At 66.2% G+C, this 113,916-nt stretch carries 112 protein-coding genes and 6 pseudogenes (2 of these 118 only partly in view); 69 read left to right on the top strand and 49 right to left on the bottom strand.

Annotation, left to right across the window (positions count from 1 at the left end; genetic code table 11):
* A protein-coding gene (locus KXC42_RS22455; RefSeq protein ID WP_219129619.1) for an acyl-CoA dehydrogenase family protein crosses the window boundary here: on the top strand, window positions 1–835 show its 3' portion. Its footprint begins 329 nt before the window's first position; only the last 835 of its 1,164 coding nucleotides appear in the window; the start codon falls outside the window, past its left edge; it ends in the stop codon at window positions 833–835.
* On the top strand, window positions 832–1,317 hold the full coding sequence (locus KXC42_RS22460) for a MaoC/PaaZ C-terminal domain-containing protein (protein WP_219129620.1): 486 nt from the start codon (window positions 832–834) through the stop codon (window positions 1,315–1,317). The genes KXC42_RS22455 and KXC42_RS22460 overlap by 4 nt, the downstream gene beginning before the upstream one ends.
* 382 nt (window positions 1,318–1,699) lie before the next feature.
* Here KXC42_RS22460 and KXC42_RS22465 read toward each other — a convergent pair whose 3' ends face one another.
* Complete coding sequence (locus tag KXC42_RS22465; RefSeq protein WP_257606202.1) at window positions 1,700–3,130, bottom strand: HEPN domain-containing protein; 1,431 nt, start codon at window positions 3,128–3,130, stop codon at window positions 1,700–1,702.
* 389 nt (window positions 3,131–3,519) lie between these two features.
* On the opposite strand from KXC42_RS22465, the gene KXC42_RS22470 reads away from it, so the two are divergent.
* The 5 genes from KXC42_RS22470 (at window position 3,520) to KXC42_RS22490 (ending at window position 7,694) form a co-directional block, all read left to right on the top strand.
* Complete coding sequence (locus KXC42_RS22470) at window positions 3,520–3,915, top strand: helix-turn-helix transcriptional regulator (RefSeq protein ID WP_219129622.1); 396 nt, start codon at window positions 3,520–3,522, stop codon at window positions 3,913–3,915.
* Window positions 3,905–4,783, top strand: a complete 879-nt coding sequence (locus tag KXC42_RS22475; protein ID WP_219129623.1) for a permease — start codon at window positions 3,905–3,907, stop codon at window positions 4,781–4,783. The genes KXC42_RS22470 and KXC42_RS22475 overlap by 11 nt, the downstream gene beginning before the upstream one ends.
* 44 nt (window positions 4,784–4,827) lie before the next feature.
* On the top strand, window positions 4,828–4,992 hold the full coding sequence (locus KXC42_RS22480; protein ID WP_156776349.1) for a hypothetical protein: 165 nt from the start codon (window positions 4,828–4,830) through the stop codon (window positions 4,990–4,992).
* Window positions 4,993–5,516: 524 nt separating this feature from the next.
* The gene (locus KXC42_RS22485) at window positions 5,517–6,122 is read left to right on the top strand and encodes a recombinase family protein (protein WP_219129624.1); all 606 of its coding nucleotides are present in this window, start codon (window positions 5,517–5,519) and stop codon (window positions 6,120–6,122) included.
* Window positions 6,123–7,415: 1,293 nt separating this feature from the next.
* Window positions 7,416–7,694, top strand: coding sequence for a hypothetical protein (locus tag KXC42_RS22490; protein WP_219129625.1), 279 nt, complete (start codon window positions 7,416–7,418; stop codon window positions 7,692–7,694).
* Here KXC42_RS22490 and KXC42_RS22495 read toward each other — a convergent pair.
* Window positions 7,684–8,957 (bottom strand): IS3 family transposase gene (locus KXC42_RS22495; protein WP_156354424.1). Its coding sequence is split into 2 segments (ribosomal slippage): window positions 7,684–8,678 and window positions 8,678–8,957, totalling 1,275 coding nucleotides; the frame shifts between segments, so codons are not numbered across the junction. The genes KXC42_RS22490 and KXC42_RS22495 overlap by 11 nt on opposite strands.
* A 390-nt stretch (window positions 8,958–9,347) precedes the next feature.
* Here KXC42_RS22495 and KXC42_RS22500 point away from each other — a divergent pair.
* The 7 genes from KXC42_RS22500 (at window position 9,348) to KXC42_RS22530 (ending at window position 16,277) form a co-directional block, all read left to right on the top strand.
* The gene (locus tag KXC42_RS22500; RefSeq protein ID WP_219129626.1) at window positions 9,348–10,211 is read left to right on the top strand and encodes a hypothetical protein; all 864 of its coding nucleotides are present in this window, start codon (window positions 9,348–9,350) and stop codon (window positions 10,209–10,211) included.
* Window positions 10,212–10,460: 249 nt separating this feature from the next.
* Window positions 10,461–12,356, top strand: a complete 1,896-nt coding sequence (locus tag KXC42_RS22505) for an AAA family ATPase (protein ID WP_257605925.1) — start codon at window positions 10,461–10,463, stop codon at window positions 12,354–12,356.
* 48 nt (window positions 12,357–12,404) lie between these two features.
* Window positions 12,405–13,678 (top strand): IS3 family transposase gene (locus KXC42_RS22510; RefSeq protein WP_156354424.1). Its coding sequence is split into 2 segments (ribosomal slippage): window positions 12,405–12,684 and window positions 12,684–13,678, totalling 1,275 coding nucleotides; the frame shifts between segments, so codons are not numbered across the junction.
* A 27-nt stretch (window positions 13,679–13,705) separates the two neighbouring features.
* Entirely contained in the window at window positions 13,706–14,398 is a 693-nt protein-coding gene (locus tag KXC42_RS22515) for a hypothetical protein (protein ID WP_257605926.1), read from the top strand.
* A 582-nt stretch (window positions 14,399–14,980) separates the two neighbouring features.
* Window positions 14,981–15,211, top strand: a complete 231-nt coding sequence (locus tag KXC42_RS22520) for a helix-turn-helix transcriptional regulator (RefSeq protein ID WP_219129627.1) — start codon at window positions 14,981–14,983, stop codon at window positions 15,209–15,211.
* The gene (locus KXC42_RS22525) at window positions 15,208–15,738 is read left to right on the top strand and encodes a hypothetical protein (RefSeq protein WP_219129628.1); all 531 of its coding nucleotides are present in this window, start codon (window positions 15,208–15,210) and stop codon (window positions 15,736–15,738) included. Before KXC42_RS22520 ends, KXC42_RS22525 begins: the two co-directional genes overlap by 4 nt.
* A 293-nt stretch (window positions 15,739–16,031) precedes the next feature.
* A complete protein-coding gene (locus KXC42_RS22530) occupies window positions 16,032–16,277 on the top strand; it encodes a type II toxin-antitoxin system prevent-host-death family antitoxin (RefSeq protein WP_219129629.1) in 246 nt (81 codons plus the stop codon).
* A gap of 119 nt (window positions 16,278–16,396) precedes the next feature.
* Here the strand turns inward: KXC42_RS22530 and KXC42_RS22535 are convergent, their stop codons facing one another.
* Both KXC42_RS22535 and istA read right to left on the bottom strand, forming a co-directional pair.
* Entirely contained in the window at window positions 16,397–17,155 is a 759-nt protein-coding gene (locus KXC42_RS22535) for an ATP-binding protein (protein ID WP_007633699.1), read from the bottom strand.
* Window positions 17,152–18,810 (bottom strand): IS21 family transposase, encoded by a 1,659-nt coding sequence (gene istA, locus KXC42_RS22540; RefSeq protein ID WP_257605819.1) that lies wholly within the window; start codon window positions 18,808–18,810, stop codon window positions 17,152–17,154. The genes KXC42_RS22535 and istA overlap by 4 nt, the downstream gene beginning before the upstream one ends.
* A gap of 150 nt (window positions 18,811–18,960) precedes the next feature.
* On the opposite strand from istA, the gene KXC42_RS22545 reads away from it, so the two are divergent.
* Window positions 18,961–19,218 (top strand): type II toxin-antitoxin system RelE/ParE family toxin, encoded by a 258-nt coding sequence (locus KXC42_RS22545; RefSeq protein WP_219129630.1) that lies wholly within the window; start codon window positions 18,961–18,963, stop codon window positions 19,216–19,218.
* Window positions 19,219–19,502: 284 nt separating this feature from the next.
* On the opposite strand, the gene KXC42_RS22550 is transcribed toward KXC42_RS22545, so the two are convergent.
* Window positions 19,503–20,264: a hypothetical protein gene (locus tag KXC42_RS22550; protein ID WP_219129120.1), complete on the bottom strand. Its 762-nt coding sequence runs from the start codon at window positions 20,262–20,264 to the stop codon at window positions 19,503–19,505.
* A 104-nt stretch (window positions 20,265–20,368) separates the two neighbouring features.
* Between KXC42_RS22550 and KXC42_RS22555 the strand changes: the two genes are divergently transcribed.
* On the top strand, window positions 20,369–20,521 hold the full coding sequence (locus tag KXC42_RS22555; RefSeq protein WP_219129121.1) for a hypothetical protein: 153 nt from the start codon (window positions 20,369–20,371) through the stop codon (window positions 20,519–20,521).
* Between the two features lie 113 nt (window positions 20,522–20,634).
* Here the strand turns inward: KXC42_RS22555 and KXC42_RS22560 are convergent, their stop codons facing one another.
* The 3 genes from KXC42_RS22560 to KXC42_RS22570 are packed head-to-tail and all read right to left on the bottom strand — an operon-like array spanning window position 20,635 to window position 23,602.
* Window positions 20,635–22,110: a Fis family transcriptional regulator gene (locus KXC42_RS22560; RefSeq protein ID WP_219129122.1), complete on the bottom strand. Its 1,476-nt coding sequence runs from the start codon at window positions 22,108–22,110 to the stop codon at window positions 20,635–20,637.
* Between the two features lie 9 nt (window positions 22,111–22,119).
* Window positions 22,120–22,473 (bottom strand): helix-turn-helix transcriptional regulator, encoded by a 354-nt coding sequence (locus KXC42_RS22565; RefSeq protein WP_219129123.1) that lies wholly within the window; start codon window positions 22,471–22,473, stop codon window positions 22,120–22,122.
* On the bottom strand, window positions 22,466–23,602 hold the full coding sequence (locus KXC42_RS22570) for a site-specific integrase (RefSeq protein WP_257605820.1): 1,137 nt from the start codon (window positions 23,600–23,602) through the stop codon (window positions 22,466–22,468). Before KXC42_RS22570 ends, KXC42_RS22565 begins: the two co-directional genes overlap by 8 nt.
* Window positions 23,603–25,135: 1,533 nt before the next feature.
* On the opposite strand from KXC42_RS22570, the gene KXC42_RS22575 reads away from it, so the two are divergent.
* Both KXC42_RS22575 and KXC42_RS22580 read left to right on the top strand, forming a co-directional pair.
* Window positions 25,136–26,125, top strand: a complete 990-nt coding sequence (locus KXC42_RS22575) for a hypothetical protein (RefSeq protein ID WP_006554208.1) — start codon at window positions 25,136–25,138, stop codon at window positions 26,123–26,125.
* A complete protein-coding gene (locus tag KXC42_RS22580) occupies window positions 26,122–27,099 on the top strand; it encodes a hypothetical protein (RefSeq protein WP_052040179.1) in 978 nt (325 codons plus the stop codon). The genes KXC42_RS22575 and KXC42_RS22580 overlap by 4 nt, the downstream gene beginning before the upstream one ends.
* A gap of 920 nt (window positions 27,100–28,019) precedes the next feature.
* Here KXC42_RS22580 and KXC42_RS22585 read toward each other — a convergent pair.
* Together KXC42_RS22585 and KXC42_RS22590 are read right to left on the bottom strand one after the other, a co-directional pair.
* A complete protein-coding gene (locus KXC42_RS22585) occupies window positions 28,020–28,403 on the bottom strand; it encodes a hypothetical protein (RefSeq protein WP_065996612.1) in 384 nt (127 codons plus the stop codon).
* A gap of 176 nt (window positions 28,404–28,579) precedes the next feature.
* Window positions 28,580–29,793 (bottom strand): annotated as a pseudogene (locus KXC42_RS22590) (NAD(P)-binding domain-containing protein).
* A gap of 100 nt (window positions 29,794–29,893) precedes the next feature.
* On the opposite strand from KXC42_RS22590, the gene KXC42_RS22595 reads away from it, so the two are divergent.
* From KXC42_RS22595 to KXC42_RS22610, 4 genes are all read left to right on the top strand, one after another.
* Window positions 29,894–30,781: a metalloregulator ArsR/SmtB family transcription factor gene (locus tag KXC42_RS22595; protein WP_064061719.1), complete on the top strand. Its 888-nt coding sequence runs from the start codon at window positions 29,894–29,896 to the stop codon at window positions 30,779–30,781.
* A gap of 18 nt (window positions 30,782–30,799) precedes the next feature.
* A complete protein-coding gene (locus tag KXC42_RS22600) occupies window positions 30,800–31,117 on the top strand; it encodes a hypothetical protein (protein WP_006554203.1) in 318 nt (105 codons plus the stop codon).
* Window positions 31,118–31,177: 60 nt separating this feature from the next.
* The gene (locus KXC42_RS22605) at window positions 31,178–31,945 is read left to right on the top strand and encodes a MerR family transcriptional regulator (protein WP_039586197.1); all 768 of its coding nucleotides are present in this window, start codon (window positions 31,178–31,180) and stop codon (window positions 31,943–31,945) included.
* Between the two features lie 83 nt (window positions 31,946–32,028).
* Complete coding sequence (locus KXC42_RS22610; protein ID WP_064061720.1) at window positions 32,029–33,006, top strand: arsenic resistance protein; 978 nt, start codon at window positions 32,029–32,031, stop codon at window positions 33,004–33,006.
* Between the two features lie 28 nt (window positions 33,007–33,034).
* Here the strand turns inward: KXC42_RS22610 and KXC42_RS22615 are convergent, their stop codons facing one another.
* The 4 genes from KXC42_RS22615 to KXC42_RS22630 are packed head-to-tail and all read right to left on the bottom strand — an operon-like array spanning window position 33,035 to window position 35,695.
* Window positions 33,035–33,490, bottom strand: coding sequence for an arsenate reductase ArsC (locus tag KXC42_RS22615; RefSeq protein ID WP_219129631.1), 456 nt, complete (start codon window positions 33,488–33,490; stop codon window positions 33,035–33,037).
* A 45-nt stretch (window positions 33,491–33,535) separates the two neighbouring features.
* Window positions 33,536–34,186, bottom strand: a complete 651-nt coding sequence (locus KXC42_RS22620) for an arsenate reductase ArsC (protein WP_006554200.1) — start codon at window positions 34,184–34,186, stop codon at window positions 33,536–33,538.
* A 25-nt stretch (window positions 34,187–34,211) separates the two neighbouring features.
* Window positions 34,212–35,252, bottom strand: coding sequence for an ACR3 family arsenite efflux transporter (gene arsB, locus KXC42_RS22625; RefSeq protein ID WP_006554199.1), 1,041 nt, complete (start codon window positions 35,250–35,252; stop codon window positions 34,212–34,214).
* A gap of 35 nt (window positions 35,253–35,287) precedes the next feature.
* Window positions 35,288–35,695 (bottom strand): helix-turn-helix transcriptional regulator, encoded by a 408-nt coding sequence (locus KXC42_RS22630; RefSeq protein ID WP_006554198.1) that lies wholly within the window; start codon window positions 35,693–35,695, stop codon window positions 35,288–35,290.
* A 64-nt stretch (window positions 35,696–35,759) separates the two neighbouring features.
* Here KXC42_RS22630 and KXC42_RS22635 point away from each other — a divergent pair, with 64 nt between their 5' ends.
* The 6 genes from KXC42_RS22635 to KXC42_RS22660 all read left to right on the top strand — a co-directional run bounded on the left by KXC42_RS22635 (window position 35,760) and on the right by KXC42_RS22660 (window position 41,018).
* Complete coding sequence (locus KXC42_RS22635; RefSeq protein ID WP_006554197.1) at window positions 35,760–36,176, top strand: low molecular weight phosphatase family protein; 417 nt, start codon at window positions 35,760–35,762, stop codon at window positions 36,174–36,176.
* 29 nt (window positions 36,177–36,205) lie between these two features.
* On the top strand, window positions 36,206–36,601 hold the full coding sequence (gene arsD, locus KXC42_RS22640) for an arsenite efflux transporter metallochaperone ArsD (protein WP_006554196.1): 396 nt from the start codon (window positions 36,206–36,208) through the stop codon (window positions 36,599–36,601).
* Window positions 36,602–36,655: 54 nt separating this feature from the next.
* Window positions 36,656–38,452 (top strand): arsenical pump-driving ATPase, encoded by a 1,797-nt coding sequence (arsA, locus tag KXC42_RS22645; RefSeq protein WP_006554195.1) that lies wholly within the window; start codon window positions 36,656–36,658, stop codon window positions 38,450–38,452.
* A gap of 207 nt (window positions 38,453–38,659) precedes the next feature.
* Entirely contained in the window at window positions 38,660–39,667 is a 1,008-nt protein-coding gene (locus KXC42_RS22650; protein ID WP_119274230.1) for a hypothetical protein, read from the top strand.
* Window positions 39,664–40,218, top strand: coding sequence for a DUF6308 family protein (locus KXC42_RS22655; RefSeq protein ID WP_006554193.1), 555 nt, complete (start codon window positions 39,664–39,666; stop codon window positions 40,216–40,218). Before KXC42_RS22650 ends, KXC42_RS22655 begins: the two co-directional genes overlap by 4 nt.
* Window positions 40,206–41,018 (top strand): SURF1 family protein, encoded by an 813-nt coding sequence (locus KXC42_RS22660; RefSeq protein WP_039958570.1) that lies wholly within the window; start codon window positions 40,206–40,208, stop codon window positions 41,016–41,018. The genes KXC42_RS22655 and KXC42_RS22660 overlap by 13 nt, the downstream gene beginning before the upstream one ends.
* A 447-nt stretch (window positions 41,019–41,465) precedes the next feature.
* Here the strand turns inward: KXC42_RS22660 and KXC42_RS22665 are convergent, their stop codons facing one another.
* From KXC42_RS22665 to KXC42_RS22705, 9 genes are all read right to left on the bottom strand, one after another.
* Complete coding sequence (locus tag KXC42_RS22665) at window positions 41,466–41,813, bottom strand: DUF3703 domain-containing protein (RefSeq protein ID WP_033098568.1); 348 nt, start codon at window positions 41,811–41,813, stop codon at window positions 41,466–41,468.
* Window positions 41,810–42,325 carry a signal peptidase II gene (gene lspA / locus KXC42_RS22670; protein ID WP_051121673.1) on the bottom strand — a complete coding sequence of 172 codons (516 nt, stop codon included), beginning with the start codon at window positions 42,323–42,325 and terminating at the stop codon, window positions 41,810–41,812. Before lspA ends, KXC42_RS22665 begins: the two co-directional genes overlap by 4 nt.
* Window positions 42,322–44,280, bottom strand: a complete 1,959-nt coding sequence (locus tag KXC42_RS22675) for a cation-translocating P-type ATPase (protein WP_033098567.1) — start codon at window positions 44,278–44,280, stop codon at window positions 42,322–42,324. Before KXC42_RS22675 ends, lspA begins: the two co-directional genes overlap by 4 nt.
* The gene (locus KXC42_RS22680) at window positions 44,277–44,639 is read right to left on the bottom strand and encodes a helix-turn-helix transcriptional regulator (RefSeq protein WP_081263498.1); all 363 of its coding nucleotides are present in this window, start codon (window positions 44,637–44,639) and stop codon (window positions 44,277–44,279) included. The genes KXC42_RS22675 and KXC42_RS22680 overlap by 4 nt, the downstream gene beginning before the upstream one ends.
* 58 nt (window positions 44,640–44,697) lie before the next feature.
* Window positions 44,698–45,297: a cadmium resistance transporter gene (locus tag KXC42_RS22685; protein WP_006554188.1), complete on the bottom strand. Its 600-nt coding sequence runs from the start codon at window positions 45,295–45,297 to the stop codon at window positions 44,698–44,700.
* A 196-nt stretch (window positions 45,298–45,493) separates the two neighbouring features.
* A complete protein-coding gene (locus tag KXC42_RS22690) occupies window positions 45,494–46,015 on the bottom strand; it encodes a M56 family metallopeptidase (RefSeq protein WP_162273076.1) in 522 nt (173 codons plus the stop codon).
* Window positions 45,976–46,410 carry a hypothetical protein gene (locus KXC42_RS22695; protein WP_006554186.1) on the bottom strand — a complete coding sequence of 145 codons (435 nt, stop codon included), beginning with the start codon at window positions 46,408–46,410 and terminating at the stop codon, window positions 45,976–45,978. Before KXC42_RS22695 ends, KXC42_RS22690 begins: the two co-directional genes overlap by 40 nt.
* Entirely contained in the window at window positions 46,407–46,784 is a 378-nt protein-coding gene (locus KXC42_RS22700) for a BlaI/MecI/CopY family transcriptional regulator (RefSeq protein WP_033098566.1), read from the bottom strand. Before KXC42_RS22700 ends, KXC42_RS22695 begins: the two co-directional genes overlap by 4 nt.
* 109 nt (window positions 46,785–46,893) lie before the next feature.
* A complete protein-coding gene (locus KXC42_RS22705) occupies window positions 46,894–47,574 on the bottom strand; it encodes a metal-dependent transcriptional regulator (protein ID WP_081263500.1) in 681 nt (226 codons plus the stop codon).
* Between the two features lie 287 nt (window positions 47,575–47,861).
* On the opposite strand from KXC42_RS22705, the gene KXC42_RS22710 reads away from it, so the two are divergent.
* From KXC42_RS22710 to KXC42_RS22755, 10 genes are all read left to right on the top strand, one after another.
* Window positions 47,862–48,494: a TlpA disulfide reductase family protein gene (locus KXC42_RS22710; protein ID WP_006554183.1), complete on the top strand. Its 633-nt coding sequence runs from the start codon at window positions 47,862–47,864 to the stop codon at window positions 48,492–48,494.
* Window positions 48,491–49,114, top strand: a complete 624-nt coding sequence (locus tag KXC42_RS22715; RefSeq protein WP_051121670.1) for a TlpA disulfide reductase family protein — start codon at window positions 48,491–48,493, stop codon at window positions 49,112–49,114. The genes KXC42_RS22710 and KXC42_RS22715 overlap by 4 nt, the downstream gene beginning before the upstream one ends.
* A gap of 2 nt (window positions 49,115–49,116) precedes the next feature.
* The gene (locus tag KXC42_RS22720; protein ID WP_033098587.1) at window positions 49,117–49,932 is read left to right on the top strand and encodes a cytochrome c biogenesis CcdA family protein; all 816 of its coding nucleotides are present in this window, start codon (window positions 49,117–49,119) and stop codon (window positions 49,930–49,932) included.
* Window positions 49,929–51,545 (top strand): cytochrome c biogenesis protein ResB, encoded by a 1,617-nt coding sequence (locus KXC42_RS22725; RefSeq protein ID WP_006554180.1) that lies wholly within the window; start codon window positions 49,929–49,931, stop codon window positions 51,543–51,545. The genes KXC42_RS22720 and KXC42_RS22725 overlap by 4 nt, the downstream gene beginning before the upstream one ends.
* Window positions 51,546–51,548: 3 nt before the next feature.
* Window positions 51,549–52,526 (top strand): c-type cytochrome biogenesis protein CcsB, encoded by a 978-nt coding sequence (gene ccsB / locus KXC42_RS22730; protein WP_006554179.1) that lies wholly within the window; start codon window positions 51,549–51,551, stop codon window positions 52,524–52,526.
* A 69-nt stretch (window positions 52,527–52,595) separates the two neighbouring features.
* Entirely contained in the window at window positions 52,596–54,173 is a 1,578-nt protein-coding gene (gene lnt, locus KXC42_RS22735) for an apolipoprotein N-acyltransferase (RefSeq protein WP_006554178.1), read from the top strand.
* Window positions 54,174–54,257: 84 nt separating this feature from the next.
* Complete coding sequence (locus KXC42_RS22740; RefSeq protein ID WP_033098564.1) at window positions 54,258–55,097, top strand: M23 family metallopeptidase; 840 nt, start codon at window positions 54,258–54,260, stop codon at window positions 55,095–55,097.
* 202 nt (window positions 55,098–55,299) lie between these two features.
* Complete coding sequence (locus tag KXC42_RS22745; protein WP_033098563.1) at window positions 55,300–56,007, top strand: DUF3105 domain-containing protein; 708 nt, start codon at window positions 55,300–55,302, stop codon at window positions 56,005–56,007.
* 68 nt (window positions 56,008–56,075) lie between these two features.
* Entirely contained in the window at window positions 56,076–56,813 is a 738-nt protein-coding gene (locus KXC42_RS22750; RefSeq protein WP_033098562.1) for a DUF305 domain-containing protein, read from the top strand.
* 59 nt (window positions 56,814–56,872) lie between these two features.
* Complete coding sequence (locus tag KXC42_RS22755; protein ID WP_006553277.1) at window positions 56,873–57,145, top strand: DUF4229 domain-containing protein; 273 nt, start codon at window positions 56,873–56,875, stop codon at window positions 57,143–57,145.
* A gap of 34 nt (window positions 57,146–57,179) precedes the next feature.
* On the opposite strand, the gene KXC42_RS22760 is transcribed toward KXC42_RS22755, so the two are convergent.
* Both KXC42_RS22760 and KXC42_RS22765 read right to left on the bottom strand, forming a co-directional pair.
* Window positions 57,180–58,415, bottom strand: a complete 1,236-nt coding sequence (locus KXC42_RS22760) for an Nramp family divalent metal transporter (RefSeq protein ID WP_006553276.1) — start codon at window positions 58,413–58,415, stop codon at window positions 57,180–57,182.
* A 123-nt stretch (window positions 58,416–58,538) separates the two neighbouring features.
* Window positions 58,539–59,108, bottom strand: a complete 570-nt coding sequence (locus KXC42_RS22765) for a copper resistance CopC family protein (protein WP_006553275.1) — start codon at window positions 59,106–59,108, stop codon at window positions 58,539–58,541.
* Window positions 59,109–59,281: 173 nt separating this feature from the next.
* Between KXC42_RS22765 and KXC42_RS22770 the strand changes: the two genes are divergently transcribed.
* Both KXC42_RS22770 and KXC42_RS22775 read left to right on the top strand, forming a co-directional pair.
* Window positions 59,282–59,953: a thioredoxin domain-containing protein gene (locus tag KXC42_RS22770; RefSeq protein ID WP_006553274.1), complete on the top strand. Its 672-nt coding sequence runs from the start codon at window positions 59,282–59,284 to the stop codon at window positions 59,951–59,953.
* A complete protein-coding gene (locus tag KXC42_RS22775; protein WP_006553273.1) occupies window positions 59,950–60,579 on the top strand; it encodes a vitamin K epoxide reductase family protein in 630 nt (209 codons plus the stop codon). Before KXC42_RS22770 ends, KXC42_RS22775 begins: the two co-directional genes overlap by 4 nt.
* 106 nt (window positions 60,580–60,685) lie before the next feature.
* On the opposite strand, the gene KXC42_RS22780 is transcribed toward KXC42_RS22775, so the two are convergent.
* The 7 genes from KXC42_RS22780 to KXC42_RS22810 form a co-directional block, all read right to left on the bottom strand.
* Window positions 60,686–61,321, bottom strand: coding sequence for a hypothetical protein (locus KXC42_RS22780; protein WP_219129632.1), 636 nt, complete (start codon window positions 61,319–61,321; stop codon window positions 60,686–60,688).
* Between the two features lie 148 nt (window positions 61,322–61,469).
* Window positions 61,470–62,000, bottom strand: a complete 531-nt coding sequence (locus tag KXC42_RS22785; protein ID WP_085989315.1) for a hypothetical protein — start codon at window positions 61,998–62,000, stop codon at window positions 61,470–61,472.
* Window positions 62,001–62,040: 40 nt separating this feature from the next.
* The gene (gene ctaD / locus KXC42_RS22790) at window positions 62,041–63,819 is read right to left on the bottom strand and encodes a cytochrome c oxidase subunit I (RefSeq protein WP_039958315.1); all 1,779 of its coding nucleotides are present in this window, start codon (window positions 63,817–63,819) and stop codon (window positions 62,041–62,043) included.
* Between the two features lie 111 nt (window positions 63,820–63,930).
* Window positions 63,931–64,878: a M56 family metallopeptidase gene (locus KXC42_RS22795; protein ID WP_006553269.1), complete on the bottom strand. Its 948-nt coding sequence runs from the start codon at window positions 64,876–64,878 to the stop codon at window positions 63,931–63,933.
* Window positions 64,875–65,237, bottom strand: a complete 363-nt coding sequence (locus KXC42_RS22800) for a BlaI/MecI/CopY family transcriptional regulator (protein ID WP_033098755.1) — start codon at window positions 65,235–65,237, stop codon at window positions 64,875–64,877. The genes KXC42_RS22795 and KXC42_RS22800 overlap by 4 nt, the downstream gene beginning before the upstream one ends.
* A 36-nt stretch (window positions 65,238–65,273) precedes the next feature.
* Window positions 65,274–65,936, bottom strand: a complete 663-nt coding sequence (locus tag KXC42_RS22805; protein WP_006553267.1) for a M23 family metallopeptidase — start codon at window positions 65,934–65,936, stop codon at window positions 65,274–65,276.
* Window positions 65,937–66,306: 370 nt separating this feature from the next.
* Window positions 66,307–68,319: a cytochrome c oxidase assembly protein gene (locus tag KXC42_RS22810; protein WP_006553265.1), complete on the bottom strand. Its 2,013-nt coding sequence runs from the start codon at window positions 68,317–68,319 to the stop codon at window positions 66,307–66,309.
* 206 nt (window positions 68,320–68,525) lie between these two features.
* Between KXC42_RS22810 and KXC42_RS22815 the strand changes: the two genes are divergently transcribed.
* The gene (locus KXC42_RS22815) at window positions 68,526–69,449 is read left to right on the top strand and encodes a cation diffusion facilitator family transporter (protein WP_039958313.1); all 924 of its coding nucleotides are present in this window, start codon (window positions 68,526–68,528) and stop codon (window positions 69,447–69,449) included.
* Between the two features lie 6 nt (window positions 69,450–69,455).
* Here the strand turns inward: KXC42_RS22815 and KXC42_RS27445 are convergent.
* Window positions 69,456–69,770: pseudogene (locus KXC42_RS27445) on the bottom strand (arsenic resistance protein); the annotation flags it as partial.
* 95 nt (window positions 69,771–69,865) lie between these two features.
* On the opposite strand from KXC42_RS27445, the pseudogene KXC42_RS22820 reads away from it, so the two are divergent.
* Window positions 69,866–70,321: pseudogene (locus KXC42_RS22820) on the top strand (HAD-IC family P-type ATPase); the annotation flags it as partial.
* Between the two features lie 182 nt (window positions 70,322–70,503).
* Entirely contained in the window at window positions 70,504–70,704 is a 201-nt protein-coding gene (locus tag KXC42_RS22825; RefSeq protein ID WP_006553262.1) for a hypothetical protein, read from the top strand.
* Between the two features lie 130 nt (window positions 70,705–70,834).
* On the opposite strand, the gene KXC42_RS22830 is transcribed toward KXC42_RS22825, so the two are convergent.
* Window positions 70,835–71,857 (bottom strand): hypothetical protein, encoded by a 1,023-nt coding sequence (locus KXC42_RS22830; RefSeq protein ID WP_006553261.1) that lies wholly within the window; start codon window positions 71,855–71,857, stop codon window positions 70,835–70,837.
* A complete protein-coding gene (locus KXC42_RS22835) occupies window positions 71,854–72,990 on the bottom strand; it encodes a tyrosine-type recombinase/integrase (protein ID WP_257605930.1) in 1,137 nt (378 codons plus the stop codon). The genes KXC42_RS22830 and KXC42_RS22835 overlap by 4 nt, the downstream gene beginning before the upstream one ends.
* Window positions 72,991–73,724: 734 nt before the next feature.
* Here KXC42_RS22835 and KXC42_RS22840 point away from each other — a divergent pair.
* Complete coding sequence (locus KXC42_RS22840; protein WP_219129634.1) at window positions 73,725–74,516, top strand: nucleotidyltransferase domain-containing protein; 792 nt, start codon at window positions 73,725–73,727, stop codon at window positions 74,514–74,516.
* Between the two features lie 21 nt (window positions 74,517–74,537).
* On the opposite strand, the gene KXC42_RS22845 is transcribed toward KXC42_RS22840, so the two are convergent.
* Genes KXC42_RS22845 through KXC42_RS22855 form a run of 3 tightly spaced genes read right to left on the bottom strand, consistent with a single transcriptional unit; the run spans window position 74,538 to window position 76,631 of the window.
* Complete coding sequence (locus KXC42_RS22845; protein ID WP_174556250.1) at window positions 74,538–74,795, bottom strand: Atu4866 domain-containing protein; 258 nt, start codon at window positions 74,793–74,795, stop codon at window positions 74,538–74,540.
* Window positions 74,796–74,818: 23 nt separating this feature from the next.
* Window positions 74,819–76,219, bottom strand: coding sequence for an amidohydrolase family protein (locus KXC42_RS22850; RefSeq protein WP_219129635.1), 1,401 nt, complete (start codon window positions 76,217–76,219; stop codon window positions 74,819–74,821).
* A 22-nt stretch (window positions 76,220–76,241) separates the two neighbouring features.
* Window positions 76,242–76,631: an Atu4866 domain-containing protein gene (locus KXC42_RS22855; RefSeq protein ID WP_247848169.1), complete on the bottom strand. Its 390-nt coding sequence runs from the start codon at window positions 76,629–76,631 to the stop codon at window positions 76,242–76,244.
* Between the two features lie 17 nt (window positions 76,632–76,648).
* On the opposite strand from KXC42_RS22855, the gene KXC42_RS27450 reads away from it, so the two are divergent.
* From KXC42_RS27450 to KXC42_RS22865, 3 genes and pseudogenes are all read left to right on the top strand, one after another.
* Entirely contained in the window at window positions 76,649–76,825 is a 177-nt protein-coding gene (locus KXC42_RS27450) for a hypothetical protein (RefSeq protein ID WP_235367013.1), read from the top strand.
* Window positions 76,826–76,951: 126 nt separating this feature from the next.
* Window positions 76,952–77,775: pseudogene (locus KXC42_RS22860) on the top strand (helix-turn-helix domain-containing protein).
* Between the two features lie 80 nt (window positions 77,776–77,855).
* Window positions 77,856–77,993, top strand: a pseudogene (locus KXC42_RS22865) (nitroreductase/quinone reductase family protein); the annotation flags it as partial.
* Window positions 77,994–78,148: 155 nt separating this feature from the next.
* On the opposite strand, the gene KXC42_RS22870 reads toward KXC42_RS22865, so the two are convergent.
* From KXC42_RS22870 to KXC42_RS22880, 3 genes are all read right to left on the bottom strand, one after another.
* Entirely contained in the window at window positions 78,149–78,808 is a 660-nt protein-coding gene (locus KXC42_RS22870) for a Tellurium resistance (RefSeq protein ID WP_033097513.1), read from the bottom strand.
* Window positions 78,809–78,929: 121 nt separating this feature from the next.
* Entirely contained in the window at window positions 78,930–80,036 is a 1,107-nt protein-coding gene (locus KXC42_RS22875) for a DUF475 domain-containing protein (RefSeq protein ID WP_033097514.1), read from the bottom strand.
* 104 nt (window positions 80,037–80,140) lie between these two features.
* Entirely contained in the window at window positions 80,141–80,716 is a 576-nt protein-coding gene (locus KXC42_RS22880) for a TerD family protein (RefSeq protein ID WP_006550710.1), read from the bottom strand.
* A 292-nt stretch (window positions 80,717–81,008) separates the two neighbouring features.
* Here KXC42_RS22880 and KXC42_RS22885 point away from each other — a divergent pair, with 292 nt between their 5' ends.
* From KXC42_RS22885 to KXC42_RS22915, 7 genes are all read left to right on the top strand, one after another.
* On the top strand, window positions 81,009–82,130 hold the full coding sequence (locus KXC42_RS22885; protein WP_200360275.1) for a hypothetical protein: 1,122 nt from the start codon (window positions 81,009–81,011) through the stop codon (window positions 82,128–82,130).
* Between the two features lie 29 nt (window positions 82,131–82,159).
* Window positions 82,160–83,317, top strand: coding sequence for an HpcH/HpaI aldolase/citrate lyase family protein (locus tag KXC42_RS22890; RefSeq protein ID WP_006550712.1), 1,158 nt, complete (start codon window positions 82,160–82,162; stop codon window positions 83,315–83,317).
* Window positions 83,314–84,609, top strand: a complete 1,296-nt coding sequence (locus KXC42_RS22895) for a phosphoribosyltransferase family protein (protein WP_019290621.1) — start codon at window positions 83,314–83,316, stop codon at window positions 84,607–84,609. Before KXC42_RS22890 ends, KXC42_RS22895 begins: the two co-directional genes overlap by 4 nt.
* Entirely contained in the window at window positions 84,606–85,712 is a 1,107-nt protein-coding gene (locus tag KXC42_RS22900) for a cysteine protease StiP family protein (RefSeq protein WP_219129636.1), read from the top strand. Before KXC42_RS22895 ends, KXC42_RS22900 begins: the two co-directional genes overlap by 4 nt.
* A gap of 65 nt (window positions 85,713–85,777) precedes the next feature.
* Complete coding sequence (locus tag KXC42_RS22905; RefSeq protein WP_052040079.1) at window positions 85,778–86,554, top strand: HAD family hydrolase; 777 nt, start codon at window positions 85,778–85,780, stop codon at window positions 86,552–86,554.
* A 42-nt stretch (window positions 86,555–86,596) separates the two neighbouring features.
* Window positions 86,597–87,814, top strand: coding sequence for a TerD family protein (locus KXC42_RS22910; RefSeq protein WP_033097518.1), 1,218 nt, complete (start codon window positions 86,597–86,599; stop codon window positions 87,812–87,814).
* 3 nt (window positions 87,815–87,817) lie between these two features.
* Window positions 87,818–89,305, top strand: a complete 1,488-nt coding sequence (locus tag KXC42_RS22915; protein WP_033097519.1) for a TerD family protein — start codon at window positions 87,818–87,820, stop codon at window positions 89,303–89,305.
* Between the two features lie 21 nt (window positions 89,306–89,326).
* On the opposite strand, the gene KXC42_RS22920 is transcribed toward KXC42_RS22915, so the two are convergent.
* A complete protein-coding gene (locus KXC42_RS22920; RefSeq protein WP_006550718.1) occupies window positions 89,327–89,851 on the bottom strand; it encodes a pyridoxamine 5'-phosphate oxidase family protein in 525 nt (174 codons plus the stop codon).
* 172 nt (window positions 89,852–90,023) lie between these two features.
* On the opposite strand from KXC42_RS22920, the gene KXC42_RS22925 reads away from it, so the two are divergent.
* The 9 genes from KXC42_RS22925 (at window position 90,024) to KXC42_RS22965 (ending at window position 98,972) form a co-directional block, all read left to right on the top strand.
* A complete protein-coding gene (locus tag KXC42_RS22925; RefSeq protein WP_373922172.1) occupies window positions 90,024–91,151 on the top strand; it encodes a DUF418 domain-containing protein in 1,128 nt (375 codons plus the stop codon).
* Window positions 91,152–91,276: 125 nt separating this feature from the next.
* Window positions 91,277–91,600: a putative quinol monooxygenase gene (locus KXC42_RS22930; protein ID WP_006550720.1), complete on the top strand. Its 324-nt coding sequence runs from the start codon at window positions 91,277–91,279 to the stop codon at window positions 91,598–91,600.
* A gap of 198 nt (window positions 91,601–91,798) precedes the next feature.
* Entirely contained in the window at window positions 91,799–93,364 is a 1,566-nt protein-coding gene (locus KXC42_RS22935) for a long-chain-fatty-acid--CoA ligase (protein ID WP_219129637.1), read from the top strand.
* A complete protein-coding gene (locus KXC42_RS22940; protein WP_006550722.1) occupies window positions 93,361–94,425 on the top strand; it encodes an MBL fold metallo-hydrolase in 1,065 nt (354 codons plus the stop codon). Before KXC42_RS22935 ends, KXC42_RS22940 begins: the two co-directional genes overlap by 4 nt.
* A 1-nt stretch (window position 94,426) precedes the next feature.
* Complete coding sequence (locus tag KXC42_RS22945) at window positions 94,427–95,188, top strand: crotonase/enoyl-CoA hydratase family protein (protein ID WP_219129638.1); 762 nt, start codon at window positions 94,427–94,429, stop codon at window positions 95,186–95,188.
* A 2-nt stretch (window positions 95,189–95,190) separates the two neighbouring features.
* Window positions 95,191–95,985: an enoyl-CoA hydratase/isomerase family protein gene (locus tag KXC42_RS22950; RefSeq protein WP_019290613.1), complete on the top strand. Its 795-nt coding sequence runs from the start codon at window positions 95,191–95,193 to the stop codon at window positions 95,983–95,985.
* 44 nt (window positions 95,986–96,029) lie between these two features.
* On the top strand, window positions 96,030–96,899 hold the full coding sequence (locus tag KXC42_RS22955) for a LysR family transcriptional regulator (protein ID WP_006550724.1): 870 nt from the start codon (window positions 96,030–96,032) through the stop codon (window positions 96,897–96,899).
* Between the two features lie 4 nt (window positions 96,900–96,903).
* Window positions 96,904–97,815: a LysR family transcriptional regulator gene (locus tag KXC42_RS22960; protein WP_019290612.1), complete on the top strand. Its 912-nt coding sequence runs from the start codon at window positions 96,904–96,906 to the stop codon at window positions 97,813–97,815.
* A gap of 56 nt (window positions 97,816–97,871) precedes the next feature.
* Window positions 97,872–98,972 (top strand): class I SAM-dependent methyltransferase, encoded by a 1,101-nt coding sequence (locus tag KXC42_RS22965; protein WP_200359022.1) that lies wholly within the window; start codon window positions 97,872–97,874, stop codon window positions 98,970–98,972.
* Window positions 98,973–99,049: 77 nt separating this feature from the next.
* On the opposite strand, the gene KXC42_RS22970 is transcribed toward KXC42_RS22965, so the two are convergent.
* The 3 genes from KXC42_RS22970 to fabG all read right to left on the bottom strand — a co-directional run bounded on the left by KXC42_RS22970 (window position 99,050) and on the right by fabG (window position 102,076).
* On the bottom strand, window positions 99,050–99,910 hold the full coding sequence (locus tag KXC42_RS22970; RefSeq protein WP_039584363.1) for an endonuclease domain-containing protein: 861 nt from the start codon (window positions 99,908–99,910) through the stop codon (window positions 99,050–99,052).
* 173 nt (window positions 99,911–100,083) lie between these two features.
* Window positions 100,084–101,295: an acetyl-CoA C-acetyltransferase gene (locus KXC42_RS22975; RefSeq protein WP_039584365.1), complete on the bottom strand. Its 1,212-nt coding sequence runs from the start codon at window positions 101,293–101,295 to the stop codon at window positions 100,084–100,086.
* Window positions 101,296–101,335: 40 nt separating this feature from the next.
* Window positions 101,336–102,076: a 3-oxoacyl-ACP reductase FabG gene (gene fabG, locus KXC42_RS22980; RefSeq protein ID WP_006550729.1), complete on the bottom strand. Its 741-nt coding sequence runs from the start codon at window positions 102,074–102,076 to the stop codon at window positions 101,336–101,338.
* A gap of 165 nt (window positions 102,077–102,241) precedes the next feature.
* Here fabG and KXC42_RS22985 point away from each other — a divergent pair, with 165 nt between their 5' ends.
* Complete coding sequence (locus KXC42_RS22985) at window positions 102,242–103,426, top strand: acyl-CoA dehydrogenase family protein (protein ID WP_019290607.1); 1,185 nt, start codon at window positions 102,242–102,244, stop codon at window positions 103,424–103,426.
* Window positions 103,427–103,552: 126 nt separating this feature from the next.
* Here KXC42_RS22985 and KXC42_RS22990 read toward each other — a convergent pair.
* The 4 genes and pseudogenes from KXC42_RS22990 to KXC42_RS23005 all read right to left on the bottom strand — a co-directional run bounded on the left by KXC42_RS22990 (window position 103,553) and on the right by KXC42_RS23005 (window position 108,670).
* Window positions 103,553–105,208: pseudogene (locus KXC42_RS22990) on the bottom strand (AMP-binding protein).
* Window positions 105,209–105,222: 14 nt separating this feature from the next.
* A complete protein-coding gene (locus KXC42_RS22995) occupies window positions 105,223–105,987 on the bottom strand; it encodes an SDR family NAD(P)-dependent oxidoreductase (protein WP_024102416.1) in 765 nt (254 codons plus the stop codon).
* A gap of 40 nt (window positions 105,988–106,027) precedes the next feature.
* Complete coding sequence (locus KXC42_RS23000; protein ID WP_033097525.1) at window positions 106,028–107,158, bottom strand: thiolase family protein; 1,131 nt, start codon at window positions 107,156–107,158, stop codon at window positions 106,028–106,030.
* 165 nt (window positions 107,159–107,323) lie between these two features.
* On the bottom strand, window positions 107,324–108,670 hold the full coding sequence (locus KXC42_RS23005) for an MFS transporter (RefSeq protein WP_006550734.1): 1,347 nt from the start codon (window positions 108,668–108,670) through the stop codon (window positions 107,324–107,326).
* Window positions 108,671–108,974: 304 nt separating this feature from the next.
* Here KXC42_RS23005 and KXC42_RS23010 point away from each other — a divergent pair, with 304 nt between their 5' ends.
* The 5 genes from KXC42_RS23010 to KXC42_RS23030 all read left to right on the top strand — a co-directional run.
* Window positions 108,975–110,219 carry a CoA transferase gene (locus KXC42_RS23010; RefSeq protein ID WP_006550735.1) on the top strand — a complete coding sequence of 415 codons (1,245 nt, stop codon included), beginning with the start codon at window positions 108,975–108,977 and terminating at the stop codon, window positions 110,217–110,219.
* A complete protein-coding gene (locus tag KXC42_RS23015) occupies window positions 110,216–111,409 on the top strand; it encodes an acyl-CoA dehydrogenase family protein (RefSeq protein WP_219129639.1) in 1,194 nt (397 codons plus the stop codon). The genes KXC42_RS23010 and KXC42_RS23015 overlap by 4 nt, the downstream gene beginning before the upstream one ends.
* A 42-nt stretch (window positions 111,410–111,451) precedes the next feature.
* A complete protein-coding gene (locus KXC42_RS23020) occupies window positions 111,452–112,609 on the top strand; it encodes an acyl-CoA dehydrogenase family protein (protein WP_219129640.1) in 1,158 nt (385 codons plus the stop codon).
* A gap of 84 nt (window positions 112,610–112,693) precedes the next feature.
* Complete coding sequence (locus tag KXC42_RS23025; RefSeq protein WP_064060041.1) at window positions 112,694–113,314, top strand: AIM24 family protein; 621 nt, start codon at window positions 112,694–112,696, stop codon at window positions 113,312–113,314.
* Window positions 113,315–113,320: 6 nt separating this feature from the next.
* On the top strand, window positions 113,321–113,916 hold the 5' portion of the coding sequence (locus KXC42_RS23030) for an AIM24 family protein (protein ID WP_019290601.1). Its footprint extends 109 nt past the window's final position; only the first 596 of its 705 coding nucleotides appear in the window; its start codon is at window positions 113,321–113,323; its stop codon lies off the right edge, out of view.

Consider the following 113,916-nt stretch of genomic DNA (forward strand, 5'->3'; position numbering starts at 1 on the left):
GACCGAGGAGCAAAAGCGCCGCTGGCTACCCGGGCTCGCCTCCGGCGAGAAAGTGGTGGCCGTCGCCATGACCGAGCCTGGTACCGGCTCAGACCTGCAGAACGTCAAGACCACAGCGATCCGCGACGGCGACCACTACGTGGTCAACGGCGCCAAGACCTTCATCTCCAACGGCACCCACTGCGACTTGGTTGTCATCGTGGCCAAGACCGATCCAGCGGCCGGCGGCAAGGGCATCTCCCTACTAGTCGCCGAGGTCGACAATAACGTCGCGGGCTTCTCCCGCGGCGCCGTCCTCGAGAAGATCGGCATGCACGGATGGGACACCCGCGAACTCTTCTTTGACGACATGCGGGTACCGGTGGAGAACATCCTTGGCGAGGAGGGCTCCGGCTTCGCCGAACTCATGACCCAGTTGCCGCGGGAGCGACTCATCATCGGAGTCGCCGGCGTGGCAGTGGCCGAGGCCGCGGTGATCGAGACCATCCGGTACGTCAAAGAGCGCGATGCGTTCGGCAAGAAACTCCTGGACTTCCAGAACATCCAGTTCGTACTAGCCGAGTGCAAGGCCGACGTCTACGCCGGCAAGGCGCTGATCGACGACGGCATCCGCCGCCAGATCGACGGCACCCTCGACGCCGCCGGCGCCTCGATGATCAAGCTGTGGGCCACCGACATGCAGTGCCGCGTGGTGGACAAGTGCCTACAGCTGTTCGGTGGCTACGGCTACATGATGGAGTACCCCATCGCCCAGATGTACACCGCCTCCCGCGTGCAGCGGATCTACGGCGGCACCAACGAGATCATGAAGCTGCTCGTAGCCAGGTCGCTGTGAACGCCACTCCCCCAAGTCCGTCCGTCTACGCCGAAGACTTCACCCCGGGCCAGATCCTCGAACTGGGCGATCACACCGTCTCCAAGGCCGAACTGGTGGATTTCGCCACACGCTGGGACGCACAGTGGTTTCACATCGATGAGGAAGCGGCCGATCAGGGACACTTCCGCGGACTCATCGCCAGCGGGGTACACACCATCGCCATCGCTCAACGGCTGCTCACACAAACAGTGCTCAACCAATGGGCAGTGATCGCCGGGCTCGGATTCGACAAGGTACGGTTCCCGGTGCCCGTCCGACCCGGCAACGTTCTCACCGGAACCGCCCAAATTGCCGAGGTCACTCTCGACGGAACACGCGGGCGAGTGAAGATGGAGATGCGGCTGACCGATCAGGACGACCACACCGTCCTCTACGCCGAACTGACCATCGTCATGTGGCAAAGAGAGCAGGCCACGACACCGTCCGGAGGCTTCAACTGACACACGGCAGGACGTCACCAGAAAGAGCCACGGTCCCGCCCTACATCGACGAAGCGACCTTCATCTCGTATCCGCAAGTCAGCGTGGGACGTGACGACCCCACCTCACGACGGTGGCTCAAGGTAGTCAAACCCCCGTCCGAGCGCGTCCGCTAGCTAGCGATCGATTTCGCGACACTCACAGAACCAGTCGTTTCCGCAGGGCAGCAGTGTCCGAAAACTCGTGTCGCCTTGCCACCCACATCGAGCACCGGTAACCAGACCTTATGACAAGTACTCGGTTCCGAGCTGCAGTGAATCCAGAACTCGCCCCCTGCCTTTCCGCTGCGCCGAGCACGGCAGACGCGTTGCGGTGTGCGAATCGATTCCATGGCCGGTAAGAATCAGCCGAAAATGCGCGGCAGCCGGTCGTTCCACCTTCGTACCGCGGTCTCATATCGCTCGCTGCGCTGCGCTGCAGCGGCAAGCTGCTCTGGCGCAACGCCAGCCTCGAGAAGGAGCCTGAACGTCAGAACCCACCGCAGCGACTGGTTGAGTGCATGGACATCAAGGATGTCTGCGGTATGCCCAGATTCCTCCTCACCCAGACCGTGGGCGCCAGAAACACGTTGGTCACGCACAGCCTCTTTCCACCGGCCGATTCTCCCAACGGCGGACGGCACTGCCTCGGCAACGGGCTCAGCGATTTCTTTGAGCCGCTGGGGGTACGACTTGTCGGCCCACCATGTCCTTAACGCGTCTTCCAAGCTCTTCTTGACCGGTTCCCCAACCTCCGAGTTACGCAGCGCTTCAACCGCTTGCCCGACTTGCTCCTCGTCGAAGCGCTTCGCATTCGGGTGAAGCCGACGGTGAAGCATTTCAGCGGCGGTCGCGAGCGTGAGCGCCTCGGTCTCAACGGTGGCGAACTCACCGCTCCACGCAGCAGCGAGGATCTGAGGGACTGGAGAAACCCGCGGCGCCAGGTCCAACCAGCGAGGTAGGAACTCATCACCGACGTCGCCGCGATACAAAAAGAGCTCACCAGAACTTCTTGGCGCCTCCGAATGGACCTGATACCCCAGCACGTTCACGCGAACGTCCCCCTCGGCTAACCCAAGCCTTCGTACTGAGCTTTCAGCTCCAGACAGCAGCGTCATCAAACTCGCGATCGGTGTCGCGACCTGAGAAAGGGCGTCGGTTAGGACCAGACCGCCGTCAATATTGAACACCGCGGCGGTGTTCGTCGTGACTTTAAAGCCGTCGAAGGCCGGTGGCGAGATCGTCGCCGACGGTTCCAAGCGGACCTGCCCCGACGGGCTGATTAGGAATGCTTGCGGCGCGTCGGGGAGCTCAACAGAAAATCCGCGCGGGCCGCGCCCCTTCGCGGGAATGATGTGCTTCGTCGTCGGAATCCCGGCCCAGTCGTGGAGGTTCGTGACCTCCGCCTGGATCTCACTGAACCGCTGAGCTTCGTCGGGGATGTGGTCGCCGACAAGACACCAATCTGTTCGCATCTCATGGTTGCCCGGAGCCTCCTCGTCAGGCATCGCGAAGCCCAAGGAGCGCCGGCGGGTCGTGCGCACACCCCAAAGGGTCACCGCACTCGGGTTCACCGCCAGCGAACCTAGAACTGAGAAGCGTGCCGGCTCCGAGTCGTTAGGGCTCCCGGCCCAGCCTCCGTTTGGCTGTTCAGTCCACTTCACCGACGGAGTAAATCCGGGGCTCACCTCAAGGCTGGCGCGGTTCCCACTAAACCGCAGTACGCCGGTCCGCCGAGGGCTGTGAAACTCGCCACCCGAGTCAACGACTTGAAACTGACCGATGGACTCGGCCATCGGGTCGGGGAACTTGCCTAACGCCACGAACAGAATCGTATCGGGCTCAGATGTGACTTTCGGCCGTAAATGGCGGTGTTCTATCGACGCTCCGTGGCGGCCTCAGTTGGTGATGCCGACGACGAGGGTAGCCAGCTTGCTCGCCAGCGGTGCCCGGCCCCTGCGTGTCAGGGTGAGTTGAGACCAGCGGTCCGCAGCAAGTCCGTCCCCGCAGGGCGAGGGGACTGGACCGGGTTCGCCTCGGCCGCCCTGATCGGAGTCGGCCGCACCGCGAATGCGACCGTCCGTAACATCACCGAACGCCTCCAGGCATCCGGCGCCGCAAAGCAACACCCGCGATCCATCAACAGAGGCTTGTGATAGCAATGGTCGCTTGTTAGTGTGAGGGCATGACTTCAGCAATCCAGCTCCCCGCCGTGGTCTCGGACCTCACGGCCAAAGAACAAGCCGCCTACCTGGTGCCGACCCTGGCGGCGTTGGCCGATGAGAACCGGCTGACGATTGCCCTGTCCCTGGCCGATGGGGCGAAGACGAACACGCAACTCCAAGAGGCCACCGGGCTGAGCCAGGCGCTGGTCAGCCACCACGTTGCCGCCCTGCGCAAGGCCGGCCTGGTCGACTCCACTCCGCGGGGGCGGTCGAACCTCGTCTCGATCTGCTGCGAGCAACTGGCCGCCCCGGTCCAGTGGCTGGCCCACCTGGCCACCCTGACTCCGGCAGGACAGCAGGCCTGCTGCACCGAAGCCACGATTCCGGCGAGCACTGCGGTAGCCGATGCTGACTGAGACACTCGGAACCTTCGCCCTACTCCTGGGCCAGCTGCTGGCCCTGTTCCTCGTCGTGTCCACCATCGTCGCATTGATCAACCGGCGATTCGGGCCGGAGAAGATGCGGGACTGGATGAGCAGCGGGCGCATCCCCGGACCCGTCAAAGGCCTGGCCCTCGGGGCGGTCACCCCGTTCTGCTCCTGCGCGACCCTGCCCATGCTGGTCGGGATGCTCAACGCCGGAGTCGCCTTCCAGACGGCGATGACCTACCTCATCTCCTCGCCGTTGCTCAACCCGATCATCGTCGGCGGCATCGGCATCATCTTCGGGTGGCAGACCGCGATCACCTACACGATCTTCACGCTCTCCGTGTCGTTGATCGCCCCGTGGGTCTGGGGCGCGTTGGGCATGGAAAAGAGCCTCAAGCGCGTGCGCGTACAGGGAGAGGGGACGCCTGAGCCATGGAACGGTCTTCGCAGTGAGATGCCCGGAGCGCTGCGGCAAGCCTGGACCGATCTGCGACCCTTGCTCATCCCGATGCTCGTCGGCGTGGCGATCGGGGCAAGCATCTATAGCTTCGTCCCCGCGGACCAGCTCACCGCGTTCGCCGGGGCCAACATCTGGTGGGCCGTGCCCCTGGCGGCGGTCATCGGCATCCCGCTCTACATCCGGCTGGAAACCATGCTCCCGGTCGGCCTCGCCCTACAGTCCGCCGGTGTGGCCGTCGGCCCCATCTTCGCCCTGATGATCGGCGGGGCCGGGGCCTCCCTGCCGGAGGTGTCGATGCTCGCTGCGATCTTCAAAACGCGACTCCTGGCCACGTTCGTCATCACCATCCTGGCCGTGGCGATCATCGGCGGCTACCTCATCTCGATCACCGCCTGACCCCAGAACTGTCCCAGTAAACCCACCTAAGGAAAGGAACCATCATGGGATTGAAGGACCTGCTCACCGGACGTTCGAGCAAGGAGCAGTCGGACTGCTGCAACGTCGAAATTGTCCCCGCCGACGACGACACCCAGCAGAACGGCAACGCTGAGGCACCTCAGCAGGAAGACGGAAGCTGCTGCCAAGACGCCAAGGTTCAGGGCTGACGCTCCAGAAATCCACGACCCCGGCCACCGTCACCGGGACCACGACGAGGACTCCCGTCACCGGCGGGGGTCCTCGTCCACTGTTGACTCCCGCCTGCTTCACGCTCCGGTTCGCTCTCCCGAGGGTTCATGCTGTCGGGCACGCTCGTGTCGTGCTCGCTCATCATCGATACAGTCATCGCGGCCGTGAGCCGGGGATGCTCCGCTCGTAGGATCGAGCGCGCACCTATCAGGGGACGATACGGTTGTCGGTCCGGGGGATTGCCCGACCCCGACGACCAGACGGCCTACCAGCCCGCCGAGTAACTCCCACTGGTCTCATCCACCTTGACTTCCGCCGGGCACCAAGAAGCATGCCTCATCAACTTACAGCTTTTCGAGACACTCGTCCCACTACCCCGCCCTGACTGGCGCTGCTCGCCCTTCCTGGACGAACGGACTCTACAGATTGTCTCGTTAAGTCGTCTTGACAAGAACTGTCGCACGTGACGTCTCGGCAGGGGTTTGTGGGGCACAATCGGGCCATGAGTCACTTGGGGTACACCCGCGTCAGTACCGCCAGTCAGGATGCGCAACTGCAACTGGACGCGCTCGTGAATGCTGGGGTGCAGAAGCGGGATGTGTTCTCCGATGTCACCTCGGGTAGCCGGACCGCGATCGAACGCCCGGGCATGAAGCGATTGCTCGACTACGTCGAGCCCGGCGACACCGTCGTGGTCTGGCGCATCGACCGCCTCGGGCGCTCCCTGCTCGACGTCCTCAACACAGTGAACCTCCTCCGCGCCAAGGCCGTGAAGATCAAATCCCTCTCAGACGGCATCGACCCAGAGACCACCACAGGCCGGCTGATGCTGGGCATGCTCGCCACCCTGGCCGAATACGAACGCGAACTCATCACCGAGCGAGTCAACGCCGGCATCGCCGCCGCCAAACAGAACGGCACAAAGTTTGGCCGGCCCCCGGTCGATCCCGAAGTGATCTCCGAGAAACTCGAGATCGCCCAAGACGCCCGAAAGAAGGGCCGAACCGCCGCCGAAGCCGCCAGCTTGGTCGGATGGTCTCGAGCCACGCTGTACCGCCACCAACAAGCTCAGTGTGAGCGCCACTCTGAAGGCGTTGCGCCGGCGTGACGGCAGGACGCGACTCATTACTACGACTCTGGCCGAGGAGTTTCGAATATCGAGCACCCGGACCACCCGCGGCCGCAGCCCATCGAACTCGTTGACACCTCATCGTTCGTTCGCTGGACGAGCAGATGCGTGTCACCTACGAGCCGATTCCCCGTGGGCTGCCCGACGAAGATTTCCACAAGCCTTATCGACTGTCTGACGTTGATGCTTAGATTTCACTCAGAACACAGTCGACCAAAGAGAGGCGCCATGTCCCGCATTCGAAAGCTCATCGCCACTGCAGGCATGTTCATGCTCGGTTCCATCGCGATCCCGGTCGGTCATGCTCAGCCACTCCCCGGCGGATCTGTAGAGTTGCCGGCCGTCGAACCTATGCCGGTGGCGGTCCCGCCCGGTTCTGTCGCCCAGCAACTACCGCCTCTACCCTTCCCGTTTTTCTGGGTGGACCACCTGTTTTCGCCCCCTGCCGCTCCGACATACGTCGCCTCGAACTGGGTTGTACCCTTCAGCGGGTGCCCGGCTGCGAACCAGAGGGCTTTCGCGCAGGACGGAACACAGCTCTGGTGCACTTATCTCGATCGGACCGACGCACGGGTATGGGCTCCATACACCTCGAATGTCCCCTGGACACCTGACTTCAGACTCAAACCCCTGACACGAGTGACCAATTCGCTCGGCGGACAGCCCTGCGGCCCTGTGGGAGCAACGGCTACCGATCAGTCGAATGGACAGCAAGCCCATTGCGACTGGCGACGTATCGACTCGGACACCCCGGTCTGGCAGTACAGGCCAGGGTCGTAATAAATCACCTTGGACCTCGTAGAGGGGAGCGCAAGTAGCCGGAGTCGGCATGCCAGGTCCGGGGACCTGGGTGCTGCCTCACAGCATCATGGGCACCAAGAGACGCCCCTCAAGTGACACCCGCGCGGCATCGGACCTCCCGCCCACGAGTTTTCAACTGCTCCCCATCTGCCGGAGGGCCGTTCAGCTAGGCCAGAACCCCTACGGGACTCGTGTCATAGCTGCGCACATCACCCTGCGGTACAGCCAAAACTGCGCGAACCAGCGAGTCCCGCACGGGTGTACCCCAACGAAACCTTCTCGGCGGGTTACGACCATCGGCTAACACTTGGTCACTAAAGTCACGGACATCGAATAGGGTGGGAGTTTCCCAGTCATGACTTCGAGCGGCCGAGGACGGCTAGAACCGGCTTCATAGAAGATACTTGGTCTGCTAGGCGGGCGAGCCTTCGCGCAGGCTCTAGCAGAGTGCAACAGACAGGAATCTCGTCAGTGGCTACTACCGTTTCTGAGTTCGTCGACATCACAGTGCGCGGAATGCTGAAACGGGGCGTCCACACTGAGGCTGACATTCAGTCGTCAATCAAAGCGGTCCTTCTTGCTGCGGATATCGGACTCAAAGAGGACGGGGTCCTGCTCGAGGACCCCATGGGCGACGGCTCAAAGCGCCGCATCGATATCCGTTTCGGCCAAGCCATCATCGAGACCAAGCGGACCCTAGCCCAGACCGATCTGATCCCTCCCGGCGTTTCCGGAGAGCTCATGGTGTGAGCGCTTCCTCCGGATTGAGGGTGCGCATGCGATCGTAGTGGAGTTGCTCTGCCCGGTCGGGGGTGAGGTCGTGGCAGTAGCTGTGTGGTCGTTCTCGGTTGTAGAACGCCACCCATTCGGCGGTGCCCAGCGACAACTCAGTGGCTCCATGGAACAGGGGCTGGTTGTCGACCAGTTCGTTCTTGTAGTCCGAGTTCACCGATTCGGCCAGGGCATTGTCGAAACTGTCCCCGACGGTGCCGATAGAGGCCGCGATCCCTTCCTCGGCCAATCGCTGCCCGAACACGATGGCAGTATACTGCGATCCGGCGTCGCTATGATGGACGAGTTTGCTCAAATCGACTACCCCGCAACGTTTTCTGTTGTCGATCGCATTGTTGATCGCATCGGTCACCAAGTTCACCGTCATCTCCGTGGCCACCTTCCAGCCGACGATCTTGCGGGCGAACACGTCAGTCACGAAGGCTGTGTACGCCCAACCGGATTCGGTGCGGCAGTAGGTGAAATCGGCCACCCACAGGCGGTTGGGTGCCGCGGCATAAAACTGCCGGTCGACCAGATCCGTCGGCCGCTTGGCCGCCGCGTCAGGGATGGTCGTGCGCACCCGTTTCTTCTTGATCGCGCCGTGCCATCCCATCTCCCGCATGACCCGTTCAACCGTGCAACGGGCGACATCTAATCCGTTGCTGCGCAGCATTATCCATGTCTTTCGTGAGCCCAGAACGCGGGTCAGGGGTTTGTTCTTGCGGAGCATGAAGATCGCATCGATGACCTGCGCGTCAGCGAGCATACGGGCGCTCGGCCCGCGGTTGATGTGGTCGTAGTATGTGGACGGGGCGATGCGCCAGCCGTGCTCAGAGAGCACGGCGCACATCGAATCGACACCCCAGATAAGACCATCCGCACCCACCCGATGTCCCTGGTGGGTGCGGATGAAGTCCACAATTACCGGTGTGGCCGGTCGATTTCGGCCGCGAAGAAAACCGACGCCGCTTTCAGGATGCCGTTGGCCCGTTTGAGTTCGGCGACCTCCTGTTTGAGCCTGCGGATCTCCTCGTTGTCGGCCCTCGAGGCGCCTTCCGCATCAGCGGCCGGGGCCTTACGAACCCACTGACGGACAGTCTCCGCCGAGGTCACCCCCAACAGATCTGCGGTCTTGCGCATCGCCGGCCACTCCGCCGACCCGTGGGCCACCAACTGGGCCACCATGTCCACGGCGTCTCGCTTCAACTCAGCCGAGTACCGCTTCGATCCTGCTGCCATAGGTTTCATCCTCCCTTGAGAGGAGCCCTCCGGAAATCCCGGGAGGGATCACGGACCCCTCAAGCCTCGTTCCGAACTGGAGTGTGGAGCCACGCCTCCACTGCACTTACAGCAGGGTTCACCGACTCTTGGGATCTCCAAGATGTCGATACCGGATTCCCAATGGCCTCCTGCGTCATTCGCTTCACCCGGACGGAAAGCACGGCCGCCCCGATGCCGTCGACGACCCTACGGTGGGCCGGCCGATTGCCACGGCCCGATATTCCATGGTCGCGAGCGCAATCCCGCATCACGAAAACTGCGGCAACGATCGTTCAACGTGATGGATCGAACTCATCAAAGTCGCCGTACAAGGCGAAGTTCCGAAACGGCGCGACACTTTACCCTCGAATGCTCACCTTCGTCACAGAACAAGCGGCAGGTCCCCTTGGAGCTGGCGCGGGACGCGTCCAGGTAGCGTCTCGACGCGGGGCTCAGGACAAAAAGCCGTGGAAAGAACTTCCTGGCCTAACCGGAAGCGTTCCCGCCGCATATGTCCGAAACGTCCATTTGGGCGAAACTGTGGTGCCCTTCCGTCCGAGCAATCCCTTGCGGGCAGTTCTGCCCATTAACGACGAGCGCGCCCTTTCCGAAGATGAGATAGCCGTAATCTCCGGACTCGATGCCTGGTGGGACGCGGCATCGACATTATGGGATGAGAATAAACAGGCGGCGACAAAACAGTCATTGGGTGAGTGGTTGGACTACAACAACAAACTTTCTTCCCAGCTACCGTTAAGTCCGCTACGAGTTGTGTACACCAAGGCTGGGTCAATTTTGACCGCCGCCGTTCTGGAAGATCCCACGGCAGTCATTGACCACAAGCTGTACTGGGCGCCTATTGAAACTGCTGCCGAGGGCCACTACTTGGCCGCCATTCTCAACTCTGAGGCGATCCTCGAGCGGGTCCGACCTCTCCAGACTGTCGGCCTTTTCGGTCCCCGAGACTTCGACAAGCACATCTTCGATGTTCCTATCCCCGTGTACGACTTCCGCAAGGACCTGCACCTTAAGTTGTCGAAACTCGGCCGTCGTGCCAGCGAGATCGCCTCCGACGTGGACCTCACCGATACCAAGTTCCTAGCTGCGAGAAAGAGGGTTCGCGCAGCTCTCGCGGAGGACGGCATTTGGCACGAAATCGAGACCGCCGTTCTCGAACTCATCCCTTCCGAAGTGGTGCAATCCATCGCTGACGAAGCCATAGCCAGTGCATAACAGACTCCGGAGAAAAAGTCTCGCCGATAATACTGCGTTCCATCGTCATGTCCTGCGCATTGCATCAGTTACATAACTCCGCCATTCCACACCGTTGGGTAGGGAATTCAAGGTAAGCATCACCGGGAAATTTCGCTGAGCGTTGTAATTGAGGCGACATGTCGGTGGCCGATGCTTCACTAAGGTGCCGACAGTCTCACCCAGCAACGAGCGCATGATGATCATGGCTGGTTTGCTTCTCGTAGAAACATGGTTGAAGTGACGATTGAACAAGACATACGAGCCTGGGCGCTGACGAGGCCCGCATGGCAGCAGGATGTGCTGGTCGCACTGTCGCGCGGCGAGACGTCCGACGATCCCGACGCTGTCTCCGAGCTCGCCGACCGCCTCCTGGCACCGAGTAGCTCTACACCCAACGACGCGGCTCGGAGTCTCACGCTCGGCGCGGCCGAGCCGAAGCCGGTCTGGCTCAAGGGCATCTGCAACGTCAAGGGCGTCAACGCGCTTGCAGCCGATCAGACTTTGACGTTCGCGGCCGTAGGCTTGACGATCCACTACGGCAATAATGGCAGCGGAAAATCCGGCTACGCGCGAATCATCAAGACAATGGTGAGTGCGCGGCACTCCTCGGTCGTTCTGCCGGACGTCTATCGAGACGGCTCGCCGGCCCCGAGCGCAGAACTGGAGTACTCGGTAGATGACCAGGCGTTCTCGGAGAAGTTCCCCTCTGATCCTCCTGCTCCCGAACTGCAGCGCGTGCGGTTCTACGATGAGCACTGCGGCGACGAGTACCTGAGCCGCGACTCCAGCGTTACGTACCGCCCTTCTGCCCTCACGTTGCTGGATGGGCTAATTGCCGTGTGTGGCGAGGTCCGTGAGGAACTGCAACGGAGGATCGCTGAGAGCAACCAGAAGCGCCTCAGCCTCACTCTGCCACCGGGCACCGCCGCGAGTACTTTCCCATCTCGCCTAACTCTCAACACGAGCGACCAGCAAATTGACGATGTCTGCGCGTTTACATCTGAGGACTCCGAAAACCTCGGTAAGGCGATTCAGGAAGTCGCCCGGCTGGAAACGAGCGACGCCACTAAGGAGCGTGCGCGACTGCAAACCGACGCCCGTCACATCGCGTCCCTGAAAACACAGCTCGCCAAGCTAGAGGACGCACTGAGTTCTGGTCGCCTCACTGCTATCGGCAAGCTCAAGGAGGACGCCGCGACCAAGCGCGGCGCGGCGATCATCGCCGCTGCGACCTCCTTTGATGACGAGCCTCTGTCGGGAGTCGGGTCGGAGACTTGGCGAACGCTATGGCGCGCTGCTCGTGACTACGCCCTCTCCGACCTCGATCATGAGCATGGGTTCCCCGAGGTCGGTGACGATGCGCGCTGTGTGCTCTGTCAGCAGCCCCTTGGGGACGACGCTAAGAACCGCTTCATGCGCTTCGACAGTTACATGACGGACGTCACCGAGAGCGAGGCCATCGCAGCCGAGCATCGCTACGGTCAGGAGCTGGCGGATCTCCGGTCGCTGGACTTCACCACGCATGCGATCACGACCGGGCTATCCGCGCTCTCCACCCACGACGAGCCACTGGCCACTGCAGCCCAGCAACGGCTAAGCGTGCTAGAGAATCACCGCAACGAGGCGTTGGAGCACTTCACCACGAGCGGAGCAGTCGTAGCGCCGCTTGCCACGACCACCGTCGGCTCACAGCTCGACGAGCTCGCCACGTCTCTGATCGCCGAGGCCGAGGCGACCGACGTCGCTGGCTTTCAAACAGCGCTGAATGCCGCGCAGGCCAGGCGTGACGCGCTGGCGGCTTCCCAGATACTGAGCGAGAACAAGGCTCACATCAAGGCCGAGGTCATACGACTCAAGGAGCTCGCCGAACTTAACGCCGCTTACTCGGCAGCTGACACCAAGGGCATTACACGGAAGACAACCGACCTCACGGGCATCTACGCGACCGAACAGATCCGCGACTATTTCGCCCGAGAGACCTCTCGCATGAACCTAGCGAAGGTGATGCTCAAGGACCTGGGCGGGCAGAAGGGGCAGGTTCGTCAGATCCCAACGCTCACCGGCGTGCATCACGCTGATGGGACTACCCGCACAGTGCTTAGCGAGGGAGAGCAGACTGTGTGATCCCTCCCGGGATTTCCGGAGGGCTCCTCTCAAGGGAGGATGAAACCTATGGCAGCAGGATCGAAGCGGTACTCGGCTGAGTTGAAGCGAGACGCCGTGGACATGGTGGCCCAGTTGGTGGCCCACGGGTCGGCGGAGTGGCCGGCGATGCGCAAGACCGCAGATCTGTTGGGGGTGACCTCGGCGGAGACTGTCCGTCAGTGGGTTCGTAAGGCCCCGGCCGCTGATGCGGAAGGCGCCTCGAGGGCCGACAACGAGGAGATCCGCAGGCTCAAACAGGAGGTCGCCGAACTCAAACGGGCCAACGGCATCCTGAAAGCGGCGTCGGTTTTCTTCGCGGCCGAAATCGACCGGCCACACCGGTAATTGTGGACTTCATCCGCACCCACCAGGGACATCGGGTGGGTGCGGATGGTCTTATCTGGGGTGTCGATTCGATGTGCGCCGTGCTCTCTGAGCACGGCTGGCGCATCGCCCCGTCCACATACTACGACCACATCAACCGCGGGCCGAGCGCCCGTATGCTCGCTGACGCGCAGGTCATCGATGCGATCTTCATGCTCCGCAAGAACAAACCCCTGACCCGCGTTCTGGGCTCACGAAAGACATGGATAATGCTGCGCAGCAACGGATTAGATGTCGCCCGTTGCACGGTTGAACGGGTCATGCGGGAGATGGGATGGCACGGCGCGATCAAGAAGAAACGGGTGCGCACGACCATCCCTGACGCGGCGGCCAAGCGGCCGACGGATCTGGTCGACCGGCAGTTTTATGCCGCGGCACCCAACCGCCTGTGGGTGGCCGATTTCACCTACTGCCGCACCGAATCCGGTTGGGCGTACACAGCCTTCGTGACTGACGTGTTCGCCCGCAAGATCGTCGGCTGGAAGGTGGCCACGGAGATGACGGTGAACTTGGTGACCGATGCGATCAACAATGCGATCGACAACAGAAAACGTTGCGGGGTAGTCGATTTGAGCAAACTCGTCCATCATAGCGACGCCGGATCGCAGTATACTGCCATCGTGTTCGGGCAGCGATTGGCCGAGGAAGGGATCGCGGCCTCTATCGGCACCGTCGGGGACAGTTTCGACAATGCCCTGGCCGAATCGGTGAACTCGGACTACAAGAACGAACTGGTCGACAACCAGCCCCTGTTCCATGGAGCCACTGAGTTGTCGCTGGGCACCGCCGAATGGGTGGCGTTCTACAACCGAGAACGACCACACAGCTACTGCCACGACCTCACCCCCGACCGGGCAGAGCAACTCCACTACGATCGCATGCGCACCCTCAATCCGGAGGAAGCGCTCACACCATGAGCTCTCCGGAAACGCCGGGAGGGATCAGTGCTAGGTCTTGCCGGCTTCTTCACGGAGACGGAGTTTGACGCTTCCAAATCTGCCGTCGTCTTTGACGATCCCGTGACTTCACTAGATCACGTCCGGCGGGACAAGGTGGCGGACCGACTCGCCCAGCTCGCCAAGTCCCGGCAGATCATCGTCTTCACGCACGACGTCGCTTTCCTGAGCGACCTCCTGAAATCAGCGGCGTCCGCCAAGGTCGAGGTAACCGCCCGCACCATCCAGCGGCGTGGGGACGTGCCTGGGTACGTAGCGGATGGCTTCCCGTGGAAGGCCCAAGACGTCGGTCAGCGAATGAACACAATCCACAACGAGATCACCGCGCTCACCAAGAATCGCCAGAACCTTAACGACGACGAGTACGAGCAATGCGTAAGCAAGATCGCGGGACTCCTGTCGGAGACGTGGGAGCGCGTGGTGACGAGCGAGATCATCAATCGTGTTTACGACCGGAGCAAGTCCGAAGTGCGCCCGCAGATGGTGCGAATGCTCGCCAAAATTACGCGCGAAGACAACGCCGAGTACCAGGACGGCTACGGCAAGACATCCAAGTGGGTTCGGCGCCACGACAAGGCGGAGGAGACCAATTACGTAGCACCCGAGCCCAACGAGCTTGAGGCTGAGTATGACCGCCTTAAGGCGTGGCAAAAGCGCATCAAGAGCTACCAAAATACGTAAGTCCGGGAAGTGGTGGGGTTTCGGAACCCGGGGTCCAGCCAAAGGGGACGGCTCCATCCTCTCCAAATTGGCCCACGGTCTCCGGGAAAACACTCCTGCCACCGCCACACCGAGCGCTCGGCCCATTTCGTCCAATGCGCCGATAATGTGAGGTTACGTAATCTTCGCTGGTAAGACACTCTGCATGGGCATCACACCTAGGTGGCCCCTGCTCCTTAACACATCGTCCTCCACGCCCCCTGCCGCTACTTGGGCACTCACCGGGCTAACCACACTTAGCGCCGTGCTCGCGATCGGATGGGCCATCACCGCCGTGCGCCGACACCACGCAGTATCTCGCCGCTACCTGATGACAGCCGCAACATGCGCCGTCCTGACAATTCCAGCGAACATCCACCTTCTGAAATGGGGATTCATCCCCCACCTGTAACCCTTGCCCGAGCCAATAGCCTGATCGACCAGGGGCCTTTGTCACTCAGCGGGCCGCTCCGCCAGGCGCCCAATGCGACACACCCAGAACCGCCAAGCACCGGGAGTCAAGTAACCTTGACATAAGAAGTCAAGCTGGTTTAACATTTCGCTATGGCAGTTCGAGAGACCGGAGCAGTCGGATCAAGCCCGGTCCGGGAATGCCGCAAGGTCAAGCGGGTCACCCAGGCCGAGCTCGCCGAGGCGGTGGGTGTCAGCCGGCAGACGATCATCGCGGTCGAGCGGGGTGACTATTCGCCGTCGGTGTACCTGGCGATCCGTATAGCGCGGGCCCTGGAGCGGTCGGTCGAAGAGCTTTTTGTCCTGGAGGAGGAGTCCCGATGACTCAGCGAAACGGCGTGTTCGACCGACTGTCGGACCGGGTGATGAATCTTGACAGCCCCGCGTATGGAGATGAGCGGGAGCGCACCGTGTCCATGGAGGCGAGTTCGTTCGGTCTCACTATTGGTCTATACGCGGGGCTCGCAGGAGCCGTCGTGTCAGCGGCATTCGGCCTGATCCTCCTGCCGACAGTTCTCCTCGCGCTGACGATCCTGCCCGCGGCAGCCGCCCAGTGGTACGCGCGACGGCGGGGAGTCCATCTCAATGCGCTCGCCGAAGAGTCCGGAGCCAAATCGACGCTGATCACCATGGTCGCGGTGTGCTCACTCATAGCCCTGGCGTTCGCCGCGATGACCTACACCGTCTTCACCAGTCAGCCCCTCCTGCCCCTCCCCTCGTTCACAGTGACACCAGGAGATGGCTTGCTCGGGGGTGCGGCACAAGGCGCCGTGGTCGGCGGAATGGTCGGAGCGGTCGCCGGGATCATCGGTTCGATTCTGAGCTACCGCAAGGCACACCGCAGGAAGTAGCAGCGGCGCCACAGGCTCTCGACAGCCCTTCCGGCCACCGGAGCAGAAAACCAAGCTCAGCCCGTGCACCACAGGCGAACACGCGACGACCCGCGGTGACAGCCTCAATTAACACGATCAGGCTTCGATTCAGAGCAGACGCCCCAAGCAACGGCAAGCGCACGCTCGCCCCCTGGACCGATGAAGCGACGTCCCGTCAAGTGTGCAGGTCGACAGAGATGAAACGATCCCGACGACCACAGCACACGTGCACCCACTAGACCGCGAGTTGTACAAGATGTACCTTTGACGTCATGGTGACCACGACACTCAGCAACTTCCGCGCGCACCAGAGCGAGGTACTCGACGCCGCTCAGCGGGCGCCGGTGGAGATCCTCAGCCGAGGTAGCCGTCGCCGGGCCGTTGTCGTCTCGCCGGAGTTCTTCGACCGCGCATTGCAAGCCTTGGAGGATCAGGCCGACGTTCGCGGGGCGGCCGAGGCCCGCCGCGAGGACGGCAGCATCTCCCACGAGGACCTCATGGCGGAACTGGGCCTGTAAACGCTCGCGCCCGGCTCGCCGATTGTTTGGGACGCCTTTCGGAAAGCGCGGTTCTGATGATCGGGTAGCGGTCGGACGGGCATCGGATAGCGGCATCTGCCCGTCCGACCGCTGGGCCGCTATGGCGTTGCCGTGGCGAGGTGCCGTCTCATGTTCGGGCCGTCGAGGGCGATGATCTCGGCGCCGGCGACGATCCGGTTGAGGATCGATTCGGCGATGACCGCGTCTTGGAGCGACTTGTACCAATCTGGCGGATCGAACTGCGAGGTCACCAGCGTCGAGCCCCGCCCTTCCCGAGCGGCAAGGATGTTGAGCAGCTCCGCCGCGGTGTGCGGAGCCACCGGCGTGGTCAGGAAGTCATCGAGAACCAGCAGGTCGCAGTTGTGCAGATCAGTGAGGAAGTCCAGCCTGCGCTGCGAGGTCGGCTCCAGCACGGCGAGCCGGTTGGCCAGGTCGTCGAGCCGGAAGAACCTCGCGGTGTAGTACTTTCGGCACGCGGCATTGAGCAGCGCCTGGGCGAGGTAGGTCTTGCCCACGCTGGACTGGCCGAGCACGACGAGATTGCGGGTGGCGTCGATCCATTGACAGCTGGAAAGTCGTGCGATTAGCTCGCGGTTGACGTTGCGGTCAGGCAGGTAGCGGATCTCTTCTACGCAAGCATCAGGGTTTGGCGATCTGGAGGCCTTGAGTAGTTTCTGGGTCCGGCGTTCCTGCCTGGCCGTGATCTCTTTGTCCAGGGCGTGGAAGATCTTCTCCGAGAAGGTCCACTCGTCGCAGGCGGGATCGTTGGCCAAGTCGATGACGGTCTGGCCGAACGCGGTCATCCGCAACTGGGTGAACAGTGGCATGTCGGCGTCGGTGAGATGACGATCAGTCACTGCAGCTCCTCCCGCCCCGCGGTGCCGCTGCTCGGGCCTCCGGTGAGGACGGCGAGGCTGAACTGCTCCGGCCCGGCCAGATGCGCCCCGGTGGTATCTCGCCGATCCGGCGGTACCGCTACAGGCGTTGCGGTCGCCGGCGTCGTCGCTGCGGTCGTGGTGGTGGGTCGAGCGGCGGCCTGGGCCCTCAGGGCCGCCAGCTGCTGCTTGACGGCGGTGTAGCTGATCGCCCGGCGTGAGGTCTCGGAGACCAGCTGCCCGCAGGCCCGCTCGAGCAGCATCTTGTTGTCCCCGCGGGCCAGGGCGAGGATGTTCTGGCACGAGCGGTAGCCCTGAGCCTCGATCCGCTGGCGATCCAGGACCTCACTGATCGCGGCCACGGTGTGCGGTCCGATCTTGTGGGCCTGGCGCACGAAATACGCCCGCGACCACAGGTCCGATGACTGCAGATGCTGCGCGGGAACATGGTCAGGGTCGGTCACGAAGGCGTGCCGCCTACCGGAGACGGCGTGGGAGGCGATGACCTCCCCGCCAGCCATGACAGTGAGCGTGGGGCCGGTGATCTTCACATCGACGTGCTGGCCAGCGAAGGTGTAGGGCACCGAGTACTTCACCGTGGCGATCTCCACGTGGTAATCCCTGTTGACCTTGGACTTCTTCCAGATGACTGGCTGCCAGCGGGCCTCGGGAAGGTCGAACAGTTCCGACTGCTCGTGCTCGGTGAACAGCTCCCGGCGGCTGGTCTTCTGGCCGCGGAACGGGGTCCGGTCGTTGATCGCCTCGACCTCGGCGGCGATCGCCTCGTTCGCATCATCCAGGCTAGCGAACCGCCGATCGGCCAGCCGTCCGATCACCCAGTTCGTCACCACCTTCACCCCAGCCTCGACGTGCCCCTTGTCTGTCGGGCGCACCGGCCGAGTGGGCACGGCAGCGGTCTGGTGATACTCGAGGAAGTCACGGTACTCACGGTTGACCTCGCGGGCCCGGTCACCGCGGGCGATCTGGTTCGACGCCGTCGAGGCGTTGTCCGGGACGATCACCTGCGCCGCGCCGCCGAAGTACTCGAACGCCTGCAAGTGCGCGTCGAGCCAGTTCGGCATCTTCTCGTCCAGGCAGCCGCAGGCGAAGACCATCCCCGAGTACGGCAGCGATGCCACGAACACCGACACTGTGGTCTTGGTGCCGGTGACGGGATCGAAGATGGCCATCTTCGTGCCCGCCCAGTCGACCTGCATCGTGTGCCCGGGCACGTGCGTGATCCGCATCGTCAGCTCGTTGACCTCGACGTACTCGCCGATGATCTGGCAGAACCGCTGGTAGCTGTAGTGCCGCTGCCCCGGCGTGCCGTCAGTGTCGAGGTAGTTGGCCCACAGCACCCGCAGCGGCAGCTTCTTCTTGCCCGTGCGCTTCTTCACGGCAGCCGCCACGTCGAAGGCGACGAACTCCTTCGACGGCGTCTTGCGCCCATCGGCGAACAAGACGTCGATCTCCTCGACGCTGAGCGCCTCGACCTGGCTCGTGGCGGTCAACCCGTGCTCGTGGCAGACCTTCTTCGCCTTCGCGACCGTGCGATGCGAGCAACCCGCGATCGCCTCGATGTCCCGGTAGGACCTGTCCTGCAGCAGTAGCGACATCACCAATCGGTAATCAGTCACCCGTGCCTCCTGTTCGGATCCACGCGCAGCCTGGTTGCCACGCGTAGAACCGACACGAGCACACGAGGACCGGCACCGCTATCCGATGCTCATACTCGCGCTACCCGATCATCAGAACCCTGCTATCCGAAGCACGTCCCTAACACGCCGATGCCCTATTCGATCACCTACAAACCCTCGGCCGCTAAAGCCCTTCGCAAGGTTCATCCCACCGAACAACAGCGAATCGTCCGCGCTATTGAGGCCTTGGCGCAGGCTCCGCGCCCTCCCGGCGCCATTCAGCTCGCCGGAGGCGACGGTGAACTCCGCATCCGCGTGGGCAACTACCGCATCATCTACAACATCGACGACGACGCCCTCGTCGTACTCGTTCTGCGCATCGGGCACCGCGGCGACGTCTACAAGTAGCCGCCCCACCCCGGGTCTCGGCGGAGACGCACTACCCGCAACTGGTAGGAGCGGGTGTTCGGGAGGCGGGAGTAGGAGGCCTGATCGCGGCGTCTCGGGCGGCGAATTACTCTGTGGCACTCTCCATACCGGTAACAGGAGACATTTCCCGTTACCCGTTCCCCTGTTACCGATTGCCCGGTGATTCTGGAGGACCAAAATCCCCAGCGTTTCCCTGCCTCAGAAAAATACGCCAACTTGCACAGCAAGTTGACCAGTACAGCCTGCGTGCCGGTCCTCAGAATTCAGGGCCGAATAAGGACTTCACGGCCGGCCTCCGTGAGTCTCACCCATCTGGCCGTCGACGGATCGTGCACGTCGGTGGCGGGGTACTCCAACCATCGCCGACCGCGGGCGATGCGTTCGCGTATACCAGCCTCGCTCGTGTCCAGGACTCGAGCGCACCAGGAGATTCTCCGCTCGCTGGTGTGTGCTTGGAGAGCGATGAGTTCGAGCACGTCGGGAGCAAGTTCGCCCCGCCCTACGGCTGAACGAGCGTCGCTACCGAGAACTGGCGGCTGGTCGGGATCGCGGCCGTATATAGGATCCTGCATTCCGCTAGCGCGGATCATCCAGGCGGTGCTGATCCCAAGAAGGACGGCAACCACGATGATTCCCGCTGGCTGGTCAAACACCCCGAGTGGGCGACCCAGGAATACTGCGGCGAACAGCACCGGCGTCAGCATCGTGGGCGAACGCCACCACGGCGTCGCGCTACCGCCCCAGGGGCTGACGTCAAGGTTCCCGGTATGCCCGCGAGAGCCCGAGCGGCGGAGCTGGATCAACGCCAGGAGTCCGAGGATGCCGAACATGGCTACAGCGACGCCAGCTGCCATCGGCACACTCCCCGGGATCTCGTCCGGGTTTACGACAACGCCCAAAAGACCTGCACTGGCAAGCCCAAAACCTACCTCGACTCCAAGAGGCGTGCGTTCCGCCGCTCGGCGTTTTCGCCACGTTCGGACTATTAAGTCCTCCGTGAATTCCCCGGCGTCCTGGCTGCGCATACCTTCAAGTTAACTACCGCCAAGCGAGACCCGGTAACGACCTACTGTGACCCGCGGAGGCGACCGCCCGCCGGCTCGCCGAGCACCGACCCGACCGCATCGAGGTGCTCGCCTACGCCGACGCCGGGTGCGTGTTCGACGTGCCGTCCGACTACGCCGAGGAACGGATGGGCGGCTCAGCGAACGCCAACGCCGCAGCGCTCAAGGACAGCGACCGGATCCTCGTGGAACAGCTCGCGGCCTGGTCGCGAGAGTAGACCCGACGGGCCCGGCACCCTCGCGAAGAGCGTTACGCGCGCACGCCGCCACGGCGGCCTCCCAGGGCTAGCACAACGTCCCTGCTACCGATTGTTCGGTAATTCCCGGAGAATCACCTCTGGCCATGCTCGCTTACGGAGGCGATGTATTCGGCGTATGTACTTGCCGCGTCGACGGCGTGGCGCTCAATGGTCGAGGGGTGATAGCCCAGGACGTCGGCGATGATGGCGGCCGGGGCGGTTTTGCTGAGTTCATGCAGTGTGCCGAGTCTGGCGGCGCGGGCGCTGACGAGGTGGGCTCGTAGCCGGAGGCGTAGGTGCATCGGATCGATGTGCCTGCCGGGGGAATGCCCTCTGAAGACCCAGTTGCTTCTCGGGTGAGCGGCGGTCTGGTCGTGGCCAGGCTTGGCGTGGAGTTCACGCCACGGCCCGTCGAGCGGGGTGGGCAACTCGATCGGGCCGCTGCCGAGCGTAATGGTCGCCAGGTCTTCAGTTACGGAGATGTCGTCCCAGGTCAGGGCGGCAATATCCTGGACCTGTTGGCCAAAGACAAGGACCAGAATCGCCGCGGCCTTGTCTCGTGTGGTCAGAGTGTCGCCGTCCACCATGCGATCCAGGGCGGCGTCCTGGTCGGTGGCGCTGAGTTTGGTGCTGTTACCGCGGCGATGGCGGGGCACGGTGAGCCCTTGTGGGGCGTTTCTGGTGTTCATGGCCCAGCCGAGGAACCGATCGACGAGCAGTCGAGTGGTCGGCCCGCCGGCGATCCAGGCGTCAACCTCGCCCTGGCCGACGTCGGCGAGCGTGATGTCGCGCTCGCCGAGCCAGTTGAGGAAGTTGATCGCGACGGTGACGGTCTGCTTGCTGCGCAGGAAGGTGCCGTGGGGGACGGGGTCCATCTGATTCATGCGCCGCAGATGGTGCCAGTGGACATAGCGGTCAATGACGGCCCGGTGGGTATCCTCGGTCAGCCTCTCCAGTGCTGTGTCCGCCCAGTCTTGGTAGCGGACAAGCAGCTCGTCACGTCGGGGCAGGACACCGTGCTCGATCAGGAGCCCGCGCACGTAGTCGCGGGTGCGTGAGCGTGGAAGCGCATCGATCGCCTCGTGCGTGAGCTCCGGGAGGGAGGCCAGCTGGTTCAGGAAGTCGGTCACGTGCCGCTGGCGGATCCAGGTCATTCCACTGTTGGCGCGTTTCATCGATTTCAACGCCTCCGCCAGGGGGACAAGCCTCTCGGCGATGGTGCCGGTGTCCGGGTTGGTCAGCAGTCCGTCGACGGTCTCGCTCAGCGCGCATGGCCAACACAGGCCGGCGCGGTAGATCTCGTCCTCGGCGCCGCAGCGCACGCAATCGATGTTGAGGGTGATCTGGGCGCACGCCCGGCAGGCCGGGCGCCCATCTACTCGGCCCGGTAAGACGCCGATGTGGCCACAGTCGCAGGTGCCGCGGGTGCGTTTGGCCTGCTGGTAGCAGTAGCCACAGATCTGATCCTCCGGGCCCCAGGTGACCACCAGCGGGTAGCCCAAGCCGCAGCGATCACACGGACACACGCGACGCAGGTCCGGATCGTCGGGTTTGCGGGGCCTGGCCATCGGTACCGGTCAATCCTCGTTGTCGCCCCGGACGAGTCTCACCCGGCGGGCGATCGGCTGGCCGGGTGCCACCCCCAGGTCTTCCGGCCGCTTCGGCGCCTGCGCGGTGGCTGCTGCCCGCATCTCCACGAACGGTTCGAACAGCTCACCCGGTTCGCAGTCGAGGATGTCGCAGAGCGCGGCGAACGTGCGTGCCGGGATCCGCTCTGGTGTGCCGGTCACCAGCCGGTAGACCTGACTCTCGGACAGGTTGATGCCCCGAGACCTCAACAACGGCACCAGTTCGGTGCTCTTCCACAGGTTGCGCTGCGCCATCTGCGTCCGCAGATTCCAGCGATACCCGATGCGTCGTTGCTCAGCCATCAGCGTCTCCGTCCTGCTTCCTGCCGTGCCCGTCCAGCCGCGAAGCGATCATGCGCTGAATGGTCTTCTGTTTGAAATCGTCGCCGACCGAGGTGTACAGCCCGGTGACCGACGCATAGGCATGACCGACTTGAGTCTGCACGAACGCCGGGTCGTAGCCGGCCTCGATCAAGTGCGTGACATAGGAGTGCCGCAGGCAGTGCAGTCCGAGCTCTTTCGGCAAGCCGGCGCCCTCGCGGGCGGCGGCGAAGGCATCACTCAAGCTACCCACTCTTATCCGCTCGGCGCGCTCGCTCGGCCACAGCGCCGCCGAACGGTCAGCAGTGGCGAAATGCGCTCGACCACGCTCGGTGATCCAGAATCGGAGCAGGTCAACCACCCAGTCGAACTCCGGGACCGTCAACACCGTTCGTCGTCGCGGCCCCGACCCGGCGGTGCCTTTGGCCCACCGGACGGTCACCGCGCCGAAGTCGCCGTACGCAGGCACATGCGGGTTGGGGCCGAAATCCTGCACGTCCAACATCGCCACCTCGCGACGCCGAAGCCCATAGGCGTAGCAGACCTTGAACGCGATCGAGTCCCGCAACAGGGGCAGCCAGCGCTTACTCCCAGCAGCGAACTCACGATCGACCCGGTCGTCCACGTCATCAAAGAGCCTCTGCAGCTCCGTGGCCGTAAAGGCCCGGCGCCCGGCCGGAACAGCATCCTCGCAGGTGTGCCGCGGGGTGTTCCACTCGAACGCGATCTGGGCCGGAACATCGTCGAAGACCCGTTGGCAAAGCGCACCCCACCCGTAGCTCGAGCTCGAAACATAGGCACAGAACATCGCGATGGCATTGCTGTCCGAACGCAGCGTCGTCCAGCTCACCGGTTTCTCACCCGAGCGCCGATCTGCCATGTAGTCATCCAGATCGACCGGTCGCCACGACCACGGGAACGTGCCCGCAAACTCCTGGAACCGGCGCAGCACCCCGCAGCGCCCGTCGATCGTCGCTCTCGTCAGCCCACGCGCCAGCATCTGCGCCCGCCAACCCTCGACCATTGCTTCAAACACGCGGTCCTCGGCGCGGAACAGGCCGACCTCACCGTCGCGCAACAGCCGCGGAACGAATCCCGGGACACCGTCCACGCCGACCTCCGACCCGTGGAAACCTGCATCTAATGCAAGAAACCTACGGGACGCTGGACCGACGCACAAGCATCACATCCGCGGCGTCGACACTGCACCAGCCAAACCCGGCACCCACCAGCACAAACCCCATCATCCCAGGTAGACGGCAGTAACCGCACCTACCGCAGCTCCCGAGAGTTTAACGCCGATAACTTACGTTATGTTAACTAGAGTGGAACCGGACCTCCTCCGGACAGGTGCGGCAGGGCGTCCGAGGCGTTCGGAGATCCCTGGTTCGCCCGAATCGATGCGATGGGCCCCACCTGTCACTCGGCCTCTGGCTCGAGTCCGGCCCACCTCCGGACTGCGACCGGCCTGCCGGCGCCCGTGCCGGATCGAGCCGCCGATCCGCTCGACGCGCGTTCGGCTGCTCATGCATCGGGTGCCATGCCGCAGCGACGCGCACACTGCACCGACCCACGGTTCACCGATGCGGCGTTGCGGCAGCACCGTGTGGTCGTCGCGTGCGCGTTGCGCGCCGCAGATCGCGCGGACGATGCGCATGTTGGTGGCGCGGGATCATCCCGTCCCCCGGGGTGCTGCGACCACCGATCGCCCCTTCTCGCCTCTTCCACATTTGATGGATAATCGGGGTTATCCATGATTTATCGCAGTGGCGGAACTGCGCAAGGGTGACCCCGCCAATCAGCGCCATCCTGCGATCCGAAGGACGCCACGTCGAGAGGCCGTCAAGCCCGCTGGCACGTGCGAGTTGCTACCGGGGATCCTCTGTGGGGTCGGAAACCGGGTTCTGGACCACTGTGTGTGATGGTGCGACACTGCGACTCAGGGTAGGGATCCTGGCAATTCCGCCTGGCAGACTTCGGCCATGGACCGGAACCGAGGCACCGGAAACAACGGTCGCCACGAGTACTACAGCACCAGCGACGTCGGTGAGGAACTGCCGACCGTCCGGCACGGTGACTTCGAACAAGCGGACTAGGATATGCGCTTTTTGTCCGCGCTGACCAGACATCTGTCGGCACGATCCTGGGACACTGGGGTGTACGAGATCGAACGGCTGAGCTGGGCGGATTCGGTCATGACGTTGGTGGTGCGGGTATGGGGTCGCGATGACTCCGGCCTGGTCGGTTGGCGCGAACACCTGCCCACAATCCGAGCAGGTTTCGCACCCGACGATCCGGAGACAGTCGCGAGCGCCTGGCACACCGGCGAGTTCTGTCCCAGCTACCTGCCGCACCCGTATTCGCCTGGCCCCGACGGTATTCACTGGATCGGGACCCGGCGACCGTCTCACCCCGACAACCGGTGATACCGACCCCGCCGCTGGATCGTCACGGAAGGGTGGACCAGAACCGGACACCGTCACGTTAGGCACGCCGGCGCCGAGCCGCTCCACCGTTCGGTGCCCGCTCGTGCCTCCAGTCGACCAGCGACCGGGCGAACTTCGACATTCTTATACGCTCTAGCAGCTAATACAAGATAAAGTAGGATTTCTCATCTAAGCTTGTACACGTCGAGGGGACGAGCATGGCCGAAACATCACAGCTTCTCTCCGGCGCGATCGCGCTGCTGCGTCGTGCCGGCATCCGCCTTGTCTCCGGTTCCCTCGACGCCTGGGACCTGACTCTGCCCGACGGCCGGGAATTGCCGACCCGGGTGCGCATATCCCGGCGGCCACCCACCCCCACGGTCCTCGCCCGGCTGCTCGCCGAACCGGGCCCAGCCCGGCGCGTGCTCGTGGTAACCCCACACGCCACGGCGCATCTGCGCACTCTCGCGACAAACGGCGAAATCGATCTCATCGCCGTGGACGAAGACCTACTCGTATTCGCCGGCGCGCGCTACGACGTGACCGAAAACGCAACCCCTACATCCCCTGCCGCATCTGCTGCCCGGGGCCGCAAACCCTGGGTGCGCTGGGCTCTGGCCCGGGTCCTGCTGCTCTCGGATAGGGCGCAAACCCAACACCGGCTCGCCGAGACACTGGAGGTCTCCCAGCAGGCAGTCTCATTCGCCCTCAAACAGCTACAGGCGGCGCGGCGCACCGAGCACGGCTGGTTCGCCGCATCCCCCGAGGAGTTGCTCGCGGACTATCTGGCCGGCTATCCCGGTCCCGGTGGCGCCGTGACCTACTGGTACGGCCTGGATCCAGTGATTGCCCAGGCCACCGCCGTTGTTGACTTCTGCGCCCGGCAGGATGTGGCAGTGTTGGTCAGCGGCGATGCCGCGGCCGATGTGTACGCCCCATGGCGGCTGCCGACCCGGGCGATGCTCTACACCGATCGGTTCGTCGACCTCGCCGCCGCGGGCTTCAGTCCCGCCACCGAGGCCGAACACACCATGGCCGTGCAGGTCCCCGCCGATCCGACCCTGTGGCGCACCGCGGAGATCAGCGAGCCAGTGCTGTTGGCCGATCCGCTGATCACTGCGGGCGATGTGCTGCGCACCGGTGGCGCTGATGCCGCCGAAGCCGCCGATCATGTGCTCGCCACGATCCGTCAGAAGGCTGCTCTGTGACTGATACGACCGAGGTGGAGATCCTCGCCGCGTCGAATGCCGCCGACCGCGGCCTGCGGGCGTTGGCCGATCTCGCCGCGGCCACGGCCGGGGCCAACTATCGGGTCGTCGGCGGGCACATGGTGCACCTGCTCGGTCGCCTCTACCCCACCGACACCGCTGCCCGGGTCACCGCCGACGCCGATGCAGGCATGGACCCTGTCGCCGCGGCCGACGCCACCTTCCACACCGCGCTACTTGCCCGTGGTTATCGGCTGGTGACCGGCAACCACTACGAGGCACCCTCCGGGGACGGCACTCCCCTGTCGGTTGATCTCCTGGTTCCCGGCACCGGTGGTCGCCGGATCGAACGCGTCGAGTACGCCGGGCGCGGCTTCGACGCCATTCCCGGTCTGACCCTCGCGCTGGCCGCCGACCCGATTCGGGTGCGGGTGCGGGCACGCCTGACGACCGGCGAGACCGTGCGTTTCGGGGTGCCGGTGCCCGGCGTCGAGCAGGCGGTGGTGCTCAAGGCGCTCGCCTGGCGCAGCCGCCTCGCCGCCAAGGATGTCGCCGACCTGTGCACCCTGTTGTCGATCACCCATGAACACCGAGACCGGTTTCCCGCTTGGAAGCTGCACACCGCCCGTACCGGTGCCCGCAAGGACGCAGCCCGGGCTCTGCACGAGCTGGTCGCCATGCTCGACCGCGGCCAGCGCATCGACGGACTGACTATCGCCCCGGCGCGTCTGTCCGGTCTCATTCGCCGCTACGTGGTCGACCCCCACACGGCCCGACCGCCAAGCGACACCGGCACCGCGCAGCAGATCGCTCGTGATCCCAGCGGACAGGAGGCGTTGCTGTCGGCTCTGCGCGCCGCCGTGTCCGGTCACCCACCACGCTCGAAGCCCGGTACACCCGGCGGTAGTACGACCCCGGCCCAGCCGGAGCCACCCGACCACAGTCCCCAGGCTGGCCCCGACCTGGAGCTGTAAGCCCGGCATTCCTTGTTCGAGAGGAGCCCCAGACCTCGCACGCTGTCCGCGACCCACGGTGCATGCATGGCTCGCGATGCGTGCACGCATCGCACGCACTGCACGCATCGGTATCGACGCGGATCAGAAAGCCTGGGTCCGAGCCACTGGTGCAGTTCACGCTATCGTGCCCACGACAACTCGCGCCGGGAATAGCCGGAGGCAGGGGCGCGTTGCACTGTCCGGATCGGGTGCGTTTCCGTGTCCCCCGGGCTCAACCCTTTGCCTTCACGGAGTTCCGTTCGGCTGGAGCCGTGTTGCGCCTTTCGCCGAGAGGCGACCGAATGCACCCGATCCCTTCCCCGTCCACTTCGTGCCAGCACGCTGCGGCGGCGTAGCCCATTGCCCACCTGCCTCGCGCAGCATCCGGCCGGCACCGCGAGCTTCTGCAACGCCTTGTCGGTACGGTCGTGGAGCCGGTGAACCAGACACCGACATCAACCGGCGGCGGCACGATATGGGGACGACATCCCCGCCCGCTCGGACACTCCCGTGCCTCCGGACTGTCACCATCAGTATCGACACTTACGTCAGGTGCCAGGTCCAGCGACTTACACCAGGTGATCACAGATTATTCACGTGATGTGCCGCCGACGGCGATGTCGCTGGATGGTCCCGGGGCCAGGAGATGCGAATCTAATATCGTGCCGCTGATTGTGCCCCGGGGTCTCCCCAATCATCGTTTCGTCCGCTACGTTCGACCACCTGTCAGTTCTCCTGGACGCGAGAGCGTTCCGCTGTATCCCCTACAACCGGCGACTCGTCAGATCAGAGTTCTCGTTGACACTGGCACCCTCGAACAATCCTCGGTGGAGGCGCTGGTAGCGCTCTTGACGAGGAGCGAGATCGAGTCCTGCCTTGTCGTTCAGAACGACGACGATTCACCATCCGATTGGATGAATGCTCTCGGCATCGACCGGTGGTACCGCTTTCACTTCACTACCGTGGACGAGGCTCCCCGAAGGGGTGACTCCTCGGTCGTGGGGGTGGAGGGGTTTGTTGGCGTTGACCAGGTGCTGGGCGCCACAGGACACTTCTTCGGTGTCTACTCGCAGCTCGACCATCACCGTGGTGAGGTAGCCGCTGGCCACGATGAGTTGTCGATCGCCGACCGCCATCGAGCGGCTGCGTTGGCCAGTGCCGCAGGCACACTGGGCGCCGATGTAATTGTCACGGGTGCTCGCACGGCTGGACGACACGACGTAGCCGACAACGACATAGCGATCAGCCTTTCCCCGGATCAGTTCACCCGGCTTTTCGGTCACTATCTCCGGATAACCGGGAACCGGGACTTGGAGGTTTCCTTCGGACAGCTGGTCGGCGGTGGAAGCTACAGGCGCACGCACAGCGCTCGATCAGTCACCGACATGTACGAGGCGGGCATCGATGCGTCGGCGCCGCATCTGACTGCGATACGAGTGATGGCCTTGGGAGCGGGGGATCAGGGATTGGTCGATTCGTCGAAGACTCCGGCGCCGCCGCACACCCCGGTGTCGGGCAGGGTCAGCTCGACCCGGGCCGCGGCGTCGTGGTCACCGGCCAGGGCGGCGGCGATGCTGCGGACCTGCTCGTATCCGGTCATCGCCAGGAACGTCGGGGCCCGGCCGTAGCTCTTCATGCCGACGACGTAGAAGCCGGGTTCGGGGTGGGAGAGCTCGGCGACTCCGTGCGGATAGACGGTGCCGCAGGAGTGCACGTTTGGGTCGATCAGCGGGGCCAGCGCGGTCGGGGCCTGCAGGACCGGGTCGAGGTCGAGGCGGATTTCCGAGAGCCACGACAGATCGGGGCGGAACCCGGTCGAGGCGATGACCTCGCCGACGGCGTCGATGCGGGCGCCGGTGTCAGAGACCAGCGTGAGCTGACCGTCGGTGGTGGGTTCGACGGCGGCGGTGCGGAAGCCGGTGACGACCTCGAGGAGTCCGGCGTCGACGGCCGTCTTGGCGCGCAGCCCGACGTCGCCGCGGCGCAGCACCCAGGTCAGCCGGGTGCCGGGGGTGGTGCGGGCGAGTTCGGCCAGCGCGACGATGGCATTGAGCGTTGAGTGGCCACTACCGGCGATGACGGTGTGCCGGCCGGCGTAGCGGGCGCGCACCGCGTCCTCGCCCAGGTCCGGGACGCGGTAGGTGATCTTCTCGGCGGCGGCGCGCTCGCCCAGGGCGGGCAGTCCTTCACCGCCGAGGGGGCTGGGGGTGTCCCAGGTGACCGAGGCGTCGATCACGGCGCGGGCGAGCAGGCGGGATTCGGTGCCGTCGCGGTGGCGTACGTGCACCGACAACGGTTCGGTGTCGCGTCCGGCGTCGACGATCCGGTCGCGGCCGCGGCGGGCGATGCCGATGACCTGGTGGTCGAGCCGGACCGCGTCGCCGAGGGCGTCGGCCAGCGGGGTCAGGTACCGGCCGGCCCAGTCCTGGCCGGTGGGGTAGGAGTCGACGCCGGGGGCGCTCCAGCCGGTGGTGTCGAGGAGACGCGGGCTGCGGGGTCGATCAGTTCGGCCCAGCGGGAGAAGGTGTGGACGCTGTGCCACTGCGTGATGGCGGCTCCGGCGCTGGTACCCCGCTCGAGTACCAGCGGCTCGAGGCCGCCTTCACGCAGGTGAGCGGCGGCGGCCAGGCCGATCGGTCCGGCTCCCACCACGACGACGGGCAACTCGCTCATAACAGATCCTTTCATCGATGGGTATCGATCTAAGCTGCCGCCAGAATATAGATGGGCATCGATGAATGCAGCCATCGATGCCGATCGATATAGTGGGGGTATGACATCACTCGGCCTGCCGACCCCGGCCATCCCCGGCGCGGAGGTGGACATCGACGCCCTGAGCCCCGAGGACGCGGCCACCTACGCCGGGTGGTTCGCCTGCCTGGCCGAGCCCACCCGGGTGCGGCTGCTGCACCACGTCGCCGCCCGCCCGGCCGGCATCACCGTCGGGGAACTCGCCGAGATCCTCGGGATCGGCCAGCCCACCATCTCCCATCACGTCCGCAAGCTCGCCGACGTCGGCTTCGTCACCACCGGCAAACACGGCACCAGCACCGTGGTGATGGTCAACCCGAGTTGCTGCAGCGACCTACCCAGTGCCGCCGACGCGGTCATGGGTGTGCTCACCGCACGGCCGTGCTGCCCCGAGGACGTCCCGGCCGACGTGAGCGTGCGCCCGCTCGCCGACCGCGATTGGGAGGCGGTGCGCCGCATCTACGGAGAGGGCATCGCCACCGGTACCGCAACGTTCACCACCGAGGTTCCCACCCGCGAGGTCCTCGAGGACCAGTGGCTGCCCGGGCATCGGTGGGTCGCCGAGATCGAGGGCCAGGTGGTCGGCTGGGCAGCGTTGAGCCCGGTGTCGGGGCGCGAGTGCTACCGGGGGGTGGCCGAGAACTCGGTGTACGTCGGCGACGGCATGCGCGGACGCGGGGTCGGCAAAGCGCTGCTGCGTACCCAGGTCATCGCCGCCGATCAGGCCGGACTGTGGACGCTGCAGACCTCCATCTTCCCGGAGAACCGTCCCAGCCTCGCCCTGCACCATTCGGCGGGGTTTCGCACCGTCGGTGTGCGCGAACGCATCGGCAAACTCGCCGGGGTGTGGCGCGATACGGTACTGCTCGAACGCCGCTCCGAGTCCGTTCCCGCCGCTGACAACCACTGACGAACGGGACCGACCGCCATGGATATCGAACTGCTGTACTTCGACGGCTGCCCGAACTGGCAGCTCGCCCGCGACCGCCTCGCCGAGGCCCTGGCCGCAACCGGCAACGCCGGCACCCCGATCCGGCTGCGCCGTATCGAGACCCCGGAGGCTGCTGAGCGCGCCGCCTTCGCGGGCTCCCCGACGATCCGCATCGACGGGATCGACCCGTTCGGTCCCACCGAGGGTGTCGGGTTGACCTGCCGCGTCTACCGCACCGCCGACGGACCCGGCGGCGCCCCGAGCACCGCGGAGCTGATCGACGTGCTCCGCCGGGTCGAAGGTCGGCAGGGCTGAGCCGGTGTCGGGCTTGACCTTCGAGTCGACTCGAAGGTTTACCGTCGAGGAGTGAGCACGATGCTGATCTCCCAGTTCGCCGAACACACCGGTGTCCCGGCCACCACCTTGCGGTTCTACGAATCCGCAGGACTGGTCCCGGCGGGGCGCACCGACAGTGGATATCGCGTCTACGGAGATCGGGATGTCGACCGCGTTGCGTTCATCCAGGCGGCCAAGCACGTGGGACTCCCCTTGGGTGAGATCCGCGAACTACTGGCGGTGTGGGAGCACGATCCCTGCGCCGAGGTCCGTGCGCAGCTACGCCCGAAGATGGCCGCTCGCCTGGACGAGGCCGCCACCCGGACCGCGGAACTCGCCGCCTTCACCGACACGCTTCGGCATGCTCTTGCCCAGCTCGACGACCTGCCTGATCGCGCCGAGCCGTGCGATGCCGGCTGCGGATTCCTTGCGCCGCAGCCCCGCACCCAGGTCGTCGACCCTCCTTTCGCTGCGCCTGGCGCGGCGATCACCGTGCCGGCCGACCCGCCGATTGCCTGCTCCCTCGACGCCGCCGACCACGGGGAACGTGTGCACCGGTGGCAGCAGGTACTCGTCGACGTTGTCCGCGAACCCGGTCCGGCGGATGTGCGACTGCGCCTGCCCATCGACCGAGTCGGTGCACTCGCCGAACTCGCCGCCGCCGAGCAGCACTGCTGCCCGTTCTACGAATTCGACCTGCATCTGCGCGGTACCGAAGTGATCCTCGACGTGGGGGCACCGGCAGCGGCTGCAGAAATGGTGCGCGCGTTGTTCGGCGACGGCACGAGCGCCCCACCTGCTCGCTGACCACCGGTCCCACATCCCTGGCTTTCACAGCCGGTCCCCACTGCTGCCTCGCTCGACCCGCCTCGAAAGGCCTCTACCAGCGCATGTCCGCGACCCAGTGGCTCGAACGCCACCAGATCCTCGTCTACCTCGGTGCCCTGGTGACCGGCGCCGTCGTGGGACTGACCCTGCCGGATTCCTCGTCGGTGTTCGAAGCGAGCATCTACCCGCTGCTCGGGGCACTGCTCTACGCCACCTTCCTGCAGGTGCCGTTCACCACACTGGCCGAGGCCGTCCGCGACCGCCGGTTCCTCACCGCGGCCCTGGTTCTCAATTTCGTCGTCGTCCCGCTCGTCGTCGCCGCCCTGACGTTGGTGGTGACATTCCCGCAGGCCGTGCTGCTGGGCATCCTGCTGACCCTGCTCACGCCCTGCATCGACTACGTCATCGTGTTCTCCGGTCTCGCCGGAGGTGACAGCAGGCGACTGCTTGCCGCCTCACCGCTGCTGATGTTCGCCCAGATGGCGGCACTGCCGCTGCTGTTGTGGCTGTTCATGGGATCAGAGCTCACCGATATCGTCGACGTCGCACCGTTCCTCGAGGCGTTTCTCATCCTGATCGTCGCACCGCTCGCCCTGGCGTGGGTCACGCAGGCCCTGGCTGCACGGCGCCGTGTCGGTGTCGTGCTCACCACCGCGTTCACCGCGGCGATGGTTCCACTGATGGCCGGAACCCTGTTCGTCGTCGTGGCTGGTCAGATCCCGAAAATTCGCGACGAACTCCACCACGTCGGCACGGTCATCCCCGTCTACGCCGCCTTCTTGATTCTCATGGCCGGACTCGGATTCATCGCGGCACGAGTGTTCCGGTTCGACGTCGGCCGCTCACGTGCGTTGATCTTCAGTGGTGCCACCCGCAATTCGCTCGTGGTACTTCCGCTCGCGCTCGCCTTACCGGCCGGCTATGCCCTGACCCCCGTCATCGTCGTCACGCAAACCCTGGTCGAGCTCGTCGGCATGGTCCTCTACGTCCGGCTCGTGCCACGCATGGTTCCCGACACACCGACAGCATCTCTGCCGTGAGGCATCGCTCGCACTGTCGATGATCAGGTCATCGACAGTGCGGGGACGCTGATGCGCGGGCGACGTTTGGAACGAGCTCGGCGATCAGCGCCTCGACCTGGGCCTTGATCTCGTCGCGGATCGGCCGCACCGCCTCGACCCCTTGCCCGGCCGGGTCCTCGAGCACCCAGTCCCGGTAGGACTTGCCCGGGAATGTCGGGCAGGTGTCGCCGCACCCCATGGTGATCACCACATCGGAGGCCTGCACTGCGTCGACGGTGAGGATCTTCGGATTCTGCGTGGAGATATCGATCCCCACCTCGGCCATCGCCTCGACCGCAGCGGGGTTGACCTGCGCGGCCGGAGCGGAGCCGGCGGAGCGGACCTCGATCCGATCCCCGGCCAGGGCGGTGAGGAACCCGGCGGCCATCTGGGAACGGCCGGCGTTGTGCACGCACACGAACAGCACCGACGGCGTGCGATCGGTGGCGGAGTGGGTGGTCATGAAGTGGAACGTCCTTTCGTAGAGGAAGGTCAGGCAGAGACAAGATCAGACAGAGACAGCGCCGAGCTCGGTCAGCAGGACACGGACCCGGGCATCGATGTCGTCGCGGATGCCGCGCACCGCCTCGAGCGACTCGTCTTCCGGGTCGAGCAGCGACCAATCGAGGTAGCGCTTGCCCGGATACACCGCGCAGGCGTCACCGCAGCCCATGGTGACCACCACGTCCGCGGCCGCCACCACATCATCAGTGAGCGGTTTGGGGTATTCGGCGCCGAGATCGAGCCCGATCTCGGCCATCGCCTCGACGACAACGGGATGGATCGACGATGCGGGCGCCGATCCGGCGGAGCGCACATGCACGCGTCCGACGCCGTGGTGGGCGAGCAACGCCGCCGCCATCTGGGAGCGGCCGCTGTTGCGCACGCACACGAACAGCACCTCCGGTACGTCCTTGGTGATCGCACCGTCGGCTTGTGCCAGCGCGGTGAGGCGTTCGCCGGCGAACCGGGTGGCCAGGGCGGTCAGGTGCGTGTGGATCTTGGCGGTGCGGCGCAGCGCAGCGTACGACTCGAACACCATCCGTTCCACGGTCTGCGGGGAGAACACCCCGGCGTACTTGTCGGCGAGGTGCTCGGCGGAACGCTGCAGCACCGCCTGAGGCATGAGCAGTTCCGGTTGTGCGGGGTGTGAAGACATCGGTCGCCTCCTGGCGTATCGACTTTTACTGCACAGCAGGGGTATTTGAACTCTTGAAACGCTTGCGCAGCGCCAACGAGACATAGATGAGGGCGACGAGGATCGGCACTTCGATCAGCGGACCGACGACACCGGCCAGAGCTTGACCCGAGGTGACACCGAAGGTGCCGATCGCCACGGCAATAGCGAGTTCGAAGTTGTTGCCCGCAGCGGTGAACGCCAAGGTGGTCGTGCGCTCGTAACCCAGACCGATCGCGGCGCCGAACAGGAACCCACCGCCCCACATGAGGACGAAATAGGCGAGCAGCGGCAACGCGATCCGCGCGACGTCCCACGGCTGCGACGTGATCTGCTCGCCCTGGAGCGCGAACAGGAGCACGATCGTGAACAGCAACCCGTACAGCGCCCACGGTCCGATCTTCGGCAGGAATGTGTCTTCGTACCAGTCACGGCCCTTGGCCTTTTCACCGAAGTGCCGGGTCAGGAAACCGGCGACGAGCGGGATGCCGAGGAAGATCAACACCGATTTGGCGATCTGCCACGGGGAGACGTCGAAAGCGGTCTGCTCGAGTCCGAGCCATCCCGGCAGCACCGAGAGATAGAACCAGCCGAGGACGGCGAACATGATCACCTGGAACACCGAGTTGATCGCGACCAGCACCGCGGCGGCTTCGCGGTCGCCGCACGCGAGGTCGTTCCAGATGATGACCATCGCAATGCAGCGTGCGAGGCCGACGATGATCAGACCCGTACGGTACTCGGGCAGATCCGGCAGCAGCAACCACGCAAGGGCGAACATCAGCGCCGGGCCGAGTACCCAGTTCAGAATCAACGACGAGATCAGCAGTTTGCGGTCGCCGGTGACGGTGTCGAGACGGTCGTAGCGCACCTTCGCGAGCACCGGATACATCATGATCAGCAGACCGAGGGCGATCGGCAGCGAGATGTTGTCGATCTCGAGGACGCTCAGAGCGTCGCCGAGCCCGGGGATCATCCGGCCGAGCAGCAGGCCGACGACCATGGAGATGCCGATCCACACGGCCAGGAAGCGGTCGAGGGTCGACATTTTTCCTGCCACAGAACGGTTTTCGGTGGTGGTGGTCACGAAACGGTCTCCTGATGAGGTTCGGCCGGGGTGCACGCACAGGTCGATCCGGGTAGCACCCCCGATTCGGTGGCCAGCACTGCGGACAACTGCTCGAGCGCGGCAGGGATCACCCGGTAGTACACCCAGGTGCCGCGGCGTTCGCAGTCGAGCAGTCCGGCTTCGCGCAGCACCTTGAGGTGGTGCGAGATGGTGGGCTGGGACAGGTCGAAGGCGGGACTGATGTCGCACACGCAACTCTCGCCGCCCTGGTGGCTGGCGATCATGCTGAGCATGCGCAGGCGCACCGGATCGCCGAGGGCCTTGAACATGCGGGCCAGGTCGCCGGCCCAATCGGAGGTCAGGGGCTCACGCGAGAGTGGAGGGCAGCACAGCTCGGCCTCGCTCGACATCTGATTCGACATACGTCTATATTGACTTCTATCAATTCAATCGTCAACCCGAGTCCGTCGGAAAGGACCACCCCTCGTGCCCACACCCTCGGTGCTGTTCGTGTGCGTGAAAAACGGCGGCAAATCCCAGATGGCTGCCGCCCTCATGCGCAAGACCGCAAGCGACCGGATCGTTGTCCATTCGGCCGGCACCACGCCCGGCTCGTCGCTCAACGCCCTGTCGATGCAGGTTCTCGAGGAAGTCGGGGCACCCACCGCGGGCGAGTACCCCAAGCCGATCGATCCGCAGCTGCTGTCCGAGGTCGACCTCGTCGTCACCCTCGGCGGCGAAGCCCACGTCGACGCGCCCGCCGGCGTAGTCGTGGAGAACTGGGACATCGACGAGCCGTCCGAGCGCGGCGTCGACGGTATCGAGCGGATGCGTCTGGTCCGCGGCGACATCGCCACCCGCGTCGACGAACTCGCCACCCGGCTACTCGACGCGACCCGCTGAGCACCTACCCCAACCAGGAGCAGAACACCATGAGCACGATCGCAGTCTTCGAACCGGCCCTGTGCTGCAACACCGGCGTGTGCGGCGAGGACCTCGACCAGAACCTGGTCACCTTCACCGCCGACATGGCCGCGCTGACCGGGCAGGGCGCCACCATCACCCGCCACAATCTGGCCAACGACCCGCTCGCGTTCGCGCACAACGAGACCGTCACAAAGTTCCTCGAACTTGCCGGATCGGACGGTCTTCCGCTGGTGCTCGTCGACGACGTCACCGTCGCCACCGGGCGTTACCCGACCCGCGCCGAGCTCGCCACGTGGGCCGGACTCGATGTTCCCGCCGCAGCGCCGTCCGGGGTGACCATGCTCGGGCTCGCCGACGACAACGACTCGTGCTGCACACCGGACGAGTCCACCTGCTGCTGACCACCCAGATCCGCACCCGCCCGCCGATCCGTCCGACGAGGAGTATCTGCTGCCATGACTGCCACCGACCCGACGTTCCTGACCGACCCACCCAGGTTCGTGTTCTTCACCGGCAAAGGCGGGGTCGGCAAGACCTCCATCGCGTGCGCGTCGGCGCTGCGCCTGGCCCGAGCCGGCAAGAGGGTGCTGCTGGTCTCGACCGACCCCGCGTCGAACGTCGGGCAGGTCTTCGGTCTGAGCATCGGCAACACGATCACCGAGATCCCCGCGGTGCCGGGGTTGTCGGCGCTCGAGATCGATCCCGAACAGGCCGCCGCCGCCTACCGTGAACGCATCGTCGGCCCGGTCCGCGGATTGCTGCCCGACGCGGAGATCGCGTCGATCACCGAACAGTTGTCCGGCTCGTGCACCACCGAAGTGGCCTCGTTCGACGAATTCACCTCGCTGCTCACCGATCCCGACGACCGGGTCGCCGGGTTCGATCACGTGCTGTTCGACACCGCCCCCACCGGCCACACCATCCGGCTGCTGCAGCTGCCCGGCAACTGGACCGAATTCCTCGATAACGGCAAGGGCGACGCGTCCTGCCTCGGGCCGCTCGCCGGCCTCGACAAGCAGAAGGCCATGTACGCCGGCGCGGTCGAGGCGCTGTCGGATCCCGGTCGCACCCGCCTGGTGCTCGTCGCCCGCGCCAACCGCTCTGCGCTGACCGAAATCGCCCGCACCCACGACGAACTCGCCGCGATCGGCATGACGAGACAGCATGTGGTCGTCAACGGCGTGCTGCCCGCCCCCGTCGACGACACCGATCAGCTGGCCACCGCCGTGCATCACCGCGAACAGGCGGCGCTCGCCGCGGTTCCCGCCGCGATCGCGGCGCTGCCCACGGATCTGGTCGCCCTCAAGCCGGTGAACATGGTCGGTCTCGACGCTCTGGCCACCCTGTTCGACATCACCACGGCCTCGAGTGCCGTCGGCGTCGATCCGGACGTCGCGGCGGTCACCGATGCTTCCCTGGCGGATCTGGTCGATGAGATCGAGTCCGACGGGCACGGTTTGGTGATGTGCATGGGCAAGGGCGGGGTCGGTAAGACCACCGTCGCCGCCGCGATCGCGGTGGCACTGGCCCGCCGTGGCCATGACGTGCACCTGACCACCACCGACCCTGCCGCGCACCTGACCGACACTCTCGCCGGGGAACTCGACCATCTTGAGGTCTCCCGCATCGACCCCCATGAGGCCAGTCAGGCCTACCGCAACCGGGTGCTGGCCGCCAAGGGCGCCGGGCTCGACGACGCCGGCCGCGCCACCCTCGCCGAAGATCTGCGGTCCCCCTGCACCGAAGAAGTCGCGGTGTTCCAGGCGTTTTCGAAGGTCATCCACGAATCACGCCGCAAGTTTGTCGTCGTCGACACCGCCCCCACGGGTCACACCTTGCTGTTGCTCGATGCGACCGGCTCGTATCACCGTGAGATCGCCCGGCAGATGGGCGACGGCGGACGCTTCACCACTCCTTTGATGCGGCTGCAGGACCCGGCACAGACCAAGATTGTGCTGGTCACGCTCGCCGAGACCACTCCGGTGCTCGAGGCCGCCGGTCTGCAGGGCGATTTGCGACGCGCCGGTATCGAGCCGTGGGCGTGGGTGGTCAACAACTCTCTTGCCGCAGCGGAGCCCACCGCACCGCTGCTCCGCCGGCGGGCCGTAGCCGAACTCGAGCAGATCGACAAGGTCCGGGGTGAGCTTGCCGACCGGTACGCGGTGATTCCGCTATCCACCACCGAACCCGTCGGAATCACCGCGGTGGGATCCTTGGCCGAACTGCGTCCGGAACCGTCGCCGGTGCAGTAGCTACCTGTAGAGGATTCAGCGGAACTTCTCCCGCGGAAGTCCGTCCACAGGTCTACCCAGAATCGGGAGCTACTCGCCGCTCGAGTATTGAAACTCGATGCTGCGACGATGTATCGGACATTATCGCCCACCCTGCCGCCTGAATACCCGTGGAGAAGAACTGTGCCGACTGTCCTTGCGTCCGACACCACCGATCTTGTGTCCGCGGTGGGTGCGGCTGTCGGTGGTGGTGCGACGGTCGTGGCCGCAGCGGCGGCGGTCGCCGCAGCTTTCGTGGCTGTTCGCACGTTGCGGGCGACGAAGCGTGACAGTCGGGACCGATCACGGCCGATGGTCGGTGCTGAATTGGTGATCGATCCTCAACTATCTGCTCGGACGGCGTCTCTGGTCGTACGCAACTTCGGACCCTCGGTGGCGTACAACGTCAAGGTTGAATTCGACCCACCACTGGCTGAGCAACCTACCCACAGCGGCCAGCCGAGCATCATCGCATTCCTCCTCAAGCGCTACGCCGACCCCATCCCCACCTTCATGCCCGGTAACGAACTGTTCAACATCTATTTCATCGGCAAAGAGGACCCGGACGACCCCGACCGGTCCATCCGCAACGATGAACAGATCCCCGATCGAGTCACCGTGACCATCACCTACGGATCTGCCCCCAACGAGCGTGATACCTACAGCGACACGTTCGTGCTCGACATGAGCGTTCATAGGTGGGGAACATTCTCGACGCACTCGGACTCACTGCACTCCCTGCAGAAACGCTCAATACAGGCATTGGAGAAGATCGCCCCCGCGATGGCGCACCTCGCCACGGACATCGGACGGATCGAGGAGTACCTCAAGCCCGAAAAGATCCGAGCACAGCAGGCCGTCGAAAAGATCGAGGAATGTCGCCAGATGCGCGAATTGAGCCGCCAGATGCTCGGAGACCGTTCTCCGTACGCGGACGAGGATGGAGAAGAGCGGCATGCCACCAACCCGCTGAACTCGAACGCCTTACGGTCACCCGGTGACGACAGCGTCCCGGACGGAATCCGCTCGCTCCAGGACCTGCGGGCACTCGCTCGCACGATCCGCATCTCGAGCCGGCCGGACCCGACGGAAATCGCCGCTGCGACGACCGCAGACACGTCCGCTGCGACTCCATACACCGATCTGGGAGGCATCAACGACACCGACCCGGACCCGGCCGGGCGGCAGAAGCCATGAACCGCACCCGCGGCGAGGACGGGGCCACCGTGTTGGTGATCGCCGGACGCAGCATCGACATCGACACCGCGACCGCCAAGGCCCACGGCTATCCGGCGGTGACCGTGGCCCGCTACGACCTGCCCGGACCCGGAGCACTCAAGGAGATCACCGCCGACGAGATCGCCCGCACCCACAAGGTGCGCTCCCGCATCAGCCACGCCCAACTCGACTGGTTCATCCGTACCGCCGTCGACGCCCCGTGGGCGGCGGCGCCGATCGAAGCACAACTGGTCGAGGCCGACCCGAACATCAGCGGCGAGCTCTACGACCGGGCCGAAGCCCTCTACGACCATTTCCGCACGGCCGCGCCCCGGCGCGTGGGGGTAGCCAAGATCAGCAAGGTGCTCCACCTCAAACGCCCCGGATTGTTCCCCATCCTCGACTCGAAGGTCAGGTGGGTGAGGTCGAGGTGGAGGCGCCGCAGCAGCTGGGCGTTGAGCGCGTCGAGAGGGGATGCGATGGCAGAAGAGTCCACTCTGGGGTCTACCGTGAACAAGTGCGCCGTGTGATGTTTCTTCTCCGTCCGAGCTGGTTCATTCTGGCCGTGGTGGTAGTCGGTTTCGCGTATGGGTGCTTCACCCTGCTCGCCCCGTGGCAGCTGAGCAAGAACACGAGCACCGAGGATCGGAATGCGCGGATCTCGGCATCGATGGCGCAGGACCCGGTCCCTGTCGCCGAGCTGCTCGGCGGTGACAGTGCGACGATCGACGACGAGTGGAGGCGGGTCGTCGCGCAGGGCTCGTATCTGCCCGACTCTGATGTGCTCGTCCGGTTGCGCAGCGTCGAATCCCAACCCGCGTACGAAGTGCTCACGCCGTTTGCGCTGGGTAATGGTCGGACGATTCTCGTCAATCGAGGTTATGTGCGTCCGGTACGCGGTAGCGAGGTCCCCGCAATCCCCGCCGCACCGGGCGGAAATGTCTCGCTCGATGCTCGGATCCGCAAGTCCCAAGGCACAATGGACGGCAAGGAGCCCTTCACTGACGCGGGCTATCAGCAAGTGTATTTTATCGACGCGCCGCAGGTCGCGGCTGTGACGGGTCTCGAACTCGAAGACGTCTACCTACAACTCGATGCTCACCAGCCGGGCGGGCTCGGAGTCATCCCACTTCCCCAACTTGATGCGGGTCCGTATCTGTCGTACGGGCTGCAGTGGCTCGCGTTCGGGATCATGGCCCCAATGGGACTGGGGTATTTCGTGTGGGCGGAGTTGAGGGAACGCCGCAAGGTGAAGGCCACCCGAACCGACGACGAGACGCCGCTCTCCGCGAGCGAGAGTCTCGCCGCCCGGTACGGCCGGCCGCGGTAACCGAGCCCAACGTTGTGCTCCGATTCGACAGTCCACGAGCTACGCGGGCAGCGACGGCCATCTTTGGACCGCGCACATTTCAGCATCAACGCCCAGCGGTTCCTCATGCTTCGAGCAAAAAAGTTCCAGCACACAAAGTGCCGTGCCGGTTTCGGGATCTGCTCTGTAGAATGAGACGGAAGGTTTTCTTCCCTTCTGAGGGAAGGGAGAGTCAGGTCGCAGGACTCGTTCACCTCGGTTCGACGGTATGAGGGCAAGTCGAGTCCTGCGATTCTGGCCGCCACATGATTGCCCGGACCTCAACATAATCCGTGTCTGCGCAGCACAACGTGCGGGTGGTCCCTGACTGGCCCCTTTCGAACTCGGACAGCAAGTAGTAGATGAGGAAGACGGTGCACTACCGGACTTGTTGTTCCGTCTGACTCAATCGCAGCGAGAGGCGCGGTGTCAGGTGGGTCGAGTGAGCATCGAAACCAGATCCTCCGGGACCTGCATCGGGGTCATCAGCCCCGCCGAAGTACGCCCGGTGTTGCCTTGAGGGTAGCGGCCCAGCGCCGAGCCGGGAGCGGCGAGCAGAATCCGCACGACCTGGCCCACAGCCTCGCGGCGATCACGCTGGCGCAGCGCCAAGGTGAACATGGCGAGGTGGTTGCGGGTGTGCGGCCACGGGTAGGGCTGGGACAAGATGTGGGCGCGTTCGAGGTGGCGCCAGCGCCTGACATCGTCGCTGCTATGTCGAGCGGCGGTCATCTCCGCGGTGTAGAGGGTGCGCAGCTGTTCGGGCATTCGACTCATGAGATGTGGTCCCTGTTGGAGGTTGCGAGAAGCAGGGCGCCGACGACGAGGACAACACCGCAGGTGATGTAGGTGTCGGCGAGGTTGAAGGTGGGCCACCACCCGGTGTGGAAATAATCGGTGACTTTGCCATCAAGGAAGCGGTCGACGACGTTGGCGGTGGCGCCGGCGACGATCGCGGCCAGGCCGATGGTCTGGATCAGTGGACTGTCGAGTGCAGTGCGCCAGGCGAACACGCCGATCGTCACGGTGAGGGCAGCGGTGACGGCAAGAACGACGGTAGGGGGGAGCTGGTCACCGAGACTGAACGCGACCCCGGTGTTGTAGGCCAACCGTAGTTGCAACAACCCGAAATCGATTGCCCGCCCACCGGACAGCGCGTCGCGCGCCACCGGATCGAGGGCCAACGCGACCGCAGCCAGGGCACCCACCAGCACGACGAGAATACCTCGGCCGCAACGCCGCCTGCCCACGGGCACTACGGACGACACGGAGTTGTCCTTATCTGTCATGACCGAGCTCCGGCGACCGGCACGGATGACTTTGTCGATTCTGTTGTCGCGGTCAGGCTCCGGGCGTGTCCGGCGCGCACCCCGTTGGCGATCACAATGATCTCGGCGATCTCGTGGACCAGGACGACGGCGGCCAGCCCGAGTATCCCGAACAGGGCCAGGGGCATCAGGACGGTGATGATCGCGAGCGAGAGGCCGACGTTCTGCAACATGATCGTCCGGGAGCGTCGGGCGTGCTGCAGGGCTTGGGGTAGGTGCCGCAAGTCCTCACCCATCAGGGCGACATCGGCGGTTTCGATGGCGACGTCGGTGCCCATCGCGCCCATCGCGATCCCGAGGTCGGCGGTGGCCAGGGCCGGGGCGTCGTTGACGCCGTCGCCGACCATCGCCGTCGGCCGCGTACCGCGGAGAGTGTCGATGATGCGGGCCTTGTCCTCCGGACGCAGATCGGCGTGGACCTCGTCGATGCCGACGGCGGCGGCCAACGCTCGTGCGGTGCGCTCGTTGTCGCCGGTGAGCATCGCCACGGTGTAACCGTCGCGGCGCAACTCAGCGACGACGTCGCGGGCTTCGGGGCGCAGTTCGTCGCGCACCGCGACCGCGCCGATCAGGGCGCCGTCGCATTCGATGAGCACCGCGGTGGCTCCGGCGTGCTGCATCCGCTCGATATCCGCGGCCAGGGGGCCAGGATCGATCCAGCCGGGCCGGCCGAGCCGGGCGGGGATGCCGCCGACGTGTCCGGTCAGTCCGGCCCCGGGGACCGCATCGACGTCCTCGGCCGGGGTGTAGTCGTCGACGGCGGCGAGGATCGCTGCGGCGAGGGGGTGTTCGCTGCGGGCCTCGAGGGCGGCGGCGACGTTCAGGACGTCGCCGCGGGTGGCGCCGCCGGTGGTGGCGACGTCGATGACCTCGGGGCGGTTGCGGGTCAGGGTGCCGGTCTTGTCCAGCGCGACGGTGCGGATCCGGCCCAACGCTTCGAGGGCGGCACCGCCCTTGACCAGGACACCGAGCTTGGACGCGGCGCCGATCGCGGCGACCACCGTGACCGGGATCGCGATGGCCAGCGCACACGGGGACGCGGCGACCAGCACCACCAGGGCGCGTTCGATCCACACCAGCGGATCGCCGAACACGCTGCCGATCGCGGCGATCAGCGCCGCGGCAACCATCACCCCCGGAACCAGAGGCTTGGCGATCTTGTCGGCCAGACGCTGGGCCTCGCCCTTGCGGGACTGCTCGGCCTCGACGATCCGCACGATCTTGGCCAGCGAGTTGTCCTGCGCACCGGCGGTGACCTCGACCTCGAGAACGCCGGTGCCGTTGATCGAGCCGGCGAACACCTCGGAGCCCGGTGCGGCCTCGACCGGGACGGATTCGCCGGTGATCGCGGAGGTGTCCAGGGCGGTGCGGCCGGTGCGGATGGTGCCGTCGGTGGCGAGCCGCTCCCCGGGTTTGACGATCATGATCTCCCCGAGCACCAACTCTGCGGGGGCGACGGTCTGTTCACGACCGCCACGCAGGACGGTGGCGGTGTCCGGCACCAGATTCAGCAGGGCGCGTAGGCCGCGGCGGGTGCGGGTGACCGCGTACTCTTCGAGGCCCTCGCTGATGGCGAACAGAAAGGCGAGCATCGCGGCCTCGCCGACCTCGCCGAGCAGCACGGCGCCGACGGCGGCGATCGTCATCAGAGTGCCGACCCCGATCTTGCCGCGGGCCAGGCGTGTGAGGGTGGAGGGGACGAAGGTGTAGCCGGCGACGATCAGCGCCAGGGCTTCGAGGGTCAGCTTCACCGGGTGGGGGCCGTCGGTCCACCCCACGACCAGGGCGGCAACCAGCAGCAGCCCGGCGACGGCGGCCGCCCGAATCTCGGTGACCTGCCACCACTTGTCGGGCTCGTGGTCTTCCTCACCCTCGACGCGGGGTTCGTCGTGGCCGCAACCGCACGCGTCACTCACGACTTCTCCCCGGTGTCGGTGCTGTAGTTCGGGCACAGCGCGACGGCGTTGCCCGTCGCGGCCAAGAGGGTTTCGGCCGCGGCGAGCAGATCGAGCAGTTCCGGTCGGGTCAGCGAGTAGAACACCTGCCGGCCCTCGGGTCGGCCCTGCACCAGACCGCAGTCCCGCAGGCACGCCACATGCGCGGAAATCGTCGACTGCGCCAAGTCGAGCGCGCCCACCAGATCCGCCACGCGGGCTTCACCGCCGGCGAGCCGGCGCACGATGGCTAGGCGGGTGCCGTCGGAGAGGCTGTGGAACAACGCCACTGCCGAATCCACGGATTCGCGGGCGTGGCAACCCACATCATTGATCGTCATATGACGATAATAACCGGCACTCAACGATATGAATAGGTCGGGTCACCGGCGGGCATCCTCACAGCCCGAATGCATCACCCTCGGCGAGAATGAACACGCCGAGACCGATCAACACGATCGGAAACAGCACGTGTTCCCAGCGCTCAAGAACCTCGGCGATCGGCTTGCGGGTGGCGAGGTAGCGCGCCGCGATGACCAGAACTGCAACCAAGGCCAAAAAGACGATCGAGTAGGCCACCACCGCGGGGGCTCCGACAGTGACGAACACCGGGACGTAGACCCCGATGTTGTCGCCTCCATTGGCGAACGTAACCGCGGCGACCGTCCCTACCGCGACCTTCTTACCGGCGGTTTTCTGTTCGTCGTCCTCCCCTCGCCCCCGCCATGCCCGCCATGCGGCGTACGCACCCAGAAGCAGAGGGATCAGACCGAAGTAGGCGATCACCTCCTCCGGCAAGAAGGTCGTCGCCCCCACTGCGACCAGAACGGAGGCGGCGAGGATGGCGCCGAATCCCAGATACTGTCCCACCAAAATCGCTGTGGTGGTGCCCCCAACCCCGGCTCCTCGAGCGAAGAACAGCGACAGCACGATGATGTCGTCGATATTGGTCACGAGAAACAGGCCGACCGCCTGCAGGACGGACGCGAGCAGATTCATGAGCACCTTTCGACCCGGCGCCCGAACCCGTCCGCTTACGAGCGATCCGGGAAGACAGCAACGCTTCGGCGCACACCTATAATCGATTGAAGGGGATTATATCGGGTTTCGACGATGACAGAGTCGCCGCCCTGGTGGGATCGCCCTCGGCCACGCCGGCCCCCGGCCCCCGGGACCTCGGGTGCCGCCCAACGCCTCAATCCATCAAGGTGCACATCAACGGCCCCGCAAGGACAGTGACGATGACGGCCCCGAGCAGGACGGTGACGCCGAGACGAACGAGCGGCGGAGGCGGGCTGACCAGCCGCGCGGCGCGGGCGGTGAGCCCACCGCCGCCGCCGAGGGTACCTTCCGGGGCCGGATGCCCACCCAAGGCGAGCAAACCGCCGAGGAGGGCCCGCCTTCCCTGTCCGCGGACCGACACGTCGTCAGCGCACATCTCGAACAGACGCCCGATCTCGGTGGCGCCGACCCGGAACAGGGAAACCCCGGGCAGTGCCGCTGCCACACTGTGGACGACATCGAGCACCAGCGAGTGGCGGCCGCCGAGGTGGGCTCGCTCGTGCGCGAGGACGGCGGCGAGCTGCCGGGGATCGAGCACCGCCAACGCGCCACGGGTGATCACCACCGATCTTTCGCGTCCGGCTATGCAGTACGCCACTCGTTCCTCGGAGTCGATCACCACTGCGTCGAGATCGGGGATGCGACGTCCGACCATCCGGGCCAGGTGGGCGTGCTCATGGGTGCGGGCTCGGCGGCGCTGCACACCCCGGCAGATCCGCCACGCCCCGACGACCCCCACGGCCGCCCCCCGGACAATACGATTCCCGACAGCAGACGCATGTCTGCGCCGGAGTGCTCGCCGACGCTTGTCGAGAGCGCGCCGACACAGTCGACGATCCATCGAGCGGCGTCACCACCTCTGCCGAGCACGTCGACGAGGGCAATCGCCACGGCAGCGGTTGCGGCGACGGACACACCTGTGATTGCGCTCAGCCAGGCGGCCACGCCCAGGCGCGGGGCGATCCCGGCGGCGGTCAGCCGTGCCAGGACCACGGGACCGAACACCGCGACGGCGGCGGCGTAGAGCAGCAGGCAGAGGACGGGGATCACGCGGTGTCCTCGCCGCCGGACAGTCGACGCAGTGCTTGGCGCAGGCTCGCCGACTCCTCCGCGCTCATCTGCTCGACGAAGTGGGTCAAGACCAGATCGGTCTGCCCGCCCGCGTCGAACACCTCGCGCATCAGCCGAGCCGTGTGTTGTTCCCGGCTCAGTGTCGGCCAGTAGGTGAATGCCTTGCCGGTGCGGACCCGTGCCAGCCACCCTTTGCGGTACAGGTTGTCCATCGTCGACATCACCGTGGTGTAGGCGATGTCGCGGTGCGCGGCGAGAGCGTCGAAGATCTGCCGGACCGTGGTGGTGCCCTCGCGCTCCCAGATCCGGTCCATCACCACGGCCTCGAGTTCACCGAACCCCTTCACCCGCACCGTTGCCTCCGCTTTCGTGTCTGCCGTTCTCCCAGGGTAAGGCGGGCCGGATGCGTCCGCGGCCGGTCACCGCCGTTGACCCTCCCGATCACCCGGATCGACCGTGCACCTACTGAGCGCAACCGAGCGGATGGATGTGCCGGTGGCCGGCGGTGTCGAAGTGCACCAGGTCGGTGACCGGATCGAGCACCACGTCGGTCAGGACGGTGTGCAGGCCGATGTGGACTCCGGTCAGCAGTCCGAGCGCCACCGAGTCGTGATCGGCGATGCGCCGAACGGTGAATCGTCGACAGGGCAGGACGGCGGTCAGAAGATCGGGCCACGACTCGGCGCGGTCTTCGGTCGGGAACGGGATGGGACTGCCGAACGGGTTCGACCGCGGATATCCCAGGACCCGGACGAGTCGGACCTCGAACAGTATGCCGACAACATGCTCGAGCCGGTCGGCCTCTCTCGGGAGTTCGATCCACAGCAGGGACAACTCCGGTGCCCTGAAGGTCTTCACCGGGCAGTTCCGCCGCACCACGTTTCTCGCGTGTTGTCGGCCGTGGCCGGTCAACTCCGCTCGGTGCGCCGTGGGGCGGACGATCAGATCGGCGGCCCCCTGGCGTCGGTGCATGGTTGACACTGCTGACAGCCTCCAGCCCAGACGGGCTGCCCGCGCCGTGGTCGAGGTTTCTTCGCAGCGGCCGCTCCGACGGTAGAGGCTCGCAAGGTAGTCCTCCACCGCCTCGAGGTGGTGAACCCGCCACGGGCGCCACAGCGGAGGTGAACCGGTCGTTTTCGGCATGAACGCTTCCTTGCTGGACGAGCCCAGGACCAGCGTTCCCGTCTACATCTACTATCTACGTACGGAGATAGTAGATGCGCGAAAGCGGCGCATCGCGATCGAGGAGGAGGTGAAACATGCAGGAAATGATTGCGAATTTGCAGGCGCTGTGGGACTGCCACGTGATGATGCTCAGCGGCGCATGCCAGATGTGTGCGTCGATGATGTGCTGCTGATCCCGACCGGTCGTCCGATCGAAATACTATCTCGCGTAGTATTTCGGTCGGACGACAACGGAGAGGGGCCACATGTCTACCAGAGCCGCATGGTCGATCACGTGTCTGTTCGTGATCGTCGCGTTCGTGGTGGCGCTGTGGCCCCAACGGGAGGACGACACCGTGACCCCAGCCGATTCCGGGCTACAGCCGACCGCGGTATCCGCCCGCCCCGCCCCGGCACGCAACGCTCTGCCCGACCCGGGCGCGACCCCGCCCTGCCCGACCGGCACGGGCATCGGGGCTGCAGGTCCCCTGGCGGAGGTGACGGTGCGGTGCCTGGGTTCGGACCGCCCCGTCGATCTCGGCGGCGCCCTGGCCGGGGAACCGGCCCTGCTCAACGTGTGGGCCTCGTGGTGCGGACCGTGCCGGGAAGAAATGCCCGTGCTCGATGCCTACGCCCGCGAGCCCGGCGCGGTGCGGGTGATCGGGATCAACGTGCAGGACACCGCGGGCTCCGCCGCGACGCTGATGACCGACCTGCGCATCGGCTACCCCTCGTTCGTCGACACCGACGACCGGGCACAGCAGGCACTGGCCGGCCCACCCGTGTTGCCGCTGACCTTCCTTCTGCAGCGCGACGGTTCGGTGGACCGGATCGCCGAGCCCGCGGTGTTCACAGGCCCGGACCAGGTCCGTGCCGCGGTGAACGGGCTGCTGCGATGACCGGCGTAAAGCCGACAGGCGGCCGGCCGTCTCGACTGCTGGGCCGAGTGGTCCTGGCCGTGGTGGTGCTGGTGGGGGTGAGCGGCTGCGGCACCGGCTCCGACGCCGTCGCCCAGGGTGGCACCTTCGATTTCGTCGCCCCCGGTGGACAGACCGACATTTTCTACGATCCGCCGGCCGACCGCGGCACCCTCGGCGCGCTCTCCGGCCCGGACCTGATGACCGACGGCGTCACCGTCGACCTGGCCGATTACGCCGACCAGGTGGTCGTGCTCAACCTGTGGGGACAGTGGTGCGCCCCGTGCCGCAGCGAAGCCGACGATCTCGAGCGCGCCTACGCAGCCACCCAGGATCTGGGAGTGCAGTTTCTCGGTATCAACGTCCGCGATCCCCAGCGCGACAAGGCCCAGGACTTCGTGATCGACAACAATGTGTCCTACCCATCGATCTACGACCCGCCGATGGCGACCTTGACCGCCCTCGGTGGCGCCTTTCCCACCAGCGTCATCCCGTCCACGCTCGTCCTCGACCGGCAGCATCGCGTCGCGGCGGTGTTCCTGCGGGCCCTGCTGACCGAGGACCTGCAACCGGTCATCGAACGCGTGGCGGCCGAACAGTGACCGTGACTGTGCTCGCGCAGGGAATCGGGGCGAGTTTCCAGACCGCGGCCGCGTCCGGGCCGCTGCTGTTGGCGGTGGGCGCCTGTCTGTTGGCCGGGTTGATCTCGTTCGCCTCTCCGTGCGTGGTGCCCCTGGTGCCCGGCTACCTGTCGTATCTGGCCGGCGTCTCCGGCGCCGAAGCACCGGCCCTGACCCCTGCCGGTGTAGGCACCGCCGGGGTACACACCACGGGCCGGTGGCGGGTCACCGGCGCCGCCGGCCTGTTCGTCGCCGGTTTCACCGTGGTGTTCGTGCTGGCCACCGCCTCGGTATTCGGGGTGATCGGGGCACTGCGGATCAACCAGGAACTGCTCCAACGCCTCGGCGGGGTGATCACCATCGTGATGGGCCTGGCCTTCATCGGCCTGATTCCGGCATTGCAGAAGGACACCCGTTTTGCGCCCCGGCGCATCTCCTCACTCGCCGGCGCCCCGCTGCTCGGTGGGGTCTTCGCGCTGGGGTGGACACCGTGCCTGGGCCCGACGTTGGCCGGGGTGCTGTCTGTGGCGGCCGGCACCGAAGGCACCACCGCCGCCCGCGGAGTGCTGTTGATCGTCGCGTACTGCCTGGGACTGGGACTGCCGTTCATCGCCTTGGCGTTCGGTTCGTCCTCGGCCCTGCGCGGTGTCGGATGGCTGCGCCGCCACTCTCGCACCATTCAAATCGTCGGCGGCGTGATGCTCCTCGCGGTCGGCATCGCTCTGCTGACCGGGGCATGGGAGTTGTTCATCGCGTGGATCCGGGATGAGTTCGTCACCAGCGTGGTGCTACCGATATGACCCTCACCGACCGGAATCCGGCACCACCGCTACCGAGTCCTCCTCCGTGGCGCCGCGCCCTCGCCCAGGCCCGGAACCTGTGGCGTCAGCTCACCTCGATGCGCACCGCCCTGGTGCTGCTGTTCCTGCTCGCGGTCGCCGCGATCCCCGGGGCGCTGCTCCCGCAACGCAACCTCAACGTCGGCAAGGTCGACGAGTACATCGCCGCCCGCCCGGTTCTCGGCCCGCTCCTGGACCGACTCGAAATGTTCGACGTGTTCGCCAGCTTCTGGTTCACCGCCATCTACGCGCTGCTGATGATCTCGCTCATCGGATGTCTGCTCCCGCGCCTGCGCGAGCATCTGCGGGCGCTGCGCAGTGAGCCGGTCGCGGTACCGCGCAATCTGTCCCGGCTGCCGCACCACCACCAGGGAAAACTCGACACTCCCATCGACGACACTCTCGAGCAGGTACAGACCGTGCTGCGCCGGTGGCGAACGGTCACCCGCACCGGCGACGACGGGCACCGGTCGATCTCCGCCGAAAAGGGCTACCTGCGCGAGGCCGGCAACCTGGTCTTCCACTTCTCCCTGGTGGGGTTGTTGGTGGCGGTGGCCACCGGCCGGTTGTTCGGGTACGAGGGCGCGGTGATCGTCATCGCCGACGGCGGTCCCGGGTTCTGCAACACCTCCCCGGCGGTGTACGACTCGTTCCGAGCCGGTACCGCCACCGACGGCACCGGACTCGAGCCCTTCTGCGTCAGGGTCGAGGACTTTTCCGCCGACTACCTCGACAACGGCCAAGCGAAGATGTTCACCTCGAACATCTCCTACCAAAACGGAGAGGACTTGGGCACCGACCGCTGGCAGCAGCACCGACTGCGGGTCAACGAACCGCTGCGCCTGGGCAACGAACGGGTCTACCTCACCGGCCACGGCTACGCGCCCCGGTTCACCGTGACCTTCCCCGACGGACAATCGCGCACCGAAACATTGCAGTTCGCCCCCGAGGACGCCACCACGTTCCTCAGCAGCGGCGCCCTGCGTTTCGATCCGCCCGGCGGCACCTACCCGGATCCGGACGAGCGCCGCCGCAACCAGATCGCGCTCGAAGGGCTGTTCGCGCCCACCGCAGCGTTCGACGGCACCTTGCTGACCTCGGTGTTCCCCGACATGTTGGATCCGGCCGTGGCCATCGACATCTACAAGGGCGATACCGGCCTGGATACCGGCATTCCGCAGTCGATCTTCAAGCTGAACTCCGAAATGATCAATCAGGGCCGGTTGGTCAAACAGGACCGCGTCAACCTGAAGCCCGGCGAGTCCACGACCCTGGCCGACGGTACCGCGGTACGGTTCGACGGCGCCGAGGAATTCGCCTACCTGCAGGTCTCTCATGATCCCGCGCAGAACTGGGTGCTGGTCTTCGCAATCACCATGATGGGCGGACTTCTGGCCTCGCTGGTGATCAAGCGCCGCCGGATCTGGGTGCGGTTGCGCCCTGACGGCGCCGGCACCGCCCTCGAACTGGGGGGATTGGCCCGTACCGACCAGGCCGGGTGGGGTTCGGAGTTCACCGACATCTGTCAGCGCCTGCTACCCGATGTGCCCTCTGCTCCGAAGGAAGACCGATAGCGTATGCCGATTGACGACACCCTCGCCCGCTACTCCGACCTGAGCTTCGAAACAGCCTTCGCCATCTACTTACTGGCGCTGGTGCTGTTCATCGCCGAATTCGCGGCCGTGCGGGTGCGCCGTACCGCACCCATCCTCGCGGCCGCCACCACCTCTGCCACTTCTACCACCTCTGCGGTCCCCGCCGACAGGCCGGGCCGGGTCGCCGAGCCACCCCGGCGGGACCTTTCGGACCGGCTCGGCCGCATGGGCGTCAGCGTCCTCGTGATCGCCCTGATCTTGCACGTTGGTTCGATGGTGCTGCGCGGGCTGGCCACCGCGCGTTTCCCCTGGGGCAACATGTACGAGTTCGTCACCGTCACCTGCGCGGTGGGCGTACTTGCCGGGCTGATCGTGCTGCGCCGCCCGGCGCTGCGCGTGCTGTGGGCATTCGCGCTGATCCCGGTGCTGATCCTGCTGTTCGTCGCTGGCACCGTGCTCTACGCCGATGCCGCCCCGGTGGTGCCGGCGCTACAGTCTTTCTGGCTGCCGATCCACGTCTCGGTCGTGTCCGTCTCGAGCGGAGTTTTCCTCGTCTCCGGGGTGGCCAGCACGCTGTTTCTGCTGGCGTTGAACGCCGAAAAACGCCCGGATACCCGGCTGGCCCGACTCATGCAACGGCTCCCCGACGCCCGCGCCCTCGACCGTCTCGCCTACCGCACGACGATCTTCGCGTTCCCCTTGTTCGGTGCCGGGGTCGTCCTCGGCGCGATCTGGGCCGAAGCCGCCTGGGGCCGGTTCTGGGGCTGGGACCCGAAAGAAACCGTCTCGTTCATCGCATGGGTGATCTACGCCGCCTACCTGCACGCCCGGGCCACCGCCGGCTGGCGGGAAACCCGCGCGGCCTGGATCAACATTGCCGGGTTCGTATCTATGCTGTTCAACCTGTTCATCATCAACATGGTGGTCTCGGGGCTGCACTCCTATGCCGGACTGAACTGACACACCCTGGGCATGTGTACCTGTGTGTACAGGGGTCTGCGCGTCCGCCTAATAGGAGGGAACTCGTCGATGAGTGAGGGGGCCACCACCGTGGCGCTCCCTACCTCGGTGCGCCGCCGCGGACCGGAGTTGTCGGTGCCGGTGCGTAGTGCGGCATCGATTCTGGCCGGGCTGATGCTCTATGCCAGTTTCCCACCCCGCACGGGATGGTGGTTGGCCCCGCTCGCCATTGCCGTGCTCACCGCCGTACTGCACGGCCGACGCAGGCGCGCCGGCTTCGGCTACGGCTACCTGGCCGGGTTGGGGTTCTTTCTGCCCTTGCTGCCCTGGGTCGGTGTCTACGTCGGACCAGTGCCCTGGTTGGCGCTTGCAGCGATCGAGGCGCTCGCGGTCGGGATATTCGGCGCCCTGGCCGCGGCGCTCAGCCGCCGCCCGGCGGCCCCGGTATCGATTGCCGCCGCCTGGGTGGTCACCGAAGCAATACGCGCACGGATTCCGTTCGGAGGATTTCCGTGGGGACGGCTGGCCTTCGGGCAAGCCGAGGGGCCACTTCTGCAGCTGGCTTCCCTTGCTGGGCCTGCCGGTGTGGGCTTCGCCGTCGCGGTGATCGGCACCGCGGTGGTCACAACCGTGATCGCTGCGCGCGAGCGGCGGCCTGCGGTCGCGATGGGTTCGATGCTGCTGGCAGCGGTCGCATTTGCGGCGGCACCGCTCGTCGGGATGCGCGACTCCGCCCGCTTCCCGGCATCGACGGTCACGGTCGCGGCCGTGCAAGGCAACGTGCCGCGAATGGGGCTCGATTTCAACGCCCAGCGTCGGGCCGTGCTCGACAATCACGTCGCGGCGACCGAACGACTTGCCGTCGACGTGGCGTCGGGTCGCGCGCCCCGGCCGCAGCTGGTGGTGTGGCCGGAGAACTCCTCGGACATCGATCCGCTGCGTCAGGCCGATGCCCACGCCGAGCTCGATGAGGCCGCTGCCGCCATCGGCGTGCCCATCCTCGTCGGTGCCGTGCTCGACAACGGGGACGGCACCAGCGGTAACAGTGCGCTGGTGTGGGATCCGGTGACAGGTCCCGGGGCCCGGCACCTCAAGCGGCGCCTGGTGCCATTCGGGGAATATCTGCCGCTGCGCCCGGTGATCGAGCGCCTGTGGCCGGCGGCCGCGCAGGCAGGCCGGTTCATCCCCGGAGACGGTACCGGCCGGGTCGAGCTCAACGGCGTACCGGTGGGGGTGGCGACCTGTTACGAGGTTGCCTTCGACGATGCGGTTGCCGAGTCGGTGCGGGCAGGCGCCCAGTTGCTGGTAGTGCCCACCAACAACGCGACCTTCGGCCGCACCGAGATGACCTACCAGCAGCTGGCCATGTCTCGGCTACGGGCGGTAGAGCACGGGCGGTCCGTGGTGGTCGCGGCTACCAGCGGCGTCAGCGCTCTGATCACTCCCGACGGCGCGGTCACCAACCGCAGTGCGATGTTCACCGCCGACGTCCTCGTCGGTGAGCTGCCCCTGGGTACCCGACTGACCTGGGCGACCCGGCTCGGTTCGGGCCCTGAGGTGCTCGCCGCCGCGGCCGTGATGTGGATCCTGCTCATCGGTCGCCAGAAGGCCCACACCCACCCAATTACTAAGACAGGTAGTTTTTAGCGCCTTCTTAGTATATCGTTTCGTTATCTTACCCGTCGCGGCAACGGCGGATCTACATCGAAAGAGCATGTCAGGAGCGTTATTGTGGGACGGCACCATGCATCAACCCGGAACCAAATCCGTTACCTTACCGATATAGAACCGGGTTCCGCGCCAGGATCCGAAGGACGCCGGGGGCGGCACCGGGCGCCGACGAACCGCGCCACGACCGGGGCATGTGCATCGTCGGTCGCGACCGGCGCACTGCTGATCGTGGGATCTCAGATTCTCGCTCCGGGCACCGCGGCTGCCCAGCCGACCTCGGGTGGTGTGCATGCCGCCGCGCCTGCACCGGTCCCGTTGCCAGCCGAACTCGCAGCACTGGCCGCTCTGCCGGAGGTCGAGGCGGCGCTCGACCAACTCGCCGCGGTTCCGGGTTTTCCCGCGGTAGTGTCCCCTGCCGCCACTGTTCCGGCCCTGCCGTCGAGCTCAGCGGTGCCGACAAACGCAGCCTCCTGGGCGACACCGACACTGCAGCCCCTCGCCGTCGCTCCGGTCTCGGGCACCTTGACCTCCGCGTTCGGACCGCGATGGGGTTCGTCCCACGCCGGTCTGGACATCGCCAACAGCATCGGCACCCCGGTCTATGCTGCCGCCTCGGGCACCGTGATCGACTCCGGCCCGGCCTCCGGGTTCGGTCTGTGGGTCCAGGTCCGGCACGATGACGGGTCCACCAGCACCTATGGCCACATCAACGAAACGCTGGTTGAGGTAGATCAGCGTGTGCAAGCCGGTGAGCAGATCGCCACCGTCGGCAATCGTGGTCAGTCCACCGGTCCGCACCTGCACTTCGAAACCACCGATCCGGCCGGTACGAAGGTAGATCCGACCCAGTGGCTGCAGCAACGGGGTGTACCCCCGACAGACCTGTCGCGGATGGCATAGCCGCCGCGTCGGCTCGGCGATGGCAGCCTCCGACGGCCCCCACGTGGAAAACTATGATTTATAGTATTTACGGTAGGGCGACGGCCTATCGGTGCCGAGGAAGGCAAACGCGGTGAACAGCTCAGACAAACCGAAGTCGCAGACGCCCCGAAAGCGACCGGGACCGCTCCTCCTAGCCGACTCGCACCGGGTGCCGTGGCCGATGATCGGCGCTGCCGTGGTGATCATCGCCCTGATCGGGGCCATCGCGTACAACCTCGTCCCGAAGATCTCCGAACGCACCGAGGCCCAGAAGTACGTGCCCAGTGCGGACAACCCCGATCCGTCTGCGGTGATCGACGGGGTGGAGAAGATCGACTACCCGGCCGGAACGCATGTGCAGGCACCGCAACGGGTGGCCTACGACCAGACTCCCCCGATGGGGGGCCCACACGATCAGTACTGGGCCACCTGTACCGGCACGGTTTATTCCGAACCGATCCGCAGCGAGAACGCGGTGCATTCGCTCGAACACGGCGCGGTGTGGATTACGTACGACCCGCAGAAGGTCACCGGGGACGAGGTGTCAACATTGGAGGCGAAGGTCGACGGCCAGCCCTACACCCTGATGTCGCCCTATCCGGGCTTGCCATCCCCGATCTCGGTGCAGTCCTGGGGCCACCGCCTCGCGCTCGATGACTCCGAAGACGATCGACTCGCCCAGTTCATCACTGCCTTGCGCCGAAACCCCAACACCCACCCCGAGGCAGGTGCCACCTGCTCCACCACTCCAGGCAGTTTCGATCCGAGCGCTCCGCCGCCGTTCGATGCGTCCGCGCCGGGGCCGGACGCCGTCCCCATGACCGTGGGCCAGCAGTCTGCCCCCGCCGCCCCGGCGACAGGCTCGAACCTCGGACCCGGCAATGGCTGAGTCCGACGACACTCCCGTCCTCACTGCCCCCGCCGCCCCGGCGACAGGCTCGAACCTCGGACCCGGCAATGGCTGAGTCCGACGACACTCCCGTCCTCACTGCCCCCGCCGCTCCCGCTGCCGGTGGATGGGCCAGGCTCGGCCGCACGCTCGCCGTGGGTGTGTTCGCGCTCGTCGTCGGTCTCTATCTGGGTATCGGTGCCTCGGGACTGAGAGGCGGTCATCCCGAGCCACCTGCACAGGACTCGGTCGAGGTTGGCTTCGCCCAGGACATGTCGGTGCACCACAGCCAGGCGGTAGAAATGTCGGCCATGGCGCTGACCAACGCGACCGACCCGGCGGTCCGCACCCTCGCCTACGACGTGCTCACCACCCAGCAGGGCCAATGGGGCACGATGCAGGGCTGGTTGGCCGTATGGGACCGACCGCTGCAGGCGGCCGGGGAACCGATGACCTGGATGCGCGCTACCGAGGACAGCGCCGGGACGGCGGCAGGTATGACCGAGCACGCGGCGATGCCGCCCGGATCGGCCATCCAAGGACCACGGATGCCCGGGATGGCCACCACCTCCGAACTCGACACGCTACGACGCACCACCGGCCCCGCATTCGACACCCTGTACCTGCAACTGCTGCTTCGGCACCATCAAGGCGGCCTGCCGATGGCACGCTACGCCGCGGCCAACGCCACCGAACAAGTGGTCACGACGCTGGCCCGACAGATCGCCGACACCCAGCAAGCCGAATCGACGACGATGCAGCAACTACTTACGGCCCACGGCGCCGCACCCTTACCGATGAACTGACCGGCGAAACTGCCAGGACCCGGACCGGCACCGTCCCGGGTCGGCGCTCAGGAGCGATCATGAAACAGTCGTCGACCATGCGGGTGTCCCGCCTGGTGTTCCTCTACACCGCAGTCCGTCTGGCGGTGGTCGCCGGCTGCGCCGGCGCCGCGGTGGCCGGCGTCCACCTTCTCGGACTCGAGGTGTCGCTGACGTGGACGCTCCTTGTCGGTGTACTCGCCGGGATAGCAGTGTCGCTGGTAGCCCTGCATCGGCTGCGCACCCGGATCAACGACGAGATCCGCATCATCGATAACCAGCGAAAATACCCACCGAAACGGCCCCGGCCCTGATCCTCATCAATCCGATGTTTCGGAACGGACGCAGTCAAGGCCGCGCCGTCAAATAGATCAACACCAAATTGAGCGCCGTGATCGTGGCAGCAATAACCCACGCCACCATGGTGGTGAGCCGATGGTTGACGTCGATGCCCATCAGCGCCCGATCGCTGGTCAGACGCACCAGAGGGATCAACGCAAAAGGAATACCGAACGACAGCACCACCTGCGAGAGCACCAGGGCCCGGGTCGGATCCGTCCCGAGCGCGACCACCACCAACGCCGGCACCAGGGTGATCAAGCGCCGCGCCAGCAGCGGTATCCGTCTGCGCAGCAGCCCGTCCATGATCAAGGACCCAGCGTAGGCACCCACCGAGGTCGACGCGAACCCGGAGGCCAACAGGCCCAGCGCGAACAGCAGCGCTACCGTCGAGCCGAGTTCTAGGCCCAGCGCCGTGTGCGCCTCCTCGATCGAATCGACCCCCTCCCGGCCCTGCAACGTTGTCGCGGCCGTGAGCAACATGGCCAGATTCACCGTGCCCGCCACCACCATGGCCAGTCCGACATCCCAGCGTGTGACCCGCAGCAGCACGGCCCGTCGCGGACCGGGCTCGGGATGACCGTGACGATCCCGGACCAGTCCCGAGTGCAGGTACACCGCATGCGGCATCACGGTCGCACCGAGCATGGCCGCCGCGAGCAGCACCGATTCGGCACCGTCGAAGCGCGGCACGAGTCCTGCGGCCACGGCGTGGGCGGGGGGCGGGGCAACGAAAAGGCTGGTGACGAACCCGATCGCGATGACCAGCAACAGACCGGTGATGACCCGTTCGAAACCGCGCTGACCACGCGTGTCCTGCACCAGCAGCAAGAGCAACGAGACCGCTCCGGTGATCAACGCTCCCGTCAGTAGCGGGAGATCGAACAGTAGGTTCAGGGCGATGGCGCCGCCGATGACCTCGGCCAGGTCGGTAGCCATGGCGACCAGTTCCGCCTGTCCCCAGTACGCCAAGCGCGCCGGTAGGGACATGCGCTCGCGGAGCACCTCGGGCAACGACCTGCCGGTGACCAGACCGAGTTTGGCGGACAGGTACTGCACCAGCGCGGCCATGACATTGGCCACCACGATGACCCACACCAGCAGATAACCGAACTGGGCCCCGGCACTGACGTTGGAGGCCACGTTGCCCGGATCGACGTAGGCGATAGAGGCGACGAATGCCGGTCCGAGAAGAGTCCCACGGCGCCACCGTTGCACTGGCCCGACATTGCGCGTCAGCGTCATCCGCCCTCCAAAAGGTTTCCCTGAATTAAAAGTCAGGGGAACCGAAATTTCAAGAAGTCGCGGTGTGCACAGAGTCCCGGCGAGGAGATGACTGCGGGCAGCACCTCCTCGCCGAGTCCGGTGTCAGCTCTTCCGGAAGGCGCGCATTGCCGCCCAGGTGCCCCCGGCGATGACCAGCACCCCCAGTACTGCGAACCCCAGCAGCAACGGAATCGACGAGCCTGAGGACTGTGAGTCCTCAGGGGCAACCTGCGCTTCGGTGGTCTCGGGCTCGGCTGCGCCCGACGAGGGGGACGCCTCCTGAGCCTCGGAGGTCGGTGTCTGCCCGGCCGCCGCGGTGACGGTGAAGGCGTAGGAACCGGTGATGGGATGGCCGTCGGCGGAGACGACCCGGTAGCCGACGGTATACTCCCCTGCGGTCAAGGGCTCCGGGATGGCCAGCCGCACCCGTTCTGCGTCGACAATCGCCTCGGAGCTTCCCCGTTGAGTGCCCGAACTGTCGGTAAGTGTCACGGTGGCGAAAGCGGTGTTGATGGGTTGGTTGAACTCGAGTTCGATTCCGTCCGGGGAACTTGCCACCGTGGCGTCGGCGGCGGGAGTCGAACCGATCAACATGCTGTGAGCTTGCGCGGGCGCGACGCCGAGGAGCAGCACCGCGGCGGCCGCGGCGAAGATCGTGATGAGTCTGGTCATGGGAACATACTTTCTCGGCTCCCTACCCCGGCGCAGCGTCCGGCGCGGTGGCCTGTCGAGAGAACGCAAAGGGTGCTGATCGGGGTCTACCCTAGCCCATCTACTATGTACCGTAGTTTTACGGTTGGTCGGTGACGCTACCGGCTCGCTCAGACACCGAGACGGACGAGAATATGAAACTGACGACCAATGTGAAAGTGTCCGCGGCTCTGGTCGCCCTGTTCGTGGTGTTGTTGTCGGTGTTGCTCTACACCAATAGGGCCGGGACGAACGCCGGGACGACTGGCCAAGAGGCGCCCGGCGCTGCCACGGCACCGGTGTGGACCCCAGATATCCGTACCTTGTCCACGGCCCCCGACGACAAGGTCCAACTCGTCGAATTCCTTGATTTCGAATGCGAGTCCTGCCGGGCCTTGTACCCGGTGATGGAACAAATCCGCAACGAGTACGTCGGGCGGATCGACTTTGGGATCCGCTACTTCCCCATTCCCAGCCACACCAACAGCCATCTGGCCGCACGGGTCGTCGAAGCCGCGGCCCGGCAAGGGCGTCTCGAGCCGATGTATCAGCTCATGTACGACACCCAGGCACAGTGGGGCGAGTCGAGCCAGTCCCAGGAAAAAGTATTCTGGGGTTTTGCCGAACAACTGGGCCTGGATATGGCCGCATTCGAGCGGGACGTCAACGATCCCACCGTCAGCGCGCGCGTGGACCGGGACTTCGACGACGGTCTTACCCTCGGTGTACAAGGCACACCCACCCTGTTCCTCAACGGCGTCGAGCTGCCCCCCATGCCCACCTACGAACAGCTACGGGCCCGGATCGACGCGGCGCTGGCCGAGTGAGCGCCCCGACGCGTCCGGCGGCGCCTGCCACCGACGAGGCGTCGGGTCGGACGCTCGGCAGCACGGGGGTGGGCTGGATCCTCGTTGTCTGCGGCGCAGCGGGGCTACTAGCCTCGCTGGTACTCACCGTCGAAAAGTTCGCCGTGCTGGCCGATCCGGCCTATCGGCCCTCGTGCAGCATCAACCCGGTCATCAGCTGCGGGTCGATCATGACCTCGTGGCAAGCGGAACTGTTCGGCTTCCCTAATCCGTTGCTGGGCGTCATCGGTTTCACGGTCGTACTGACCACCGCCGTAGCGGTCCTGGCCGGGGCCGGCGTGCCCCGCTGGTATTGGAACGGCCTGTTCGCCGGCCTGACCGCGGCGGTCGCCTTCGTGCACTGGCTGATTTTCCAGAGCCTCTACCGGATCGAAGCGCTGTGCCCGTACTGCATGGTGGTGTGGCTGGTCAGCGTGCTCGGCTGGTGGTATTGCCTGCTGCACCTCGAGGCGGTGCAAAAACATCGACCGTTGCGGTCATGGCAGCGGCTGCACCGGCTGCATGCAGTGGTCCCCACCGTCTGGACGCTGACTGTATCCGCCCTGGTAGCGCACGCCTTCTGGCCGTACTGGCAAACCCTGATCTGACAAAAGTTTCCGGGTAGCGGCAGCCTCCGCTCACTCACGGCGCATCGAGCGATATTCTCCCCATCGCGAGGTACCTTTTGCGAGGCGCGCGGGAATGCTCGGACGACTACGTGCCGTCCTCGCGTGGTGGAGGAAGCCGGTGCAGGTACTGCTCGGGCAGCTCGGATTCGGCAGCCCGACGGGCAGCCTCGGCCTCGACCATCTGCGACGACCGCGCCCAAACCACCTTGATCCAGTGGTACGCCAGGACGGTCATCGCTCCCCACCCCAAAAACAAGCCGATGGCCGGGCCGGCCCCACCGGCGACGGGATCGAGGGTCTGCCGCGACCACACGGCAAGCACACCGAACACGATCGCCAGCGTGCACCCGGCGCTGGCAAACCAGGCCAGCACCCATCGTCGGGTCACCAGCGCCAGCATCGAGAGCACGATCCCGAACACCGCTGCCAGCACCAAAAAGATCCGCGAAGGAAGGGTGATGGTTTCGGCCTGTGCCACCGTAGAGCCGGCCAGCACCTGCCAGCCGTTGGCGCCACCGTTGTGCGGAAGTGAGAACGAGACCGCCACCACCACCACCACTGCAGCGACCACCACCGCACGCATCCCGGGATCGATCTGTCCGGCGACCCTCTTTTCGGCGGCCGCCAGCTCCTGTCGACGGTGGACCGGATCGGGGTAGACAGTCGACTCGTCGCCGGGCTGTACCTCGTCCGGATCACTACGGTCACCCGACTCGCTCATAACTCGACCTCCGCCCTGGGAAAATGTTCCGGTGACCGCGACCGTCCAAAGCGGAGCAGACCGGTCGGCCCTCGGATGGATCCAGCCCGATCCGTCCGAGGACCGACCGGCGCAGGTACCCGCACCCCTCGGACCAGGCACCAGCCCTCTACCCGGGATCGACCAGCACCTGTGCCTGGGGCTCGTCCCGCCACAACTGCGCAATGATCGCGCAATACGACCCCGCGGTAGCGGACCAGGTCGCGGAGGCATCGACTACCCCCAGCCCCCGGCCGATAACTCCGGCCGCGAGCAGCACCGCCCGATTGGCCAGTGCCGCAGCCGGACTGCCACGCTCGACGACGGTGCCGGCCAGGTCCGCCGCCACGTCGAAGAGCTCTGTCGGCACGGCCGGTACCGACTCGGTTCCTAGGCCATGCTCGCGCAGGTGCGCACCGGCACGAAGATGCCGATCCACCTGCCCGAGAACATGTTCCAACGCACGCACATGTCGGCGCAACTTACCCGGCTTGCCGATGTGCGCGGCGGTGATCGGCGGCAGGCGACGTAACCGTTGAGGATCCGGAAGCCCTGCATGCTCGAGCGTCACGGCGGTCAGGTCTCGGATGAGCCAGTCGGCCAATGCCGCGGTGGCTCGGTCTGTTGCCGGCACGGTCACCACCGGCATGTTGGTCTTCAACGGTATTTTCCGATCTTTCGGCGCCGAGACGGCGAACGATTTATTCCTTCGTATCGGTGCGTGCCGAGGCCTCGCCGGTGCTCCGCGGTTCGGCAAGCTCACGCTTAGCGATTTCGGTGCTCCTGGGCGCACCACCGAAACCCACGTGTGCCTCGGCCCTCATGCGTTCGACCATGTGCGGGTAGTGCAGCTCGAACGCCGGCCGTTCGGAGCGGATCTGCGGCAGTTCGGTGAAGTTGTGTCGCGGCGGCGGGCAGGTAGTCGCCCATTCGAGCGAGTTGCCGTAGCCCCAGGGGTCGTCGACAGTGACGATCTGCCCGTAGCGGTAGCTCTTGAAGATGTTCCACACGAATGGCAACACCGAGGCACCGAGGACAAAAGATCCGATCGTCGAAATCGTGTTCAGGGTGGTGAATCCGTCCGAGGGCAGGTAGTCGGCGTACCGGCGGGGCATGCCTTCATTGCCCAGCCAGTGCTGGACGAGAAAGGTGGAATGGAAGCCCAGAAATGTCAACCAGAAATGCCACCTGCCTAGGCGCTCGTCGAGCATTCGACCGGTCATCTTCGGAAACCAGAAGTAGATACCCGCATAGGTCGCAAACACCACGGTGCCGAACACGACGTAGTGGAAGTGCGCCACCACGAAGTACGAATCGTGCAGCTGGAAGTCCATAGGAGGGGAGGCCAGGATCACGCCCGACAGGCCGCCGAAGAGGAAGGTGATCAAAAAACCCACGGAGAACAACATCGGTGATTCGAAAGTCAACTGCCCCTTCCACATGGTGCCGATCCAGTTGAAGAACTTCACTCCGGTCGGGATGGCGATCAGGAAGGTCATGAACGAGAAGAACGGCAGCAGCACCGCGCCGGTGGCATACATGTGGTGCGCCCACACCGCGATCGACAGGGCCGCGATGCCGAGGGTGGCGTAGATCAGGCCGGTGTAACCGAAGATCGGCTTCCGGGAGAACACCGGGAAAATCTCGGAGACGATGCCGAAGAACGGCAGCGCGATGATGTAGACCTCGGGATGACCGAAGAACCAGAACATATGCTGCCAGAGCATCACTCCGCCGGTGGCGGGATCGAAGAGGTGACCGCCGAGTACCCGGTCGTATAGCAGCCCCATCAACGCTGCGGTCAGCAGCGGAAAGGCGATGAGGATCAGGATGGAGGTGACGAGAATGTTCCAAGTGAAGATCGACATCCGGAACATCGTCATGCCGGGGGCTCGCATACACACGATGGTGGTGATGAAGTTGACTGCGCCCAGGATGGTGCCCAGTCCTGAGATGGCCAGGCCCACGATCCATAGATTTGCGCCCATGCCGGGGGAGTGCACTTCCGTGCTTAAAGGCACATACGCGGTCCAGCCGAAGTCGGCGGCGCCGCCGGGGGTGATGAAGCCGCCGACTGCAACGAGGGATCCGAACAGATACAGCCAGTAGCTGAAGGCGTTCAGCCGGGGGAATGCGACATCGGGCGCGCCGATCTGCAGTGGAAGGATGTAGTTGGCAAAGCCGAACACCACAGGAGTGGCGTACATCAGCAGCATGATCGTGCCATGCATGGTGAACAGCTGATTGTACTGCTCATTCGAGAGGAACTGCAGACCCGGCGCGGCCAGTTCGCTGCGCATGATCAGGGCCATCAGGCCTCCGATAGCGAAGAACGCGAACGCGGTCACCAGGTACATCTGACCCAGTACTTTCGGGTCGGTCGTGGTGATCATTTTGTGGATGAACGCACCCTTGGGGCCGCGCCGCGCCGGCATGGGGCGGGTAGCGGCAGGCCAGGGTGGCGGGGCGAGAGCGGTCATGTGCTGTCCGATCCGAAGTTTCGCGCGAGCGCACGGTGATGAGACGCCCTCGAGCGTACCTAATTACTATGCTGCATAGTAATTAGGGTCGGTTCGGTCGCCCGTGCCGGATCATGCCTGAGCGAGGGTCAGGCACACGGCCGCGGAGGTCGCCGCCAGCCCGACCAGCGCGGTAGCGACAGGCATAGCCATCGACAACGCCGCAGCTGTGGCGTACGACACCTTCGGGCACCGCGTCCGCCAGCTCACGCGCAGCTTGAGCAGTCGCAGCGAGATCTCGTTGCTCAACCCCAAGGTCCCGGCCGGCTGCGGCAATGTCGAAGCGGAGACCACGGTCAGCGCCGAGCACACCGTCGCCGTGCTGGTGGCGCGGGCAGCGTGCTGATCAGCGGTCAGTTCGACCAGGGTTTTGACCGCGGCCGGGGCGGCGGCGAACAACGGCACTGCCGGAAGCACCGCGGCCAAGATGTCACATGTGGTGACGATCAGGTGGTGACTGCCTCGCAGGTGTGCCCGCTCGTGGGCCAGGACAGCATCGCGTTCGGAACCGCTCAGACACTGCGAGAGCCCGTCGGTAGCCACCACGAATCCGGGTCGGCCGGCCACGCTGTAGGCCATTGGCATCGGGTGCGCCAGCCACATCACACCGTCGTCGCGGGAGTGGGCGACGATGGAGACCACATCACGGTGGTAGTCGAGTAGACGGGTTTGTTCTCTGGTGTACCGCCGACCCAGGATCACGGCTCGCACGGTTATGGTGAGCAGGGCCAGGGCTCCGGTAGCGGCCAGGGTTTCGGTGATCCACGGCTGCATCGCGTGGGAAACCGCGGACAGACACCGCACCACGGCCTCGACCGCGGTCTCGGCAGGCGCATGGTCGGGCCAGGCCAAGGTGACCACCGCGGAGGCGCCGAAGAACAAGGCCCCGGCTATGCTGCCCAGCCACGCCGCCAGCAGGACTCCGGGAGGCACGGAGGTGGCGGCGAGCGGACCGAGCATTCGCGGGGCCGCCATCGAGATCAGGGCGGCGCCGAGCAACAGGACCAGGGCCAATGTCATTGGTCGGCGGCCCGGCCCGTCCAGCCCCGGCGCAGGGCATCGTATTCGCGGTCGCTGACCGTCTTGGCGAAATGCAGCAGCACCGCGCTGGGGTCGGTGCTGCTGTCGAGCAGGGCGCGCAGTGCCTCGGAGGTGGCTTCCTCCCGGCTGCGTGAGGGCGAATAGTAGTAGGCGCGACTGCGTTTTTCTCGCTGCACCCAGCCCTTCTCATACAGATGGGTGACCACGGTCAAAATGGTGGTGTAGGCGAATTCCTTGCGATCGCGAAGCCGTTCGACCAGGCCATGGACCGACTGTGGCTCGTCGGTCGACCACAGTTCGTTCATCACCTCGGCTTCGAGACCCCCCAACCTGTGTATGGCTTCCCTCGCAGACATTCGCCGATTATCCCTTATCTATGTGCGTGCATCTGACGCGATCTGAACCCCTCGTGCGTTCAACCATGCCATGGGATCGGCCTTCTGGCCGTCCGGTCCCCACACTTCATAGTGCAGATGTGGCCCGGTCGATTGTCCCCGATTGCCCACGGTGGCGATCTGTTCCCCGGCTCGCACGCGCTGACCTGCAGAAACCAAGGCCTGATCGATGTGCCCGAACACCCCGATCGTGCCGTCGTCCTGCAGGATTCGTACCCACAGTCCGAAGCCGGAGGCGGGACCGGCCTCGAGTACCGTGCCATCGGTCACCGAGACGATCGGGGTGCCGATCGAGTTGGCGATGTCGAGCCCGTAGTGGCTCGTGCCCCAGCGGGGTCCGAAGTTCGACGTGAGCGTGCCACTGACAGGCATCAGCGTTTTTGGGCGGCGCGCCTCGGCCTCTTGCATGAGTCGGCGCTCCTCCCGGATCCGTGCCCGGTCGAGTTGATCCGCGAAGTCTGCCAGCATCGGCACCTGCACGGCCTGCAACACCTGGGGGGCCTGGGGTAGCACATCCGTAGGGGCTGAGGGTTGCGACGCGGCCTCGATCTCGTCGCTGACCGTGGGAGGGACCGAGGCGGCATGGGCGCTCGAGGTCGTTGCTGCCAGCAGCGCGCCTGCCGCTACCGACACGGCCAGCACGCGTCCGCTGGTTCCTGGGCTCGTTCGGCGATGCGCGCCTTTGCTTCGGATCGGCCTCGGGGCGAGGGCGTCCGCATGCTCGGCAAGGGCATCCCGATGCTCGATATCGAGACGTTCTACCGGGTCCAGGACAGCCACTGTCGTCGGGAAAGCAGCGTCATCGCGACCTGCGTCGATGGGATCGGTCGGCTCGGGAACAGGCCACGCTGCAGTACTACAGTCAGAGCGGCGGGGAACGACGAGTTGGGGCTCTGGTTTACGGTGTCGGGCCAAGATCGCATCCTCAAGAAGGCACCCGCTCGCGTGATAACGAAACGGTGACGGACACCGACACGTTACTACTATTCTGCATAGTTTCAATACCGGATCGTTACCCGGTCTCCGATTCGCGCTTGGGGTCGTGGCCGGAGTCAGCGGCGTCGGCTGCTGCCGCGGTACGAGAGTGTGGGTGCAGTCCGTTCAGCATCGCGTTGTACGCGGCCAGTTCGCGATCTCCCTCGCGGTCGACCTGGTCGTTCCGCTTCCGGGCACGCTGGTTTTCGATCGAACTCCATCGCACGAGCGCGAGCACGGTGGCCAGTAGCAGCGGTAGCTCGCCGACGGCCCACGCCAGGTTTCCACCGAGTCGCTGATTGGCAGCCAAGTCGTCGAACCAACCCAGTTGCAGTGAGGTATAGAACTCGGCGGCGATCACAAAATCCGCCATGATCAGGGCGACCAGAAAGAACGCGTAGCCGGCCAGCGCGACCGCCACTGCTCCCACGCGCGTCAACGGTCCCTGCGGCACGGGGACAGGATCGATCCCGACGGTGACCCAGAAGAAGACCAACCCCACCGCCAGCAACCACATATCGAGCACCATGCGTCCCGGGTAGGAGCCGCCGTCGTACAGTCCTCCGAGATACAACAGGTAGAAGGTGCCCACGAGCACCACCGCGGCCACCAGGGGATGGGTCACCCATCGCAGTGCGGTGCTGGCGAAAATCGCCCGCATCCAGTCGCGGGCTCCTGGAACTGCATCGCTGGGGCCGGAGCGAACCGCGCGGGCCGCCAAGGTGAGCGGAGCGCCCAGAACCAAGCACATGGGCACCACGATCGCCAGCGCTGCGGATGCGGGCAGGTGCACGCTGAACGCCGCCGGGGCGTAGCGCCCGACCCCGGAGGATGTCACCAGAAGCAACACTAGACAGCCGAGAAGCCAGGACACGGTGCGCCGGACCGGCCACGGCTGCCTCACTGCACGTAGCCTCCGCACTCCCAGCAGGTAGAGCGCTGCCAGCACGACCGCTGCGGTTCCCAGTAACAGATCGAACCGCCACTCCGTCAGCAACCTGCCCAGCGTCGGGGCACCATCGAACCCGTACCCCAAGACTTCGTCGACCAGGCTGGGTTCGCGACGTTCGCCCAATGGCGGCGGAGTACGGCCCAACGCCACCCCGAGTCCAATCGTGGCCGTCAGGACCGCAGATTCGATTACCGCCAAGCGTATGAACGTCCCCCGATTCGACGCGTCGGCGGCCAGAGCCGTGATCGCCACCGTCCGTTGGCGCCAGCCCAGCCACCCCACTACACCGAGTGCGACGACCTTGGCCAGGACCACAAGTCCGTAGGGGCCGGACAGAAACTCCCGAAGCGGAACCCGCACCAGAGCATTAATTATTCCCGACGCAGCCATCACCACGAATGCCACCGTCGCCAGCGCGGAGAACCGGCGTGTGGCGACATCGAGATGTCCGCCACCACGCACGGCGTGCAACACCAACGCTGCCAATCCCCCGGCCCACAGTCCGGCCGCCACCAGATGAAGTATCAGGCTGTTGGTGGCAAGATCATGCGATCCGCCCCCGGCGGAATGTCCCGTCAACGCGCGTGGCATCAGGCTCCCTACCGCCAGGACCAGCAACAACGGTGTCCACCGGTGCTGCAGAATGAGGCGGCATCCCAGCCCCACCGCGGCAGCCATACACGCGGTCCACAGCCAGGCGGTGGATGCCTCGATTTGCCCCACCGACTGCACGAACGGAACCGGATCGGCGAACACGGTGCTCAGTGGTTGGCCGGAGGTGTCCGACAACGACAGAGGAATCAGCACCAGCGCCGATCCTGCCCATAGCGCTGCAGCCGCGCCCGCAGTCCGCACCGCGCGGTAACCGTCGACATCGAGCAGCCCGGAACGCTGTGGTGGTACCAGCACCGCCGCCACCAGCAACGACCCGATCATCACCACCGCCGCCACTTCCCCTATCGCGGTGGCGGCCGGGAGTCCGTATCTCGTGAGCACTCCTGGATCCGGCAGCCCGAGCAACCGCAGAACCTCGCTGCTCGACACGGCCGCCAGGGCGGCCGCCACCAGGGCCGCGCCTGCCGTCCAAGAGACCATCATGCCGACTACAGCTCTACTGGTACCTGCCACGGAAAACCTCACCTCGTCCGTTGTTCGCCCGTTCCCGCCGGCCGAACCTGCAGGCCGCGCCTCGCCGCCGAAATACTATGAAGGATAGTTGATCGTGCCGATCCAATTTTCGCGACCATCCTATATATTCATGCGCATATGACTATATGATGTCGGTGTCTTGAGAAAGGAAAACGATGAGCCACGGACACGGACACGGCCTCTCGCCCGCCCAAGCCACCAGCGCCTCCGGCCGACACGTCCGACGGTTGTGGATCGCCGTGGCCCTGGGCCTGGTGACCTTTGTGCTCCAGGTCGTCGTCGGACTCTCCACCTCGTCGCTGGCCTTGCTCTCCGACTCCGCGCACGTGTTCACCGACGTGTTCGGCGTGTTGATGGCCGTCACCGCTATCACCGTCGCCCAGCGTGCCCGCACCCGACCGGACCGGACCTTCGGCCTGTACCGCACCGAAGTGTTCGCCGCCCTGCTCAACGCACTCCTGCTGTTCGGCGTCGCCCTCTGGATTCTCTACGAAGCCCTCCAACGACTGTCCGCCCCACCCGAAGTCCCCGGCCTGCCCGTCACCATCGTTGCCGTGGTCGGCCTCACCATGAACGTCATTTCGTTTCTCCTGTTGCGCGCCGGCGCCAAGGAGAGCATCAACGTCCGCGGGGCCTACCTCGAAGTCCTGGCCGACATGCTCGGTTCGGTCGGCGTGCTTATCAGCGGTGTGGTGACCATCGTGTTCGGCTGGCGGTACGCCGACCCGCTCATCGGTGTCGCCATCGGACTCTTCGTCCTGCCCCGGGCCTACAATCTCGGCCGACACGCGATCGGCATACTGCTCCAACAAGCCCCGAAGAGTATCGACATCACCGAGGTCAACGCCGCCCTTAATGCCCTTCCTGGAGTCCATGAATCCCACGACCTGCACGTCTGGACTCTTACCTCGGGCATGGAAGTGGCCTCTGCACATCTGGTCACCGAATCCGACGCGGACTCCACAGCCGTGCTCACAGCGGCACAAACCTTGTTGGCGGAACGCTTCGGCCTCGAACACGCCACCCTGCAGGTCGAACCCCACGACGGCGAGGGACGCTGTCGCGAACTCTCGTGGTGACCTCCACAGACCCACCAGGAGTCCCTGGGACGAACACGGCGCACGCTGCAGCTCCTTCGATCCTACGGTCACTGTCGCCGAGGCTGCGATGGCCAGTTCGAAGTTGTTGCCCGCGGCGGTGAACGCCAGGGTGGTGGTGCGCTCGTAGCCCAGACCGATCGCGGCGCCGAACAGGAACCCGCCGCCCCACATGAGGACAAAATAGGTGAGCAGAGGCAGAGCGATGCGCACGACGTCCCATGGCTGCGACGTGATCTGTTCGCCCTGGAGCGCGAATAGGAGCACGATCGTGAACAGCAACCCGTACAGCGTCCACGGCCCAGCCGGTCGACAGAGGCAGCACTCGCCAGTTCGACACGCTCTTCGGCAGCTAGACCTATTCCGAGGTCGCCGATCTGATCGCTGAGCCGCTGCGCCTGCAGGCCGGGCTGCTGCCCGACGGCAAGGTCGCCGCCGTACGCGCGCTGCAGGCCGACGGAGCGAAAGTGGTCGTCGTCGGAGACGGCATCAACGACGCTCCCGCGCTGGCCGCTGCGCATGTCGGTATCGCCATGGGTGGCGCGGGATCGGATCTGACCTTGCAGACCGCCGACGCGGTCGTCGTCCGTGACGACCTCACCGCCATCCCTGCGGTGATCCACCTGGCCCGGAGGGCTCGACGCCTGGTCATCGCCAACCTCGTCATCGCCGCCTCGGTCATCGTGGTCCTGGTGACCTGGGACCTTGTCGGCACGCTGCCGCTGCCGCTGGGAGTGGCGGGTCATGAAGGCTCCACCATCCTCGTCGGTCTCAACGGACTGCGATTGCTGCGAGAGACCGAATGGCGCCGTGCTGTCCGCACAGACCGACACAGTTCCGCTGCGCACGTGTGACCTCGCCACCGTTAGTCATCTGGCCGAATCCACCTTCGACGCTCACCTGTCTCATCTGCTTCAGGTGGTCACCGATTTCGAAGAGCATGGCATCGGTTTTCCCTCGGTGACCGCATCGATACTGTGGTAACGAAGTGCTCCATCTCCGATGTCACAGAATGTACGTCTATGGAAGGCACCTGATGCTGCGCAAGTTCGTCGTCGTGACCGCTGTGACCGCCGCGCTCGGAGCGGGTTCGATGGGTACCGCTGCTGCGGACACCGCCCCACCCGTGCCTGCCCTCAACTTGTGCAAGTGGGAGCGCTTTACGCCGGAGTGCATTGCACTGTGGTTGGCGGGCGTGGCGACCGGCTCGGCGGGATCCGGTTCTGCCTTGTCCTGATCGACGGCGCTCGTTAACTGTGGCTCTGGCGCACTCCTGTGGGATGCGTCGGAGAGAATCAAGACCGACGACAACTGCATGAATGCACGGCATGCGTGCACGTCCAGCGGGCGACTCCATCAGACTCCCTTCACAGTCCCTCAAGCACCCCCATCAGGTCCTCGAGGAGCGCATCGGTGCGGGCTTCGATCTCGTCGAAGACGTCGGTGAGGTCTTCGAGGGTCTGGTGATCGCGGCGGCGGGCGGTGGTACCGCGGTCGTAGTAGCCGGCGTCGAGGTCGATCTCAGGCTCGACCCAAGCGTCGACATCGTCTTGCGGGGGAACGGGCAACACCTTCCGTACCGGGGCCCGGCCGGACAGGTGCGCCCGGGTCAGCGCCGACACCGATTGCGGGGTCATCGGCTGCGCGTGTGGGAGGTGTCCCCAGCGGTCGATCGGACACAACAGCGGTTGCCGAGCCTGTTCCGCATCGAGCGGATCGGTGATGATCTCGCTCGGGTCGGTGAGGTGATGGCGCAGCAGATGGGTGCCGGGATACTGGTCGAGGAACGCCTGGATCTGCGCCCACCGCTGGTAGATCGCGACCGCGGGGTTGTCCCCGGTCTCGGAATCCGGTGGGAGACGGAATCTTTCGCCGGTCCGGGTGGTAACCACGAGGGTGTTGCCGTCGAGGCGGAGGTCGCGGCGGCGCAGCCGGGTGAGGTCGGTGAAGGTCATGCCGGTGGCGGCGAGGACCAGCAGGAGCGCGTCGCGGCGGCCGAACAGTCCGCTCGGCCATCCCTCGACAGGTAGTTCGGCCGCCCGCTGCACCAGAAGGCGCCCGAGCCGGTCGAGACGCGAAGCACGAGTGGTGTCGAGGTGCCGGCGCACCATCTCGGTCCGCCCCGGGGCGGGATAGCCGTGCCCGGTGTGGACGGCGTTGATCGCCGACAAGCGGCGCCGCTGCGTCGCGACCACGGCCGGGTGCTCGTGCAGGAACAACGCCAGGGATTCGGGTGCGGCGGGGATGGGATGGTGGTCGGCGGCGGTGCACCAGTCGGTGAACAGGGCCCAGTCATGGCGGTAGCGGGCGGGGATCCGCAGGTCGAGGTCGGCATCGTGAACATCGGTGCTGCGGAAGAACTCTCGTCCGGCGCTGGCGCTCACGGTCACAGGCCGAGATTGGTGACGGCGTTGCCGATGAGTGGTGCGTGTTCGCGGGCGTAGGTCTCGAGCATGGCGGGGGTGGTGTGACCGGTCTGGCGCATGATCGCGTGCGCGGAGGCGCCGTTGCGGAAGGCCTGGGTGACGAATCCGGCCCGCAACGAATGACCACCGAGCTGTTTGACGATGTCGGGGTCGTAGCCGGCCTGTTCGGCGCGGCGCCGGATCGCTTTGTGTACCGCCGCCCCCGACAGGACAGTGTCGGAGAGGTTGCCGTGCTTGCGGATCGCCCGCAACCACGGCGAGGACGGCGCCATGCGTGGTCGCGATCCCCGGCAGACGTGCGCCTCGAAGGGTTCGGCGGTGCGGAGCAGCCGGATGACGGCGGGGCGGCCCCCGGTGTCGAAGGCGGCGACGACCTGCGCCCACCGCATCCACGCACACGGCGGGCAACTGACGTGGCTGTGCGTGAACGGCAGGGCCCGGATACTCCCCCGCCCTTCCTGATCGGTCTTCGATTTCCGGAGTTTGATGTGCAGCCCGTCGAGCCGGTGCAGCGACACGTCGCTACAGGTGAGCGCGACGAGTTCGCTGCGGCGAAACGCCCCGGCGAAGCCCACCAAGAAGATGGCGGAGTCGCGGCGTTCGAGGACCTCCGCGGCCCAACTGCCGGTATCGGCGCGCATCTTCTCGACGATGGTGACGATGTCGGCGGTGAGCAACGGCGCCCGCGGGGTGCGGGGCCGCTCCCCCGCCGCCGCATAGTCCCGGCGGATCCCGGACAGGGTCGCGGTGACCAGCTCGTCCGCTCCGGGGGCGGGGTGGCCGGCGCGGCGGTGGTGGAAGCCGATCCCGGCGACCCAGCGGGCCAACGTCGAGGGTGAGTAGGCCCGCTCCCCCACCTCCGACACCGTCGATGCCGCGTCGTGGAGGTAGGCGGCGACGGTGAGCGGATGCGCCTGCAGCGGGGCGTGTCCTTCGCGCTGGCACCAGGCGGTGAAGCGTTGCCAGTCGGCGGCGTAGTTGCGGCGGGTCGACTCCGACCGCGACCGCCCCGCTGTCCCGGCCACCTGCACGAGGGTCTCGGTCGGCAACACCGGCACCGACGGCGCAGCTGGGGCCGACTCGGTCGGCACAGGCACGGAAACGTCGTCCGGACGGTGGCTGATCAGGTCATCGGGCACGAAACAGGAGCCTACCGTCCCGCACCGACGCTCTCGAGCAGGAAAAGGCGCTCAACAGGTGTTTCGGGGGCGATGGTGCGCTAATGGCAATTAGCGCACCACCACACGTGTTTGACATAAGCAGCCAAACTCCAGCGCTCATCCCCGACCCAGTCCTTCCCTCCGGAAGTAGAGCGTCTCAACTCTTCAGCCCCATCCGAACCGATCGGGCCACATCAGATACACCAAGTCATAGCCTTATGATTAAACCGATTTTCCCACAATAGTTTTCGGCACACGTGCCCTGTCATTCCTTACCAAAACGTGCGACCGAGATCAGACTGTCGATGTACTGTGCCAGATACCAAGAACTTGTTGTGTCAACCAGTAATTTGGTCGCCTCTCGGTTGCGGATCGAGGCGCTTCGGTGGCATGCTCGCGCGGCCTGTCGACACGAACCACGGTTACCGGGGTAATCCACGATCCATGGCGGTAATGAGCCGATGGAGTCTGCATACCGGTGGTGAGGTCGAGCACGGGCCGTGGATCGATCACATCGCTTCCGACCTGGCCTGCACAGGTCTGCGGACGTGGGCCATCACGGAGGAGACCGGAAAGCTCAGTGACCATACTTGGGTGGCCTGCATCGTGCGCCTCACTACGTAGAGGCATGCATCGTGTGCACGGCACGGTGTGCCGCGCATGATGGGGTGGTGCCGAATATCGATGTAGAGCCATACCTCGAAGCCGTCGTGGACACTGCCCGGGAGGTGCTCGGTGCGGAGTTCGTCGGGGCGTACGCGGCCGGGTCGCTCGCCCTGAACGCCTTCCATCCCGGCCGCAGCGACATCGACATCGCCCTGCTCTGCCGCGACCCCCTGAGCGAAACGATGAAGCGGGAGTTGATCGCTCGGCTGCGGCACAGCGCCCTGCCATGTCCGGCCCGAGGCCTGGAACTGGTGGTCTACACCATGGCTACGGCGCAGTCGGGCACCGGAGAACCGGGCTTCGAGCTCGAGTTGAACGACGGGCCGGACATGGCCTTCCGGCAGACACTTCAGCCCACAGACCGCCCGGCAGCCGACGGGACGTTCTGGTACGGACTGGACCGCAGCATCCTGCACCAGAGCGGCCGGGTGTTGGCGGGACCGCCGGCCCCGGAGACATTCGCCGAGCTGGCACCGGAGGAACTACAGAGCCTATTGGTCGACTCGCTGCGCTGGTGGATGGCGCTGCCCGGCCCAGCCGATGACCGGCCCGCACCCGGAGCCGACGACGCGGTCCTCGGAGCCTGTCGCGCGCTGGTTCGACATCGCTACGGGAAGTGGCTGTCCAAAATCGATGCCGGCCGACGGTTACTCGGGACCGGCTACCAGCCGGTCGAGGCGATCGAACAGTCCATCGCAGCACGCTCCGGTGAGCTTCCGCCTTCAGGTCGGCAAGCACGGACTTTTCAGGAAGGCGTGCTGCACGAGCTCCTGGCTGCGACCGAACGGCCCGCATGACCATCGTCCGGATCGGCGCTCCTATTGCCGCGCTCTCAGGTGCCGATACATGACCATTCCCGCGTGGTACAGCACGTCGTCGCGGAACTCACCGTCGGCGGAAAAGCCGGCGTCGTCACGGTAGTAGATCATTGTTCCTTCGATCCGGTAGTCACCGGTGTAGGCAGCTTCCCGGCTGCCGCGGGCCTCGACGTATCGCCCCTCCGGCAGGAGACGCTGGCGGATGTTACCGTCGGCGGTCGCCCACAGTCCGACGAACGGGTGCTCGACTTGTTTCATGTCCTTCACTTCCCTGGAGGTCGTCACAGTGTCGCCGCCACCCGCCCGATGATGGCGTTGCGGGAACGGATCACGGCCTCGCGTAGGGCGTCGATGTCCTCGTCGACCAGCGAACCCGCCCACTTGCGCGGGTTGCCGGCGACGAGGACGGTGTCGATGTTGCGTGCGTCGGAGCCGAGCACGAGGGTGCCGACGGCGTCGTTGAGCGGCATGTTGTTGATGTCGTCGGCGCGGACGATGAGCAGGTCGGCCTCCTTGCCCGGTGTCAGCGAACCGGTGACGTGCCCGAGCGCGTTGGCCTGCGCGCCTCGCAGGGTGGCGAAGTCGAGGACGTCGCGGGTGGTGATCCGGTTGCGGGTCTCCTCCGTTCCGTATGCAGCATTGGTGGCGCGCATGCGTTGGATGGCATGCAGGGTCCGCATCTGGGTGAACATGTCGCTCGCGAGCGCGACCTCCACGTCGATGCTCAGACCCGGCCGGATCCCGACGGCGAGAGCCTCGTCCACAGCGGGCACCGCCGATTCGAGGCCGATCTGGGCGTCGGAGGTCGGGGCGAGGGAAACCGTGACACCGGCATCTCCCATCGCCGTCCACGCCTCGGGGGTCAGGCCGGTCGCGTGGATCAAGGTGAGGGTCGGATCGAGGATCCCCATCCGTGCCCAGCGCAGGATCGCCTCCGACGACGGTATTCCGAAAACCGCGTCGATGCTCGTCCACACACCGAGATCACTTGCGAAAGCAGCGAGTTCGGGCCCGTAGGCGATCGCAGGTCCGGCGATCTCGTCGGTCGCCAGGGCGGCCAGCCGCACCGTGACGAGACCGTCTGCGGCGCCGTGGAAGTCGCTCACCAACCGGTTCATATCCTTGGGCCATTGACGATCCCACTCACCGAAGTGAGGACCCATCGAGGCATGCACGCCCCGAATTCCGGTGTCGATGAGCGCATTCAGTGCAGCATCGGAGTGCGCGGAAGTGCGGGAGTTGTGCGAGAAGTCGAGCATGGTGGTGATGCCCGAGTCGAGCGCGGTCAGCGCGGCGAGACGGGTACCGATGTACATGTCCTCCGGTGCGTAGTTCGGGGCGACGCCGGCCAGGGTCGACATGACATATTCGCCGAGGTCGGAAACGTCGGGAATGCTCCGGCGCAGTTGCGCTTCCCAGGCGTGACGGTGGGTGTCGACGAAACCGGGGCCGACGATCGCACCGCGGGTGTCGACCACGAGTGCCGAGGCTGCTGCGGCACCGTGCCCGGGATCGGAGCGTAGGTCGGCGCCGATCGCGATGATCTGCGGGCCGACGAGCAGGACGTCGCCGGCGTCGAGGTCCGGGATCGAGGGGTCCATGGTGACGACGGCGCCACCGGTCAGCAGGATCGGACGGTCGCTGTCGTGGGCCGCGGTGAAATCGGCGAGAGTTGTCTTCATTGGGGTGGCTTTCCGATGAGTGTCAGGCGCGGCGGAAGGTGTAACCGGCGTGCTGCAGGGTGCCGTCGACGAATTCGCCGAAGGCCCAGAATCCGAGGTCGTCGCGGTAGTCGATGCGGTCGCCGGTGATCCGATAGGAACCCTGATATGCATGCGGGCGTCCACCGCGGGTCTCGTCGTAGCGACCGTCCGCGGTCAGGTGCTGGTGCACGAAATCCGTTTCGTCGATCCAAGTTCCGAGATGACGGTCCGATGCCACGTCCGTGGCGGTCGGGGTCTCCGTCGGGTCGTCGGCGTGGACCGATCGACCGCCCCAGAGGGTTATCTCACCGTCGACGACGACCGTGTGCGCGGCGTCGGCATCATCGATGAATCGTTGCAGCACATCTGTTTCCGAGTCGTCGCGAGACACGGACAGGATTGCGAAGGTTGCCGGACACGAGCGCCACCGAGCAGGACGTCGCCGCGGTCGAAATCGCCGATCAGGGCGTCGCCGGTGATGATCCGGGCATTGCCGAACAGGAGCGGACGATGCCCGCCGGCGTTCTCGCGGATGAGTTCGAACAATTCGGGAGTGAAGGGGATGGTCATGTGTACTCCAGATGAGGATCGGGGTGCCGGGAGATCCGGCGAGTTCCACTGTCGGGGCGGATGGGCGGCCGGAACAGGCCGGTGTGTGCCTGGGTGCACCAGGGCCTGTCTGTACCGCATCCGGGGAGCTAGCGTCGTCTCATGGTCTCCACCGAACTCGGAACCTTCCTCAAGGCGCGACGCGGACACGTGCAGCCGCCGGATGTCGGTATCACGGCGCAGTCGGGGCGGCGGGTCTCCGGTCTGCGTCGCGAGGAAATTGCCATGCTCGCCGGTGTCAGCGTCGACTACTACACGCGACTCGAACAGGGTCCGAACGGAACCCGTCTCCGGCGGTTCTCAACGCCCTCGCCGGCGCACTGGCTCTCGACACCGACCTGCGCGAGCACCTGTTCCGTCTCGCCGGACTGGCTCCGACACCGCCCACTCCGGTGCGGAAGACCGTGGACGATTCACTGCGGGAGCTTCTCTCATCCTGGTCGCACACACCCGCGCTCATCATCGACCGCCGGTTGGATGTTCTCGCGTACAACGAGCTCGCCGGTGCGCTCTACAGCGGCTTCGAGCGCATCGACAATCTCGTGCGCATGACCTTCCTCGATCCCTTCGGGCGCCGCTTCTTCACCGATTGGGAGCGCGCCACGACGTCGTGCGTCGCGAATCTCCGGCTCGCTCTGGGCCACACCGGCTCGGTCGACGACGTTCGTGCCCTCGTTCTCGAGGTGCACGATGCGAGCGCGGAGTTCCGCGAACTGTGGAATCGGCACGATGTGCGGGGCAAAACACACGAGGCCAAGGAGTTCCGGCATCCTGCCGTCGGCGATCTCGTCCTCGAATACAACGCATTCGACGTTCGCAGCGCACCTGGACATCAGTTGATCGTGTACCGGGCCTCTGCCGGCTCGCCCAGTGACGACAAACTTCGGCTATTGGGATCCTTGGCGGCGACCACCGACCGCTCGTGATTCCTCGTTCCGGACCCCGTGGTCCTCTACATGATTACGGTGGTTCGTAGCCGACTGCAGTAGCCAGGAGGATTTCTCCCATGAGTTCGTCCGACGACTGGAATGCGCAGGTGATCGCCGAGTTCCGGGCCAACGGAGGCCGGGTCGGCGGCAACTTCGAGGGTGCGCCCATGGCGCTCGTGCATCATCGTGGCCGCAAGACCGGTCGAGCAGAGGTCGAGGAGAAGACGCGCGGGAAACGCACCATTCCGGTCCTCGCTCTCCGACGACGCTGACCTGCTTGCACCCGTGGAACCACCGAGATCCCGCCGACATGCGCCGGCGGGATCTCCCGTGACCGGCCACCAGGCCGGAAAGAATTTCGCACTAGGGGCTACTTACGCCCCGCCTGCCACTGCATGCCCCACCCGAACGCGCGGTCGAGGTCGGACTGGCTGCCGTCGATGTACTGCACGAGACGCTCGACGGTGATGCCCTGCCCGGTGTTCTGCAGCATCGCGATCGCGCAGATGCGCGCGCCGTTGTTCGGCGAGTCCAGGCGCACCTCGATCTGCGGACCCGACGGCGGGGTCAGCGTCACGACGCCGTCCACGGCAGCCCAGTTCGGCGCTCCTTCGTAGATCATCGCGAAGATCAGCACACGCTTGAACAGTTCGGGGCGCTCGAGGTTGACGTGCATGTTCTCGCCACCGGTGTTCGAGCCGGTGCGGTCGTCGCCGTCGAGGTGGATGTACGGCGGGGTGTTCAGCGCGCCGAAGCTGTTCCCGAGCGCCTGGATGACTCCCTTGGAACCATCGGCGAGTTCGAACAGGCAGCCGAGGTCGAGGTCCACGCCGCCGCTCGCGCCCGTGAGCTTCGCGAGGAAGCCCTTCTTCTGCTCATCGCGCGACCAGTTGAGGTTCACCCGCGTGACGCCCTGCCCGGACCCGGCCTTCGACAGGCTCACGGTCGGGGATTCCTTGGTGAGGTTGATCTTGCTCAGGTTGACGCCGCCTGCGTTCTGTTCGGGCTTCTTGTTGTAGTCGATGGCCATGTCGAGCCTTTCGTCGGAGTGCTGCGCGGATGCGCACGGGGTACGGAAAAGCGATGGGAGCCCCCGATCCGAGATGTCGGATCGAGGGCTCCCATCGGCATGTGGTTCGAATTGTCGAGGATCAGGGGATGCTGGTCTTCACAGCATCTTCGCCTTCTCTCGCCGCGATCTTGCGGTTGCGGTAGATGCTCGAGGCGAATGCCGCACCGATCAGGGCGACACCGACGAGGCCGGTGATGACCTCCGGCACGTGGGTGCCGATCGAGTACAGCAGGATCAGTGCCAGCGCACCGATGGCCCAGTGAGCACCGTGCTCGAGGTACACGTAGTCGGACAGCGTGCCCTTGCGCACCAGGAAGATGGTGATCGAGCGGACGAACATCGCGCCGATGAAGCCGAGGCCCAGGGCGATGATGATCGGGTCGGACGTGATGGCGAAGGCTCCGATGACACCGTCGAACGAGAACGACGCGTCGAGCACCTCGAGGTAGAGGAACAGGAAGAAGCCGGCCTTACCGGTGGCCTTCGCGAGGCCGCTCGGTCCGCCGCTGGGCTCTTCGCCTTCCTCGGGGATGTGGAACATCTCGCCGAGTCCGTTGACCGCGATGTAGGTGATCATGCCGAGCGCGCCGGCGATCATGACGGTCGAGACCTTGTCCTCGGGTGCGATCACGGTGGCCGTGATGAGCAGCAGCGCGGTGGCGACGACGACCTCGAGCTGCTCGAGCTTGCCGGCCTTCGCGAGGGGACGCTCGAGCCATTCGAGCCACTTGATCTCGCGATCTTCGAGGATGAAGTGCAGGAAGAGCATCAGCAGGAACATGCCGCCGAACGCCGCGATCTGCGGATGCGCATCGGTGATCAGGGTCTCGTAGCTGGGGCTGCCGTCCGGGAAGTAGGCGGCTCCGTCCGGCGGCGGATTCAACGCGAGGTCGAGTGCCGCGATGGGGCCGAGTCCGGACGCCACCCACACGATCGCGAGGGGGAACACCAGACGCATACCGAAGACGGCGATGAGGATGCCGACGGTGAGGAAGATCTTCTGCCAGAACTCGCTCATCCGCCGCAGCACGGTCGCGTTGATGACCGCGTTGTCGAACGACAGCGAGACCTCGAGGATGCCGAGGATCACGCAGAGGAACAGAGCCTGCGGGCCGCCGTAGAGGAAGGCGACCACGAGGGAGACGACGGTGACCGCGAAGGATGCACCGAATATTCGCAGAACCACGAAGCGTGGCCTTTCTAATCGGAATCAGGGCGTTGCAGGGTGGTTACTGCACGTCGGCTCCGGCTTCGGTACTGCGACCGAAGCCGGAACCCGGAAGAAACGAACTAGACGTTGACGCCGTAGTCGCGGGCGATACCCGCGAGACCGGACGCGTAGCCCTGGCCGATGGCGCGGAACTTCCACTCCGCACCGTTGCGGTACAGCTCGCCGAAGACCATGGCGGTCTCGGTCGAGGCGTCCTCGGACAGGTCGTAACGAGCGAGTTCGTTGCCGTTCGCGCGGTCGACGACGCGGATGTAAGCGTTGCGGACCTGGCCGAACGACTGGCTGCGGGAATCGGCATCGTAGATCGAGACCGGGAAGAAGATGCTCTCGATGTTCGCCGGGGTGGCGGCGAGGTCGACGTTGATGACCTCGTCGTCGCCTTCGCCCTCACCCGTGCGGTTGTCACCGGCGTGCTCGATGGCACCGTCGGGCGACTTGAGGTTGTTGAAGAAGACGAAGTGCTGGTCGGAGACGACCTTCTTGTCGGCCCCGGTAGCGATGGCACTGGCATCGAGGTCGAAGTCGGTGCCGGTGGTGGTGCGAACGTCCCAGCCCAGGCCGACGGCCACTGCCGTCAGGTTCGGAGCTTCCTTGGTGAGGGAGACGTTTCCGCCCTTGGTCAAGCTGACGCCCATGCGGGGTCCTTTCGATCGTTCCAACGGTCGACGTACCGGTATAGGGCACGCCCGGTGTGCGTTTCTCCCCACACTAGTTGTTGCCGTGGGGTACGCCCATATCCACTATGCCCGGTCCCGCGCCTCACTTCGTGACCCGCACGAACCACAGTTCCGACCGGCGGAAAGGTGACGGATCGGCCCGGTGGACGTGCGCCCAGTACCATTCGGTTCTGTGGCGAGCCGATGGACGCGCCGCCTGTTCGGCGGGGGAAACACGGAAGATCCCGCGGCTCGTCGTGCACACGATGCGATGGTCGCGGCGTTCCTCGACATGGACAAGCGCCAGTCCGTCATCGAGGCCGGTGTGGCCGCGTCCTACGAGCTCGAACCCGAACGGCACCTGCTCCGTCAGTGGGATCCCATCCGTCAGGCGTGTTATCGCGCCGGTGAGACGTATCTTCAACTGGCAGTGACGGATCCGGAACAACCGCTCGCACCTGCTCCGGCCTACGAGCAGGCACTGCGGCAGATAACCGAAGCAACACGAACACTTGATGAATTCTTCGGAAACAACCGGGGACACCTCGAGCACATGACGACCGTGGCGAACACGGTGCCCGAGCTGGCACACCGGATGCGTACCGAAGCGCGCAACACCCTCGCCGCGACGCAGACCTCGGATTTTGCTTCCTTTGCGAACTATCCGTCGGTCCGATCCGCCACCGAAACGCTCGAGAAGGCCCTGAACAGCCTCGATGCAGCGCACAGCGTGGGCGCGACCCGCACAGCGGCCCTCCGAGTCCAAGAGGCGACCACTGCTCTGCTCGACGCCCTCGCCGCAGCACCGGGGCGCCGCGACGAAGCCGTTCGCACCCTCGCCTCGGTCACCACCAGGATCGGAGCGGTCCGGACCCGCGCGGAAGGTCTCGCCCCGGCCTTCTCCGCGCTGTTGCGCGAGTTCAATGCGGCCAGCTCCGCCGACCTGTCCGGGAACGAGAAACAGGCCGCCGAACTGCTCGCTCGCGCCGAGGACCAGCTCGGACGCGCACGGGCGGCGGCGAAGGACGGCCGCCCCGAGGAAGCGCTCGAGCTGGTCGCGGCGATCCGCGCCGAGCTGTCACGCGCCGAGGAACTCGTCGACGCCGTGACCGCACGACTCGCCACGCTGCGTTCCGTCCGGCAGAATCCGGGGGCCAAGGTCGACGAGGTACGGTTCCGCCTCCGTGACGCACAACACCTGGCCGTGCAACGCGGTCTCACCGCAGAATGGGGTTCCGTTCTCGACTCGCAGTTGAGCCGGATCGACAGGGCCGTCGACGCACTCACCGGTGTGCACCCCGACTACTGGGCCTACGTCAGAGATTTGGATGCGGTGTCTACCTTCATTGCAGGAGTGGTCGATCGGATGAGAGGACGGACCGAGAACGCATGAGGGGGGCCACGCTTACCGAAGTGCGCGCCATGCAGCACTTTCGGCATCTCGACGGCGCGACGATGGAGGAGTTGTTCCTGCACCGTCCCGAGCCGTTCGGGCACAGCGACGATCGCGACCGCCTGGCGACCGCTCTCGGCGCCACGCTCTACGTACCCGCGACGCGCGGAGATCTCGTCACGACCATCTCGAAACGTGCGGCCGAGGGTGTGACGTCGATGGTGCTCGACCTCGAGGACGCCGTCGCCGACGACGAGGTCGAGCAGGGCCTGCAGAACGCCGTCGCGACACTCGATGCGCTCGCCGAACGCGGACCGACGCCGATGATGTTGTTCGTCCGTGTCCGCACCGCCGACGGTGTCGGGCGGATCGCGTCTATGCTCGGCGCCGGCAAGGCCGTGCTGACCGGATTCGTGGTGCCCAAGTTCACCGCACACACCGGCCCCGTCTTCCTCGAGGCGGTGGCCGCGGCGTCGGACCTCCTCGGCCGTCACCTCTACGCGATGCCCGTCATCGAGTCGGCCGAGGTCGTCCACCGCGAGACCCGCGACGGCGAATTGCGTGCGATCTCGAGCATCCTCGCCGAACATCGCCACCGCATCCTCGCCGTCCGGATCGGCGCGACCGACATGTGCGCGACCTTCGGTATCCGGCGCGACCGCGACCTGACGATCTACGACGTCCGGGTCGTCGTCGACGTGATCGCCGACATCGTCAACCACCTCGGGCGAACCGACGGAACGGGTTTCGTCATCACCGGGCCCGTCTGGGAGTACTTTGCCGACCACGAACGCATGTTCAGACCGATGCTGCGCTCGACACCCTTCGAGGAACAGGATGCCGTGCTGTTCCGTCAGCAGCTCGTCAGCCGCGACCTCGACGGTCTGCTGCGCGAGATCGCCCTCGACCGCGCCAACGGCATCCAGGGCAAGACCGTCATCCATCCGTCGCATGTCGCTGCGGTGCATGCCCTGTCGGCCGTGACCCACGAGGAGTTCCACGATGCGACCGACATCCTCGATCGCGACACCGGTGGTGTGCAGGCCTCGGGATACGGGAACAAGATGAACGAACGACGACCCCACCGTACGTGGGCCGAGCAGACCCTGTTGCGCGCGTCGGTGTTCGGTGTCACCCGCAAGGGGATCACCTTCGTCGACCTGCTGACGGCGTTGGTGGACCGATGACCGATATTCTCGACATCCCCTGGGCCACCGCAGAGCTCGGTTTCGCTCTCGAACATGCGGAGTCGTCATGTGGCTACACGGTTCCCGAGCTCGTCAGGCCCGGGCTGCGACGCAATCCACGGCGTGCGCACCTGCTCGTCTCCACGGTTCTCGGCAAGCACATCCCCACCGAACCGGCCGCGGTGCGCGGCGCCGGTCACCGGCTCGGCCGGCTCGTCACCGACCTCCTCGGCGATGCGGCATCCGACGCCGTCGTCATGGGATTCGCCGAGACCGCAACGGGTCTCGGTCACTGCGTGGCCGACGCCCTCGACGCCGCATGCTGTCTGCATTCGACGCGACGCCAGGTTCCCGGAGCGGAGGTGCTCACCGGATTCGAGGAGGGGCACTCGCACGCGACCTTCCACCTGCTGCAGCCGACCTCCGGCGCACTGTTCGCCAACGCCGCGCCGCTCGTGCTCGTCGACGACGAGATCTCCACGGGAGCAACGGCCCTCGATGCCATCCGCGCGCTGCACCGCGATCATCCGCGTAATCGTTACGTCCTCGCCTCCCTCGTCGACATGCGGTCGGAACAGGATCGCCGCCGGACGGCAGAGGTCGCCGCGGAACTCGGCACGAGCATCGAGCACGTGAGCCTGGCCGCCGGACGATCCGTCGTCCCCGACGATCTCGTCGCGCGGGTCGCGGCGTTACCCGACCCTCTCCTCAATCCGGTGGGGGAGCAACGCGGCGACGTCCGGTTCCTCCACGCGGCGTGGCCGTCCCATGTGCCCGACGGCGGGCGGCACGGGATGTTGCGCACCGACGCGGCGGCCTTCGACGCGGCTCTGTCGACGCTCGCCGACACGATCGCGGACGTACGCGACGCCCGGCGACCCGCCGTCGTCGTCGGACACGAGGAATTGATGTATCTGCCGCTGCGACTCGCCGAGGCACTCGTCGACCGCGGCACTCCCGCCCTGTTCCAGACCACGACCCGCTCCCCCGTCCACGTGATGGACGTCGACGGATATCCGCTGCGCCGCGGATTCCGTTTCACCGCACCCGAACACATCGACAGCGAGTTCGAGAACGAGGTGCCGCGCTTCCTCTACAACGCGCAGTGGCCTACGTCCACCGAGGTCCGCGCCGAGCTGATCCTCGTCATCGATTCGCCCGCCGACACCGACCGCCTGCGCGCACCGGGAGGTGTTCTCGACGTGCTCACTGCTGCCGGTGAGGACGTCCTCGTCGTGATCGTGCCCGCCACCGATCCGACGGTGCTGCGCACCCACAGGGAGACCGTATGACCGTGCCACTGACCGGACCCGAGTTCGGCTCCTACGCGCCCGACGAGGTGACGTGGCTGCTCAAGGATCTCTCCCACGCCGACCTCGAGGGCGACATCGCCGAACGGGAGGCGCGGATCCAGGCGGGTCTCGCGCACTACGCGGAGTCCCTGCCGATCGAGTACCAACCCGACGCCGCCTACCGCGAACTGTTCGACAAGGCACTGGCCGGCACTGCGGGCCGGTTGGCGCACGCGGTGGGCACGGTCACCGAACTGCTTCTCTCCGAACGCGGAACCGACCTGACCCTCGTGTCGCTCGCGCGGGCGGGCACCCCGATCGGCATCCTGATCCGTCGATGGGCGCTGCACCACCACGGTCTGACGCTGCCGCACTACGCCGTGTCGATCGTCCGGGGTCGCGGCATCGACTCCGCCGCTCTCGACCACATCACCGCGCGGCACGCTCCCGCGTCGGTCGTCTTCGTCGACGGCTGGACGGGCAAAGGCGCGATCGCGCGTGAACTGTCCGCTGCGCTCGCCGAATACACCGCGCGAGGCGGTCCCGTCCTGTCCGACGATCTCGCGGTACTCGCCGACCCCGGCCACTGCGTCCGCACCTACGGCACGCGCGACGACTTTCTCATCGCCTCCGCCTGCCTGAACTCCACCGTCTCCGGACTGGTCTCACGAACGGTCCTCAACGACAGCCTGATCGGCCCCGGGGAGTTCCACGGCGCCAAGTTCTACGCCGAGTTGGCCGCGGACGACGTGTCGAATCATCTGCTGGACGCCGTCGCCGCGGAGTTCGACACGTGCGGCGACATCGCATCGGCCGCGCAGGCAGTGCTCGAATCCGACCGCACCCCCACCTGGGCCGGCTGGGAGTCCGTCGAGCGGGTGCGGGCGCAGTACGGCATCTCGAGCGTCAACTTCGTCAAACCCGGTGTCGGAGAGACCACCCGCGTGCTGTTGCGCCGCGTTCCCTGGAAGGTTCTGGTGCGCGACATCACCGCCGACGAGCACGCCCATATCCGGATGCTCGCGGCCGCTCGCGACGTTCCCGTCGAGGAGGTTCCCGACCTGGCCTACTCCTGCATGGGACTGATCAAGGACCTGCCGTGACCAGCACTGCGACCGCACTGGTCGCCACCGATCTCGACCGCACCCTCATCTATTCGCGCGCCGCGATGACCGGCGACCAGTTCGACACGCAGGATCTACTCTGTGTCGAGTACTACGAGAGCGCGCCGCTGTCGTACGTCACCGACATTGCTGCGCAACAGCTTCGGACGCTCGCCGGCGAGGTCGCGATGGTGCCGACGACCACGCGCACACCCGAACAGTTCCGCCGCATCGACCTCCCCGGCGGTCCGTGGCGTTATGCAATCGCGAGCAACGGTGGGTCGATCCTCGAGGACGGGCATCTCGACCCGCACTGGCGCAGGACCGTGGAAGCAGCGGTACGCGCGGGGGGTGCGAGCCTCGACGAGATGACGACCGAACTGCGCCGCCGAATCTCCGAGGACTGGGTGTCGAAGTTCCGCATCGCCGACGAGTTGTTCTGCTACCTCGTCGTCGACGTCGCAGGGCAACCGGCGGGATTTCTTGACGACTGGCACGAGTGGTGTTCGACGCGCGGCTGGAACGCGTCGCAGCAGGGCCGGAAGATCTACACGATGCCGAACAGCGTGTGCAAGAGCCGCGCGGTGGCAGAGGTGCACCGCCGGCTCCGAGACCGCGGGGTGCTTACCGACGACGCCCCGGTCTTCGCCGCGGGTGACGGTGCGCTCGATGCGGAGATGCTGAAGGCCGCCGACGCCGCGATCCGGCCTCGCCACGGCGAACTCGAACTGATGGACTGGCGCCACCCGACCGTCTCGGTGACCGACGCCGCGGGCGTCACCGCCGGGGAGGAGATCCTCGCCTGGTTCGCCCGATCCGCTCGTCTTCCGGTCGCTTCGTAGAGTAGAAGGTGCCCGGTCACCGACACAGTGAGGACACATCTCTTGCCGACTCCGCTCTCCAAGGGTCAGAACGGACCGCTCACCGCATCCGACGTCGTCGTCTCGCTCGAGCTGACCACGCCCGCCGATCTGTCCGCACTGCTCGTCAAGGCCGACGGCAAGGTGCGCTCCGACGCCGACTTCGTGTTCTTCAACCAGCCCACCGGGCCGGGTGTGCGTCTCGTATCCGGCGCGCCCGGGCAGGCGGCCTCGCTCGCCGTGTCGCTCGCGCAGGTTCCCGCCGACATTGATCAGGTGCGCGCCGTGATCACCCTCGACGACGCGTCGAGTAGCTTCGGCCGGTTCGCACCGCCCACCGCGCGCGTGTCCGACAGTGCGGGAACGGTGTTGTACGAGTACCGGATCGACGGACTGAGCACCGAGTCCATCGTGATCGCGCTGGAGTTGTACCGGCGCCAGGGCGCGTGGAAGGTCCGCGCCGTGGGCCAGGGATACGCGGGCGGTTTCGCGGCGTTGGTGACCGATCACGGGGTCAGCGTCGACGACGCACCCGCCCAGCCTGCTGCCGCACCTCAGCCCGTCGCTCCCACGCCGGCTCCGGCCCCGCCCGTGCAGCAGACACCGCCTCCGGCACAGCAGACACCTCCGGCACAGCCTGCGGAGGTCAGCCTCACGAAGAACCGCCCGGTAAGCCTGGTGAAGGGCCAGAAGGTCACCCTCCGCAAGGACGGCGGCGTCGCGCTGACCTTCCTGCGCATGGGGCTCGGCTGGGATCCGGTGGAGAAGCGTGGCCTGTTCGGCAACCGTTCCGCCGACATCGACCTCGACGCCTCGGCCGTGATGTTCGCCGACAACCAGATCGCCGACGTCGTGTACTACGGCCAGCTGCAGTCGAAGGACGGCTCGGTCCAGCACCAGGGCGACAACCTCACCGGTGCCGGTGAGGGCGACGACGAGGTGATGCTCGTCGACCTCACGCGGGTCCCCGCCCATGTCACGACGGTGATGTTCATCGTGACCTCCTACAAGGGCCACACCTTCGAGCAGGTGCAGAACGCGTTCTGCCGTCTCGTCGACGGCACGATCGACACCGAGCTGGCCCGCTACACGCTGCAGGGCGGCATGCCGTTCACGGGCATGGTCATGGCGAAGGTTTACCGCCAGGGCAGCGAATGGAAGCTGCAGGCCATCGGCGAGGGCATGCAGGCGAAGCATCCCGGTGAGGCCGCGCCGCAACTGGGCCGGTTCCTGGCCGTCTGACCGGTGGGCGAACTCTTCACAGCGGGGCGCAACGCCCCGCTGCCGACCCGCACGGCCCGTTTCACGGCGACCGCATCCGTCCCTCTGGACGTGTGCGCGTTCGTCGTGGACGACGGCCTGCAGGTGGCGTCCTCCGACGACGTCGTGTTCTACAACCAACCGACGACGGCGGGCGTTCGGCTCGAGGGCAAGGTGATCGTCGTCGACGTCGACGCGGTCCGTCCCGGCGCACGCGTGCTGTGTGCGGTCGGCTGCGAGCGACCCGCAGCGGTGTCGACCTCGCTGTGCGACGCGGCGGGCACCGTCCTCGCGTCGTTTCACGTGGAACCGGCGGTCGGTACCGAGACGGCGCTGCTGTGCTGGGAGATCTACCGTCGTCACGACGAATGGAAGATCCGCGCCCTCGGCCAGGGATACGCCGGTGGACTCGCCGAGATGTTCACCGCGCACGGGGTGGAGGTCGAGTCACCCTCCGACGCGGAGAAGGTGGCCGCTCCCGGGCCCGGCCCGGTCATCGGCCTCTCACCTCTCGAGGTGCTGTGGCAGATCTTCGAGGACGCCGCCCGATCGGCCGCCGCGTACACGTCGAGTGCGGAGTTCGCCCAGCACCGTTTCGACGACGAACTCTCGACAGCGGCGGCCGATCCCGCCCGGCGCATGGAGCCCGAGGCCGACCGTGCCCGGGCGCGTGCGCAGCAGCGCTACGACGAGCTCGTCGGTGTCGCCGAGGCCCGCTACCGCGACGACAGCGCGGTGCTCGCCGCCGAACTGCTCACCGTCGACGCGACGTTGCCGCCCGCACTCGCATCCTGGATCTCCCCGGCCTGGATGCACGTGCACCTGCCGAGCGACGGCGTGCGGGTGGGTGAGGTGACGGCGCCCGATCTGGGTCCGCTGCGCATCCCCCTGTGCCTGCCGGCACCGCTCACGCGACCGTTGTGGATCGACGGCGACCCCGCCGACCTCGGTCCCGTCGTGTCGTCCGTGGTCGTGCGGCTGCTCACGGCCCGGCCCGACACCCTGCTGCACCTCGTCGATCCCGGGCGGACGCTGCCCGCACTCGAACCCCTCACCGCAGCCCGACTTGCCGGACCGCCCGTCCACGACCGGTCGCGGGTCCCCGCCAGACTCCGGGGGCTGGCCGACGCGGCGGACCTCGACGCGCTCGCCCGGCAGGTCGACGCAGAGACCGCCTCACCCGTGTTGCTGGTCCTCGCCGGGTTCCCCTACGGCTACGACCACGACGACCTGCTCGAGATCGTCCGGATCGCGCGTACCGGCAGTGCCGGCCGGGTCTCGGTCGTCCTCGCGGGTGATCCCCCGGACGATCGGGTCGCGGAGATCCTGTGGGACGAGGCGCAGAAGCTTCCAGTCGACGGGGAGCTGGCCGATCCGTGGACGGGAGGCCGATGGACGTTCGTTCCCGACAGCCTGCCCACCGAGACCGAGCATCTGCGCGGCGCGCTGGGTGGTAGTTCGCTTCCGGACTGATCGTCCCCTCGCACAGAGGGATCAGCGCCGATCGACGAGTGTCGTGACATCGGGCGCGTACACGGTCATCCAGTGCGGGTTCAGGCGGTAGTAGACCACCTCCTCGCTCCAGTCGAACGCGTCCCCGCCGTAGAACGACTGAAGGTAGGCGAGCAGTTCGGGCCAGTCGTCGGCCGGCTCACCGCCGCGCGGGTTGAGAATCTCCACGTGGCCGTGTGTGAACACGCCGAGGTCCTCCCCGCGCACGTGCGCCGCGCTGGCCGCGGGACGCGCGGCGAGATGCCGGGCCTTGGCTGCAGTGGGAGCGGTGCCGAAGTACCACTTGCCGTGCAGGAAATGTCCGTCCACAGCACTGATGCGCGGTTCCCCGCCGGCGGTGACCGTCGCCAGCGAGAGGACGCACATGCCCGTGAGCACCTCGACGAGCTGCTCGGCCGTGAGGGTCCGCGACTCGTCGACGATCGACCTCAGGTGGGATGTGGACCGGGACAGCGACGTGTCGAGGAGCACCTGGAGGTCGGCGAGCTCGGTGGGGGTTTCGTGCATGGCTCCATGTTCACATCACCGAGGCTCACGGGACCCGACAGTTCCTGCTCTGTTCTCCTCGCCGATGTCTGCTCTCGGGGAGATCACCGAACGCGGGTCACCCGCATGGAGGACCCGTCATCCCCCGGTCGGCCGACGCGCGCCGACCCCGCCGCATCGCATGGTGAGGATCATGACGGTCACCGGTTCGACGACGCGACAGCAACGTATCCTCGCCCTCGACGTGGCCCGGGGGATCGCCATCCTCGGCACCTTCGCCGCCAATGTCTGGATCTTCACCGACCCCGCCGGGATCGTCGGATATCTCGCCTCGATCGGCACCGATCCGTGGCCGCAACGCATCCTCATGCAACTCGCGCAGGGAAAGTTCCTCGGGTTGCTCACACTGATGTTCGGGATCGGCCTGGCCGTGCAGGCGGCGTCCGCTCAGCGAGCGGGGCGGCCGTGGCCCGGCGGTTACCGGGTACGCGCCGCCCTGCTCTTCGTCGACGGGGTGGTGCACTACCTGCTCGTCGCCGAGTTCGACATCCTCATGGGGTATGCGCTGACGTCCATGCTCGTGTGCGGGCTCGTGATCTCCTCCCGTCGTGTGCGGCTGTGGGTCGCGGGTACGGCCGTCGCTGTTCACGCGCTGGCCGTGACCGCGCTCGTCGTGGCGCTCGCCAGTTCACCGCCGAATGCGGAGACCCCCGAGCTGACCACCGCCACCTGGTGGGACATGATCGTCTTCCGCGTGGACAACGCCGCTGCGTTCCGCGCCGAGGTGATCTTCGTGATCCCGATGACGGTCGCGCTGTTCCTGACCGGCGCCGCACTGTATTCCTCCGGGCTGTTCGACAGCAGAGGTGCGGTGCTGCGCCGGCGGCTGATGGTGGTCGGGGCGATCGCAGCACCGCTCGACCTCGCCGTGGGTCTGTTCGGCGGTGCCGCAGGTGTATTCGCAGCGCGCTACGGCATCGCCCCGTTCGTCGCGCTCGGCCTGCTGGCGTGGATCGCCCACTTCTACATCGGCAGGTCCACCACCGGCACGGTCGGCACCGCCTGTGAACGCATCGGGCGGACCGCGCTGAGTTGCTACATCCTGCAGAACATCGTCGCGTCGGTGCTCTGTTACGACTGGGGATTCGGTCTGGCGAAGACCGTGGACCCCGCCATGCGGGTCCCGTTCACGATCGCGGTGTACATCGCGGTGGGAGCGGTGATGGTCGTCGGATCCCGTTGGTGGCTCGGCCGATTCCGCCAGGGACCGGTCGAATGGGTGTGGCGGGTGTCCTACGAGCGGCTGACGGAACGTCGCTGACGTGTCGGGCTGCCTCGTAGGGGTCTGCCGCTCGGTCACGGATTCGACGCCCTCACCGGTGAGTACGGCGATATGTTCGACGAAGGGACGATCCGTCCCTCCAACATCTACCGACCGGAGGCAAGATGATCTTCATCGTGGTCCGTTTCAAGGTGAAGCCCGAGTACCAGGACAGCTGGCTCGAGACCACCGCGGAGTTCACCGAGGCGACTCGCAGCGAACCCGGGAACCTGTGGTTCGACTGGTCCCGCAGCGTGGACGATCCGTCCGAGTTCGTTCTCGTCGAGGCGTTCCGCGACGGGGACGCCGGATCCGAGCACGTGAAGTCCGATCACTTCCGCAGGGGGCTCGACGCAATGCGGCCGGCGCTGGTCGAGACCCCGCGCATCCTCAACACGGAGATTCCGGGCACCGAGTGGGGCCGGATGGGTGAACTGCAGATCGACTGATCGATCGCCTCGAGACCGACGTCGTGTGCGAGACCCGTCAAGGATTTCGCACACGACGTCGGTCTCGATACGCGCCCATAGGTTTGCCCTAACGTTGCGTACGGCTGCAGGTCTTTGTGGCAGCAGTCACGATCGTGATCGACTGGAACGGCGTGGACGGCATGTCCGCGCGTCGGCCGTGTCGATCAGGAGCGTGATGTGAGCGAGTTGCACCTTCCCAACCGAATCCGGCAGCTGGCAGTCGAACATCCGGATCGTGCGGCGGTCAGCTCCGGCGGAACCACACTCACCTACTCCGAGTTCGACGCGCTCACCAACCGGGTCGCCTCGGCGCTCGCGACCGTTCCGGCGACGTCCGAGCGCATCGGCGCACTGCTGCGCATGGGCCTACCCGGCGCGTCCTCGTTCGTCGGCTGCGCCAAGGCCGGACTGGTCTTCACCCCGCTCAACTGGCGCCTGAACCCGGGCGAGATCGCCGACATCGCCGACGACGCGCAGCTCGACGTCCTGATCGTCGAGGACGAGTTCGCCGCATCGGCCCGCGCTGCCGCCACAGTCCTGCCCACCGTACAGATCGTCGTGGTCGGCGACGCCTCCACCGTTCCCGGTGCACGGTCGTGGGACGACTTCGTCGCCTCCGGTGACGACATCGACCCCGGCTTCGGCGACGACCCGCGGACCGAGGTGCTGCAGCTCTACACCTCGGGCACCACGGGTCGACCCAAAGGTGTTGTGGCGACGCATCACAACCTGTTCAACGAACCGCAGAACTTCGCGCTGTACGAGTTCACCGAGGACTCGGTGTCCCTCGACGCGCTGCCCCTGTTCCACATCGCCGGCGCCGGCTGGATGAGCACGACCCTGTCGGCGGGATTGCACCTGGTGTTGCTCGGTGAGATGCGCCCGAACCTGGTGGCGGCCGCCATCTCCGAGCACGGCATCACCCACGCATTCCTCGTGCCGTCGGTGATCAACATGCTCGTGGAGATGCCCGACCTGTCGGACTACGACCTGTCGGCGCTGCGTCTGGTCGCCTACGGCGCCTCTCCCATCACGCCCACGCAACTCGCCCGCGCCATGGACACCCTCGGCTGCCGCTTCGTGCAGCGTTACGGGATGACCGAGACGAGGGGCGCCCTCACAGCGCTACGTGCCGAGGACCACGACCCGCACGGTCCGCGCTCCTACCTCCTACGTTCGGCCGGCACCGGGCTGCCGGGGATCGAGGTCCAGATCCGTGACCTCGCCACCGGCGAACCGCTCCCCCGCGGCGAAACCGGTGAGATCGTGAGCCGGTCGCGCAACAACACACAGGGTTACTGGCGACGCGAGGCCGAGAACGCCGCCCTGTTCACCGAGGACGGTTTTCTGCGCACCGGCGATGCCGGGCACATCGACGAGGACGGCTACCTGTTCGTCACCGACCGCGTGAAGGACATGATCATCTCCGGGGGTGAGAACGTCTACCCGATCGAGGTCGAATCGGTCATCTCCGAACATCCTTCCGTCGCCGAGGTCGCAGTGGTGGGAGTTCCGGACGACCGGTGGGGCGAGGCCGTGACCGCCGTCGTGCGGGTCGCGCCCGGAGCCGAGACACCGACCGAGGCCGAACTCCTCGAGTTCACCGTCGAACGTCTGGCTTCCTACAAGAAGCCCCGGCACATCCACTTCGTCGACGAGTTGCCTCGCAACGCCAGCGGCAAGATCCTGAAGCGCACACTGCGCGACGAGTTCGCTCCTGCACGGGAAGGAACGACGTCATGATCGTCACCGAGGATCTCGGTACCGTCCAGCGTGAAGCGTGGGCGGCCGGCGTACTGCCACCGGTCGAAGAGGTGCGGCCAGGACTGTGGTCGATTCCGGTTCCGATGCCGAAGAACCCGCTGCGGTACGTGCTGTCCTATGCGCTCGCCTTCGACGACGGCCTCGCCCTGATCGACCTCGGTATGGACACCGAGGAGTCGTGGGACACCCTCGTGGCCGGTGTCGCCGCGACCGGCCATCACATCACCGAGGTGCGCTACGCGGCGATCACTCACCTGCATCCCGACCATTTCGGTCTGGCACCCCGGTTGAAGGAAACGACCGGCGCTGTGATCGCGATGCACGCCGCCGACGCCGCCGCCCTCGGGCACTTCACCCCGGAGGACGCCGCCGCCGACAAGGAAGCATGGCGCGTAGACCTCACCGGACTCGGCGCACCGCCCGAGGTCGTCGAGGCCGCCCGCTTCGAACTCGTCCGCTTCCCCCGAGGTGAGAGCGCGGATGTCGTTCTCGCTCATGGTGATCGACTCGATCTGCCCGGGTGGAACATCGAAGCGGTGTGGACGCCCGGCCACACGCCCGGTCACCTCGCTTTCGTCGACCGCGACCGCGACTTGTTGTTCAGCGGCGACCACATGCTCCCGCGCATCAGCCCCAACATCTCCTCCGGCCCCGGCGAACTGGGCGACCCGTTGCACCGCTACCTGCTGTCGCTGCATGCGACGACGGCTCTGCCGGACTGCGAGGTGCTGCCCGCCCACGAGTACCGGTTCCGCGGAGTCACCGAACGCGCACGCCAACTCATGGACCACCACGAGGTCCGTCTCGACGAGATCCGCGATGCCGTCGCGTCCAGGCCCGAGTCGACGGCGTGGGAGATCACAACCCGCGTCACGTGGTCGCGTCCTATCGATGTGATGGATCCCCGGCTGCAGCGACTCGCCGTCCGCGAAACCCAGGCCCATCTGCTCGTTCTCGCCGATAGAGGCGACATCCGTTCCGACGGTGGCACTCCCGCCCACTGGACTCTCTCCACTCCGACCCATACGAAGGAAAACTGACATGAGCGTTGTCCTCACCGAATTCGCCGACGGCGTCGCGGTGTTCACCCTCAACCGCCCCGAGGCCAAGAACGCCGTGAACCTGGAGGTCTCGGAGGCGTTGGCCGCGGCCATCGACGAGTTCGAGGCACGCCCCGACCTGACCATCGGCATCCTCACCGGTGCCGGCGGAACGTTCTGCGCCGGAATGGATCTGAAGGCGTTCGCACGCGGGGAGCGCCCGTCGATCCCCGGCCGCGGTTTCGGTGGCCTCACCGAGGCACCGCCGAGCAAGCCGCTCATCGCCGCCGTCGAGGGCTGGGCCCTGGCCGGTGGATGCGAGCTCGCCCTGTCCGCCGACCTGATCGTCGCGTCGCGCGAAGCGAAGTTCGGTATCCCCGAGGTCAAGCGCGGACTCGCGGCGGCGGCCGGCGGCCTGCTGCGCCTGCCGAAGATCCTCCCCTACCCGCTCGCGATGGAACTGGCCATCACCGGTGACCCACTCACCGCCGAGGTCGCCCACCAGCACGGCCTGGTCAACCGCGTCACCGAGCCTGGTGAATCACTCACCGTGGCAAAGGAACTCGCCGCCCGCGTCGCGGCGAACGGCCCCCTCGCCGTCAAGGCCACCAAGCAGGTCGTCGCGATGGCCGCCAACTACACCGACCCCGACGCCTTCGTCGCGCAGCGCAAGTTCATCGACCCGGTCTTCGCGTCGGCCGACGCCAAGGAAGGCTCCCGGGCGTTCGCCGAGAAGCGCGCACCGGTCTGGAAGGGCGAGTAGGAATGTCGGATGTTCTGGTCGCGCAGGACGGCTCGGTCGCCACGATCACGCTGAGTCGACCGGAGCGCAAGAACGCGATGACGGTCGAGGCGTGGCGGTCGTTGCGTGAGACGTTCGGTGCGCTCCAGCACGACGATTCCGTCCGCGCCGTGATCCTCACCGGCGCCGGTGGTGACTTCTGCACCGGTGCCGACATGGAGCGGCGCGACTCCACCCATCCCCTCGACCGTATGCGGGAGATCAACGAGACGGCGCTCGCCGTCGCGGAGTTCTCGAAGCCGTTGATCGCGCAGGTCGAGGGGTATGCGGTGGGCGCGGGATGGAACATGGCGTTGCTGTGCGACGTGGTCGTCGCCTCCCGCACCGCGAAGTTCGGTCAGATCTTCGCGCGGCGCGGACTGTCGATCGACTTCGGCGGGTCGTGGATCCTGCCGCGCCTCGTGGGACTGCACCAGGCGAAGCGTCTGGTCATGCTCGCCGACATCGTGTGCGCCGAGGAAGCATACGACCTGGGCCTGGTGACCGAGCTCGTCGAGCCCGACGCCCTCGCCGGTCGCGCCGCCGAACTGGCCGCGCGGCTGGCCGCCGCCCCGCCGGTCGCGGTGAGCATGTCGGCGCGGATGCTCGAGCAGGGTTCGTCGCTCACGCTCCGCGAAGCACTCGAGAACGAGGCCCGCTCGCAGGCGATCAACCACGCCACCGACGCCCCCGATGCGATGCGTGCATTCGTCGACAAACGCGAGCCGTCGTTCACCGGCGGATGGCGGGTACCGCGCCCGGTAGACACCCCTTCCTGACGGTTGCGTCCGGGACGGTTCTGAGCGTCACCTACGATAATCGGGTGGACTTGCACCTCGTGACCTATTTCGTGGCGGTCGTCGACCACGGCGGGATCACGAAAGCTGCTCAGGCACTTTACATTTCGCAGCCGTCGTTGTCGCAGGCCATCCGCACCCTCGAACGCCGCCTCGACACGACCCTGTTCGACCGCACCGGCCGACGGCTCACCCTCACCGAGGACGGTCGTGTCCTCGAGGGCGCCGCACGCCGCATCCTGGCCGACGTCGAGCGGGCGAAACAGAAGGTCGCGGCGGTGCGCGATCTCCAGGCCGGTCGTGTCGAGATCGTCACCTTCGCGACGTTCTCGATCCACCCCGTCATCGAGTTCGTCCAGCGCTTCCGTCGGCGCTACCCCAACCTGACCGTGCGGGTGAACGACGCCGAAGGCCCTCCCGGAGTCCACGCGGCGCTGCGCCGCGGCGAGGCGGAGATCGGCATCACCGACCTGTCCGTCGATCACGCCGGCATGATCACCGTTCCGGTCCTCGAGCAGGAGATGGTGCTCGCCGTGCACCCCGACCTCGCCGCCGACGTGCCCGACCCCGTCACCCGGGCCCAGGTCCGCGACTTCCCGCTGGTCCTCGACCTCGGCTCCCGCGCGAGCGCCGCACGCACCGGTGAACTGCTCGGCGATCAGAACGTCGTCGTCGACTGCGCCAACCAGGCAGCCCTGTGGCAGTTCGTCGAGCGTGGCACCGCCGGGACGATCGTGCCGCGTCGCGTCGCCGAGAAGCAGATCCCCGGTGCGGTCGTCCGGCCCCTGGACCCACCGTTCCGGCGTCCCGTCGGATTGGTGATGCGACCCGGCGATCTGTCCCCCGCTGCCGCCGCATTCGTGGCGACCACCACCGGCACCCCCTGGGAAGCGTGACGACATGGAGTTCCGTCAGGTCGAATACTTCCTCGCCGTCGTGGAGAACGACGGCATCAACGGCGCGGCCGCCGAGCTCGGCGTCGCCCAGCCCACCGTCTCCCAGGCACTGCGCAGCCTCGAGCGCGAGCTGGGGGTGCAGCTGTTCCACCGCATCGGGCGCGGCATGGTGCTCACCGCGGCGGGCAAGGCACTGATCGGCCCGAGCCGGCAGATCCTCCGCGATGTGAACGCGGTCGAGGAGCTGCTCACCGTGTCGACGACCGAGGTGACGGGCCGACTGGATCTGATGGTCTTCCCCGCTCTCGCAACCGGCCCGATCGTCGACCTGGTCTCCGAGTTCCGCCGTCTCCATCCCAAAGTCACCGCGCGCCTCGGTGATCTGCGTGCGGAGGAGTTCACCGCGTCGGTCATCCACGACGGCTACTGCGAGTTCGTCGTCACCCATCTGCCCGTCGAGGACGAGGTGGGTCTCGAGATCATCGAGCTCGGACAGACCGAGTACTGGCTCGCCTATCCCCCCGGCACCGATCTGCCACCCGGGCCGCTGTCCTTGGCCGAGCTCCCCGACATCCCGATGGTGTTCGTGCCGCGCGGCGGTGGCTCCGTGAGCGACGCGATCGACTACGCAATGCGGCAGGCCGAGGTGCGCCGTCCCATCTCCGTGCTCACCGATCATCGCGAGGCCCGCCTGCCGATGGTGCTCGCCGGTCTGGGTGGGTCGTTCGTCGAACGGACGCTCGCCGAGTCGGCGCAGGACGTCGCGGTGGTCCGTCCGTGCGAGCCGACCTTCGCGCAGTCGTACGGACTGGTGTTCGACCCGGCCTCGCTGTCGAAGGCCGGTCGCGCCTTCGTCGACTTCGTGCGGTCGTCCGAGGAGTCCGGCGCGGAGGAGCAACTCCCGACGGAACGGTGACATCCGGGGATCCGGGGGCGACGATGGTGGGGACGACATCCACTTCTCCTCGGGAGATGATCCGTATGTCCACCTCGACGACTTCCTCCGTCCACCTCGATTCCGTCGACGCGTACGCGCAGCGCGTCCTCGATTCCGTCCTCGGCACCATGGACACCCTCACGATCCTGATCGGCGACCGTCTCGGCTGGTACCGAAGCCTCGCCGACGACGGACCTGCGACGGCCGGCGAACTGGCCGAACGCACCGGAACCCACCCGCGGTACACCCGCGAGTGGCTCGAGCAGCAGGCTCTGACCGGTCTGCTCGACGTCGACGACGGCGATCCCCCACGCTTCACGCTGTCTGCGGTCGGTCGCGAGGTACTCACCGATCCGCACAGCCTGGCGTACATGGCGCCGCTCGCCCGGATGATCGTCGGCGCGACGATGCAGCTTCCCGGTCTGCTCGAGGCGTACCGCAACGGTGGCGGCGTGAGTTGGAGCCAGTTCGGCCGCGACGTGTGCGAGTCGCAGGCCGACGCGAACAGGCCGCTGTTCGAGAAGGCGCTGCCCGATGCTCTGCGGTCGGTACCGGAGGTCGACCGGGTGCTCGGTCAGCCGGGCGCGCAGATCGCCGACATCGGCTGCGGCGGGGGATGGTCGACGATCACGATCGCGCGCACCTATCCGGATGCGAAGGTTCACGGCTTCGACATCGACGCCCCGTCGGTGGAGATGGCCCGGTCGAACCTCGCGGAGAATGCCGATGTGGCGCAACGCGTCACGTTCACGCAGTGCGACGCGTCCGAACTGCCCGATGGAAACTTCCAGGCGGCCTTCGCATTCGAGTGCGTCCACGACATGCCCCGACCGGTCGAAGTGTTGGCTGCCGTACGGCGGTCGCTCGCACCCGGCGGGTTCATGATCGTCATGGACGAAGCGGTCGCCGACACCTTCACCGCGCCCGGTGACGACGTCGAACGGCTCATGTACGGCTACAGCCTCACCATCTGCCTCCCTGACGGTATGAGCCACACCCCGAGCGCCGCGACGGGCACCGTCATGCGTCCCGCGACCCTGCGCCGCTATGCCCTCGATGCCGGTTTCACCGAGGTCGACGTGCTCCCCATCGAGGACTTCGGCTTCTTCCGCTTCTACCTCCTCCGCACCGAATAGCGTTGCCCGTCGAAAGTTCGGGGAGGTTGTGTTCGCGTTTCTCGAAAAACACGCACACAACCTCCCCGAAGTTCTGCTCAGACGGGCGCACCGGCCGCTCCCAGAGCACGCCGCACCCGTTCGACGAAGACTTCGGGCCGCCGGTAGAGGAGGTCGGCGCCGACCCGGATGACCGTCCACCCCAGTTCGGGCAGCACCGCGTACCGATCGATGTCGCGGGTGCGCTGAGTGGGGTCGGTCCAGTGCTGCACGCCGTCGTACTCCACGAGCACCCGCCACTGCTTCCATCCCATGTCGGCTCGCGCCACGAACACGTCGCCGTCGAAGATCTCGATCTGGGTCTCCGGCGGTGGGAGACCGGCACGGACGAGGAGCAGACGCGTGTGGGTCTCGGGCGGTGACGCAGCCCCACCGTCGACGAGGGCGAGCACCCGCGGCACGGCACCGATACCGTGTGCGCCTTTGCTCCTCGTCGCGAGTTCCTCGATCTCAGGCACCTTCAGGCCGGTCGCGTTGCAGAGCGCGTCGATCGTTTCGACGGCCCGATCGAACGGCATTCGTCGGGCGAGATCGAAGGCCGTCTGCGCCGGTGTGGTCGCGAACATCCCGTCGACCACGCAGGTGTCGAGCTTCGGGGCGCGTCGGACCGAGATGCCCGGCGCCGACCGGACGTGATCGGAGCGGACGAGTTCGGCCGCCGCATCCGGGTCGAGCCATCGAGTGCCGTGCACGGCAGCGGCGGACACTCCCGCGAGGACGCCGCGGCCCTGCGACCACAACCATGCCGCCTTCGCACGCAGCAGCGGGGTGGCCGGGATCTCTCGTCGGATGTAGACGTCGCGGTGGAGGTGGACGAAGTCGCGTGCGAGCCGATGCCGCGTGACGACGCCGGCAGCGAGTGCCGCGCGTCCCGAGAACGGTTCGTCGAAGTCGATCACGCGCCGAGCATGCCGGGCGCGACGCGCCTCCTGACGCCGCGTCGAGGCCCGGTTGTGGACAACCCGGCGTCATCCCCAGCCCGGTCACCTGCCACGAAAGAAGTTCGGGAAGGTTGTGTCCGGGCGTTTCGAGAAAAACCGAACACAACCTCCCCGAACCGGGAGCTGTCTGCTTACGCGACGCGCTCGAAGATCGCTGCCAAGCCCTGGCCGCCGCCGATGCACATGGTCTCGAGGCCGTAGCGGGCCTCGCGACGGTACAGCTCGCGGGCGAGGGTGGCGAGCATGCGTCCGCCGGTCGCGCCGACCGGGTGGCCGAGCGAGATGCCGGAGCCGTGGACGTTGGTGCGCTCGAAGTCGGCCTTGCCGAACTTCCACTCGCGGGTCACGGCAAGGGCCTGCGCGGCGAACGCCTCGTTGAGCTCGATGATGTCGACGTCGGCGAGGGTGATGCCCGCCTTGGCGAGGGCGACCTCGGTGGCCGGCACGGGGCCGATGCCCATGACCTTGGGCTGGACACCGGCGACGCCCCACGAGACGAACCGCACCAGCGGGGTCAGGCCCAGCTCGGCGGCCTTCTCCGGGGTGGTGACGATGGCCATGGACGCGGCGTCGTTCTGGCCGCTGGCGTTGCCGGCGGTGACGGTGGCCTCGGGGTCCTGCTTGCCCATGATCGGCTTCAGCTTGGCGAGGGTCTCCAGGCTGATGTCGGGACGCGGGTGCTCGTCGGTGTCGATGACCTCGTCGCCCTTACGGCTGCTCACCGTGACTGGGATGATCTCCTCGGCGAGGATCCCGTTCTTCTGGGCGTGGACTGCACGCAGGTGCGAGTTCAGGGCCAGCTCGTCCTGCTCGTCGCGGGAGATCGAGTACTCCCGACGCAGGTTCTCCGCGGTCTCGATCATGCCGCCGGGCACCGGGTAGAAACGGCCACCGGCGGTCGAGCGGGCTCGGACCAGCCCGTCGTGCATCTGCACACCGGTGCGGGCGCCGCCCCAGCGGATATCGGTGGAGTAGAACGCCGCGTTGCTCATCGACTCGGTGCCACCGGCGACGACGAGATCGTGGTCGCCGTTACCGACCTGGAAGGCGGCCTGGATGACGGCCTGCAGGCCCGAACCGCAGCGACGGTCGATGTGCATGCCGGGCACCGTGATCGGCAGACCGGCGTCGAGAGCGACGACGCGGCCGATGGCCGGGGCCTCACTGTTGCCGTTGCAGTGGCCGAGGATGACGTCCTGAACCTGTTCGGGCGCAACACCGGTGCGCTCGAGCAGACCCTTCAGGGCTGCGACACCGAGATCGACTGCGGTGAGGGACTTGAACATTCCGCCGTAGCGGCCGATCGGGGTACGGACCGGCTCGCAGATGACAACTTCACGCATGATGACCTTTCGGGAAGAGAGGGAGGTGACGGATGGACCGTCACATGAAGCGGCCGCCGGTGACCTCGAGGACGGTGCCGGTCATGTAGGAGGACATGTCGGACGCGAGGAACAGTGCGACGGAGGCGATCTCGTCGACCTCGCCGGGGCGGCCCATGGGGATCTCGGCCATCTTCCGGTCCCATGCCTTCTGCGGCATGGCCTCGGTCATCGCCGAACGGATCAGGCCGGGCTGGATCGCGTTGACGCGGACGCCGTGGTGCGCCATCTCCTTGGCGGCGGCCTTGGTGAGGCCGACGATGCCCGCCTTGGCGGCGGAGTAGTTGGTCTGGCCGACCATGCCGACCTTGCCGGACAGCGAGGAGATGTTGACGATCGCGCCGCGCTTGGCCTCACGCATGATCGCGGCGGCCTTGCGGGTGCCGTGCCAGGTGCCCTTGAGGTGCACCGAGATGACGAGGTCGAAGTCCTCTTCGGTCATCGTGCGCATCGTCGCGTCGCGGGTGATACCGGCGTTGTTGACCACCACGTCGAGCGAACCGAAACCGTCGACGGCCTCGGCGAGGAGGGTGTCCCAGTCGGCGGACTCGACGACGTTGGCGCGCACGGCCCGGGCCACGTCGCGCCCTCCGAGCTTCTCGGCGGCGGCGGTGGCGGCATCGAGATCGAGGTCGCCGATCACGACGCGGGCGCCGGCGTCGACGAACTCCTGCGCGATGGCGAAGCCGATTCCCTGAGCGCCACCGGTGATCACGGCAGTGCGGTTCTCCAACAGAGACATCTATGATTCCTTTCGGCGGGACTCGGACGGCCCCCAGACAAGTCGATGCTCCGAATATAACGGCGAACCGGCCGGTAGAACGGCTCTCATCCATCGACAATGCCTATACGGGAATGGCGCCATTCGTATTGGACACCTCCCCGCGGCCGCACGAAGGTTGTAGACATGACACTCTCCATCCCGGCCCCCGAGGTCGACGAGGACGACTTCCGCGAGATCCTCGCGCAGACCCGCGCGTTCGTGCGCAACGTGGTCGTGCCGCGCGAACAGGAAATCGCCGAGACCAATGCGATTCCCGAGGACATCCGCCAGGCCGCGAAGGACATGGGCCTGTTCGGATACGCCATCCCGCAGGAGTGGGGCGGCCTCGGCCTGAATCTGCAGCAGGACGCGGAACTCGCGATGGAGCTGGGTTACACGACCCTGTCGCTGCGCTCGATGTTCGGCACCAACAACGGCATCGCCGGCCAGGTGCTCGTCAACTTCGGCACCGACGAGCAGAAGCAGCAGTGGCTCGAGGGCATCGCCTCCGGCGAGGTCGTCGCATCCTTCGCCCTCACCGAGCCGGGCGCCGGCTCGAACCCGTCGGGTCTGCGCACCAAGGCCGTGCGCGCCGGTGACGACTGGGTGATCACCGGCGAGAAGCGCTTCATCACCAACGCGCCGCTGGCGAACCTGTTCGTCGTGTTCGCCCGCACCCGTCCGGCAGACGGGAACGGCACCGGAATCGCGGTCTTCCTCGTCCCCGCCGACACCCCCGGACTGACGGTGGGCAACAAGGACGCCAAGATGGGCCAGGAGGGCGCCTGGACCGCCGACGTACACTTCGACGACGTGCGTGTGCCGAACTCCGCGCTCGTCGGCGGCAGCGAGGACGTCGGCTACAAGGCCGCCATGGTCTCGCTCGCCCGCGGTCGCGTGCACATCGCCGCACTGTCGGTCGGCCAGGCCCAGCGCGCACTCGACGAGTCTGTCGCCTACGCCGCGACCGCCACGCAGGGCGGCAACCCCATCGGAAACTTCCAGCTCGTGCAGGCGATGATCGCCGACCAGCAGACCGGTGTGATGGCCGGCCGCGCCCTCGTCCGCGACGCCGCGAAGGCGTGGGTCGAGGAGACCGACCGCCGCATCGCACCGTCGGTCGCGAAGCTGTTCTGCACCGAGATGGTCGGCAAGGTCGCCGATCTCGCCGTCCAGATCCACGGTGGCACCGGCTATATGCGCGAGGTGCCGGTCGAGCGGATCTACCGCGACGTGCGTCTGCTGCGCCTGTACGAGGGCACCAGCGAGATCCAGCGTCTGATCATCGGCGGCGGACTCGTCAAGCAGGAGCAACAGAAGAACTCCTGACCTTCGGGGCGCGGTTCCGGAACAGGTACGTCCGGAACCGCCCCCGAACCGATTCTTGCGAATCACCTTCCACCGCATACGAAGAAAACCCCGGCATCGGATGCCGGGGGTTTCTCGTGTGCGGGGTCAGGAGACCGTCAGTCGCGATCGCAGATCGGTCTTGAGGATCTTGCCCGCGGCGGAGGTCGGCAATGCGTCGACCACCACCACTTCACGGATCTTCTTGTACGGCAGGACCTGTTCGGCGACGTACGCCTTCAGCTCCTCCGCGGCGGGCTCCTCGCCGTCGACGGGGACGACGAAGGCTACCGGCTCCTGACCGATCGCGCCTGCCTCCCGCCCGACGACCGCCGCAGTGGACACCTTCGGGTGGGTCACCAGGATCTCTTCGAGCTCACGCGGATACACGTTGTAGCCCTTGTAGATCAACATGTCCTTCGCCCGGTCGGCGATGTACACGAATCCGTCGGCATCGCGGTAGGCGATGTCGCCGGTGGCGAGTCAGCCGTCGACGTACTGTTCCGCGGTGATCTCGGGGTGTCCGAGATATCCGTCGGTGACCTGCGGTCCGCGGATCCACAGTTCGCCGAGCTCTCCGTCGGGGAGGACGACGGTCGGATCGATCTGCGAGCGGATCTCGAGTTCGGTGTCGAAGACCGGGAGGCCGACGCTTCCGAGGCGGTACTCCGAGTCGACGACGAGCGGCATCGCCGTGACGACGCAGGTGCCCTCGGTGAGCCCGTAACCCTCCGCGATACGTGCGTTGGGGAACGCACGCTCGAGGTTCCCGAGGGTCACGTGGTCGATCGGAGCGGCACCGGACGACACGACCCGCACGGTGGACAGGTCGCGGGTCTCGACGTCGGGATGCGTAGCGAGGGCGTGCCACATCGCCGGGCTGCCGGTGATGTAGCCGGCCTCGTACCGTTCGATCAGCTCGAGCATCCGGGCCGGATCGAAGCGACCCGCGAGGACCTGGGTCAGGCCGCACGCGAGAAGGAACGACGTGTTGATCAGCGCGTGCGCGTGGAACAGCGGCGACACCACGATCGTCGAACCCTGACCCGGGACCGCACCGGCGATTTTCAGGTCGCCGATCGGTTCGAGCGAGATGCGCCCGTCGACATCGGCGACCAGCTGGTGCCCGGCGCGCCACGCACACATCTGCGTGACGTTGCCGACGACGTTGCGGTGCAGGACGCGCACGCCCTTCGAAATGCCGGTCGTGCCACCGGTGTACGCGATGTGCGCGATATCGTCCGGACTGGTGACGACCGGTTCGAAGGTCTGCGGACGTCCTTCGAGCGCATCGCCGAAGCGCACGGCACCCGGCGCGGTGACCGCTTCGTCGGAGACGACCGCGATCAACCGGATACTCGTTCCGGACGCAGCCCGGAACAGGGTGTCGGCCTGTGCGGAACCGGTGACCGCCGCGGCTGCGGAAGTCTCCTCGATCTGCCGGCGCAGACCCGGTTCGGGCTGCAGCGGATTCACGAGCGTGACCGCCGCTCCGACGCGGAGCGCACCGTAGTAGGCGATGTGGAACTCGACGCAGTTACCGAGGTGCAGGAGCACCACGTCGCGGGCCCGCACCCCGGCCTCGTGCAGCACGCCGGCGAACTGCGCCGAGCGTGCGTCGAGGTCGTTGTAGGTGAGCACCCGGTCGCCGTCGATCACCGCGGGACGGTCGCCGTAGACGGCGGCGAGGCTCGGTGCCCACACCGCCATCGTCGTCGCCGGGTACGACAGCCTGCGCTGTGCGAGGTCGGAAGCCGAGGTCATGGTCGACGCCCGGTTCACCGCGGTGCCATACGGATGGCGCCGTCGAGGCGAATGGTCTCGCCGTTGATGTAGCCGTTCTCGAGGATGTTCGTGGCCAGCTGCCCGAACTCGTCGGGCCGGCCCAGACGCGACGGGTTGGGCACGGTCGCTTCGAGCGACTTGCGGACGTCCTCGCGCAGGCGGGCGAGCAGCGGGGTGTCCATGATGCCGGGGGCGATGGTGTTGACGCGGATGCCCTTGCTGGCGAGGTCGCGTGCGGCGACGATCGTCATGCCGACGATGCCGGCCTTGGACGCCGAGTAGTTGATCTGGCCGATCTGGCCCTCGAAGGCCGCGACGGAGGCCGTCATGACGACGGCGCCACGCTCGTCCTCGATGAGGTCGAGTTCGGCCATGCGCTCGGCGCCGAGGCGCAGCGCGTTGAACGAGCCGATGAGGTTGAGGCGGATCACGAACTCGAAGTCCTCGAGCGAACCGGCCTTGCCCTCCTTGTCGAGGATGCGCATCTTGCGTCCGGCGCCGGCGCAGTGCACGACACCGCGCAGGCCGCCGCGCTCGTGCGCGACGTCGAGAGCCGCAGCGAACTGCTCCGAATCGGTCACGTCGCCGGGGGCGAAGACGGCGCCGTCGCCGAGCTCCTTGGCGATCTCCTCACCGTTCGAGCCGGGGAGGTCGATGAGGGTGACGTTGCCGCCGGCGGCCAGGACGCGACGTGCCGTGGCGAGACCGAGACCGGACGCTCCGCCGGTGACGGCAACGGACAGACCCTTGAGTTCCATAGTGTTTCCTTCGGATTCGTAGCAGCTGGGTGACGTGAGATCAGAGCAGTTCGAGGATGGTGGCGTTGGCCATGCCGCCGGCCTCGCACATCGACTGCAGACCGTAGCGGATGCCGTTGTCGCGCATGTGGTGCACGAGGCGGGTCATGAGAATCGCGCCGGAGCCGCCGAGGGGGTGGCCGACACCGATCGCGCCGCCGAGCGGGTTGAGGCGGTCGGGCTTCGCACCGGTCTCGACCTGCCATGCGAGCGGCACCGGCGCGAAGGCCTCGTTGATCTCGAAGGCGCCGATGTCGTCGATGGACAGACCGGAACGCTCGATGGCCTTCTCGGTGGCGGGGATGGGGCCGGTGAGCATGACGACCGGGTCGTCGGCGGCGACGACGGCGGTGTGGATGCGTGCGAGCGGGGTCCAGCCCTGCGCCGCGGCGTATTCGCTGGTGGTGATGAGCAGGGCGCCGGCACCGTCGGAGATCTGCGAGGAGTTGCCGGCGTGGATCACGCCGTCCTCCTTGAAGACGGTCTCGAGCTTGGCAAGCGACTCGACGGTGCCGCCGCGGCGGATGCCCTCGTCGGTGGCGAACTCGCCGACCACGGCGATCTGGCCGGTGAAGGCGCCCGCGTCGGTGGCGGCTGCGGACAGTTCGTGCGAGCGCAGCGAGAATTCGTCGAGCTGCGTGCGGGAGAAACCCCACTTCTCGGCGATCATCTCGGCGCCGATGCCCTGGCTGAAGCCGCCGACCTCGAAGCGGTCGAGCACGTTCTGCGGGAAGTGCTGACCGTCCTTGCTGGCGCTGCCCATCGGCACACGGCTCATGGACTCGACACCACCGGCGATCACGACGTCGTTCTGGCCGGAGATGACGGTCGCGGCGGCGAAGGACACGGCCTGCTGGCTCGATCCGCACGCCCGGTTGATGGTGGTGGCGGGTACGGTGACCGGCCATCCGGCCGCGAACACGGCGCTGCGCGAGACGATTCCGGCCTGGTCGCCGACCTGGCTCACACAACCCCACTGGACGTCGTCGATCGTGGCGGGATCGAGGCCGGTCCGCTCCGCCAGTGCGGTCAGCACGTGGGCGGACAGGTTGACGGGGTGGATCTCGGACAGTGCACCACCTCGACGTCCGATGGGGGAACGGACGGCGTCGACGATCACGGCATCGCGCATGCGAATCGGTCCTTTGCTGTTGCGGGACACGGTTGCCGGGCAACCGTGGTGGGAAAAGACGACCGGCCGGGTGGTGGTCCTCACATTCGAGGAGACCATGCACCCGGCGGTAGGGGTAAGTCTTTCGGCGGAAGCTTCCGTTAGGCGGAAGCTATGCCGAACAGGTCAGGCGGCTGCCCGGATGATCTTGCGGTCGCGCTCCGGGTCGGCCAGGAAGAGCACCAGGATCGCGGCGAGCGCACCGAGTGCACCGATGACCTGGAAGGCCGTTGCATAGCCCTCCGCCGCGGTGGCGGCGTTGTCGACGAGGACACCCGTGCCGTAGGGGGCAACGAGACCGCCGACCGCCATCAGCGCGAGGAAGACACCCATCGTGCCGGCGGTCTGCTGCGGCGGGCACAACTCGGAGATCGCGGCGTTGATCAGCGGGAACGCGATGGCGCCGAAGCCGTAGCCGATGGAGACGACCGCGACGGCCAGAGCCGGCGTACCGATGGACGGGAGGAAGACCAGGATGGCACCGCAGATGAGCACACCGACGGCGGGCACGATGATGCGGACGACCCGCGAGCGGTAACCCTTGGCGCTGAGGCGGTCGGTGACCGTGCCCGAGCTGATCATGAGGAACAGACCGATGATGGACGGCAGGGCGAACATCGAGCCGGCCTGCAGAGCGCTGTAGCCGAGACCGACCTCGAAGTAGGACGGCAACCAGGTCAGGACGACGGTGGTGAGCGCGTAGACGACCATGATCAGGATCGCGCAGCTGATGAAGGTGCGAGTGAGGAAGATCTTGCGCCACGGCACGGACGGTTCGGTCTGCGCGGCGGAAGCGGCGGTCTCGGCGCCCTTGACGGCCCGGGTCGTGTAGGGGCCTTCCTTCCAGCCGAGGAGCCAGCAGCCCATCCAGATCGCACCGAGGATCGACAGCGAGATCAGCGCGGCACGCCATCCCCATTCGACGGTGATGAAGGTCAGGACGGGAGCGAGGGCGATCTTGGCGACCGAGGCGGAACCGGCCAGGAAGGCGCCGGGCAGGCCACGCTTGGCCGGCGGGTGCCACGAGTACGCGGCGGTGTGCATGAGCGCCGAGCTCGGTCCTTCGGCGAGACCGAGCAGCATGCGGGTGACGACCAGCATCGCGAAACTCGCACTGACGACCAGCGGCAGCATGACGAGCGACCAGGTCAGGCCGAGGGCCAGCAGGGCCCAGCGGAGGGTCATGTACTTGTTCAACGGCCCGGCGAAGAAACCGCCGACGGTGAATGTGACGAAGAACAGCGACCCGACCAGGCCGATCTGGGAGGAGCTCATGCCGAGCTCACGCGCCAGAGGCTGGGCGATGATGCCGAGGACGGCCTTGTCGGCGTAGTTGACGACGTAGAGGAAGATGACCAGGCCGGTCATGCTCCACGCGCGGCCGGGGGTCACGAGAGGTGTCGAGCCGGTCGTCGGCCGACCGGGCCCGCCGGCGGCTGCCGACTTGTCGTGCGCGATTTCGCCTGTGGTCACTGGGAGTCCCTTCAGAACTCGAGCGGGATGGCCGACTTACGAACGATCGGTATGTCGCTGTCGGAGGAACGTCACGCCTGGCGTCTGCATGTATTGAACGTGAGCCATGTCACCTGAAGCAAAGAGCGGGAGGCGAACGAATCGATCACTGAAACCTATGACTCATCACACGGCGGATTCAGGCCGCATCGAGTATTGGTCTGCGCTAACCGAGCGATAGCCGATCGGTGCTGTTCCGGGCGGCAAAACCTGGGCATGCTGACTGTGCCCGAAACAATCTGCGACGAGGACGAGCGAGCCCAGCATGAACTCCACCGCTTCCACCGACGAACTGCCCTCGTCCACTGCACCCCTCGCGGGAGTGCGCGTGGTCGAGGTGTCCAGCTTCGTGGCCGCACCCCTGTGCGGCATGACCCTGGCCGCGCTCGGCGCCGACGTGATCCGGGTCGACCCGATCGGCGGCGCTGCCGACTACCGCCGCTGGCCGGTCACCGACGGCAACGAGTCGATCTACTGGGCCGGCCTGAACAAGGGCAAGCGATCGCTCGCAGCGGATTTCCGTAGCCCGGAGGCACAGAACCTGATCCGCGACCTGATCATCGATGCCGGCGTGCTGGTCACCAACGCCGCCGGTCGCTCGTGGCTCGACTACGACGAACTCGCCGCGATCCGCCCCGACCTGATCCACGTGCAGGTCCTCGGTCGCGCCGACGGCACCGGCGCCGTCGACTACACCGTCAACGCCGCCGCCGGTTTCCCGCAGGTCACCGGTGCCGAGAACGTCTCGACTCCGGTCAACCACGTGCTGCCCGCCTGGGACGTCTCGTGCGGCCTGTACGCGGCCCTGTCGGTTGCCTCGGCCGTCTACCGTCGCGAGATCACCGGCGCCGGAACGAGAGTCGTTCTCCCGCTCGAGGACGTCGCGTTCGCGACCGTCGGCAATCTCGGCTACATCGCCGAGGCCCAGCTCGGCCGCCCCGTCCGGGAGAAGGTCGGCAACTCCGTCTACGGCACCTACGGCGCCGACTTCGCCACCAGCGACGGTGCACGCTTCATGCTCGTCGCGCTCACGCCGCGCCACTTCCGCGATCTCACCGAGCTCACCGGCACCGCCGAGGCCGTGGCCGCACTCGAATCCGCCCTGAGCGTCGACTTCCGCGACGAGGGCACCCGGTTCGAGCACCGCCACGTGCTCAACAGCCTGTTCGGCGCCTGGTTCTCGCGCCACACCGCCGACGAGGTCGAGACGGCGCTGGGCGGCACCTCGGTCCTGCACGAGCGCTACCGCACGTTCGCCGAACTCGCCGCCGACCCGCGCGTGACCGACAACCCGATGTTCCACAAGCTCGACCAGCCGCGCATCGGCAGCTACCACGCCCCGAGCACCCCGATGTCCTTCGACGGCCGGTACCCCGAGGTCCGCCCCGCGCCGGCCAACGGCGACGACACCGCCGAGGTGCTCACCGAACATCTCGGGCTGACCGACGACGAGATCGACGCCCTCGCAGCATCCGGCACCATCCGCATCTCCCAGAAAGAGCACGCATGACCCGCCTCGCCCAGACCCTCGGTCTGACGGAATTCCAGTCCGAGATCCTCGACACGGTCCGCGCCTTCGTCGATCGCGAGATCATCCCGAACGCTCAGGAACTCGAGCACTCGGACACCTACCCGCAGGCCATCGTCGACCAGATGCGCGAGATGGGCCTGTTCGGGCTGATGATCCCCGAGGAGTACGGCGGGCTCGGCGAGTCGCTGCTGACCTACGCGCTGTGCGTCGAGGAACTCGCCCGCGGCTGGATGAGCGTCTCCGGCGTCATCAACACGCACTTCATCGTCGCGTACATGATCCGCCAGCACGGCACCGAAGAGCAGAAGCAGTACTACCTGCCCCGCATGGCCACCGGTGAGGTCCGCGGCGCGTTCTCGATGTCCGAGCCCGAACTCGGCTCCGACGTCGCCGCCATCCGCACCAAGGCCAAGCGCGACGCCGACGGCAACTACGTCATCAACGGCCAGAAGATGTGGCTGACCAACGGTGGTAGCTCCACTCTCGTCGCCGCGCTGGTCAAGACCGAGGAAGGCTCCGACAAACCCCACAAGAACCTGACCACCTTCCTGGTCGAGAAGCCTGCCGGCTTCGGTGAGGTCGTCCCGGGCGTCACCATCCCCGGCAAGATCGACAAGATGGGGTACAAGGGCATCGACACCACCGAGCTCGTCTTCGACAACTACAAGGCCTCGGCCGATTCGATCCTCGGTGGGGAGCCCGGCAAGGGCTCCTTGCAGATGATGGACGGTGTCGAGGTCGGCCGTGTCAACGTCTCGGCCCGCGCGTGCGGTGTCGCGATCCGCGCCTTCGAGCTCGCCGCCCGCTACGCCCAGCAGCGCACCACCTTCGGCAAGCCCATCGCCCAGCACCAGGCGATCTCGTTCTCCCTCGCGGAGATGGCCACCAAGGTCGAGGCCGCCCACCTGATGATGGTCAACGCCGCGCGTCTGAAGGACTCGGGTGAGCGCAACGACGTCGCCGCCGGCATGGCCAAGTACCTCACCAGCGAATACTGCTCCGAGGTCACCCAGGCCGGCTTTCGCATCCACGGCGGCTACGGCTACTCGAAGGAGTACGAGATCGAGCGCCTCATGCGCGAGGCTCCCTTCCTGCTCATCGGCGAGGGTACCAGTGAGATCCAGAAGACGATCATCAGCAAGGGCGTGCTGCGCAGCTACGCACTGTAAGGTGCTCCCCCACAATCACATCCATCCCTGGAAGGACAACGCGTGAAGCGCACGCTGTACAACGAGGATCACGAGGCGTTCCGGCAGACCGTCCGCGACTTCATCGCGAAGGAGGTCGTGCCCGTCTACCCCGAGTGGGAAGAGACCGGCCATCCTCCGCGCGAGTTCTACAGCCGCATGGGCGAACTCGGGCTCCTCGGCATCCAGGTTCCCGAGGAGTACGGCGGAGGCGGCGAGACGTCGCTGAAGTTCAACGTGATCCTCGCCGAGGAGGCGTCGGCGGCCGGTGTGTCGTTCGGTTCGTCGTCGGTGCACTCGAACCTGATCCTGCCGTACATCATGCAGAACGCCACCGAGGAGCAGAAGCAGCGCTGGCTCCCCGGGTTCGCCTCGGGTGAGCTGATGTTCGCCATCGCGATGACCGAGCCGGGCACCGGTTCCGACCTCGCCAACATCGCGACCACCGCGAAGCTCTCGGAGGACGGCAGCCACTACGTCCTCAACGGCGCGAAGACGTTCATCACCGGCGGTGCTCTCGCCGACCGCATTCTCGTCGTGGGCCGCACCTCGCCGTACAACCCCGAGGACCGTCGCGGTGGCCTGTCGATCCTGGTGGTGGACACCAAGAGTGAGGGCTTCGCGGTCGGACGCAAGCTCCACAAGATCGGCCTCAAGACCTCGGACACCGCCGAGCTGTCGTCCGACGACGTGAAGGTGCCGGTCGCCGATCTGCTCGGCAAGGAGGGCGAGGCGTTCTCGTACCTGACGCAGAACCTCGCGCAGGAGCGTCTCACCATCGCGTTCGGTGCTGCCGCCACCGCGGCCGCGGCGATCCAGCACGCCATCGCATACACCAAGGACCGCAAGGTCTTCGGCAAGCCGGTCGCGTCCTTCCAGAACACCAAGTTCGTGCTCGCCGAGTGCTCGACCGAACTGCAGGCCATGCAGATCATGGTCGACAACGCGATCGAGCTCAACGACCGCGACGAACTGACGGTGCCCGACGCCGCCCGCGCGAAGCTGTTCGCGACGGAGGCCGCCGGCCGCATCATCGACAAGTGCCTGCAGCTGCACGGCGGCTACGGCTACATCACCGAGTACCCCATCGCCCGCCTCTACGCCGACACCCGCGTGACCCGCATCTACGGCGGCACCAACGAGGTCATGAAGACGATCATCGCCAAGGATCTGGGACTGTAGGTCTTCTGTAGTTCTTCGGTGGAGTGGGCCCCGCTACCGGGGGGTTCACTCCACCGAAGTCGTTTCCGACTATCGTTTCCCGCCATGCGGCTAGTCGTGAAGACCAAGAGGGTGATCGAAGCCCACCTGAACAATTCGTCCGTCCGGGCCCTGTCGGGGTCGATGGTGGCGTACGAGGGCCAGGTCGGTTTCAAGTCCGCCGGTTTCGGTGGTGGCGAGGGTGTTCTCTCCGGGCTGCGGCAGCGCGCGACGGGTGAGGGGCTCTCGCTCATGGAGTGCAGCGGCACGGGCATCGTCTACTTCGCGCACCAGGCGCAGGACGTCACGGTGCTGGAGCTGAACAACGAGACGCTGCAGGTCGAGTCCGAGCAGTTGCTGGCGCTGAGCGGGAATCTGAACACGAACGTGACGTTCGCGGGTCTGCGCGGCGGCATGAGCGGCCAGGGTCTGTTCACCACGACGGTGACGGGGACCGGGCAGGTCGCGCTGCTCTCCGCCGGGGGTCCGCTCATCCATCTCGAGGTGTCGCCGCAGCATCCCCTCGTCGTCGATCCCGACGCCTTCGTGTGCGCGAAGGGGCAGCTCACGCAGTCGTTCGTCACCGACGTGTCGTGGCGCTCGGCCATCGGTCAGGGCAGCGGCGAGGCGTTCTCCCTCGAGTGGGTCGGCGTGGGCGTGGTCTCCATCCAGCCGGCGGAACGGTAGGAACAGATGAGCTTCACGAAGATCAACGGCAAGGTCGTGCGCGTCGACCTGCGGCAGTCCGGTCCCGTCGTGGCCCGCCGCGGCGCGATGCTGTTCTACACCGGCAACGTCCGGTTCTCCCCCCACGGTGTTCCCGGTGGCGTCGGGGGCGCTCCGGGTCTCGGTGGTCTCGCCGGTATGGCGGGACGCATGCTGCAGGGTGAGCACGAGGCCACGATGCTCGCGCAGGGCGACGGTGTCGTGCACTACGGCTTCCGCGGTCTCGAGACGCACATCGTCGACATGTCCGCGGGCGGTGAGCTGCGGGCGGAAGCGTCGCGCCTGCTCGCCCACACCACCGGTCTGCAGTCCACGGTCGTCTCGGTGGCCGCCGCCTCCGGTGGGGGCGGTGGCGGCGGGGGTCTGCTCGGGGCGCTGCGCGGCGCCGCCACCGGAGCGATGACCGGCACCGGCATGTTCACCACCCAGCTGATCGGCCAGGGCGCGGCGGTGCTGCTCGCCCATGGCGGCGTGTTCGAGCTTCAGGTGGGCGGTCCGACGCCCGTGGTCGTCGACCCGCAGGCGTTCGTGGCGTCCTACGGCCCGGTCCGCACCGAACTGAA

It is taken from the genome of Rhodococcus sp. LW-XY12 (assembly GCF_019317345.1).
In the GTDB taxonomy this organism is placed as follows: Bacteria; Actinomycetota; Actinomycetes; order Mycobacteriales; family Mycobacteriaceae; genus Rhodococcus; species Rhodococcus pyridinivorans.

Excerpts from the sequence above, each read along its gene's own strand:
- KXC42_RS22825 (WP_006553262.1), top strand. The coding sequence starts at position 70,504 with ATGCTGCGCAAGTTCGTCGTCGTGACCGCTGTGACCGCCGCGCTCGGA.
- KXC42_RS22895 (WP_019290621.1), top strand. The coding sequence starts at position 83,314 with ATGACCGATATTCTCGACATCCCCTGGGCCACCGCAGAGCTCGGTTTC.
- KXC42_RS22750 (WP_033098562.1), top strand. The coding sequence starts at position 56,076 with ATGGCTGAGTCCGACGACACTCCCGTCCTCACTGCCCCCGCCGCTCCC.
- KXC42_RS22610 (WP_064061720.1), top strand. The coding sequence starts at position 32,029 with ATGTCCGCGACCCAGTGGCTCGAACGCCACCAGATCCTCGTCTACCTC.
- arsA (WP_006554195.1), top strand. The coding sequence starts at position 36,656 with ATGACTGCCACCGACCCGACGTTCCTGACCGACCCACCCAGGTTCGTG.
- KXC42_RS22780 (WP_219129632.1), bottom strand. The coding sequence starts at position 61,321 with ATGAGCGAGTCGGGTGACCGTAGTGATCCGGACGAGGTACAGCCCGGC.
- KXC42_RS22545 (WP_219129630.1), top strand. The coding sequence starts at position 18,961 with ATGCCCTATTCGATCACCTACAAACCCTCGGCCGCTAAAGCCCTTCGC.
- KXC42_RS22565 (WP_219129123.1), bottom strand. The coding sequence starts at position 22,473 with ATGGCTGAGCAACGACGCATCGGGTATCGCTGGAATCTGCGGACGCAG.
- KXC42_RS22905 (WP_052040079.1), top strand. The coding sequence starts at position 85,778 with ATGACCGGCGACCAGTTCGACACGCAGGATCTACTCTGTGTCGAGTAC.
- KXC42_RS23015 (WP_219129639.1), top strand. The coding sequence starts at position 110,216 with ATGACCCGCCTCGCCCAGACCCTCGGTCTGACGGAATTCCAGTCCGAG.
- KXC42_RS22470 (WP_219129622.1), top strand. The coding sequence starts at position 3,520 with ATGACTTCAGCAATCCAGCTCCCCGCCGTGGTCTCGGACCTCACGGCC.
- KXC42_RS22850 (WP_219129635.1), bottom strand. The coding sequence starts at position 76,219 with ATGAAGACAACTCTCGCCGATTTCACCGCGGCCCACGACAGCGACCGT.
- KXC42_RS22615 (WP_219129631.1), bottom strand. The coding sequence starts at position 33,490 with ATGACCACCCACTCCGCCACCGATCGCACGCCGTCGGTGCTGTTCGTG.
- KXC42_RS22710 (WP_006554183.1), top strand. The coding sequence starts at position 47,862 with ATGTCTACCAGAGCCGCATGGTCGATCACGTGTCTGTTCGTGATCGTC.
- KXC42_RS22605 (WP_039586197.1), top strand. The coding sequence starts at position 31,178 with ATGCTGATCTCCCAGTTCGCCGAACACACCGGTGTCCCGGCCACCACC.
- ccsB (WP_006554179.1), top strand. The coding sequence starts at position 51,549 with ATGCCGATTGACGACACCCTCGCCCGCTACTCCGACCTGAGCTTCGAA.
- KXC42_RS22925 (WP_373922172.1), top strand. The coding sequence starts at position 90,024 with ATGACGGTCACCGGTTCGACGACGCGACAGCAACGTATCCTCGCCCTC.
- KXC42_RS22600 (WP_006554203.1), top strand. The coding sequence starts at position 30,800 with ATGGATATCGAACTGCTGTACTTCGACGGCTGCCCGAACTGGCAGCTC.
- KXC42_RS22525 (WP_219129628.1), top strand. The coding sequence starts at position 15,208 with ATGACTCAGCGAAACGGCGTGTTCGACCGACTGTCGGACCGGGTGATG.
- KXC42_RS22960 (WP_019290612.1), top strand. The coding sequence starts at position 96,904 with ATGGAGTTCCGTCAGGTCGAATACTTCCTCGCCGTCGTGGAGAACGAC.
- KXC42_RS22550 (WP_219129120.1), bottom strand. The coding sequence starts at position 20,264 with ATGCGCAGCCAGGACGCCGGGGAATTCACGGAGGACTTAATAGTCCGA.
- KXC42_RS22505 (WP_257605925.1), top strand. The coding sequence starts at position 10,461 with ATGGTTGAAGTGACGATTGAACAAGACATACGAGCCTGGGCGCTGACG.
- KXC42_RS22680 (WP_081263498.1), bottom strand. The coding sequence starts at position 44,639 with ATGACGATCAATGATGTGGGTTGCCACGCCCGCGAATCCGTGGATTCG.
- KXC42_RS22940 (WP_006550722.1), top strand. The coding sequence starts at position 93,361 with ATGATCGTCACCGAGGATCTCGGTACCGTCCAGCGTGAAGCGTGGGCG.
- KXC42_RS22930 (WP_006550720.1), top strand. The coding sequence starts at position 91,277 with ATGATCTTCATCGTGGTCCGTTTCAAGGTGAAGCCCGAGTACCAGGAC.
- KXC42_RS22655 (WP_006554193.1), top strand. The coding sequence starts at position 39,664 with ATGAACCGCACCCGCGGCGAGGACGGGGCCACCGTGTTGGTGATCGCC.
- KXC42_RS22950 (WP_019290613.1), top strand. The coding sequence starts at position 95,191 with ATGTCGGATGTTCTGGTCGCGCAGGACGGCTCGGTCGCCACGATCACG.
- KXC42_RS22715 (WP_051121670.1), top strand. The coding sequence starts at position 48,491 with ATGACCGGCGTAAAGCCGACAGGCGGCCGGCCGTCTCGACTGCTGGGC.
- KXC42_RS22595 (WP_064061719.1), top strand. The coding sequence starts at position 29,894 with ATGACATCACTCGGCCTGCCGACCCCGGCCATCCCCGGCGCGGAGGTG.
- KXC42_RS22815 (WP_039958313.1), top strand. The coding sequence starts at position 68,526 with ATGAGCCACGGACACGGACACGGCCTCTCGCCCGCCCAAGCCACCAGC.
- ctaD (WP_039958315.1), bottom strand. The coding sequence starts at position 63,819 with ATGACCGCTCTCGCCCCGCCACCCTGGCCTGCCGCTACCCGCCCCATG.
- KXC42_RS22480 (WP_156776349.1), top strand. The coding sequence starts at position 4,828 with ATGGGATTGAAGGACCTGCTCACCGGACGTTCGAGCAAGGAGCAGTCG.
- KXC42_RS23025 (WP_064060041.1), top strand. The coding sequence starts at position 112,694 with ATGCGGCTAGTCGTGAAGACCAAGAGGGTGATCGAAGCCCACCTGAAC.
- KXC42_RS22760 (WP_006553276.1), bottom strand. The coding sequence starts at position 58,415 with ATGACGCTGACGCGCAATGTCGGGCCAGTGCAACGGTGGCGCCGTGGG.
- KXC42_RS22475 (WP_219129623.1), top strand. The coding sequence starts at position 3,905 with ATGCTGACTGAGACACTCGGAACCTTCGCCCTACTCCTGGGCCAGCTG.
- KXC42_RS22890 (WP_006550712.1), top strand. The coding sequence starts at position 82,160 with ATGCAGCACTTTCGGCATCTCGACGGCGCGACGATGGAGGAGTTGTTC.
- KXC42_RS22575 (WP_006554208.1), top strand. The coding sequence starts at position 25,136 with ATGGCCGAAACATCACAGCTTCTCTCCGGCGCGATCGCGCTGCTGCGT.
- KXC42_RS22520 (WP_219129627.1), top strand. The coding sequence starts at position 14,981 with ATGGCAGTTCGAGAGACCGGAGCAGTCGGATCAAGCCCGGTCCGGGAA.
- lspA (WP_051121673.1), bottom strand. The coding sequence starts at position 42,325 with ATGACAGATAAGGACAACTCCGTGTCGTCCGTAGTGCCCGTGGGCAGG.
- KXC42_RS22975 (WP_039584365.1), bottom strand. The coding sequence starts at position 101,295 with ATGCGTGAAGTTGTCATCTGCGAGCCGGTCCGTACCCCGATCGGCCGC.
- KXC42_RS22995 (WP_024102416.1), bottom strand. The coding sequence starts at position 105,987 with ATGGAACTCAAGGGTCTGTCCGTTGCCGTCACCGGCGGAGCGTCCGGT.
- KXC42_RS22500 (WP_219129626.1), top strand. The coding sequence starts at position 9,348 with ATGCTCACCTTCGTCACAGAACAAGCGGCAGGTCCCCTTGGAGCTGGC.
- KXC42_RS23000 (WP_033097525.1), bottom strand. The coding sequence starts at position 107,158 with ATGCGCGATGCCGTGATCGTCGACGCCGTCCGTTCCCCCATCGGACGT.
- arsD (WP_006554196.1), top strand. The coding sequence starts at position 36,206 with ATGAGCACGATCGCAGTCTTCGAACCGGCCCTGTGCTGCAACACCGGC.
- KXC42_RS23010 (WP_006550735.1), top strand. The coding sequence starts at position 108,975 with ATGAACTCCACCGCTTCCACCGACGAACTGCCCTCGTCCACTGCACCC.
- KXC42_RS22725 (WP_006554180.1), top strand. The coding sequence starts at position 49,929 with ATGACCCTCACCGACCGGAATCCGGCACCACCGCTACCGAGTCCTCCT.
- KXC42_RS22485 (WP_219129624.1), top strand. The coding sequence starts at position 5,517 with ATGAGTCACTTGGGGTACACCCGCGTCAGTACCGCCAGTCAGGATGCG.
- KXC42_RS22665 (WP_033098568.1), bottom strand. The coding sequence starts at position 41,813 with ATGAGTCGAATGCCCGAACAGCTGCGCACCCTCTACACCGCGGAGATG.
- KXC42_RS22845 (WP_174556250.1), bottom strand. The coding sequence starts at position 74,795 with ATGAAACAAGTCGAGCACCCGTTCGTCGGACTGTGGGCGACCGCCGAC.
- KXC42_RS22900 (WP_219129636.1), top strand. The coding sequence starts at position 84,606 with ATGACCGTGCCACTGACCGGACCCGAGTTCGGCTCCTACGCGCCCGAC.
- KXC42_RS22945 (WP_219129638.1), top strand. The coding sequence starts at position 94,427 with ATGAGCGTTGTCCTCACCGAATTCGCCGACGGCGTCGCGGTGTTCACC.
- KXC42_RS22965 (WP_200359022.1), top strand. The coding sequence starts at position 97,872 with ATGATCCGTATGTCCACCTCGACGACTTCCTCCGTCCACCTCGATTCC.
- KXC42_RS22705 (WP_081263500.1), bottom strand. The coding sequence starts at position 47,574 with ATGCCGAAAACGACCGGTTCACCTCCGCTGTGGCGCCCGTGGCGGGTT.
- KXC42_RS22630 (WP_006554198.1), bottom strand. The coding sequence starts at position 35,695 with ATGTCGAATCAGATGTCGAGCGAGGCCGAGCTGTGCTGCCCTCCACTC.
- KXC42_RS22885 (WP_200360275.1), top strand. The coding sequence starts at position 81,009 with ATGGTCGCGGCGTTCCTCGACATGGACAAGCGCCAGTCCGTCATCGAG.
- KXC42_RS22620 (WP_006554200.1), bottom strand. The coding sequence starts at position 34,186 with ATGTCTTCACACCCCGCACAACCGGAACTGCTCATGCCTCAGGCGGTG.
- KXC42_RS22880 (WP_006550710.1), bottom strand. The coding sequence starts at position 80,716 with ATGGGCGTCAGCTTGACCAAGGGCGGAAACGTCTCCCTCACCAAGGAA.
- fabG (WP_006550729.1), bottom strand. The coding sequence starts at position 102,076 with ATGTCTCTGTTGGAGAACCGCACTGCCGTGATCACCGGTGGCGCTCAG.
- KXC42_RS22810 (WP_006553265.1), bottom strand. The coding sequence starts at position 68,319 with ATGATGGTCTCTTGGACGGCAGGCGCGGCCCTGGTGGCGGCCGCCCTG.
- KXC42_RS22755 (WP_006553277.1), top strand. The coding sequence starts at position 56,873 with ATGAAACAGTCGTCGACCATGCGGGTGTCCCGCCTGGTGTTCCTCTAC.
- KXC42_RS22920 (WP_006550718.1), bottom strand. The coding sequence starts at position 89,851 with ATGCACGAAACCCCCACCGAGCTCGCCGACCTCCAGGTGCTCCTCGAC.
- KXC42_RS22745 (WP_033098563.1), top strand. The coding sequence starts at position 55,300 with ATGATCGGCGCTGCCGTGGTGATCATCGCCCTGATCGGGGCCATCGCG.
- KXC42_RS22795 (WP_006553269.1), bottom strand. The coding sequence starts at position 64,878 with ATGACATTGGCCCTGGTCCTGTTGCTCGGCGCCGCCCTGATCTCGATG.
- KXC42_RS22560 (WP_219129122.1), bottom strand. The coding sequence starts at position 22,110 with ATGGCCAGGCCCCGCAAACCCGACGATCCGGACCTGCGTCGCGTGTGT.
- KXC42_RS22985 (WP_019290607.1), top strand. The coding sequence starts at position 102,242 with ATGACACTCTCCATCCCGGCCCCCGAGGTCGACGAGGACGACTTCCGC.
- KXC42_RS22765 (WP_006553275.1), bottom strand. The coding sequence starts at position 59,108 with ATGACCAGACTCATCACGATCTTCGCCGCGGCCGCCGCGGTGCTGCTC.
- KXC42_RS22770 (WP_006553274.1), top strand. The coding sequence starts at position 59,282 with ATGAAACTGACGACCAATGTGAAAGTGTCCGCGGCTCTGGTCGCCCTG.
- KXC42_RS22690 (WP_162273076.1), bottom strand. The coding sequence starts at position 46,015 with ATGGTCGGACGTCGCATCCCCGATCTCGACGCAGTGGTGATCGACTCC.
- KXC42_RS22870 (WP_033097513.1), bottom strand. The coding sequence starts at position 78,808 with ATGGCCATCGACTACAACAAGAAGCCCGAACAGAACGCAGGCGGCGTC.
- KXC42_RS22685 (WP_006554188.1), bottom strand. The coding sequence starts at position 45,297 with ATGAATCTGCTCGCGTCCGTCCTGCAGGCGGTCGGCCTGTTTCTCGTG.
- KXC42_RS22530 (WP_219129629.1), top strand. The coding sequence starts at position 16,032 with ATGGTGACCACGACACTCAGCAACTTCCGCGCGCACCAGAGCGAGGTA.
- arsB (WP_006554199.1), bottom strand. The coding sequence starts at position 35,252 with ATGTCGACCCTCGACCGCTTCCTGGCCGTGTGGATCGGCATCTCCATG.
- KXC42_RS22465 (WP_257606202.1), bottom strand. The coding sequence starts at position 3,130 with ATGGCCGAGTCCATCGGTCAGTTTCAAGTCGTTGACTCGGGTGGCGAG.
- lnt (WP_006554178.1), top strand. The coding sequence starts at position 52,596 with ATGAGTGAGGGGGCCACCACCGTGGCGCTCCCTACCTCGGTGCGCCGC.